Consider the following 85,278-nt stretch of genomic DNA (forward strand, 5'->3'; position numbering starts at 1 on the left):
ATTTGCGCGCCTAACTCATCACTGGAAGTAACGAGAATGCGGCGCGCAGTTATTCAACATATTAAGGTAGCTATTTCGCTCTTCCTTTGGTATCTGAAGTGCATCCATAGCCTGCTCTATGGTCCATCCCATACTTTCCATCAATTTATAAAAAAATTATAACAAGCACATATAGCTTCGCACAAAGCATAGCATTATTTGCATAGTTTTTCCAGACGGTACATATCCTTCCGCCTGCTCTTTAATAATGGTAACTCTTCTCTTACCTGCTCTTCATAGTCAAGGTCCAGTTCTGTCAGAAGTACGCCTTCTTTTTCATCCAGCATATCTATGACTCTGCCCCATGGATCTGTGACAATGGAATGTCCCCAGGAAATATATCCTGCGGATTCATCGCGCATTGGGGCGCAGCCTATCATGTAGATCTGGTTGTCCAGTGCTCTGGTTCGGAAGGACAGTTCCCAGTGTGCAGGACCTGTCGTCATATTGAAAGCCGCTGGAACGAAGATTGCCTTTGCGCCATCATTTACCATCATCCGCGCAAGCTCAGGGAACCGAATATCAAAACATAGCATGACTCCCATCCTGCCAAACTCGGTATCAAAAACTGTATCATGATCTCCCGCCGTCAAAGTATCGGATTCCTTAAATGTCTGTCCACCTGTGACATCAATATCAAACAAATGCACCTTTCTGTGCTTGCCAATCTGTTTTCCCTGCCTGTCAAAAATATAAGATGTATTGTAAACCTTTCCCTCAGCATCCTTCTCCGGCATTGAACCGCCGATAAGATAGATTCCATATTGTTTTGCGTATTCCGAAAGCTGCTGCCATACAGGCCCACCCTCTTCTTCTGCATAGACCGGGAAATTCTGCGTCTGATATGGACAGCAGAACATCTCCGGAAGGATAACAAAATCCGGTTTCTCATCTTTTATCTTTTCAAGATATATTCCCGCTGTCCTGACATTCTGCATTTTGTCAGTCACTGTTGGCATCTGTATTGCTGCTACTTTTATTTTTGCCATTTTCTGTCCCTCTTTTACCTTTTTTGACATGTACATTTAAATGGTAGCATAAGCACCAATATCTGTACATAAACTTTCTATAAAATATACTCTCTTCCCTCAAACTATGTTTTATTTATAGGACAATCCCTTTAATATGGTAAAATTTTAAAACATTCCATTGACAGTGTGTTTTGGGAATGATAGAACTGAAAAAAGCGACGAAGGCGTCAGTTTTTTTGTAAACTGCGCCTTTTTTCATTATTTAAAAGAAAAGGAGTGTTTCTCTATGAAAAAGATGTGTTATTTATTAACAATGGGATTACTCGCAGGAAGCCTTACTGTTCCTGTATTTGCAGCTTCTGATGCAGAGACAGATAAGAAATGGACTATCGCAACTGATACTGTATTCAAACCTTTTGAATACACAGATGACAGCGGTAATTTCGTAGGTATCGACGTAGACGTACTTGATGCGATCGCAAAAGATCAGAGCTTTGAATATGAGCTCAAGAGTCTTGGATGGGACGCTTCTATCGCTGCATGCCAGGCTGGACAGGCTGACGGTATGATCGCCGGCGCATCTATTACAGATGAAAGAAAAGAAAGCGGTGAATACAACGAGATCATTGCCAAATACCTCGGAGAAGACGCAGTTCCGACAGAAGAAGCTGCTGATGACGCTGAGGCAGATACAACAGAGGCTCCTGCTGAAGAGGAAGCTGCTCCTTGCAATGGGACAGACCCTGCTTCTTGCTTTATGCGGTCTGTTTTTTGCCTGTATTCTGGGTATGTTTTTTGGTTTGTTAAGTGTACTTAAGAATAAAGCCTGCAGAATCATATCTTCTATTTTTGTTGATGTTATCCGAGGCGTTCCTATGATCGTCCTCGCGTATTTTATTTATTTCGGTGTTCCTTACTGTCTGAACAATATGATGGGATTCAGTTTTACCCTGACAGCACTTCAGGCCGGAACTGGTCAACACTGCAAAGAACGTTGTTGCCAATTCTTTCATGTCCTTCCAGACATGGGGTATTGTTGCGATCATGTACCTGATCGTCATCACAATCCTGTCCAAAATCGCAAAAGTCTTAGAAAGGAGATTAAACCGTGGCCGTAAATAAAGACAACGTCAAAATCCACGTATCACATTTGAAAAAAAACTTCGGCTCTCTGGAAGTCCTGAAGGATATCTCCACAGACATTCATGAAGGTGAAGTAGTCGTTATCATCGGACCTTCCGGAAGCGGTAAATCTACTTTCCTGCGCTGCATGAACAAGCTCGAAGAGATTACCGCCGGAGAAGTGATCGTAGATGGACACAATCTTACAGACAAACATATTGATATCAATAAAGTCCGTGAAAATGTAGAAATGGTATTCCAGCATTTCAATCTTTTCCCGCATATGAATGTCACACAGAACCTGATGCTCGCTCCGGTAGAACTGAAAAAAGCTACCAAGGATGAAGCCAGACAGCGCGCCATCCACATGCTGGAAAAAGTCGGCATGGCCGACAAAGCTGACACATATCCAGAGCAGCTTTCCGGTGGGCAGAAGCAGCGTGTAGCGATCGCACGTGCCCTCTGCATGACTCCTGATATCATGCTTTTTGATGAGCCAACCAGTGCTCTCGACCCGGAAATGGTTGGTGAAGTTCTTCAGGTTATGAAGCAGCTCGCCGCCGATGGCATGACAATGGTGATCGTAACCCATGAAATGGGCTTCGCCCGCGAAGTTGCCCGACCGGGTTATCTTCATGGATGGCGGTTACATCGTAGAGGAAGGCTCCCCACAGGAAGTTCTCCTGAATCCACAGGAAGCACGAACAATTGATTTCCTGAATAAAGTATTGTAATAAAAAATAGACGTCTGTCTCTTATACGAGATAAACGTCTATTTTTTATTAATCGTTTTTACTCTTTCACCGCACCGGAAGTCATTCCACCAACGATGTATTTCTGGCCGATCATGTAAACAATGATAACCGGAATACAGGTAAGTACGATATCTGCGAAGATGTAGTTCCAGTAGCTCTTGTTCTTTCCGAAGAACTGGTATACTGCCATGGTCATCGGGAAGAGTTTGCTCTTGCTGGACAGGTACAGAGGTGTAAGGAAATCGCTCCATACTGTCATGAACTGCAGGATAAAGCAGGTTACAAGTGTTGGTTTCATAAGCGGCATGATGATCTTGAAGAACAGGCTCAGAGGTCCTGCACCATCAATAACCGCTGCCTCGTCCAATTCAACCGGAATGGATATTACGAAGTTTCGGATCGTAAATACACAGAACGGTATCATCGCACTCGTAAATACCATGACAATACCAACTCGTGTATCGTTCAGGTTTAAAGCACTCAAAACTCTTACCAGAGTTACATAGTTGACCGGGAAGAACAGTCCGCAGAGAACGAAGTAATACAGGAATGTATTTAACTTTGTTCTGTTACGGCACATTACAAATGCTGCCATCGCACACAGTACAACACCAAGTGTAGTTGCTACCAGAGCATACAGTAAACTGTTTGCAAATCCCTGGATCAGATTACCTTTTTTGATAACCTCTGCGTAGTTTGAGAATACCCATTTGGTCGGAAGCGCAAGACTCATTCTTGCGGCCTCTCCTTTATCCTTGAAGGAATTGATAAGTACCATGTAAAATGGAAGTACAACTGTCAGGCACAGAAGGATGCAGACAATATGCTTCAACACGTTTTGAACTTTTTGCTTTTTCATTACTGCTGTACCTCCTGTTTACTCATTTTCTTAACAATACCTACACCGATGATCGCCGTAATGATAAGAAGGATCGTATTCAATGCAGAAGACATTCCATACTGACCTCTGGAGTAAAGCTGGAATGCATAAGTTGTAAGAACCTCTGTTGCATGTCCAGGACCGCCGTTTGTAAGAACGTAAACGATATCGAATACTTTCAGACCATATGTAATACCAAATACAAGGTTGATCATGATAGAACCTGTAAGCATTGGAAGTGTTACATAGCGAAGTCTCTGCCAGAAGTTTGCACCGTCGATCTCAGCAGCTTCATAGTAGGATTTCGGAATCGTATTCAGACCTGCGAGGAAAATAGTCATAACATAACCAATACCTCTCCAGGCATCTACACCGTAAATGGATTTCCATACAACACCCAGATCAGAAAGCCATTTCTGTTTCAGGATTCCGAGATGCAGTGCATCCAGGATCGTATTCAGAAGTCCTGTATTGTAATTGAGGATAGATTTAAAAATCAGACCGATAATTACAAATGGAAGAATAGATGGCAGATATAACAGAGTTCTGTAAAGTCCTTTTCCTCTTAAGCCTTCCTGAAGCATGATTGCGATCATAAGTGCCGGGATCAGTTTTACAATGTTAGAAATGATCGTAAATTTAAGTGTATTCCCAATTCCACTTAAATAGCCTTTGTTTGATGTCAGAATTTCTTTAAAGTTCTGCAGTCCTACAAAATGTGTACCATTCAGGACACTTCTGGAATTCCAGTCTGTAAAGGAATATCCTACACCCATTGCACTTGGAAGCAGGAAAAAGATTACATACAATACCAGCGGCAGCACCAGAAACCACCAGGGATATATTTTTTTCTTATTCACTGAAGTTACCTCCTGTTCTCTTAGCAGCCAGATTAATCAAGTCACAAGGATAATCTTCTTATTTACTCCTTTAGCAGACAGTGCGAAGGATTTTACTCCCTCGCACTGAAGAATTACCCTTATTTCACAACGTTTTTATCTGAAATTTATTCCCAGTTTTCATCTCCGACAGTTTTTGCTGCTTCTGCACGGTTGGTATCCATGTTTGCAAGAACATCGTTTGCTTCCATTTCACCCTGGCAGAATGCGATCATATCCTGTCCAAACTGCATCCAGTAGTCGTTTGTATATTTTGTACCATTCTGAAGTACAGATACGCTCATTTTATCTTTGTCTACAGTCTCAAGGAATTCTTCCTCTTCTGGCAGCCAGTGCTGTTCCAGATTGTCATCGTTTACATCAAGGTTTGTGTAAGCCGGTGAGTTGTCAAGGATTTCCTGAAGGCTTTCTGTTGTTGTTACGAAGTTGAAGAATTCTCTTACAAGGTCTTCATGCTCTGTTCCTTTGTATCCGAACATTGTCGGGCCAGCCGGGCTGGTTGGATACCAGGTATTGTCTCCAAGAGGAATCAGGAACATTCCATATTCATCTTCGGAACCTGTGTCATCTTTGATCTGTTTGATGTAACTGGAGTTTGCCATTGCCATTGCACATGTTCTGTCGCCAAATTCATTTGACATGTTTGTGCTGTCTGTTCCGATCCAGTCCTCTCCGAAGTAGCCTGCATCAGAGAGTTCTTTGAACTCGTTCAGAACTTCAAGCATTTTTTCATTATCAGCAAATGTTGCCTGGTTTGTATTCAGAGCATCGTACAGTCCTGGTGTTGCTTCTTCATAAACTCCACCGATCTGGAAGAATGCGAGCTGATGCTGCCATCCGTCTGCTCCTGGCATGAACCATGGAGTGATTCCTGTATCTGCGATCTTTGCGCAGAGGTCTTTGAGTTCTGCATATGTGGTTGGAACTTCCCAGCCATTTTCTTCAAACAGAGTTTTATTGTAAAGCATTACGTACTCCGGAGAATTGTTCCAAACCTGAAGTCCGTATAATTTATCGTTGTATGTGCAGGATGCTTTTCTTGTTTCCGGCATAAGGTTTTCCCAGTCAGCTCCTGTAAAATCGATACAGTATTTCTCCGGGTCAACGATGGTTGATTCAATTGCAAATGGATTGGACTGGATCCAGAAAACATCCGCACAGGAATCTGTTGCCAGTTTTGACTGAAGAAGATCAGAATACTGATCTGCCGGGATTGTCTGAAGGTCAACGGTTACATCGTATGTATCCTCAAAACGCTCCAGTGTCTCATCATAACGGTTATCCATCCAGCCTGCGGATACCAGAATGCTTAATTCCTCTCCTGCAAAATCTTTGGTATCATCTGCTGCAAATACATTCACGCTAAGACCTGCTGTCATAGATGCTACCATTGCTGTTGCACATGCAACTGCCCAAAATCTCTTTCTCAACATAAAAAACTTCCTCCTTTTAATTTGTTTTTGTCACGTCCTTGATGAAATAAGTTTATCAGTAACTGTGTTTTTTATCCATGGACAAAGCCATTCTGTATTTGTACTTTTTTCACATTTTTGTATGCTATTTTCACATCATTCTACTAGGTTGCACAATTTATAATGTATATTTTTGACCATTTTTACCAGTTTCGCTTTTTGTCATTTGTACTTTTTACATAAACATGTTATAATTTCGACGAAATACTTTTGACATGTCCTGAAAAACCATTGGTACTTTTTTTACAGGAGGCGTATATATGAAACAACGCAGCTTACAGTCTAAACTTTTTATCGCCTATCTCGGAATGGCAAGTCTGATCCTGTTTGCTTTTGCAGCATTTTTTTATCTCTTTGTATCAGGACGACTGAAGGAAAGTCAGATCAGTGCCATGAACACCCTGAATTCCAGTTTCAAAACACAGGTAGACTCTGCTATCCTTGACCTGGACACAGTATCCGTCAATATCAACTACAGTAATATGTCCAAGAGTATCCTCGATCAGAAATTTGATCTCAATATCTCTGACAGTATGCTCTCCGATATGTCTGATCTTTTTATTTCTCTCAGCGGAACTGAATTAAAAGCTGATCAGGTGAATCTGTACGATTTTTCCGGATATGTACTTCAGGCAGGACTTTCCACCATGGTAAAAAAAACGGACGATTCTCGCACCGAATGGCTGCAGAAAGCCCGGGAAGCAGATGGCAGAAAAGTAATCACCAATCCCTATCTTACCTATGAATATTCCAAGTCGGCGAAATATTCTCAGTGGATGATCTCTGTCTACCGCTCTTTCACAAATCAGTACCGCCGCAGTGTAGGCGTAATTGAAACAGCCAAACAGTGCAAATCCATTTTTAAAAGTATCATTTCCTACGAGAAGAAAAATCATGATGATGCAGCCAGTGTATATGTATTTAATCAGGATGGTGATCTGATCTATCCTTACGATATTTCAGACAGTGAAAGTTCCAAACTCCAGGACTATTACACATTGACAGATTCATCTCAGACTTCTTCCAGGCTTACCAGCCCTCTGACAGGCAAGGACGAATATGCGGCAAGAATTGACTCCGGCTACACTGGATTTACTTACCTCACGGTTCAGTCAAAATCAGCCATACTTGCACCGGTATATCAGATGCTCCAGATCCTTCTGGCAGTTGTTGCTGCTTTTCTTCTGGCTTCTGTTATTGTTTCATACAGGCTGTCCCGTTCTGTTGTCAAACCGGTCAAGCATCTGAAACATATCATTCAGCGAATGGAGCTGGACACTCTTGGTCAGGAAAAGGTCACTTCCTATCCTGTCTCTGTCAATGAACTTGAGGAACTTTACCAGGCATTTCAGTTTATGAGCGATAATCTGAAGGATTCCATGGTAAAACTCACACAGGCAAAAGAACAGGAAATGCACGCTCGAAATATGGCTCTGCAGACACAGATCAACCCGCATTTTTATTACAACTCACTGTCAAGTATCATGGTTCTTGCGGAAAACGGTGATAATGACACAGTTGCCAAAATGTGCCGGAATCTTTCTCTGATCATGCGCTATATTACAGATACAGGCAACACGACCGTATCTCTTGCTGATGAGCTGGATTATGTTCAGAAATATCTGTACTGTATGAAAGTCCGTTATCAGTCCAGTCTGAACTACAATATTGATGTAGATGAAAGCCTTCTTTCTGAGGAGGTTCCCAAGCTGCTGATCCAGCCACTCGTAGAAAATGCTATCAAATATGGTTCCAACTGTGCACCACCATGGATGATCTCCGTCAGCAGTGTTATCGCGGAAAACTACTGGAAGATCACCGTCACAGATAACGGTCCCGGATTTTCTGAGGAAGCATGTCAGAAGATCGCACAGAATCTTGCCAAAGCAGACCAGAATCCAGGTCTTCCTGAACTCAAGATCAACGGTCTGGGAACTGTAAATGTTTATCTCAGATGGAAGATTTTCTGCAACGGCAAAATCATTTTTGAATATGGAAACACCGAGGACGGACACGGAATTGTATCCATAGGACGTTATATATCAGAGGGTCAAGAAACAACTCAGTATTAATAAGAGAAAGGAACTATCATGAAATACACAGTAGTCGTTGCGGAGGACGAAGAACTTCTTTTAAATAATCTTGTCCAGAAAATCCAGAAAGCGGACCCGGATTTTCAGGTTACAGGTACTGCCCAGACAGGCGAGCAGGCATTTGCACTGGTAGAAAAGCTTACTCCTGATCTTGTCATAACGGATATCCGTATGCCTGTTATGGATGGGATGGCCTTGCTTACCAAAGTAAGAAGTCAGTTCCCTTTCACTAAATTTATTATCACAAGCGGGTTTTCAGACTTTGAATATGCCAAGAAAGCTATTACTCTCAAAGTCTCTGATTATCTGCTGAAACCAGTGGATCCAGATGAGCTCCATGATGCCCTGCAAAAGATCAAACGTGAATTTCAGATCGCCAAGAAGGATTACGAAGCTGTCTTTAATGCAGGAACCGCTTCCATGACTCCCTCTCAAATTGCTTCTGTTCTGCGGGATTTTATTATAAAAAACTACAGTGACGATATCAATCTGAACCTGATCGCAGACAATATGAATTACAGTCCCGGTTATCTGACAAAGATCTTCTGCCAGGCATATGACTGTACCCCGACCAAATATCTGACCAATCTGAGGATGCATCATGCACAGAAGCTGCTTCTCAATGAGCCTTCGCTTTCTGTCCGTCAGATCGGAGAGATGTGCGGTTACCATGACCAGGGATATTTCAGCCGTATCTTCAAGAAACATACCGGCATGAGCCCGCTGGAATATCGCGATGAAAAAGAGGAAGCCATCAAATGATGACTTCCTCATAAGAAATATCTTCCATACCATCAAAGCTTCCCTGTCTTTCTTCTACAGTCAGTTCACCTTTCTGGTCATTCCAGATCAGTTTTGTGGTTGCGTATGCACCCTTCTCAAAATTATAGTTATTTCCCTCATCTTCATAAAGAGTAAATTCTGCATCTGCTCCCGGGTAAACCATCAGTTTCACCGGTCCTTCCGGTTTCTGAGATGCATAAGTAAGTCCGTCTGCAACCGGAAGAATGCTTCCTGCTTTTACAAAGATCGGCATCTGGTCGATCGGCGCATCTACCGTTACATACTGACCGCCTTCATATTTCTTGCCGGTCCAGTAATCATACCAGTCAGCTCCCTGTGGGAGATAACATTCCCATGTTTTTTCACGGTCAAGTTCTGTGCTTTCCGGGCCGTAGTACATTGGCTCTGTAACTGCACAGATCAGAAGTGACGGTCCGAACATAAACTCATTCTCAATCTTTCTTGCAGTCTTATCCTGCGGGAAATCAAACAGAAGGCTTCTCATGATCGTATAGTCGTTGAAGTGAACAGCTCCTGCAAGAGAATAGATATACGGCATCAGATGGTATCTCAGCTTAATAGATTTCTCAATTGCATCATAGAACATCGTTCCTTTGTCACCGAAGTTCCAGATTTCTCTCGGAGTATCTGTTCCGTGAGAGCGGAACATCGGAAGGAAAGTTCCCATCTCAAGCCATCTGGTATAAAGCTCGCAGTATCCTTTGTCCTTCACACCTTCATTGTATTTGCCCTGCCAGAACCACTTCGGCTCCGGATCTGTGTTGCAGCCACAGCCACGATTCTGCCATTTATCAGCAACTGTAAAGAACGCACCGATATCCAGTGTCCAGTACGGATAACCACTCAGTCCCATATTCAGGCCTTCTACGATCTGGATCTTGAAGTTGTCCCAGGAAGCGCAGGTATCGCCGGACCACAGCATGGCTGCGTATTTCTGCCCGGATGCATAACCGGAACGGGTCAGGTTGAGGACACGTTTGTCTTCAGTGTCTTTTCTCTGGTTTTCATAAATACCCTTTGCATGCATCAGTGCAAACGCATTGGCAACAGCCGGATCCAGATATTTCTTGTGCTCGCCGCCGACAAGTTCATATCTCTCCCATGGCTCTCTCTTCACGCCGCCATTCCAGTCAGGACCGGAGAAAGGCTCTGTGGAATCGCACCACCAGGATTCAAATCCTTCATCAAAAAGTCCTTCTTTTGCCTGTTTCCAGTACATTTCACGGGCTTTTTCATCAAAAGCATTGTAGGTTGCATAGTCATAAAGCAGATAGCCTGCGTCAAAAAATTCCTGATGGTTTTTGCCGCCCGCATTCATGTTCGGCCATACAGAGACCATGCTGTGTGCATGCATTTTGTTGATTTCTTCCATGCATTCTTTGTTGTCACCGTAGCGTTCTTTGTCGAGGATCTTTTCTCCCCAGTTGCCTGGTTCCCAGGTATTCCAGTCCTGAACGACACAATCGATCGGAACACCGATCTCTCTGTAATGACGCACGATCTCAGCCAGTTCTTTTGCTGTGTAATACTGCTCTTTGGACTGGATGTAGCCATACGCCCACTTCGGCAGCATCTGTGCTTTACCTGTCAGATAACGGTAGTCATGAATGATCTCATCCATTGTATTTCCACCGAGGAAATAATAATCGATCTGGTCTACCGTATCCAGGAACAGATAGGATTCTCTGCCTTCATCATTAAAAGTCATCAGTGAACAGCAGTCAAACAGGACTCCATATCCTTCGGTAGATACAAACATCGGCATCGGGATACGCATATTGTGCTGATACAGATACTGTGTATGTTCACGGTAGTTGTAAATACCTTCTTCTGCCTGTCCAAGTCCATGGATCTCCTCGTCTTCTTTCCAGTCAAAGAAAACTCTTGCGCGGTATCCGTCTCTGATTTTTTCTGCCTTGAGGTTCTGGATAAAGTTTCTTTCACCGTCTACAGTCTTTACACGGTTGATGATCGGTTTTTCGCCGCCTGTATTATAGTGTACGACATCAATCCTGGTGAGATCCGCTTTGTTCTGCTCCAGCCACACACTTCCATCTGCATGTTTCCAGGTGATCCCTCCTGTTTTGAGATTCAGTTCTGCCTGCACTGCTGATGTTTTTACTGTAACTACTTCGTCTGCTTCTGCTGCTTCAAATGGAACCTGCGGATACTCTTTTTTCTCGATGATCAGAGATTCCTGCTCTGTTTTTACTTCATCTTTTGCGATCATGCAGCGGATGATCTCATCTGTTACCGGTATCAGGCGATATTTCATGCCTGCTGCTGAACATTCTACATATCTGTCTGTTTTTATCATTTCCCCAAATCTCCTTTTGTAAGTTTTTGTTTCCCATAAAAAACGCCGTATCAGGATATAACATTGCTGTTTTTATCCTAACACGGCTGTTTATGATCGGTCTATGGCTTATCTGATTCTGATTTTTAACTATTTTTACTCTTTTCATCCTTGGGTGTTTTGCCCACATGTTTCTTATACAGTCGATAGAAATTTGAAATATTATTAAACCCACATTCCATGGCGATTTCCGTAACATTTTTCTTCCCTTCACGAAGAAGTTCACGGGCATGATTGATACGCATTCGTGTTACATAATCACTGAAACTGATATTCGTCACCTTACGAAAATAAGATGAAAAATAATTGGCACTCATATACACAGATGACGCAACCTCTTCCAGTGTGATCTTCTCGCAGTAATGAGCATCGATGTAATCAAACGCCTGCTCCAGACGCTTCATGGCGTTCTTTTTCTCCTTGAGCATCTCTCCGGATTTGGTTTCATCCTGATAAGTACGTATGAGCATGGTGAGGATCCGCAATACATTGGCCTTGATCATAAGAGGATAACCTTCTTTCTGATCATTCCACTCTTTATAAATTTCCCAGATGCCCGCACGGATATCTGCATTTATTTCATCTTCCCTGCCGACACGGTTCTTGAAATTACTTCCCCGCTCTACAAAGGGCTTCAGATACTCCGTGTCAAATACGCTGATCTTCTCTGCAATAAATTCCGGCGAAAAGATCATGACCAGAAGCTTCATATCATCCCCGATAAGATTCCACCCATGAGGTTCTACGTTGTTAAAGATGATCACATCATCCTTCTCCATCGTATACTCCTGTCCATTGACAAAATAATTCCCCTTCCCCTCAAGCACACAGGTGATCTCAAAGTAACTGTGCCAGTGCCAGGTCCCCGGCCTGCTGTTCTTCGGGGTCAGCACTACCTCTGAAATCTGAAAAGGAAAATCTTTATCAAGTGGAATATTATCTCGTTCAAGCCTCATCGTCTGCCTCCTGTAAGTAACGTTAATTCTGTCAAATCTGATAACACAAAATTCGATTCTTTAACGTTCTCAGTATAGCAGATTTTATTCTTTCACGCAATTCAGGATGAATGCTTCCAGTTTTGCCAGTTCATCTTCATGTTTTCCATGAACGGCGATCCTGAAATAGTCGTTTCCTTCTATCCCCTTTATCATATAGTAATTATTCTCGATCTTAAAAAAAGGCTGTTTCAGCATATCAAGATATACAAAACCTCCAAGTGATTTCAGCTTTAAAATAAATTCTCTGTCTATCGGCGCATCCATAAGATAGTCTGTTGCAAACCAGCCGGATTCTGCACATTTCTCTCTTGAAGGCCGCTTTCCTGTAATCTTCATAAACTTTTCCCCTGTTCATCGTCCTGCCACAGAGCCTGCGATCTGCTCTGCCGCTGTAAGAAATTCCTGTATGTCCTTCTCTTTTGTAAAGTAAGATATGCTTATGCGGATCGTTCCGTTCTTTTGTGTTCCCATAGCTTCATGGATCAGTGGAGAACAGTGAAGTCCCGCACGTACCGTGATTCCATACCCACTTTCCAGGATATATGCCGCATCGGAAGCTGTCAGGCCTTTGAAGTTCAGACTCATGACAGGTCCCCTGCATTCCTTAGAATTTCCGTATACCTGGATTCCCGGGATCTTCTCCAGAGCTTCATACAATTTCTCCATAAGTGCCATTTCTTTTTTATGGATCATGTCAACTCCTGTTTCACGTACAAAATTCACTCCAGCCAGCAATGCCGTGATTCCCGGAAGGTTCTGTGTGCCAACTTCATATTCATAATCTTCATCTTCATAGGTCAGCTGCTTACTGTTACGTCCTGTTCCCCCATATTTCAACGGCTTTAGTAAAATACCTTCTCTGATATAAAATCCACCACTGCCCTGCATACCCATAAGACTTTTGTGACCTGTAAAAATAACCGCATCTGCTTTCCACTGATCTGCATATACCGGAATACAGCCTGCGCTCTGGGAAACATCCACTATCAGACAAAGGTTGTTTTTCTTTGCGAACCTGCTGATCATGTCCATGTCCTGCACATATCCCGTTACATTCGAGCAATGATTGACCACAAGTGCTGCTGCCTGCCGTCCGTCCTGCCGCTCTTCTTCCAGCGCCTGTTCCAGCAGTTCCTCTGTCACTGCGCCAATCGCGGTGCAGGAGATGATTTTTACCGGATGCTCTTTTAATGCCGACTGATTCATAAGCGGACGCAGGACACTGTTATGCTCTGTCTGTGTCACGAGAATGCTGTTTCCTGCTTTTCCATAATCGAGTCCACACAGGACAGTATTCAAACTTTCTGTTGCCCCTGATGTAAAAAAAATCCTCTCACTCTCTGCTATCCCCAGCAGTTCCCCCATAGCTTCACGACAGAGTACTTCCACATCTTTTTTTAAAATCGCGCTTCCTCCCCTGAATTGTGAAGCAGGCGTGTCCATAAGACACGCCTGTACAGCTTCATTCACGCAGGAAGGTTTCGGCCATGATGTAGCCGCGTTATTCAGATAAACCATTCGGAATCATCCTTCCAGTACGTTAAAGTTCATAACCTTTGCAATCTTTTTGATAAGTTTTGTGTAATCACCAAAGATAAGTACCTGATGATGACCAAAGCCTGCCAGGTTGTGCATATATTCTCTTGCGTCATCCATCTGGATGTAGTAGTACGGGCTGCAGTATGTATCTGCATATTCGGAACGGATAACTTTACCTTTCTTGATGCAGATGGTATCGCCTGCCGGGTTGAAACGGCCAAGTGTTACATAGTCATCATCGTTCTCTGTGAAGTCAACCTGCAGTTTTCCACCAAATCCCTGACCAGTGAATGCCCACAGTTTGTATTCCAGTGGTTTTGTTCCATAACCATTCATGCAAAGTGCCGGTACTGCATGGTGGATACGAAGCAGTTCGTCTGTCTCATGGTTCGGGTTACCCATGAATGCCGGACGGTTTGCAGCGTACTGCATGATCAGCATAGCCATAAGTGCGTTCAGGTCTTCCTCACATCCACTCGGGATTCCTTCATCTTTCATGATGGAATGGCACATACATGGTGTAAATTTACGGTTCTGCGGGATCTCTGTTGTGCAGAGCTCATGACATGCAGTTGAGAATGCGTTGCAGTCATAGATATCCATCATTTTCTTAGCTGCCAGATAATATTTCACGTCGTTGAGGAACCAGTCTGTATTTACCTGTGTATCTGTAGAACCTGCAATGATCTTGTCGGCGATCGGTTTTGCTTCTTCGTCTGTAATCTCATCCATATATTTGAAGATAGATGTGAATGGAAGTTTTACTACTTCAAATCCATAACGCTGACGGAGAACTTCCGGATCACGGATCAGGCTCTGGATACCGAATGTTGGCAAAGATCCTGCTGTAAGTACAAGTGCTCTTGTGTTGCGAACGGCTTTTCTTACCCAGAGGATATGTGCGATCTCGTTTACATCCTGAAGATCCATTGCTACATAAGCTTCTACTCCGATAGAACGGCAGTAAGCTGCAAAGTCGATTCCTTCGTTTCCGTTCTGCCAGATGATTACCGGTTTGTTGTAGCGTTCCAGTTTCGGAATTCTCCATCCCATGCACAGGAAGCAATCAATCTCATCAAGATTTTCGCCGATTTTTTCAAACAGATCTTTCTTTACTACGAAAGATTCATCATAACGAACATCCATCGGCTCTGTGAACTGAACTTCATCAATCACACCTTTCAGAGCTTCTACAGATTCTTTAAATGTCTCATCTGCTGCCTTTGTTTCTGCCTCAACAGTCATGTCTTCTTTGTGACCTGCACGACATGGGCCTTCCCAGAAGTGTGTATGTGTCAGACATCCGATCAGTGGTCTTACTACGAGTTTTACATCCATTGCTTTCTGTTTCATGATTAAAAAAACCTCTCTTTCATTTGTTCACCTTATATAGTTGCATCCCTTAATATGTCTCTAATTATACTTTCTAAATGAGAATATTCCTCTTTTTTCTTCCGCACAATCTATACTTTCTTATGATTTTTTGTGTAAATTATATAAATTACGCCTTTATAAACATATCGTTTTCGTATGTTTTAACAGGTTGCATGCAGCAAAAAAAGAGCCGTCAGGTCGTGACATTACCTGGCGGCTCCCGTTTATTTAAATTTGGGATTCAACTATATTAATATAAGGGTTTATCTTCCGAGAGATTCTACATAAGTTCCTTTTACATCGCTCCAGTTTTTGTCTGCATAGTCAAGAAGGTATGCAGCCTGTTCCAGAGACATTTCCGGGAACAGAAGGAATAAGCTGTGAGAACCATATTTCTTAACGATACGGTCTACGTTCTTGATCCAGTCTTCGAATTCTCCTGAGTAAACTTTTACCCAGATGGATTTTCCTGCTGCAATTGCTTTGTCGTAGATCACATCCCAGTCCGGAAGTGTTCCGTCCGGGCCTGCATCTCCACTTGTCCACTGCAGAGCGTCAATTCCATCGATTTCCATCAGTGCATCCATGTGTTTGATCGCAGCCGGTCCATCAAGATGATACAGGACATGGTCTACTTTCTCACTCTGCTCACGTAAGGATGGCTGAATGTATTTTCTGAAGTCTTCCGGTGACATCATTGCAGAGAAATCGCACTGTAATTTTACAGTTCTTCCAGGTCCCCAGATCTGGAATACAGTGTAAGCGTTTCCGCCGTTTTCGTCTTTGATGATATCATAGAAACGGTCATAGTATTCATAGTAAACATCGGTTACTTCCTGGATTCTCTCACCGATCATATCCGGCTCATCCAGCAGGTCAAACAGGATATCCTGTGCACCGCGGAGGGAAGCAAGTACGTCGATGTTTTCCATAAGGTCAGGCATATCTACAACAAAATCGTCTCCTGCCAGTTCCTTACAGTCTTTTGCAAGCTGGATGTGTTTTTTGAACCATTTGTTTTCCGGGTCAAAAGTAAGTTTCGGTACACCTTCCCAGCTGTCCAGACATTTGTTGAACCATACAGTATCTTCTTTGAATCCGATCTCAGATCCGAGGTAAGATGCTACGGATCCTGGACCAAAGTCGATGTTCAGGTTCGGGAAACTCTCTCCAAGGAATGCATGTGTATCGCAGAAGTAACGATAACGGTCTACGATCCTCTGTGCATTCTGGTATTTGTCTTCCATGTCTTTCCATTTCAGTTCTTCCGGCATGTTGTAATATTTACCCTGGCAGATCTGATCCAGATAACCACCCTCAACAGGTGTTCCGTCTGAGTACTGCTCCACTTCCGGTCTTCTGGCGATAACACACATCAGCGGTCTTCCGGTGTTTTTGTGCTGCCAGTAATTAGCAAATTTTTCTTTGGTTGCTTCCCAGTTAAGCTTGTAGCCTTCTCCCGGTTTCGGAAGCTGGATCTTGCTTAAATCTACGGCACCTTTTTCGAATTTAGGTGTCTCAGAAACTTTTTCTTCTGCCTTCGGAGCTTCTTCTTTAACTTCTTCCTGTACCGGTTCTGCACCTTCTACCGGAAGATCATCAAATTCACCGGCTTCTGCTTTTGCACAGAATCCGGATTCTGCATATTTCTTAGCCTGCTCTGCTGCGGAAGCTGCATCTTCTGTATAAGCATCTGCACCGATCTCATCAGCGAATTCCTGGCTGATCGGAGCACCTCCAACCATGATCTTGACACGGTTACGGAACGGCTGTTTCAGAAGTGCTGCAACAGTGTCACGAAGTGATGGCATTGTTGTTGTAAGAAGAGCAGAAAGAGCTACAATACTTGCTTCTTTGTGTGAATTTACTTCATCAATGAATGTCTGGATCGGTACATCAACACCAAGGTCGATAACTTCGAATCCGGCACTCTCAAACATCATACCGACAAGATTTTTACCGATATCATGAAGGTCACCTGCTACAGTACCAAGGATAATGGTTCCTGCGCTTCCTGCTTCACCTGTTGCAAGATATGGTTTCAGAACATCCACGCCGGCTTTCATAGCACGTGCTGCTGCAAGCATCTGTGGAACGAAGATGATCTCTTTCTTGAAGTTATCACCTACGACAGCCATAGCTCCGATCATTGCGTCATTTAAGATAGCAGTCGGGTCACAGCCTGCATCAAGTGCTTCCTGAACGGCCTGTCCGATTTCTTTGTTCTTACCATCCTGAGTTAATTTGAATACTTTCTGCATCTTCTCATCAAGCGGAGAAGCCGGTGTAGGCTGTACTTCTTCAGCGGCTTTGTTTCCAAATTTATCAATATACTGCAAGCAGTATTCATCACGCTCTAACAATGCATTTGTTGCATAGATCATACCGATCATGTTCTTGTTGGTCGGGTCAACGATCGCACTGTCCATACCAGCATTCATAGCCAGTACCATAAATGCCTGGTTGATATTTTTTCTCACCGGAAGTCCGAAAGAAATATTGGAAAGTCCACTTGTGATGTGGATGTCCGGATATTCAGATTTAATTCTTCTGCAGCAGTCTGCAAATACAGTTAATGCAGTCTGATCTGTTCCTAAAGTTACAACCAGTGGGTCAATATGTAAACGGCTTGGTGCAATGCCGTACTGTTTTGCTTTTTCCATAATTCCGAAGAAAATTTTCATACGTCGCTCTACGGAATCCGGAATACCATCATTATCGCACAGAAGTGCTACGCATTCCCAGTCTGTGTCCGCAATTACCGGGAAAATGGTATCGATTTTATCACCTTCAAGAGATACAGAGTTGATAAGACCTGGTCTCTTGCAGAATGGGATCGCTGCTACGCAGGATTTTGCACTCGGGCTGTCTACACAGATCGGTGTATCTGTTACTTCCTGTACAAGATCGATCATCCATTTCAGTGTTTCTACTTCTACGTCCTCTTCTACAGACGCACATACGTCCAGAAATGTAGCACCCGCTTCTGCCTGCATTCTGGCTCTTTCTCTGATCAGATCCGCATCCTTCTCAGAGATTGCCTTGGCAACTGACGGAATAGATCCGTTCAGTTTCTCTCCTATTATGATCATTATTTTGTTCCCTCCTGATGTGCCATTGTCAAACACCTTCTCATTTGACAGATCATGTCCGCTTATATGATCTGTCCCGCACTTTTATTTTATAATATCCAAAGGGTTATAACTTCTACTATCTTTTGATTGATGTATACTATCTTACTGTGATTCCATTACCGTTCGCAGTAAAATATTGTATTTCCGTGTTTACAATGCTATATTGAAAAAAAGATTTTCGGCAACGCGGATAGAAAGGCACAGAAAAATGAATACTTATCAAATTACTGTTTTACCATATGATCGGATTTTAAATGCAGATGAAGGCGAAAACCTGCTCCACGTTCTCCAGCAGAATTCACTCGCCCCGGATGCTCCCTGCGGCGGAAATGGAAAATGTGGTAAATGTATCGTTTATATAAATGACAGGGAAACTCTGGCATGCCAGACTGTGATACGGGACAATATCACAGTCCGCATTCCTGAGAAATCTGACATGCAGATCCTGAAACATGGCACTTCTGTTTCTGTACAGCCGGACGGCCGTGACAGATATATCCTTGCATACGATATCGGAAGCACGACTGTTGTCTGTTATCTTCTGGACGGTATCTCCGGTGAGGAACTTGCCAAAGAAAGTATATTGAACCCTCAGACTGCTTACGGTGCGGATGTAATATCCCGGATCGAATATGTTCTGAAAAATCACTCTTCAGAGCTTCAGTACTGCATTACACATGTTCTTGCCAGCCTTGCCGCAAAAGCAGCCGCCAAAGCCGGTATCCCGCTTTCGGAGATCACTCTCGCCTGTGTTGTCGGTAATACTGCCATGCATCATCTTTTCCTTGGCATCGATCCTTCGCCGCTGACCGTGCCGCCTTATATGCCAAAGGTTTCCAATGCCATGGAGATTCCTGCTGCTCCGCTGCTTCCCATTCATCCAGAGGGGCGTATCCGCATCCTTCCAAATATAGCCGGTTTTGTCGGTGCCGATACCGTTGCATGTATGACTTCTGTTCATTTTGACCAGCTTGATGAACTGACTCTTATGATCGACATTGGTACAAATGGGGAAATGGTCCTGGGGGACCGCCATCGTCAGATTGCCTGTTCCACTGCTGCCGGGCCTGCTTTTGAAGGAGCCAGAATCTCTTGCGGCATGCGGGGAATTCCCGGAGCCATCGATCATGTTTCTGTAAAAAATGGAGAAGTCTGTTATCATACCATCGGAAATGCTGAGGTCAGGGGATTGTGCGGATCAGGACTGCTGGATCTGACCGCCGCTCTTCTGGACACTGGATTCTTAAGTGAAGCTGGTCTGATGCAGGCTCCGGAATATCGAATCAGTACTTCTGCAGTCACTCTGACCCAGAAAGATATCTCCGAAGTTCAATTTGCCAAATCTGCCATCCGCTCCGGTATTGAACTTCTTGCAAGGCGGATGCAGGTATCTGTAGGAGATATCCGTAAAGTATATCTTGCCGGAGCTTTTGGAAATTACATGAACCCGGTCTCTGCATGCCGGATCGGTATGATACCTCCTGTGCTTCTTGATCGCATTGAAACGATTGGGAACGCCGCCGGAGAAGGTGCAAAGCTCTGTGCCTTAAATCGCCGTGAATTTGCTTACAGCCAGTTTCTTGCTGCCAAGACAGAATTTCTGGAACTGGCATCCTGTCCGGAATTTCAGGACTGTTATATTGATCATTTAATGTTTGGAGAAGAATAGAAATGAATTACGAAGAACTTAAAAACCTGGCTTTAGAATCAGGATTTACGCATGCAGCACCGCTGGATACTGCAACCATCGAATTAAAACAGGACGTCCGGGACATGTGTGCCCAGGGATGCCAGCAGTATGCCAAACGCTGGAGCTGTCCTCCTGGGTGTGGAACTCTGGATCAGCTTCGTGGAAGTATTTATTGTTATAAAGAGGGAATTCTTGTACAGACTGTTACAAAATTAGAAGATGAATTTGACTGGGATGGCATGATAAAGGCGCAGAATCTTCACCAGGAACATTTCCTTGCGTTCCTCGAGAAACTCCACGCCTCTCATTTTTCTTTCCTGCCACTCGGAACCGGATGCTGCATGCTCTGCAAAACCTGCACCTACCCGGATGCACCCTGCCGCTTCCCGCGAAAAAGAATCTCTTCGATGGAAGCATGCGGTATGCTGGTATCGGAAGTATGTCAGAAGAATAACCTGAAATACTATTATGGTCCGAATACGCTTGCGTATGTGGCATGTGTGCTGATGTGAGATTTATTGTAACTGTGAGGGTACTGAACAGTTACGATTTATTTACATTTTCTCCGGCACAATCTCCAGCCAGTATCCATCTGGATCAGTGATGAAATAAATTCCCATTGCCGGATTCTCGAAGCAGATGCATCCCATCTCTTCGTGTTTCTTGTGGGAGGCTTCCATATCGTCTGTCGTAAATGCAAGATGAATCTCGTTGTCTCCCAGATCATAATGATCCTTCTCCCAGTCTCTCAGCCAGGTAAGCTCCAGTTCAAATCCGGTCTTGCCATCGCCAAGATATGCCAGAATAAAACTTCCGTCCTCGGCTTCTTTACGTCTCACTTCCTTAAGGCCAAGTGCCTCCTCATAAAATTTAATGGACTTGTCCAGATCCATAACGTTGTAGTTGTAGTGTGCAAACTGAAAATTCATGTTGATGTTCCTCCTTATTTTAAATATTTTCTCCTAATAGTTCATCGATTTGCATAATCTTCTCCTTATCTTTTCTCAATTATAACAGATTTCCAGTTATTTCTGAAATAGAATTATCTCACAGGTATTATTTCTCAGCAGTAATCTTAATATCCCCATCCTCACTCTTAAGTTCCAGGGAATCCTGTGGTTTATTTTCTGTGGTGAGTACCTGTTCATCGTCCTCATCTGTCATTACTTTTCCAAGAGTTTCCGGGATGTCGATATCACTTGCCTCTGCCTCTATAGAAAGACCCTCAACCACTTCTTTCGGAATACTAAGCTTGATGTCTCCCAGACTGCATGTGATTTTGTTTTTGCCCTGAAATACAGTGTTCTCTGCTTTTACATCTCCGTCATCCAGTGTAATCTGGCTATTTGTGACAGAAGTGTTTTTGAGATGCAGATCTCCGAGTTCCATTTCCATCTCAAGGGAATTCAATGCACTGTCTTTAATTTTCACATCACCATCAGAACAGGAGATCACTGCCTTTTTTACTCCCAGAGATTCAATGTCAAGATCGCCATATCCCATCTTGCAGGAAAAACTACTCAAGTCGTTTTTTTTCGGAATATAGATTGTCACCTTATTAGAGTTCTCGATCACATGGCTCTGGCCAAGCATCTCCTGAAGAAAGTTAATATCAATGTGGATATATGAATACGACTCATGCCCCTGCTTCTCCACAATATTCAATGTATCATCCTGAACCTGATAGGAAAGCGGAAGCATTCCGTCATTTGTTTCAATATTATAAGCAATATAGAAATTATCATCATCCGATTCTTTCACATCCAGATCCAGATTCCGAAGATCGATATTCACGGCAGAAAACGCATCGAGCTTTGTCTTGCTCAAGATCGCATGACTGTCGCTTGAATCCATCGTTGCAGTTCCGCTGATTCTGTTCAGGTCTGCTGATTTTATATAATTTCTACCGCCTGATGCAACGCCAACACCAAAGAACAGAATACCCACTGCACAAAAGATACCACCGACTGCCAGTAAACGCTTATTTGTTTTTTTCATGATTTTTACCCCTCTTTCCAGCTAATACCTGGGCCAGCTTGACAAGAAGCATGCCTGTCCATTTACAAAGATAAATTCCGAGGATATACAGAAGGATCGCACATCCGATTCCAAAGAGTCCGCAGCCAGTCACTGTCAGTGCGCCTGATAACGAATACGGGAAGGAAACAAGTCCTCTCAGCAACAGTTTACCACCAATCAGTAACACGCCGAATGCAGCAATAAAATCACTGAAGATCACACAGACAACACAAATCGCAACTGCAAAAAGTACTGCAAGCAATGCGATAAAAAGCGGCACTGTCACAGGCGTTGACAGGATTGCAAGAACCGAGAGCGTGATAATTCCTTTTTTACTCTTTTTCTCCTCAATATCTGTGTCCTGTTCCTGTAACTTTCTATCCAGAAGATTACACATCAGATCCGCAGCCGCTTCCTTCGGAGTTCCCAGTTCCTCCATCAGTTTCTGCTGACCTTCTTCGTCCGTATCGCTGAAATATTCATTAAAATATTCAATTGCATCTTCATAATCCTGCTTCGGAAGTTTACGAAGATATTTCTGCAATTTCGCCATATATTCTTCTCTGGTCAATTTCTGATCCTCCCTTCAATGATTCCGTCAATCGTATCTCTGTAAGAAACCCACTCTTTGTGAAGATACACCAGTTGTTCTTTGCCGGAATCGGTGATAGAATAATACTTGCGTTTACGTCCCTGAAATTCCTGAGAATAGGTTGTGAGATAACCGTTTTTTTCAAGTTTCTTCAGGATGGGATATAGAGTGGATTCTTTGATATCAGCCACGATCTTGACGGTCTGGCTGATCTCATATCCGTAGGAATCCTGTGATTCTACAACAGACAGAATCAGAAACTCTATAAGTAATGCTGATACGGGATAATACATCCGATCACCTCCATAAATAATATGTAAAATAATTATATATAAAAATTTTATATATAAAATATATACATATTCATACTAAAAGTCAAGGAGTTTTTTAACCAATGAAGAAAAAAGCATTTAAAGCCGCGTTTCCATACACGATTCCTATCGGTATAGGTTTCCTTTTTCTGGGAATGTCCTACGGATTTATGATGCAGAGCAAGGGATTTTCCGTATGGTATCCATTCTTTATGAGTATGTTTATCTTTGCGGGCTCCATGGAATTCGTGACAGCCAATCTTCTGCTATCGGCATTCAGTCCGATCGCAGCTTTCTTTCTGGCACTGATGGTCAATGCCAGACATTTATTTTACGGACTTTCCATGCTGGATAAGTACAAAAATACCGGCTGGAAAAAGTTCTACCTGATCTTCGGCATGTGTGATGAATCTTTCACCGTCAACTGTACAGTAACGCCGCCGGATGATGTAGACAGGGGATGGTTCATGTTCTTTGTCAATCTGTTAAATCAGATCTACTGGGTATCTGCTGCTACAGCGGGAGCACTTCTCGGATATGTGGTCCACTTCGATACAACAGGAATTGATTTTGTCATGACCGCCCTGTTTGTTGTAATGTTCCTGAACCAGTGGGAAGAAGCCAAAGATCATCGTCCTGCTCTGGTAGGGCTGATCTGCTCCGCTGTCTGCCTTCTGATCTTCGGAAGCAGCAATTTCATCGTTCCGTCCATGATCTTCATCATCGTATGCTTTACAGCAGAACGTAAACTCTCAAAGAAACCGGAGGTGGCTGCGAAATGACAATGACAACAACACAGGCGATCAGCACCATTGCGGCAGTTGTCCTTGGAACAATGGCAACACGTTTTATCCCATTCATTATTTTCCCGGAGGGCAAAAATCCACCGGAATTCATCAAGTACCTTGGAACGGTACTCCCATATGCAGCAATCGGGCTTCTCGTTATCTATTGTCTGAAAGACGTCCCTGCAAGCAGTACACATGGACTTCCTGAAGCAATTGCAATTGTTTTTATCGTACTGCTCCACAAATGGAAAAAGAGCACTCTTCTGAGTATCGGCGGCGGCACTGTCCTGTATATGGTACTGGTCCAGACCGTTTTTCGCTGAATTTCTTTGCCCAAACAAAAAAACTCGGTATCGATCGAACATTCTGTGTCCGGTCGATACCGAGTTTTGTATTTACTCAGCAATCTCATTGATCGCTTCTACTGTTTTGTTGTACTGATTTTTTACTTCTGCGTATAATGCCTCATATCCATTCAGTTCTCTTCCGCGAAGTTTCTCTGTCAGCGCTTCACCTGGTTTGTAAAGATTGTCAAAGCCAAGGTTCAAACATATGCCTTTCAGTGTATGTGCAGCACGGAATGCGCGTTCTGCGTCCCCCTGCTCGATTGCATCTGTAAGATCCTGGAAGCTTGGGTCTTTGAGGAATTTTACAGCAAATTTCTTGATCAGCATTTCATTTCCAAGTCTGGATAAAACTCCGTCATAATTTGCGCCCATTTTTTCATAACTTTCTCTAACTGTCATTCTGTATATTCTCCTTTAATTCTTATTGGTAAAATGCATTATGATTAATTAATACCCCTGTGATCTTTATCAGTCAGACATTTTCTGAGGTAAGAGTTTACGTGTTTGTCAATCATATTTCCGTTTTGCCCCCCCCCAATAAAATCAAGGTCTGTATCATTTTCAATTTCTGAACATTCTTTCTGGATATCCTGTGTGATAGATTCCATCAGATGTTCTTTGGTACTTTCATATTCTTCCAATTCTCTCATTATATTGCGTTTATAAGAAGCATTGTAATCTTCACTTACTACGATGCTGTCCCTTACCTTCTCCTGTGCTTCTACAAGACACTTCAGAAGGATCGGATTGAAGGCTCCACATTCGCCGTTAAGAATCATTCGCATTGCTTCTCTGTGCGTATACTTCTTCTTATAAACCCGCCTGCTGACAAGCGCATCATAAACATCTGCCAGTGCAACGACCTGTGCGGAAAGAGGAATATCATCTCCCTTCAATCCGTCTGGATAGCCTTTACCGTCATATCTCTCATGATGCCATCTGCATATCTGATAAGCAATCTTGACAAATTCTTCATCCTTGAAGATTTCCATGTTTTCCAGCATGGAGGCACCGATCACTGTATGTTCCTTGACGATCTCTGTCTCCTCCGGTGTCAGCTTGCCTGCCTTGTTCAGTATCTTGCCATCAATGCCGATTTTTCCGATATCGTGAAGAGAAGCCGCTGTCGTGATCATCAGTCTGTCTGACCATGAAACATTGTACTTATCCGTAACCTGAACCAGCTGTTCCAGAAGGATTCCTGTCAGGATATTTACATTCAGGACATGTCGTCCACTTTCGCCATTTCGGAATTCTACGATCTGGCTTAAAATCTCGATCAGGATACGGTTATTCTTCTCTTTCTCATATACCTGATTGGTGATCAGGGCGATCAGCTTGCGCTGCTTCGCATAAAGTTTGATCGTATTAAATACTCTCCGATGAACAACTTCTGCATCAAATGGTCTGTTGATGTAATCAGATACACCCATCTCGTAGGCTTTCTTGACACTGGTCGCAGAATCCTCACTGGAGATCATGATTACCGGAATATCATCAATCCACTGATATTTATTCAGAAACTCCAGAACCTCAAATCCATCCATGACAGGCATCACAATATCGAGAAGCACCAGCGAGATACTGGTTCCATATTTCCTGATGACAGAAATACATTCCTCACCATTCTCTGCCTCCAGGATCTCAAATTCATCTCCCAGAATTGCTGACAGGATCTCTCTGTTCATCTCTGAATCATCGACGATCAGAATCTTATATTTATGAATAGATGATGTATTTGTCAGTGCCGGTGTTTCGTTCAGCAGGTCTCCCTCGGTCACTACCATGTTCTTGGTTGTCTTTGCCTGATACATATACTGATCTGCCCTGCGTATTGCTGACTCTATTGTCCCGCGTGTAGACAATACCCCGCCTATGCTGACAGACATACGAAGCTGTAAATACCCGGGTACTTCTGCGATATGTATCGCTTCCTGTATCTGTTTCAGTTTCTTGCGGAAAGAGGATTCCAGAATATCCGGCATTACCAGAAGAAATTCATCACCGCCAAATCGAACCAGCATATCTGTCTTACGGATATTGTTTCGTATAATCTTGACAACCGTCTCCAGGACAAGATCTCCTGCATTATGTCCATAAGTATCATTATAAAACTTAAAGTCATCCAGGTCGATCATTGCAACCCCGGCAACCATATCAACAGATTTGAGCTGATCCTCATAGTAACGCCTGTTATATGCACCTGTCAATGCATCCATATACAGTTCTCTGTCGTACCGGATCAGTTTCTTGAGCATCTCATCGCGCTCTTTCTTGCTTACCAGCGCATCTCCGTCCAGTTTGTTTACCAGTTCTGCCACGTATGGAACGCCATCGATCTTGATATATTTGGACACTACCTGGAAAATGCCATCATCTATAAATTCAAGTTTTGTTCTCTTACCTTTTTCTGCAAAGGCCGCCCTGGAAATGCAGTTATCACAACGGGAATTCTTATTCCAGAGTGCATAGCATTCACATCCCTCTGACATATCTGTACTTCCCTGAAGCCTTCCGGTTCGCAGTTCCTCCTCGTTAAGAAGGCGTACAATTGAAAATACTTTCTTCAGTTCTTTGAGCATGACTTCCCATTCATGCCTGGTCATATCATTTTCGTTTTGTGCTTCCATGGCATCCTTTCTTTTGCATACTTCTTTGCGTCTCCTATAAGATTATATTATACCATTCTCAATTTTGCCCGTAAAGAAATTTAAGGAATCTTCTTATTATTTTCTGCTTTTCTTTTTGCTTTTTTTACTGCCATTTCCAGCTTTCTTGATATTTTTTCTCTTTTTTTGAAGTCTGCTTTTTTTACGTCTGAATATCAGACTTGCGCCATAGAGTATTATCAGGAAAAATATCCCCTTCACTACATTTATAACGGTATGATCTGGTGTCGTTTCTTTCTGCTCTTCCGGAACTGTCTGCACTTTTTCCGTGTCGACAGATTCTTCCTCTGCCTCTATCTCCTGTGTCTGCTGTTCCAGATATGCAAATCCATAATTAAAAAGCTTGATCGTATCTGTATAATGTGTCATCTCACTTTTTAATACTACTGCGATCAGATTTTTATCGTCTTTCCTGGCTGCTGTTACTAAGGTATTTCCTGCTGCATCCGTGTAACCGGTTTTTCCTGCATAGGCATACTTATAAGAATAGTCTGTCCCATTCAAAAGCTGATGTTCCATTTCAACGATACAGCCGTTCGGATTATTCAAAGTTACCGGAAGCTGGTATGTCTTTGCCGATGCAATTTCCCTTACAGTGTCATTAGAAAAAGCGGCTGCTGCGATCTTGGCCATATCTTCCGCTGTAACCTTCTGCTCTTCTGCATTTAGTCCGGAAGGGTTCACAAAATTACTGTCTGTGCATCCCAGTTCCTGTGCCTTTTCATTCATATGTTCTGCAAATTTCTCATTACTTCCGGCAACATATTCCGCAAGCGCATTAGCCGCCTGATTGGAAGATTTCAACAGCATTGCATACATACAGTCTTCTACTGTCAGTTTATCGCCCGTTTCTAACTGAAGTGCATTTCCACTCCCTTCTTCCACTCCATAGACAGCATCGTACGAAAAAATAACGATATCATCCAGCTTTCCTTCCTCCGCTGTCACCAGTGCTGTCAGAAGTTTTACAATACTTGCGGGATATAATTTTTCTTTTCCATTCTTCTCATACAAAATATCTCCACTGTCCATATCCATTACAACTACAGCCTGTGATTCGATCACCGGTTCTTTCAATGTCTGTGCCCAGATATTCTGTGTAAACAGAATCCCTGATAAAATGCCTATTGTCAAATGAATTCCTTTTATCATGTTTCCATCCTGCAATTATTTTTTTATCTGATTATATCATATTTTCTTAATTATTACGAAATATTTTTTTAACAATTATAACATGTATATAATATAGTATTCTGCAATAACTGCCCAAAAATACATCAGACCCGCGGAAACAGCATTTTGCCCCGTATGTCTCGGGATTTTGCCATTATTCATTGCAAAACACCTCGCGGGATACTACCTGTGAACAGTTACATTTGTCGTTCAATTCACAATATTGTGAATAAATTTTCACTGGTAGAATGGTGTCGTTTGTGGTAATCTAAGAATAGATATTTTATAAAAAATTGTAACTGTTCACGTGATAATGGTTGCAATAAATTTTGATTCAGAAGGGAGAATCCAAATGCTTCAGGATGATTTTATACTGCGCCAGATCCGTGAAATGGTTCATGCTGTTATGAAAATGCTGTTTCAGGTAAGCGCATCCGAGCTTACCCCGGAAGTGATCGAAGACAGTACTGCCAGAACGACTCTTGAGAATCTGATCGCTCTGACCGATGAGGGTAAGATTGACGAGGCAGAGAACCAGTTATACGAAATGACCTGTGATGGTGACCGCCAGAATCTGGAGATCGGTCTTCTTTTTTATTATAATCTTAATGGAAAGGACGATGACTTCCTGGAAGTCCACAATTTCAGCCGTGAAGAGATCATGACCGGAATTCAGGATCTTGCTGACCGTTATCAGCTCAGTGGAATTGCGGAAGCATTCCGCACAGAAATCTTATAATGCTTATAAGGGAGGGATTTTTATGGAATCAAGAATGACCAAAATCAGTGCACGCGGCGACAAGAAAATTCAGCTTAAGGTAATTCCTGGACATTTTGCAACACCGCAGTCTCACATCACCCATTATCTGGACCTTACCACTATGCGTTCCAGAAGTTCAGAGGCACTTCGTGTCGCAGAGGCACTGGCTGCCAACTATGAAACAAGTATTCCTGTTGATACGATCATCTGTATGAGCGGACTGGAGGTTGTCGGTGCATACCTGGCAGAGACACTTACCAGAGCTGGTGTATATTCTATGAACTCACACCAGACTATTTATATCACTGCTCCGGAATACAATAACTCTGGTCAGATCATTTTCCGTGACAATATCCAGCCAATGATCAAGAACAAGAACATCCTGATCCTGGATGGTTCTATCACAACAGGCGAAACTCTGTCCCGTGCGATCGAGAGTATCTTGTACTACGGCGGCACGATCCGTGGTATCGCTGCAATTTTCAGTGCAGCTACCAATATTGCCGGACTGCCTGTTTATAGTATTTTTGATCACAGGGATCTTCCAAATTATGGTTCGTATCCTGCTTCCACCTGTCCTTTATGTGCCCAGAAACAGAAACTGGATGCATTGGTAAATGGCTTCGGTTATTCCAAGATCTAAGCTGTTAAAAAGGGCCGCAAGGCCCTTTTTTTCTGGCAAAAATACCTTCTATACTTTCAAACACGAGGAGTTTTATTATGAATAAAAAAGAAATATCAGAAATCAAGAAACAGTTTACCCCCAACAACTGCGCCATCACACGAATCTGCGGCTGCTACGTTGACGGAGAAAAAAACAAAAAGACCAAGCTGAAAGAAGCATTTCTTTCTCTCTCCGAAGAAGAAATGTTCAAATACTTTGAAATCTTCAAGAAAACTCTTTCCGGTACTGTCGGCAAGAACCTGATCAATATGGAATTTCCTCTCGAGCAGGAAAAAGAAGGCGGCACACAGGAATTCCTTCTTCGTCTGCGCGGCAGTAAGTTACAGGATGATGCTATCCTGGATGAATTCTATGACAAAGTGATCGAATCTTACGATTACGGTGAGAATTATTATATCATCCTGATCCACGCTGTATACGATATCCCTGGTAAATCTTCTGATGGTCAGGAAATGTTTGATGCTTCCGATGAGATCTATGATCATATTCTGTGCAGCATCTGCCCTGTAAACCTTTCCAAAGCAGGTCTCTGCTACAATGCAGAAACCAACAATATCGAGGACCGCATCCGTGACTGGATCGTAGAAATGCCGGATCTTGGATTCCTGTTCCCGGTATTTAATGACCGCAGTACAGATATCCACGGACTTCTCTACTACTCCAAGAACGCAGAACAGCTCCGCAGTACTTTCGTAGATGAACTGTTTGGCTGCGATACACCGCTGTCTGCCGGAGGCCAAAGGGATTCTTTTAATGCCCTTGTAGAAGAAACTCTGGGCGAGGACTGTGCTTACGATACCGTCATGAATATCCACGAAAAACTGAACGAATGGGTTGAAGCACAGAAGGATTCTCCTGAACCCGCTGTTCTCACCAAACCAGAAGTGAAACGTCTCTTCGAGGAATGCGGTGTCGAAGAAGAAAAAATGGAAACTTTCGACCAGTGCTACGAAGCCACCGCCGGTGAGAATGCATCCCTGATGGTATCCAACATTACCAACACCCGCCGGACCGAGATCAAAACCCCGGATGTCGTCATCCACGTAGACCCGGACCGCGCGGCGTTAATTGAAACCCAGATTATTGATGGACGTAAATGTATCGTGATTCCGATGGAGGGTGATGTTGAGATCAATGGTATCCATGTGACGGGAAGTTTTTCTGAGGATAATGCGGAGGAAATTTAATATCCTTACATAATAGAGCCCCGCAGCGAATGCTGCGGGGCTCCGATTTTTACGATTTTTTATTCGTAAATTCCATTCACAGTAACATCAAATACTGCTTCTTTTCCATTAAGCTCATCCACACCATAATCATCCGGGAAGGTTACGGTTACTTCTACTTCATCTCCTGGGTGAGCACCTACGAGCTGATCTTCAAAGTTATCAATATAGCTTCCAGAACCGATCACAAGGTCTGTTCCCTTTCCATCAGTGCTTCCACGATCGAATGCTGTACCATCGATCTTACCAACATAATCAATGTTTACAGTATCTCCGTCTTTGACTGTCAGAGATGTGTCTGTGCTGTAGGAAGGTGCTTCCGTAGCTTCTGGTGTTGTTGTTGCACTTGCTGCCTCAGTAGCTTCCGGTGTTGTTGTTGCACTTGCTGCCTCTGTAACTTCTGGAGTCTCAGTAGCGTCTGCCTCCGGTGTCTCTGTTACCTCAGTATCTTCTGTTGTATCAGCAGCTTCCTCGGTCGGCTCCGGTGTTGCGGTTGGCTGATTATATTTATGGTTATCTGTTACTTTGAGAGTCTTGAGAACTTTCTTCTCTTCTTTGATATCTGCATCTTCCATCCACTTGTCAGTAGTCTCTGTATACAGATCCTGCTCTCTTGTAGAAATGATAGACTCTTTCTTGGTCTCTGTTGCTTCTTCATCGTTTTTCTGATTCAGTTTTACAACATAGTATGCTGTATCTGTTTCGATCACGTCCGGAGCAACTTCTCCATCATCGAGTGTTCTGAGGACTTTGATCACTTCATCCGGATAAGTACTGCTGGATGTACTGCTGTCTTCCTCAGAATCCTCATTCTCGGAATCTTCATCATCACTGGTATCATTTGCATCAAAAGTACCTTCCAGTGAAGAATAAGAATCATCTACAGATTTGGCGATCTCATCGAAATCTCCCTCTGGATCCTTGGTCAGTTCATCCTGGATCTTCTGTGCATCTTCTTTCTTCTGCTTAATCTCATCATCGCTTAAATCTGCTGTGCTGATACTTACATAACTGAAAGAAGACTGCTGTGCTTCCTCATCAGAAACATCCTTGTCTACATCTGCAATGATCGGATCATGAATTCTCTGTTTGTATGTCTCAAGTTCCAGGAAGGTTTTGACCTGATCTTCTGTAACTGCCAGGTCTGCAATTGCCTCATCAGAGTTTGCTTCCATAAAGGAAGCGGCTGCTTCTTCGATTGCTTTCTCATCATCATCTGTCAGTTCTACATCATAATCAGCTGCTTTTTCTTTCATGATGTACATAAGTTCTACGTCTTCGAGGGCCTGTTCTACAAGCTGTTCACCATAGGTCTTGCCTTTCTCTGCTTCTGTATCCCAGATATCAAAATCAGAGCCGCCCATATAACTTCTGTACATAGCTTCTGTCTGCATCTGACCGTCTCTGACAGAAAGGCTTACAACGCCCAGCGGGATCTCTGTTCCATCTACTGTAGCAACCGTCTTGCTTCCGTCTAATTTCTTCTCACCGCATCCGGTAAGCATTCCTGCAGCCATAATGCCTGCCATAGCAACAACGGCTGTTTTTTTTGTCATTTCCTTCATATTTTCCTCCATGATTACCTGAATTCAATAGTATGAGTATAAACTTTTTTCCCCTTCAGGGCAAGGATTATCCATAAGAAACGCTGTTTTTTCACAAAATAGACACGTTTCGTTCCTGACTGACTTTACTCCTCCACCAGTTTCTCCAGTTCATTCAGAAAATCCGTAAGTGCTGTCAGAAGATTTCCGACCGGTGTCAGGATAAATTTCGGTTCCTGCTCATTCTTGAACTGAAGTCCGCGTCTGTATTTCTGCATCAGTTCCGGGAAACCTGCCGGATTCAGTTTCGCACGCTCATACAAAGTGATCTTCAGATCTTTGCCCATCTGCTTGATCTCCGTCACATAGCTTCTGTGTGCAAGAGCTTTGATCCGGGCAATCGTCAGAAGGTTCAGCACTGCCTTCGGCGGCTCTCCAAATCGATCCAGAAGTTCCTCCAGCATATCATCATAATCCTGCGTTGTCTCAATCCCTGCTGTCCTCTTATAGATGTTCAGTTTCTGGTACTCATTGCTGATATAGGTATCCGGAATAAAGGCATCCATATTCAGATCGATCGTTGTTTCAAAGTCCTCCATCGTGTGGATTCCCTTTGCCTCCTTGACCGCCTCACTGAGCATCTTGCAGTAGAGATCATATCCGACAGCATTCATATGTCCGTGCTGCTCCGCACCAAGAAGATTACCTGCACCACGAAGTTCCAGGTCCCTCATCGCGATCTTGAATCCACTTCCGAGGTCTGTATACTCACGAATCGCAGACAGTCGTTTCTCTGCTGTCTCTTTGAGCATCGTATTCCTTCGGTACATCAGAAATGCATATGCGGTACGGTTGGAACGTCCGATCCTTCCTCGAAGCTGATACAGCTGTGACAATCCATAACGGTCTGAGTCATGGATGATCATGGTATTTACATTTGAAATATCCAGCCCCGTCTCTATGATCGTTGTGGAAACAAGCACATCGATCTCACCATTGATAAACGCATACATAACCGCTTCCAGTTCTCTCTCACTCATCTGTCCATGCGCAAAATCAATCCGCGCATCCGGGATCAGTTTGGAAAGACGCGCCGCCACATCCGCAATATCATTGACTCTGTTGTATACATAATAAACCTGACCGCCCCTTCGGAGCTCTCGGTTGATTGCCTCACGGACAGTCTCTTCATCGTACTCCATAACATAAGTCTGGATCGGAACGCGGTCCATCGGTGGCTCCTCCAGAACACTCATGTCACGGATCCCTATCATACTCATATGAAGTGTTCGTGGAATCGGCGTTGCCGTCAGTGTCAGTACATCAACGTCTTTCTTGAGCTGCTTGATCTTTTCCTTATGGACAACGCCAAAACGCTGTTCCTCGTCAATGATCAGCAGACCAAGGTTTTTGAAAGTGACATCTTTTGACAGGACTCTGTGTGTTCCTACAATTATGTCAACCTGTCCTTTTTTGAGATCACTGATCGTCTTCTGCTGCTGAGAAGGTGTACGGAAACGGCACAGAAGATCCACACGTACCGGAAACTCATTCATACGCTGTACAAAGGTGTTATAGACCTGCTGTGCAAGAATGGTAGTAGGTACCAGGTAAACGACCTGCCGGCTCTCCTGCACGGCTTTAAACGCCGCACGAAGCGCAACCTCTGTCTTGCCATATCCAACGTCTCCGCACACAAGACGATCCATGATCTTGGTACTTTCCATATCTTTCTTGGTGTCCTCAATCGCAGCAAGCTGATCTTCAGTTTCCTCATACGGGAACATTTCTTCAAACTCTCTCTGCCATACAGTATCCGGACCGCATACATACCCTTCTTTTTCCTGGCGGACCGCATAAAGTTCCACCAGTTCTTTCGCGATATTCTGGACTGCACCTTTCACTCTGGATTTTGTCTTTTTCCATTCCTGACCGCCAAGACGGTTCAGCTTCGGCGGTTTTGCAGTCTCCGATCCCGCATATTTCTGAAGCGCATCAAGCTGTGTTGCAAGGATATACAGATTACTGCCGTTGCGGTATTCGATCTTGATATAATCTTTTGCAACTTTATCCACCGCAACCTTCTCAATACCACGGTAGATTCCCAGCCCATGTTTTTCATGAACTACAAAATCTCCAATCGAAAGTTCCGAGAAATCCTGAATACGTTTTCCATTGTATTCTTTCTTTTTCTTACGCTTCTTCTGCTCTTTTCCAAAAATGTCAGTTTCTGTGATAATCGCAAATTTGATAAACGGATATTCAAATCCCTTACGTGCATGACCATAAGCGACCATGATCTCGCCCGGTTCCAGCACACGGTCAAAATCCTGTCCGTAAAAAGCACTTAATCCCTCATCCTGCAGATCCTTCGCAAGACGCTCCGCTCTTGTCCTTGAACCGGAAAGAAGCACGATCTGATATCCCTGTTTCTTGTACTGTCGGAGATCTTTGACGAGAAGTTCAAAACTACTCTGATAAGAACTCATGGATTTGACTGTCAGGTTAAACTGCTCTGTAATCTTCCAGTCTGCCCTCTTTGGTTCCATCAGTGATACAGAAATGCAGTTTCGATTATTCAGCTTGTGATTCAGATCTTCCCATCTGCACATCCAGTTCTGGGAAATATTTTCTTCACCTTTCTGCTGACGGTTTTCACAGCTCTGACGAAATTCCTCTTCTACTGCTCTGGCATTTTCCTCCAGGCGGTTCGGCTCATCAAGAAAAACAAGACTGTTTTTTTCTGCAAAATAATCAAGAAAAGAAACGCCGCCCTTTTCTGCCGGCTGTTCTGTCGCCGGATAGATCATGATCTCGTCAAGATTTTCCAGGGAACGCTGGCTCTGTGAGTCAAACGTACGGATCGAGTCGATCTCATCTCCCCAGAGTTCGATCCTCCACGGATTTTCTTCGGTAAGGGAATAAATATCCACAATGCCGCCCCGGACAGAAAACTGTCCCGGCATTTCCACCTGACCTACACGCTCATAACCCATATGCACAAGCGCATCTTTGAGTTTATCCATATCCAGCGTACTGTCATTTCGAAAATGGATCAGCTGTTTTTCTATTTTGTCAAGCGGCTGAAGATAATCCATACATCCGTCTATACTCGTGACAACAGTGATGTTTTCTTTCTGTTCCAGCAGAGCTTTGATCACACGCATTCTCTGGCGGATCAGAAGGTTTCCATGAATATCTGCCTGAAAAAAGAGCAGATCTTTCGCCGGATAGTAATATACATTCTTATCATAAAAACGATAATCCTCGTACAGTTCCTTCGCAGCTTTCTCATCTTCTGCCAAAATCAGGTGAGATGTAAAAAGCCCGGAAAGCCCATATATTAAATGAGCTTTCTGGGACTCCATACAACCACTTATCTCCAGTATTCCACGATTACTTTTTGCTTTTGTATAAATTGCTTCCATCTCTGCAAGATTTTGCAGAGGATGCAAAAATGTTTTCATACAACCCCCGGTTTCTTGTTGAATTCATTCATGGCGGCATCCGGACCATCAGACAGGATCAGTTCCACTGCCTTGCATGCACGGTCCTGCGCCTCATCAACGAGTTTGCGGTCTTCACTTCCAAATCTTCCAAGAACATAATCCGCAAGATCCCAGCCCTGCGGCTTGGCACCTACACCGACTTTGATACGCACAAATTTCTGTGTACCGAGCTCCTGAATGATATTTTTGATTCCATTATGCCCTCCGGCACTTCCCTTCTTGCGGATACGAAGCTGGCCCGGATCCAGATCGATGTCATCATAGATCACGATCATCTCTGTTTCCGGGTCAATTTTGAAGTAGTTTGCCATCTCCCGGACCGGACCTCCGCTGAGATTCATATAGGACAGAGGTTTCATCAGGAGAGCAGGCTGCCCTCCGATGATCCCCTTGCCGTACATGGCATTAAACTTCACACCGCCCTGTGGGATCTGGTATTCTTCTACCAGTTTGTCAATCACATCAAATCCCATGTTGTGGCGTGTCGCTTCATACTGCCTTCCGGGATTTCCCAAACCTACGATCAAGTACATTCAAATTTCCTCGCTTAATTAAAGTAAACCATTTCATCTGCCAGTGGCTCGCAGATTTCTACATGATCTGCGTAGAGAACGACACCTTCTTCTCCCTGGTACTCGTTTCTCTTCTCTATAGCAACTTTTGCAGTGACTTCTACCCATGATCCCGGGGCCAGTTTCGGCGCATAAGCACTCTTGCATACATAGCCAAGGAATGTTGTGTCATCTGCACAGCAGGTCATTGCGGTACGTCCCGGAACAAAGAATTTGCTTCCCATTCCGCGCGGTTTCATGACTCTTGCTTTGAATTTGACGGTTTTTCCTTCGTAATTTTCCGGATGGTCCATTGCATCTACAAACCAGATACCATAATCTTCCGGCAGGATGTCAATGACCGGTGCATCCATATCGAATGGCATCTCATCCTGGAAAATATCTCCCATCTCGCCTTCTTCATCCTCAAAGATGACTTCTGCTCTCTGGTTCGCAACCTTGATCCCACGACGGTAAGTCGGCAGCGGATCGTCTTCTTTGCAGCGGTTGAAAATAACCATGTCAGTATTTTTTATCATGTCCATAAAAATGGATTTCATGTTTGCCATATACATCTGGAAAGTGCTGGCATCTACGCAGGTGATCTGCTGTTCTACGCCCCATCCTTCCGGAAGCTGCATTTTTTCGAAATTGCTTACCAGCCACATTCCATTATATTCGATGATAACACGTTCAGGCTGATGAAGGATACTCATTGCTACCAGTCTCTCAGTAGTGAATTCTTCTTCACTTTCGATGATCTCTACAACTGTATTATTTTTTTTGAGTGCAGCCTCATCGTATTCTTCTTCTCCTTCTTCGCAGAGGATCAGAAGGGTCTTTCCATCAATGTGGAAATAATCCTGCTGAAGAGTAAAATTCAGGAAAGAAGTCTTTCCACTTTCAAGGAAACCTGTCATTAAATAAATCGGCACTTTGATTTCTTCCATAGTCTGTATGATCCTCCGTTATTACAGGCCAAAAAGCTCAGCCAGTTTGTCCTCGTTGAGTTTGGAACCGATTACGCAGAGACGTCCTGTATATTCCGGTGCCCCGCTGCGGATCTCTGTTTCTTCCGGAACCATATCAAAGTAGATCCATGTTCCGTCTTCTGCCGGAAGCATTCCTTTCGCACGAAGGATGATTCCATATTCTTCTGTCTCAGACAGTGTCTCAAGGATCTTTTCAAGATTTTCTCTTGTGTATTTCTTAATTGTCTCACGGCCCCAGCTTGTGAAAACTTCGTCTGCATGATGATGGTGATGATGGTCATGTCCGCAGCCGCATTCATCATGGTCGTGATCGTGATGATGATCGTGGTCATGATCATGTCCGCAGCCACACTCTTCATGGTCATGGTCATGATGATGGTGCTCATGTTCCTCGTGATCGTGGTCATGGTCATGTCCGCAGCCACACTCTTCATGGTCATGGTCGTGATGATGGTGCTCATGTTCCTCGTGATCGTGGTCATGATGATGTTCATGCTCTTCGTGATCATGGTCGTGATGGTGATGTCCATGCTCATGAACATGTCCGCATTCCGGGCAAACTTCTTCTTCCATCATTTCCTGTTCCAGAGATACCGGATGTTCCATAACTTCCAGGATCTTTGCACCTTCCAGTTTCTCGATCGGTGTGGTGATGATTGCTGCCTTCGGGTTGATCTCACGAAGAAGCTCCATTGCAGCCTGTGCTTTTGCTTCATCTACGATATCGGTACGGCTCATGATGATCGCACCTGCATATTCAACCTGGTTATTGAAAAATTCACCAAAGTTTCTCATATACATTTTGCATTTCTTTGCATCTACAACAGTTGTGTAGCTGTTAAGAACCAGTCCTGTCTCTTCTGCAACACCCTGAACTGCTTTGATAACATCTGACAGTTTGCCGACACCTGATGGCTCGATCAGGATTCTATCCGGATGATATTTGCTGATAACTTCCTTAAGGGATGCACCAAAATCGCCAACCAGTGAGCAGCAGATACAGCCGGAGTTCATCTCACGGATCTCAATTCCTGCTTCTTTAAGGAATCCACCGTCAATACCGATTTCACCAAATTCGTTCTCGATCAGTACAACCTGCTCACCTTTGAAAGCATCTTTGAGAAGTTTTTTGATCAGTGTTGTTTTACCGGCTCCAAGGAAACCGGAGATAATATCAATTTTTGTTCTTTCCATGATATATGCATGTCCTTTCTTATTTCGATTGTTTCATTAAGCTAACTCATAACGTAGCTTGACCAGGAAGTGCATGCACCCCCTGGTTAAATTTACCTTTTAATATGGTAATGGGGACATGAACCAGTCACGCCCCCACTGCATTTATTGTCTGATCAGCCGTTGATCATGAAGTTCAGAAGTTTATCAATGTCTTCTTTCTCGTAAGCAACGATCTCAAGTTCCGGGATCTCTCCGCCTGAGAAGATGTTTGCCAGAGATACATACTGGGATAATTTGGATTTGAGGTTCAGTCTGTCTCCCTCACCTGTTACAAGTTCTACTCTGCCTGTGCAGCTATCTACTACTTCGAAAAATTTCTCAACGTCTTTAATATTGGATACTTTCATCTTAGTTCTCCTTTCGAGATCTTATTATCAATTCCTATTTACTTTGTAATTCGCGCTCAGTATAAACCATATTTCCTGAAATTGCAAGACCTTTTACAACAAAATTTAGTATGTAAAAACAGCAATTCCATATGCAGGAAGCGGATATGCAAAAGAGAATTCTCTGTGGTCGCACTCCTGTGCTTCTGCCTTGAATACCTTCGGTTTGTCCAGAAGTCCATGCTCATCCATGATAAGTTTGTACTGTTTTTTCTTCGGAACGCCAACACGATAATCCGGACGTTCTACCGGTGTATAGTTTACTACAAACAGGAGGTTATTTCTCTTGGTCGGTGATTTACGAACCAGGCTGAAAATGCTTCTGTCTGCATCGTCTGCATTGATCCATTCAAATCCTTCTGGATCATTGTCACCTGCATACAGTGCAGGATATTTCTTATACATATGAAACAATGTCTTGACAAAATTCTGGAGATCCTTGTGGTTGTCCTCTTTAAGAAGATACCAGTCAAGTTCTCTCTCCTCACTCCACTCACGAAGCTGTCCGAAGTCCTGACCCATAAACAGAAGTTTCTTGCCCGGATGGAAGATCATAAACGCATATGCTGCCTTAAGGTTCTTGAATTTGTCATCCGGATATCCCGGCATCTTGCTCAGCATGGAACACTTAAGATGTACGACCTCATCATGTGAAATGACAAGTACATATCTCTCACTGTATGCATATGTCATTGAGAAAGTCATCTTATTGTGATCGCCCTTACGGAAATATGGATCCAGTTTCATGTATTCCAGGAAATCATTCATCCAGCCCATGTTCCATTTCAGTGAGAATCCAAGACCATTGTCCTCTGCTTTCCCTGTAACCTGCGGCCATGCGGTAGACTCCTCTGCGATCATAACCGTACCGTGGTTTCTTCCAAGTACAACGGTATTCAGATGTTTGAAGAATTCTATTGCTTCAAGGTTCTTGTTATCACCGTACTTATTGGCAACCCACTCGCCATCTTTCTTGCCATAATCCAGATAGAGCATAGATGCAACTGCATCTACACGGAGGCCGTCTACATGGCATTCCTCGATCCAGTACAGTGCGTTGGCGATCAGGAAGTTCTTGACTTCCGGACGTCCGTAATTGTAGATCTTGGTTCCCCAGTCAGGATGCTCACCCTGTCTCGGGTCTTCATGCTCATAGACAGCAGTTCCATCGAAATTGGCAAGTCCATGTGCATCCTTCGGGAAATGAGCCGGAACCCAGTCGAGTATAACACCGATCTTGTTTCTGTGCAGGTAATCCACCATATATTTGAAATCCTGTGCAGTACCATACCTGGAAGTCGGTGCATAATATCCTGTTACCTGATATCCCCAGGATCCGTCAAATGGATGCTCTGCAATTCCCATAAGTTCTACATGAGTATATCCCATCTCTTTGACATAGGCCGCCAGTTCATGTGCAAATTCACGGTAATTATAAAATCCCGGATCATCCTCATTCTCTACCGGATGTTTCTTCCAGGAACCCGGATGTACTTCATAGATTGCCATCGGTTCACGTTTCTCGTCAAATTCCGGACGCTTCTTCATCCAGGTGGTATCTTTCCATTTGTAATCCGTAATGTCTGTAATTCTTGATGCCGTTCCCGGTCTGAGTTCTGCTTCATTTGCGTATGGATCTGCCTTATAAAGTTCTTCTCCATGATATCCGACAATAAAGAATTTGTACAGATCTCCAACTTTGGCACCCGGAACAAAGATCTCATATACTCCGATCTCACCGACTCTGTTCATTGGATTTGCCTGATTATCCCAGTTATTAAAATCACCGATTACAGAAACATATCTTGCATTCGGTGCCCAGACTGCAAAATAGACACCCTTCTTGCGATGCTGTGTGGTAGGATGAGCTCCTAATTTCTTATAGATGTCGTAATGAGTTCCCTGCCCGAACAGATACTGATCCAGTTCTGTAAACTGCATTTTCTCTCCCATCCAGAAATTCCTCCCTTAATTCAAAATTGAGCAGGCTGAAAATATAGAGTCCTGTCTGTGCAGTATATGATTATCGGTAATCTGCACATTTTACTCCTCTTATTCAAGCCGATTTATAGACATATTATACCAATCCAGACTGTTTACGTCAATTAAAAGTATGTCCTGTTACTACAATCTCCCTACAAAAAAATGAGGGCAGAACTGTTATTTCTGTTCTGTCCTCATTTGTATTTCTTATTTAGTATGTATCGTACGAATCGTCGCCGGAATCCTCATCATAGTAGTCTCCGGAATCATCGTATCCAGAGTCTCCACTGTCTCCCGAGTCATCATAACTGGAGCTGTCATCGCCAGAGTCATAATCTTCTGAATCACTTCCATCTCCTGAAGAGCCGTCTCCGCCGGAATCCCCAGAACTGCTGTCACTGCTGCCATCAGAAGAATCTCCATCGGAAGAACTTCCGTCACTGACATCAGTACTGTCTGTAGAACTGTCGTCTGTAGATTCAGTGTCCGCAGAACTCTCAGATCCATCTGATGCATCGCTTCCATCTGTAGAATCCGTATTACCGTTATATCCCGGAACCGTTCCTGCCTGAAGCTGGCTGTCCCAGAACTGTGAGTATGTCGTATTCTGTAATGTTACATTCTTGGCTGCTGCCAGTTCACTGACTGTCATCAGTTTATAGCCCTGTGAAACCAGATCCGGTATCAGTTTCAATGCTGCCTGAACGGAAGGTTCATGAATATCATGCATCAGTACGATTGTACCATCTGTCAGATCGCCATTCATAACGGCATCATAATCTGCTGTTGCATCCATCAGCTTCCAGTCTTCTGTATCAAGAGACCACATGAAGAACGGCTTCTGTACTGCATCATAGATATCCTGATTGGCTGCTCCATAAGGTGCCCTGGCTACCGTTGCTGCCTGTCCGCAGGCCTGTACAAGTGCATCGTCTGTCTTCTGGAATTCTGTGACAACATCATCAATCGACATATTTGTTAAAGTCTGACTTGGATGATCCCAGGTATGGTTACCGATCTCACATCCAAGATCGACCATCCTCTGTACGGTTGATTCCCAGGAACCTACATTCTGTCCTACCATGAAGAATGTCGCATGTGCATTATTCGCTTCCAGACAATCCAAAAGTTCATCTGTATATTCTCCAGGACCATCATCAAAGGTAAGTGCAATTCGTGGTTTATGTGTATTTGGATCATATGTACCGTCATCATTGAAGTAATAATCATCAAATCCAACGCTTATCCATCCTGTCTGAATGTAACCATTCTCATCAAAATAATAGGTGGAACCATCTATTTCCTGCATACCTCCGGCAAAATAAGTGCCATCTGCATTCTGATACCATTTACCATTTTCATTTTCATTCCATCCAATAGACATCTGCGATGCCTTTGCCAGATCATTCTTGAGTGGATATCTTGCCGCTGAATTGACTGCTGATGTCGTCGTTGTATCCGCCGTGCTGTCTGTTCCGTCTGAAACTGTATCGGAATTCACATTCGTCTGATCAGTTTCTGCCTGAACCTGTGCCGGTTTATCAACACTCTTTCCACCGATTCTGTTGACAACGGGGATCAGAATTCCCCTTATAACAAATATAACTACGAGAATGACTGCAATGACATATGCGCCCAGGCGCATCATCTTACGTCTTCTCATCTGTTGCTGCTTTTTGCGTATTCGTTCACGCAATACTTTCTTATCCATGATTTCCACCTGCTGTATTTTATATCTCTAGCGTTACTGTTGCCTGTACTTCAGAAACGCATTCATCTTATTATCATAACGCATTTATTATGGAAATACAATTGTCTTTTCTTATTTATTCATTACTCTTCTACTGTATTGTCCTCAATTGACTCTTCTGACATATTCTCTTCCGTTTCATCCTGTGTTTCCTCACTTCCATCATATTCAGTGAGGTCTGAACCGGTATCTTCTGCTTCAGTATATGCATCTTCGTTTTCAATAGAATCCTCTGCACTTCCTGTCTTTTCGTTGACAGTAGACTGGTCTACAATAAATTTCTCCACACGAAGAAGTGCCAGTGATTCATTTACTTCATCCTCTCCATATGTTTCAATCAGCTCATCAATGCTTGCCACTCCATAGTCCAGAATCAGGTTATTCTTTAATTCTTCTGTCTCTGCATCACTCAGACTCAGTCCCTCAGCATCAATGATTCCCTGAACGATCAGATTCTGTTCAACTTTGGATTCTGCATAATTTTTGCATTCTTCATTAAATTCATCTTCTGTCAGATCCCATGCTTCCAGCAGATCACTCAGTTCCATTCCATTGTCTTTTGCAGTCTGTTCATTGAGTGCTTTATAGCTTTCTTCTGCTTTTTTGACATCTTCTTCCGGGTATTTCTTAATCTCAGATGTATCAAGTACCTCAGACCATGCTGTTGCATACAATTCATTATCTGCTGTCGTGGATGCCTGTTTTTCCAGTTCCTCTCTTACAGATTTCTTATAGTCATCTACAGTTTTGTAATCTGTATTGGAAGCAACCCATTCATCTGTCAGTTCAGATGCTCTTGTAAATTTCTGAAGAGTCACCTTAAAAACAGCTTCCTTACCGGAAAGAGAATCATCCTCGCTGTAACCTTCCGGTAAAGTAAGAGTCAGTTCTTTGGTTTCTCCCTTTTTCATTCCAACCAGACCATCTTCAAAACCATCGATTCCCATATCTCCTTCACCGACAACAAGTTCATAGTCATCGGCAGAACTTCCGTCAAACTCTTTACCGTCTACAGTACCTGTAAAATTAATGGTCACAATATCTCCATATTCAACAGTTCCATCTGTAACCTCTGTTCCCTTGTCCTGTAATTCATAGTTGATTTCTGCATCCACATCATCATCTGTTACTGCCTGTGTATAACGATCCAGTGTAAGTCCTTTGTAATCTCCAATTGTAACATAATCAGAAACATCTTTTACCGAAATAATTCTTGTCTCTTCCTTCTTGGAATCAGAAGTCTTGGAATCTGTCTTGTCCGTATCAGAATTGTCAGAAGCCGTTTCTGTTTTGGCGGTAGTCTTATCAGTCTTATCAGAACTGTCCTTGCTTCCACACGCAGTAAGAGATACCGCCATACAAGTTACTAACATTGCTGCTACTACTTTTTTCTTCATGAAAAATCTCCTTTCAAATCTGGTTATTATTTACATTTCCGGAACCGGAGTCGGCCGGGAAGAATCCCATACATCAGAAACATCAAAAAGGTCACTGAGCATATCCGGGTTATAGTACATTCTATATCCATCCAGGTTTCTTCTTCCCTGGCGGAAATACTGATCTGTGATCTGAACAAAATACTGACTGGAATCTACGTTGCAGAAATAATTGTATCCCGCGCTCTTGTAATACTGGAACTTCGGATTATCAGAAGAATATCCCTCCCAGTCACCAATATCCGCGCCAAACGCAAAGATGACCATATCTGTATCACCAAGGATCGGAGCCACATAAGCTTTCCATTTCTTATCATCAGTCTCAAGATCCTCTGCGGAACGCTCTGTTGCATTCATGTGTCCCCAGGTATGGCTCGCAAATTCCCATCCCTCTGCTTTCATGGCATCTGCTACCTTCGTTGCCTCCTTAACATCCTGGTCGTAATCAAAATCAGGATTATCATCCAGGAATTTCTTCTGGTCATCCTGAAGATTTTCTTTGGTCTTGTAGGCTATATCAGTTCTGTATCCCAGTACTCCGTTATAACCTGTCATCGCAAGGATTCCCTTGCGTCCATGATAGGAAAAATCCGGATGTTCTTTGATAAAAGAATCCAACAGCGGAACAAGATCATAATCTCCTACCAGAACATTTCCATCTGCATCAATGTATTCTGTTTTTACATCTCCATTTTCATCGAGTACAAGTTTGGATGCACATCCATCATCATCCATATAATGATAATAGCTGACATCGTCCTGAGAAAGCACAAACGGGATCTTGCCCTCCGGCACCATGATCTTGCCGCGGCTCATCGTACCATCCTTGTTCACTGTTGCCATGTCATGCGGGCTTACCAGAACATAGCCCTTATCATACATGATCTGAATGATCTTATTGAACTCACTGACAGTCGTCATAACCTGATTGTAGTTTCCGGATTTGGAATCTCCGTCAAAAGCCCTGGAAGTGTCCTCGATCAGTGTGTGAAAAAACACATGTGTGATCTGTTCCAGTGGATACTCTACAAGTGAAGACTTTGCAATCTGGCACTTGGCTGCCAGGTCCATATAGTCCTTGTTTTTCGTAAAATCTTTCTGACCCTTCAGAAGTTTGATCGCCTCATCGTAATTATACTGTTCGTACATGATCGTTGCCTGATCGAGAACTGTCTGATCCTTACTGGATTTCTCAGAATCAGTGTCCTCTGTGTCTCCGGCATCTGCCTCACTGCTGTCTGTCTCTGCTTCATCCTGAGAAGCAGTCTGGTAAGTTTTTACTGTTTTGGTTTCTTTTTCTGCTATATGATTCAAAAGCGGCAGAATATAACTGCCGCTCAGAAGTATCGAAGCTGACAAAATACATGTAAGTATCACAGCTCTTTTCTTCATAGTTAGTAACTCCTTCTTTCTTATTTGTTTAACCCATCGGTGGAACCGGAGTCGGTCTGCTTGGATCAAAAACATCTTTTGCATTGAACAGGTCTTCCAGAAGATCCGGATTATAGTACATACGATATCCGTCCAGATTTCGTCTTCCCTGACGGAAATAGCGATCCCGGATCTGCACAAAATATTTGCTGGAATCTACATTACAATAATAATTATATCCGACACTCTTGAGATATTCAAATTTATCACCGGAATAGTCCTCCTGAGTGGTCAGATCCGTACCAAATGCAAAAATAATAATATCCGTTCCTCCGATCAGGGGATCCACATTATCCTTGAACTTCTGTGTATCTGCCTGAAGCTGTTCCAGAGAAATCTGTCCGATGTTTTGATGACCCCAGGTATGACTGGCAAACAACCATCCATCCTCTTTCATAGCATCAGCAACTTTCTTTGCTTCTTCCCGTTCTTTGTCCAGACTGAAATCCGGGTGTGCATCCAGCCATTCAACTTTGTTATCATCCAGATCTGCCGGACGTGTTTCATAGCTGATATCTGTTCGATATCCCAGAATTCCATTATATCCGGTCAATGCAACGATTCCCTTGGCTCCTCTGTAAGAAAAATCAGGATGTTCTTCTACGAAACGATCGATCAATGGAACCATATCATAGTCACCTACTGATACACTTCCATCATCCTCAATATATTCATTTCGAATCTTGCCTTCATCATCTACAACCAGTTTGGAGGCAAATCCATCACCATCCATATAATGGTAATAACAGACATCATCCTGAGAAAGTACAAACGGGATCTTACCTTCCGGAAGAAGGATCTCTCCCGGTGACATGGTTCCATCCTCATTTACAGTAGCCATGTCCTTGATGCTTACCATCACATACCCCTTATCATACATGGTCTGTGTGATCTTGTTGAATTCATCGATCGTGGTCATGACCTGATTATAATCTGCTTCCTTGTAATCACCATCAAAAGCTTTGCTCGGATCTTTGATAAGAATGTGATAAAAAACATGTGTCACTTCTTCCAGTGGCCATGATTTACAGGAAGCTTTGGCCTCTTCGTATTTCTTAACGGCACTCTGCATATCTGAATCGCTGCTATATGATGTATCTGCCTTAAGAAGTTCTATCGCACCGTCATAATCATACTGTGTCGCTTTAAGTTCAGCAGCTTTGAGTGTATCTTTCGGTGAACTTTTGCTGCTGGCGGTTTCCTGCTCTGTCTTGTCTCCCCCGGAAACAGAAGAACCGGAAGCATCTGCCGTCGTTTCTTTATCTGTGCCGCTGGCTGACGGCTTCGACGAAGAAAAATGTCCTGCAATTCCACGGACTGCCGCAGTTATAATAACTACTGCTGCCAACGCCATAACTATCAGGATCATCCTTCTCTGACGCTGCCGTTTCCTCTGCAGCGCCCGTCTCCTGCGCCGGCGTTCCCGAATCCGCTCTTCCTCGGTCAGATCTTCTTTTCTTACAGAAGCAGTCGTTCTTTCCCTGTATTGGTGCCTGTTCCGACTTTTACCATTATCCTTCTCCATACTAACTCCTTAGTCTTTTTTTTCTGTAATCCCCAGTATACCCGGGATTTCTGTATTTATCCCTGTCTTTAGATTTCGCTCTTTTCATTATACCTGTTTAACTATATAATTTCCACCGTTTTCCTTTTTCTTCACGGAATTTTCGTGAATTTATTTGCCTTTTGTAATAAATAATGATAGAATATATTTCGCATAAATATTTGTAATATACACACTGAGGAGGGTATCTATGAGTACACTTAGCATCGTCCTTCTTGTTATCTTGGTCATTCTGATCATTGCCCTGGTTGCACTTTATTTCTTCGGAAAGAAAGCTCAGAAGAAGCAAGAAGAACAGCAGGCACAGATTGAAGCTGCAAAACAGACTGTTTCCATGCTGATCATCGATAAGAAACGACTTCCACTCAAAGAATCCGGTCTGCCGCAGATGGTCATTGACCAGGCTCCTAAGCTGATGCGCCGTTCCAAACTGCCGATCGTTAAGGCTAAGGTTGGTCCGAAGATCTCCATACTGATCGCAGATGAGAAGGTTTTCGACCTGATCCCTGTCAAAAAAGAAGTAAAAGCCGAAGTAAGCGGTTTATACATCGTTGGAGTTAAAGGAATCCGTGGTTCTCTTGAAGCACCGGCACCTAAGAAAAAGGGATTTTTCAAAAGAATGTTCAGCAAAGACAAATAAGATCGAAAGACAATGCCCGTAAAGTATTTCAGCTTTACGGGCATTTTAATTTGATTTTATAAAACAAAATCCGCGGAATCCTTGGACTGTGCCTGTACGGTCAGATAACAGTCAGCGACATGCTCTTCGTTCATATCCAGAGCATAATCCACCTTCATCTGAATGCCGTCTTCACTCTCCTTGAGTTCCAGTCCTGTCGCTGAGATTCCCATCTGCAGCGTACCATATGGCGTATTGTAAAAAGTCTTGTTTTTCTTGCCTTCCTCAAAAACCATATGTACATTTACCTGTCCCTGCTTGCGGACTTCTACTCCGTTCGGTGACATCTTGATATAATTTACTGTAGTCTCTGCGGTATCATCCAGCATTTCTTCGTAACGGAGATAATGACTTCCGTTTCGGAAATAATACTGTCCCGGAACTACGATCTCGATCGGCTCCCGTGCATCATCTGTTTCCATCATCTGGAGCCCGCGTACATGTATCAGTACATCTTTATTCATATGTTTACTCCTCTTTAATACTTCTCTATGTCGATCTTCTTTGCCATTGAAACATCATATGGCAAGATAGAATTTGCAAAATCCTTAAACTCATCTGCCAGGTCACTGACATAAAAGCGATACGGAAAATCCTCTTCACCTGTTCCACTGCTGGAAATATCCATCTCTGCAAGAAGTGCCTTCAGCTGTAAGGCTGTCTCGTATGCCGGATTAACCAGTCGCACGCCCTCACCCATGACTTCTCTGATCGTAGAACGGATCAGCGGATAATGTGTACAGCCGAGGATCAGTGTGTCAATTTCTTTATCCTTCAGTTCCTGAAGGTATCTGGACACGATCTCCGTAGTTACAGGATCATGAAGCCATCCTTCCTCGACCAGCGGAACAAACAACGGACATGCCTTGCCTATCACTGTGATCTCCGGATCAAGCTGTTTAAGATACGCCTCATGAATACCGCTTCCGACAGTTCCAAGCGTTCCGATCACGCCGACTCGCTTATTGCGTGTCTCCTTTGCAGCAACCTTGGCTCCTGCTTCGATCACTCCAAGTACAGGGATATCCAGTTCATCCTTCACTGCATCCAGGGCAAATGCACTTGCCGTGTTGCAGGCGATCACGATTGCCTTGACCTGCTGCTCCTCCAGAAAATGAATGATCTGTCTGGAATAGCGGATGACTGTATCCTTGGATTTACTTCCATAAGGAACTCTCGCCGTATCGCCAAAATAAACGATCTTCTCCGATGGAAGATTTCTCATGATCTCCCTGGCTACGGTAAGACCGCCTACTCCGGAATCAAATACACCGATCGGTGCATCTCTGTCTATTTTCATAAATCTATTTCTCCAGTCCTTTATGTTCTGTTTGCTATGTAAGACTCAGAAAAAGCCACAGCCTCTCTGAATCGTTCTTTAATCTTACCACCTCTCCAGGGCTTTCGCAAGCCAGAAGGAAAGCTTTGGCGGCTGTTTTACAGTATTTTCATAATTAGCGCTATTCTGTGATCCTCTCTCAAAACAAAACTGTGGATACAGGGTTCCCCACCACGCCATAATACTGCAATCCTCGACATTTTTCGTGCCTCCGAACAAAAGTGTTACTGCCAGCATGCCTGTCATCACAGACAACAGAAGTCTTTTTTTCCAGTTCCTTAACCAGTCCATTTGGGTACCTCCGAATCTATGAAAATAAAATCGTCTTCTGTCTGGAGTATGGACGTTTTTCTGCAAATTTATTCCAGATATACCTGAATTTCTCCATTCTGCAGGATGATCTCAGAAATTCCTGGTAACGTGCCATTCTCATACCACTGATGATATACCTGGCGCAACGTAGTACCGTTTTTCTCCTGATCCGGAATCCTGTTTTCAAGAAGTCCCGGCAGGTATTCCCCTATCGAGGTTCCTTCCTTGTTCCAGTCCATAAGCTCTGTCAGATTTTCTGTCCGGAATACATATACATTTTCACCGATCAGCGGTTCTTTTTCCAGATAAGATAACAGTTCACTCCATCTGTCTGACTGTGTCAGATCATTCTTAAGGATCAGCACCTGCAGATGTCCCATGTCCAGATATTTTTCCTGTGAACGGTCATATATTTTTTCTATCGTTTCAAAATCCACACCTGTTATCGCCAGTGCAGAATTTCCTGCCTCTTCTTTTTCCTGTCCTTCTGCACTTGGAAGTTCCGGCAGTCCATAAATAAATTTCCACCCATTTTCCGACTGCTCTACGCCGAGTGCAAGTGGATACATTCTCTTTTCCGGTTCAATTCCCGCACATCCGCTCAGTGTCAACGCGCAGATCAGCAAAACAACTGTAGTCGTTTTTCTTATTTTCTTTTTCTGTCCATGAAAAAGGATCGCCATCTGTATGAGCAGAAGTCCCGGGACAAAAATACTTCTCAGATAGTTTCTGTAGAATATCACCACATCCATACCTGGTACTTCCACCAATGACAATACGAAGATCAGAATTGCCAGCCAGTATTTCGCCGTTCCCAGATGGCATTTCTCCGTGATCTGATAGCCATAGTAAAAAAGACTTCCCATTGCAAACAACAATCCATACAGAAGAAATCCCATCCAGAGAACATCAAATCTCGCAAGGACATTTCCCGGAAGATCTGCCCCTGCAAGAAGAGGCAGGATTGGATATGTTTCTGTAAGAAGCCGTCTCCACCCAAATACTGCCGGCAATAAAATAAGAACTCCTGCAAAGATTCCACCTACAGTGAGGACAGACGCTATGATTGTCTTGCCTGCACTTCCCCGCTTCTCTACATCACGCATGATAAACGGCAGAAGTCCGATCCCGGAAAATCCACACAGAAAAAGATAACTGCTCTGAATGACTCCACTCCCGCTCACTCGCTCTGTTTCAAACATCTCCTGAAGATAATCAACACGTGTCTGTCCAAGGCACAGTACCATCATCAGAAGGATTCCAACCAAAAGCAAACCTCCGGAAACTTCTGCCATCCGTCCCCGTCTCTGGATTCCTCGTTCTGTTCCCACACTGCATATAACGACTACCAGAAAAGAGATCCAGCCCGCCGGCACTCCCAGGATCAGCCACCTTGGCACGATCTGCTCCAGTATCTTCAAGATATAAACTGCCGTCAGGATAATATACGCCAGAAAAAAGAGTCCTGCTATCCGTCCCCAGAACCTTCCAAAAAAACGTACCATATCCGAATATCCGCTGGTCACTCTCAAAAGCACAAAAACATAAATGACCAGCAGGATCACTGCCGCCAGAACACCTGCGATTCCCGTCATTCCCTGAATCCCGTTTTTCCCAGGAAGACAGATCAGGAAAGGAGCCAGAAACGTCAGGATCATCTGGCGATAAAGCTGTCTGTGCGAAATCCTGTTATTCTCCGCAAATTTCATGAGTCTTTCTCCTCCTGTTCCTGAACTTTCCGGGAATCTTCCCGGCGGCTTTCTCCGGAATCATCGGAATCATTTTTCCGCAGACGGATTTTCTGTTCCCATCTTGCATAGAGCGGCCTCTGCCATCTCTTCCTGAACGGGATCCGCAGGATTCCTTCGCCAGCATCGCGGCAGGGTTCTTTTTTTATAAACGGAAGAAGGTACGGCATGCCGCAACTCAGAAGCCCGGAGAGATGTGCCACTGTCAGATAGATCCCCAGAACGATTCCAAAGATTCCAAGATATCCACCCAGAAACAGAAATACATATTTCAAAAGTCGGAATGCTGCGGCAAACTCTTCCTCCGGGATCACCATCGATCCCAGTGCGGTCAATGCAACGATCATAACAACGATAGGACTGACCAGATTTGCACTGACTGCCGCCTGACCAATGATCAGGCCTCCCACGATTCCGATCGCATTCCCCAATGCCCCGGGGACCCGCACTCCTGCCTCCCGGATCAGTTCAAACGAGAGTTCCAGAAAGATCAGTTCGACCACGCTGGAAAAAGGTACTCCCTCCCGTGCTTTTGCAAAAGACAGGATCAGATTTGCCGGAAGTATCTGTGTGTGAAAGCGGATCACTGCAAGGTAAAGCCCCGGGAGCAGTGTCGCCACAAGCAGTGCAAGATAACGAAGTGCCCGCAGAAACGATGCCATTTCAAAATGATGAAACCAGTCCTCGCTGCTCTCCATAAAGCCATTAAAGGAACTTGGAAGGATCAGTGCGGACGGAGAATTGTCACAGAGCACCACGATCTTTCCATTCAGGATCTCCATCGCCGCCCGGTCGGGACGTTCCGTTGTCTGATACTGTGGAAACGGTGAATACCATGTTCTGTCTGTAAGCTGTTCCAGCATTCCACTGTCAAAGATTCCATCTATCCTGTATTCATCCAGACTGGTTTTGATATTCTCCAGAAGATCTTCCTGAACGAGATCTTCCATGTAGAGAAGCTGCAGGACTGTCTTTGATCGGACACCTGTCGTTTTTTCCTCGACCTTCATTCTGCTGTTCCGGATCCGCTTTCTGACCAGTGCGGAGTTTGTTTTTACAGAATCCGAAAATCCTTCTTTGGAACCGCGCAGGACTTTTTCTGATTTCGCTTCGGAAACTCCCATGTCCGGGTATCCCTTGCTGGATATTTTCATCGCCTTGTCATATCCGTCTATAAAAAAAACTGCATTTCCTGCAAGAACTGCTGACAGGACTTCTTCCATATCCGCCAGTTTCTGCACATCTGCGATCCCCAGACTGTTGTTCCGCATAAATTCCTGTATCTGCCCCGGTGAGATCTCCCAGAAATGATTGATCATCTTGCCCAGTGCAGAATCATCCAGCATCATATTTGAAACTGCCACTTCGATATAGACCATCAGACAGTCTATTTTGCTTTCGCTTCCCAGACGCATGGGGCGGATCAGGATATCTGCACAGTTCTCGAATTTTTCTCTGATGTAGGATTCATTTTTTCTCAGTTCACTGTGGATTTTGGTCTTTTGATCCATTGCATCCTCCTGTTGTAATCGTAATCCATAAAAAAAAAGAGATACACACAATATGTATCTCTTTTAGAATAACCGGATTATACAATTTTATTTACAGTTCAGCGATTTTTTGTTTCTTCCCTGATAGAGCGGATGATCGCCTCTCTCTGGTTCTCGATATGCTGATAAGAAATCTCCTTGGCTTTCTTGAGGTCACGATTCTTGATCGCCTCGTAGATCTCCTCATGTTCCTTAACAAGAAGGTTTCTTGTTTCTTCATCCTTGAGATATTCCACACGATATCTGTAGATCTGCTCACGAAGATTATTCAGTACCTGATTCAGTCTGCGGTTGTCGGAAGATTTGTAGATCACTTCATGAAAAGTTACATCGGCTTCTGCCAGCTTAACAAGATTTCCCTCTGCCATCGTATCCTCAAAGTTCTTGGCTGCTTTCCAGAGATCATCAAGCTGCTCCTCGGTCATGCGCGCGCATGCATTCTCGATCGACAGATTTTCAAGTGCCATACGGACTTCCAGTACATCATTCAGATCCTTCTCTGTAATGTTCGCCACCTGTGCACCGCGGCGCGGGATCATCACGACCAGACCTTCCAGTTCCAGCTTACGCATCGCCTCACGAACAGGAGTCCTGCTGACTCCAAGTTTCTCCGCCAGCGCGATCTCCATCAGTCGTTCTCCGGGTTTCAGCTCACCCTTCAGAATCGCTTTACGCAGTGTGTTAAATACCACATCTCTTAACGGCAGATATTCATTCATATCAACAGAAAAATCATTCATCTTAAGTACCTCCTGTAAAAAATTCCCCTCAGTCTTTGCGGTTAAAAACTTCTGTAGCAAATACAGTCTTGGCCAGATGACTGCTTCGCAGAACCCTGGCTGCTGCTTTCATCTTGTTCTTATCATCAAAAATACCAAAGACAGTCGGACCGCTTCCGCTCATCATTGCCTTGAGTGCACCATGTGCTTCCATGAGATCCTTGATCTCCTGGATCACCGGATATTTGCCGATGATCCCCGGTTCAAATACATTTCCCATTCGGGAAACCATAGTATAAAGATCTCCATTCTCAATATCAGAGATCATACCATCAATATCAGGATGTGCTCCCATATTCTGAAGATCCAGATTTTCATAAGCCAGTTTCGTAGAAACATTGACCGCCGGTTTGCCAACCAGAATATAACATTTCGGAAGCTGCGGAAGTCTGGTCAGTTTCTCACCGATTCCCTCAGCCAGTGCTGTTCCACGCATAATGCAGTACGGCACATCTGCCCCGATCTGCACAGCACGCTCCATGAGTTCCTGCTCACTTAAGCCAAGATGAAACATCTTGTTTACACCGACAAACGCTGCCGCTGCATCGGAACTTCCGCCTGCCATACCTGCTGCCACCGGAATGGACTTGGTAAGCTTCATGGAAATTCCCTCCTGGATATCAAATTCATCCATGAGAAGTTTCGCTGCCTTATATACCAGATTTCTCTCATCTGACGGAACATAAAGAAGATTCGTAGTCAATGTGATCCCCGGTGAAGATTTCCGCCGGATATCCAGAAGATCATACATCTGGATCGTCTGCATCAGCATACGAACTTCATGGTAACCATCGTCTCTTTTACCCAGGATATCCAGTCCCAGATTAATTTTCGCCATTGCTCGCAAACGCATAAATATCCCCTCTGTCCTTTGTGATTTTGTTTCTTTTTTCATTTCTTTTGTACTTTGTATACAATATGATTGTATCTATTTTAAATGATTTTTTTCAGGATTTCAAGTATCAGCTTTCAACTTTTTTTACCAATAAAAGCGGCTGTCCCAGGGTCAGCTGATCATTTTCGAGACTGTTCATGGAAATGATCTCCTCCATAGTCGTATAGAATTTTTTTGCGATGTCCCAGAGTGTATCTCCCTGCTTCACCATATATACCGTAATTCCCGGCATACTTCGGATCTTTTCTGTATCGAGTGGCTGTTCTTCCACACTTTCAATGATCTTTTCCTCTATGCACTGGATCACAAGAACATTCAGGCTCACCGCCGCTCTGACTTCAATCTCGTTACTGTCGACCATGCTTGTCGAAAGCTGTTCCAGATCCGTATGGAAATAGTAGACGCTGTCCTCTGTGATCCCCCTTGCCTCCACCACATGACTGAACGGCATCATCACTTCCATGGAATAGAACGGCATGTCGTCATTCCCCACGATATAGAGAACTTTCATCTGAACGATCCCGTCTACCTGGATCCCATCTTTGACAATTTTTGTTTTATCTATTTTTACTTTTCCCTGGCTGTGGCAAATCTGGAGGATTTTCCCCTGTGTCTCCTTGATCTCAATCCGATCAGACACGCGGCATTTGGAAAAATTCCTCACCAGAAGACTTTCCAGAACTTCATTTTTGCATTTTGGGATGCACTGACGAAACGGAGTATAGACATCCATAAGTATTTCATGGTCTTCTTCCCTGTAAAGACGGATATCCAACTCCAGTACGATATCTGTTACAAAGATGCGTTCCTCTCCGTCGGAATCCGGTTTCACCTCCACGCTCTGATTGATGACCGAAGCTTCCAGATTTGGAACCATGTCAAAAGTACATCCGCTGCATTCCACTTCTCCGGTAAATGGTATAGAATGCTCCAGCCACTGCAGGGTACCGTCCTCATCATCCCCTTTATACAAAGCAAACAAAAAAAGTTCTCCTTTGGCTTTTACTACATTTTCTTCCGGTCTTAAGTCCAGTCCTCTGACTTCAAGCGTATACCAGAGAAGCTCTGCGATATTCGGTTTATTGGATACCAGTTCTACTTCTTCTTTGAGCCGCAGGGTGTCTTTTTTATGTATGGCAAGACTGAGAAGACGCATCTGTTTTTTCTGCACAGAAACTGTTTCATCATCCAGTGAAACCGGCAGACGGATTCCTGAGAGTTCATCTACAACTGCATAAAAAGTCACTACTGCTTTGATGTTCAGTTTTCTTGAATGGATCAGGTGCAGGCTCAGATCCTCTATTTCCCACCGAAGACACATCTTATCGCCACTTACGATCCCCTCAAGGTTCATCGTCTCTTCCACCGGCAGTTTGGCTGAGAGACTGTAAACTTTGCCCTCTTCTTCTCCTACATAGAGAAGATCCACCTGCAGGCTTCCTTTCAGAAAAGCATGACCGTCGCTTAATCGGACTTCTTCTACCGAAACATCGCCCTTGTTCTGGACCATCCGTCCGATATCCGGTTTTACATCCGGCACATTATAATCCACATCAAAAGTCACCTGGCTGGTCGCTCTGCTCTTTGTCCGCAGCACCTGAATATCTTCTTTTCTTAATTCCATCGCTGACCGCTCCTCTCATACTATTCAAACACAACAGGTTCTTCTCTGTAATCGGTCTTTACTGCAATATACGGATAAGATGGCGCTCCGCTCTGATTTTCTTTCTCCGGTCCGATCAGTCTCGTTTTGAAAAAAATCGTCGTAGACGAAGCCGAAAGTTCAGCCACCTGAATACTGTATCCTCCGCTCATCTGCTTTCCATATCCCCGGATCAGATACAGGGTATCTCCCTTCTGATAAGTCATCTGAAAATCGTCCGCTTTCTTTTCCTGAATCAGTTCCTGTGCACTCTGCGGAAGTTCTGCTGTATCCACCACCGTATATTCAAGAGGTGTCCTCTCCCCTTCCTCTATCTTTACCAGGCTGCATCCTCCTGCACTCAGCAAAAAAGCCAGTAATATGCACCAGACAACCGTCATATATCGTTTTGACCGATTTTGTCTGATTCCTGCAGACAGTGGTATCTGCATAGGCACAATTCTCCTGTCCGCTCTTTTTCAATATGTATTCTATGCCAAAACCAAAAGATTTATTGCAACTATTTCAAATATCCCTTATACTGATAGCAGAGTTTCGAACACGCGAAACCCATGCAAATTTAACAGAAAGAGGAATTCGTTATGATTCGTTTTATCATTGTTGCCATTACGGTCATCGGGTTTCTGATCCTTTCCATTCCGATTCTTCTGATCGAATGGATCATCGGAAAATTTTCACCAAGGACCAAGGAAATCAGTTCTCTTCGAATTGTCCAGGGAGTATTTAAATTCATTCTCTGGGAAGCCGGAACCAAAGTTACGATCATCGGCGAAGAAAATGTTCCCAAGGATACTCCGGTTCTCTACATTGGCAATCACAGAAGTTATTTTGACATCGTGCTTACTTACAGCCGCTGTCCGATCCGTACCGGCTACATTGCCAAGAAAGAAATGGAGCGTTATCCGCTTCTTTCCAACTGGATGAAATATCTTCACTGTCTGTTTCTTGACCGTAAGGATATCAAACAGGGACTCAAGACCATCCTCGCAGCCATCGACAAGATCAAATCCGGCATTTCCATCTGTATCTTCCCTGAAGGTACACGTAACAAGAATGCAGATGACCTGGAGCTTCTTCCTTTCCACGACGGAAGCTTCAAGATTGCTTCCAAGACAGGCTGTGCGATCATTCCAATGGCACTTAACAACACCGTAGAAATCTTTGAGGCACATATGCCAAAGATCAAATCAACTCATGTCGTTTTGGAATACGGTAAACCAATCTATGTCAAGGACCTTCCGAAAGAAGATCAGAAACATCTCGGTGCATACACTCAGAACATCATTCACGATATGCTCGAAAAAAATAAACCTCTGGTATGATCCAGGGGTTTATTTTTGTGATTTTATATTCTTTTTTAATAGACAGTAGTTGCTTATCCGATATGTGCTGCTCCGACTGCACGGATGTCCATTGGATATACATTTTCTTTTCCAACAAATTTAGAAATATATTCTACATAGTTCTCCTGCTCTTTTTCCGGAATGATCGCTGCGATAACGCCTGCAAATCCACCACCGTGAACACGGCATACGCCTGCGCCAATCTTCTTGAGGAAAAGCTGTGTCAGTGCAAGAGTTCTTGTGATCTTCTGCTCGTGGAAATCTTTCATAGTGTAGCAGTTCTGAAGGAGTTCCCAGGAAGATTTTCCGGACTCGTCGATCAGTTCAAGGAATTTATCATAATCATCATGGTGGATCGCATCTGCTGCTTCCTCTACACGGGTAGTCTCTCCAAAGAAATGAAGTGCACGGAGAATTGCTCTGTCATCCTCAATCTCATTGCAATGCTCAAGAAGTGCATCTACGTTTGTCTCATGAAGAAGGTTCACGCCAAGTACTTTGGCAACAGCTTTCATTTCACCCGGGATCTCAGAGTATTCCTGGCTCAGATCTGCATGACCTTTTCCTGTATTTACGATAACAAGCTTGTATCCGAATTTTCCGAAGGAGAAATCCAGTTTGCTGTATTTGAGGTTATTGCTGTCAGCGAAATCAAAAAGAACCGGTCCGCCTACTGCACATGCCATCTGGTCCATCATTCCGGAAGCTTTGTCCCAGTAAACATTCTCTGCATACTGGCCAACTTTTGCATAATCATTATATGTCATTTTGCTTTCGTTAAAGAAGTAATCAATGATAGTGCAGATCAGCATCTCGAAAGAAGCAGAAGAACTTACACCTGCTGCTGCGATAACGTTTGTGCTTACATATGCATCGAATCCTGCTGTCTTAAAGCCGTTCTTCTGTGCACCTTCCATCATACCTGCAACGAGTGCCGGTGTTCCCTTCTTGTAGTTTGCCTTGCTCAGTTTGGTAAGGTCTACAACGATCTCATCTCTGTATCCTTCACTGGTGATATGGATAGTCTGTGTTCCGTTCGGATAAGCCGCTCCGATGGTATCCAGGTTGATGCTTCCTGCAATCACCTTGCCGCCATTGTGGTCTGTATGGTTTCCAATGATCTCAGTTCTTCCTGCTGATGTGAAGTATTCTGCTTTGTCATGTTTGTATGTTTTTGCAAAATTATCTGCAAGTTTCTGGAAACGTGCGCTGCTCTTCTCTGTTTCTCCATAGATTTCCTGAAGTTTTGCTGTTTCTGGTAAATTCATGTTCCTGTTCTCCTTTTACATTTTATTTTGATGCATCCCATGTAGTTTTTGTTTCATTATGTTGTTTCGTTACGCTCTTTCATCATGCACATTATTCTCCTGTGCACATCTGATAAATCCATTATATATCTTTTTCTGTAAAATACCTTAATTAATCTGCGAAAAAAAAGTAAAATCTTGCGTTATTCATATTTTTTTGTTTATAATAAAGGTAATTTCCTGCGTTCAGCAAATCTTCGAAAAAAGGAGGAGAGACAGTCTCTCATGCAGATCATCACAAACCAGTTTCAAAAAGAATTAAAGAAACATGGCAGCGACCATTTCCCGTTTCTGGTCAGTTATCAGCGGCTGTCAGAATATGATTCCAATTCCTTTATGTGGCACTACCATCCGGAAATCGAGATCACTTATATAAAAAAAGGCTCCATGCACTATCGTGTAAATAATCAGTCCTTCCACCTGAAAGAAGGGGACATTATTTTCTGCAATTCCAACGCCCTCCACAGCGGCGAAATGGAGCACCAGGAGGATTGTTCCTATATACCGATCACTTTTGACCCAAAGCTGATCTATGGATTTTTCCAGAGCACCATCTGTACGAAATATGTAGAACCTGTGATCCAGAATCTTGCTGTCTGTGCGATGCACATCGACTATACAGAAAGCTGGCATGAAACTTTCCGCAAAAAAATGTTGGAAGTCATCGCCCTTGATAAAGAAAAGCCTGATTTCTACGAACTGGACATATCGATCCGGATGCAGATCATGTGGCGGCTGCTCGTAGAACATCTCCCACATCAGCCGCTTCCTGCCGCATCTGATCTCACAGAATATGAACGGATCCGCAAAATCCTCTCTTACATAGAACAGAATTACATGAACCCGATCACACTGGCAGAAGTCGCTGAACACATTCATCTCTGTGAAAGTGAATGTACGCGCCTGTTTAAACGCCATATGAATACTACACTCTTCTCTTTCCTGCAGGAGTACCGGATCGAACGAAGCCTGGAATACCTGAGCACCCACGAATCCATCAGCAACATCGCCGGAAAGACCGGCTTCTCCGACTCCAACTACTACTCCAAAGTCTTCAGCAAGATCAAAGGCTGTAGTCCGAGAGAATACCGCAAAAATCTTATATCACAGGAGGATCACGCATGAACTACAACAATGCAAAAGAACAATTTGAGAAATATCTGAACAGCTATGACCGTGATAATGGTAAAGTCCGTCTCAAGATCATTCATACCTACGGCGTAGTGCATGATATGACAGAAATCTGTAAACGTATGCAGTTATCTGATGAAGACACTGAACTCGCCAGAATCATTGCCCTGCTGCACGACATTGGTCGTTTTGAACAGTTGAAACGTTTTGACAGCTTCGAACCGACCACCATGGATCACGCAGCTTATGGTGTGCAGGTTTTATTTGAAGAAGGCATGATCCGCCAGTTTGTCCCGGAATCCACCTGGGACGATATCATCCACACTGCTATCGCCAGACACAGTGATTTCAAACTTGAGGGGATCACAGATCCACTCACCCTCCTTCACGCCCGCTTGATCCGCGATGCAGACAAACTGGACAACTGTCGCGTAAAATTAGAGGATGATCTTCTGGTCTTCATGGGGGCATCTGGAGAAGAAATCGGTGCACAGGCAATTACTCCTGTCATTTACGATACTGTTTTCAAAAACCAGTGTGTCTACTCCCCTGACCGCGTCACCAGAATGGATTACTGGGTCTCCTACGTCGCTTACTTCCTTGACATCAATTATCGTGCAACCCTCGATATCATCGAAGAACACGACTACCTCAACAAGATCATCGACCGCATTCCTTACTCCAACCCGGACACCCGCCAGAAAATGGAAGACATCCGCACACATCTGGCTGAATTTATCCACACCAGCCCAGGATATACCTGGAACTAATCCACATTTCCTACAAAAAAAGGACCTGACTTACCTAAGCCAGATCCTTTTTATTTACCCACAATCATTCTCCACACAGGAAATCTACCCCACACAAAAACCAGGAATACATTCCCCCACTAACTCACTTCATCTCATCATAACCTATAGCCATGCTTCGACTAAGCCAGGGGTGTGCAGTGGGGACTGCTAAGTCCACTTTGCGGAATTTATTTAATAAATACTTTGTCCAGATGCCAGATATCATCTACATACTCTTCAATTGTTCTGTCAGATGTAAATTTACCTGCGCATGCTGTGTTCAGCATAGCCATACGAGCCCAGCCTTTTTCATCTTTGTATGCTTCTTCTACTTTCTTCTGTGCTGCTGCATAGGAGCGGAAGTCAGCAAGGATGAAGTACTGGTCTGCTCTCTCTCCACCATTCTGGTTGAGGAGTGAGTTGTACAGATCACGGAACAGTTCTGTATCAGCGGAGAATGTTCCATTTACAAGCTCTGTCAGTACCTGACGGATCTCATCATCTGTGTTGTAGATGACTCTCGGATCATATCCGCCATTGTTTTCGTAATTAATAACTTCATCTGCACTCAGACCGAAGATAAATGCGTTTTCTTTGCCAACTTCATCAACGATCTCAACGTTAGCACCATCCATGGTTCCCAGAGTCGGTGCACCGTTCAGCATGAACTTCATGTTACCTGTACCGGAAGCCTCTTTACTTGCAGTAGAAATCTGCTCAGAAACATCTGCTGCTGCAAAGATCATCTCAGCGTTGGATACACGATAGTTCTCGATGAATACAACTTTCAGTTTGCCTTCGATAGAGGCATCATTGTTTACAACATCTGCTACAGAGTTGATCAGTTTGATGATCTTCTTGGCACGTGCATAACCTGCAGATGCTTTTGCACCGAAGATGAATGTTCTTGGATAGAAATCCATTTCCGGATGTTTCTTGATCTGATCATACAGATAGATTACATGCAGAATGTTCAGAAGCTGACGTTTGTACTCATGAAGTCTCTTAACCTGTACATCGAAGATAGAACGTGGATTTACCTCTACTCCGTTGTGCTCCAGGATGTATTTTGCCAGACGAACTTTGTTCTGGTATTTGATGTTCATGAATTCCTGCTGTGCTTTTTCATCATCAACATAAACTTTCAGTTTGCTGATCTGAGACAGGTCTGTGATCCATTCCGGTCCGATATGATCTGTTACCCAGTCTGCAAGAAGCTGGTTTCCGTGAAGCAGGAAACGTCTCTGAGTAATACCGTTTGTCTTGTTGTTGAATTTCTCCGGCATCATTTCGTAGAAATCTTTCAGTTCCTGTTTCTTAAGGATCTCTGTATGAAGTTTTGCAACACCGTTTACAGAGTAGCCTGCAACGATTGCAAGATGAGCCATTTTTACCTGTCCATCATAGAGGATTGCCATCTTCTTGATCTTGTCATAGTTTCCAGGATATTTTTCCTGAATCTCAAGAACAAAACGACGGTTGATCTCTTCGATGATCTGGTATACACGTGGAAGCAGTCTGGAGAACAGTTCAACCGGCCATTTCTCAAGAGCCTCTGCCATGATTGTATGGTTTGTATAAGCAACAGCTTTGGTTGTTACAGACCATGCATCATCCCATCCAAGACCTTCTTCATCCATAAGGATACGCATAAGTTCTGCTACTGCTACTGTCGGATGAGTATCGTTCATCTGGAAAGTAACTTTTTCGTGCAGTTTCATGATATCTTTGTGGTTCTTCTTATATTTGTCGATAGCAGCCTGGAGACTTGCAGATACGAAGAAGTACTGCTGTTTCAGACGCAGCTCTTTACCTGCCATATGGTTATCATTCGGATAAAGAACTTCTACGATATTGCGGGCAAGGTTTTCCTGCTCAACTGCTTTTTTGTAATCACCTTTGTCAAAGGAATCAAGCTCAAAGTCTACGATTGGCTCTGCATCCCAGATTCTTAAAGTGTTTACGATCTTGTTGTTATATCCTACGATCGGCATATCAAACGGAACAGCTTTTACTGCCTGATATCCCTTGTGTACGAATTTGTTGGATCCTGTTGCCGGATCATATTCAACATCAACATATCCACCGAAGTGAACTTCTTTTGCATATTCCGGACGGCGAAGTTCGAACGGATATCCGTCTTTGAGCCAGTTATCCGGTACTTCTACCTGATATCCGTCTTTGATCTGCTGTTTGAACATACCATAACGATAGCGGATACCACATCCATATGCGCTGTAGTTAAGAGTTGCAAGAGAATCCAGGAAGCATGCTGCCAGACGTCCCAGACCACCGTTTCCAAGGGCCGGGTCCGGCTCCTGATCCTCAATTGCGTTGATATCAAGTCCGAGCTCATCCAGAGCTTCTTTGACTTCTTTGTATGCAGTCAGGTTGATCAGGTTATTTCCAAGTGCACGACCCATCAGGAATTCCATTGACATATAGTAAACAGTTTTCGGATCCTGCTCTTTGTATGCGTTCTGTGTCTCAAGCCAGTTATCAATGATAACGTCTTTTACAGTGTAGCATACAGCCTGGAAAATCTGCTCCTGTGTAGCTTCTTCGAGTTTTTTACGATAAAGGAATTTAACGTTTTCCTTTACGCTCTCTTTGAAAGCTTCTTTTTTGAACTGCTTGTCGATCATCGCGTTTCCTCCTTAATCGCACAGCAACAGCTGTGCAGCTTTGATTACCCCAATTTTTACGAATCATGCCCGGTATATTTACCGGGCATGAGTTAATTACATCTTTGCAACACCAAGGACAACTGGCTCTTTGTTAATATTCCATTCTTTTACATAGCCGTCGGTTGTGCCCAGAGTCATATCCTCTGCCAGTACTTCAGACATGATTTCTTCTTTGTGGTTCTTCATGAGTTCAAGAATTCTGTCATTATCTTTTGCATAGATATGGATCTTGTCCATAACTTCAAATCCGGCTTCTTTTCTCATTGTCTGTACTTTGCTGACAATCTCACGGACGAATCCTTCTTCGATCAGCTCTGGTGTCAGATTTGTATCAAGAACTACAGAAATATCACCGTCTGCTTCTGTTACATAACCTTCTGTCTGTGCGGTCTCGATCAATAAGTCTTCCTCAGAAAGTTCTACCTTGTTTCCATTGATATCCAGTGTCAGAAGACCTGTGGATCTCAGCTCGTTCATCGCTTCTGTTCCGTTGATCTCAGCAAGTGCTGTACGGATGCCGTTCAGAAGTTTACCGTATTTCGGTCCTACTGTACGGAGCTGCGGTTTGAAACTGTAGGAGATGAAGGACTCTACATCATTTGCGAACTTCACTTCTTTGACATTCAGCTCGTCTGCAATGATATCTGTGTAGAACTGACCCATTTCTTTGTCAGCTTTGATATACATTGTTCCGATCGGCTGACGGTTCTTGATGTTTGCAGTATTTCTTGCTGCACGTCCAAGAACAACGATCTTGAGAAGTTCTTCCATATCATCTTCCAGCTCTTTGTTGATCCATGCTTCTTCGACTTTCGGGAAATCACAGAGATGAATACTCTCAATTGCGTCTTTGTCAACGCTTCTTACAAGGTTCTGGTAGATTTCTTCTGTCATGAACGGGATCATCGGAGCTGCTGCTTTGGAAATTGTTACCAGAGCAGTGTACAGAGTCATGTAAGCATTGATCTTATCCTGCTCCATGCCCTTAGCCCAGAAACGCTCACGGCTTCTTCTTACATACCAGTTACTCATCTCATCTACAAACTCCTGAAGAGCTCTTGCGCTTTCCGGGATCTTGTAGTTTGCAAGGCAGTCATCGACAGTCTTCACTACAGAATTCAGCTTGCTTAACAGCCATTTATCCATAACAGGAAGATTGTCATAATCTAAAGTATATTTTGTTGGGTCAAAATTGTCAATATTTGCATAAAGAACAAAGAATGCATAAGTGTTCCACAGAGTACCCATGAACTTACGCTGACCTTCCTGAACAGCCTTGCCATGGAAGCGGTTCGGCAGCCACGGAGCACTGTTGATATAGAAGTACCAGCGGATCGCATCTGCACCGTATTTCTCAAGTGCATCGAACGGATCAACTGCATTTCCTTTGGATTTACTCATCTTCTGGCCATTTTCATCCTGTACGTGTCCAAGAACGATAACATTCTTATATGGAGCCTGGTTGAACAGGATCGTGGACTCAGCAAGCAGAGAATAGAACCATCCTCTTGTCTGGTCAACAGCCTCAGAGATAAAGTCTGCCGGGAACTGTTTTTCAAAAAGTTCTTTATTTTCAAATGGATAATGATGCTGTGCAAAAGGCATTGCCCCTGAATCGAACCAGCAGTCAATAACCTCCGGTACACGATGCATGGTTCCACCACATTCCGGGCATTTCAGTGTGATCTCATCGATGTATGGACGATGGAGTTCTACTGTCTTGGCTCTTTCATCACCGCTCATCTCAAACAGTTCCTGACGGCTTCCGATAGAATGCATATGTCCGCATTCACACTGCCAGATGTTCAGTGGTGTTCCCCAATAACGGTTTCTGGAAATACCCCAGTCCTGAACGTTTTCCAGCCAGTCGCCGAAACGTCCCTTACCGATGCTCTCCGGAATCCAGTTGATAGTATTGTTGTTACGGATCAGATCATCCTTAACTGCTGTCATCTTGATGAACCAGGACTCACGTGCATAGTAGATCAGTGGTGTATCGCATCTCCAGCAGTGCGGATAATCATGCTCGAATTTCGGAGCATCAAAGAGTTTGCCCTCTTTATCCAGATCCTGAAGTACAAGCGGATCAGCTTTCTTAACAAAAACGCCGGCATATGGAGTTTCTGCTGTCATATCACCTTTGCCGTCTACAAACTGTACGAACGGAAGGTCATAGTCGCGTCCTACACGGCTGTCGTCTTCACCGAATGCCGGTGCGATATGAACGATACCGGTACCATCACTCATCGTTACATAGTTATCTGCTGTAACAAAATGAGCTTTCTTTTTCTGTTTTGCTGCTGCCTCTCCTGCGCATGCGAAGAGCGGCTCATATTCTTTGTATTCCAGATCTTTTCCGACATATTTCTCAAGAACTTCGTACGCCGGTGTCTCTTCGGAACCAAGTTTGCCGAGAACTTTGTCAAGCAGTGCTTCTGCCATATAATAAGTATAGCCATCTGCTGCTTTTACTTTGCAGTAAGTCTCTGTCGGGTTTACGCAGAGTGCAACGTTGGATGGCAGTGTCCACGGTGTTGTGGTCCATGCCAGGAAGTATGCATCTTCTCCGACAACCTTGAAGCGAACGATCGCAGAACGTTCTTTGACTGTTTTATAACCCTGTGAAACTTCCTGTGCGGAAAGTGGTGTACCACAACGCGGACAGTAAGGAACGATCTTGAATCCTTTGTACAGGAGTTTCTTGTTCCAGATTTCTTTCAGTGCCCACCATTCAGACTCAATATAGTCATCATGGTAAGTAACATATGGATTCTCCATATCAGCCCAGAAACCAACGGTTGAGGAAAAGTCTTCCCACATTCCTTTGTATTTCCAGACACTTTCTTTACACTGCTGGATAAATGGTTCCATACCATATTCCTCGATCTGTTCTTTGCCGTCCAGACCAAGTTTCTTCTCTACTTCCAGCTCTACCGGAAGTCCGTGGGTATCCCATCCAGCTTTACGAGGTACCATGTAACCTTTCATAGTACGGTATCTCGGGATCATATCTTTGATAACACGTGTCAGTACATGACCGATGTGCGGTTTGCCGTTTGCTGTCGGCGGTCCATCATAGAACATGTAAGTAGGATCGTCTTTGCGGTCCTCCATACTTTTTTCGAAGATATGGTTTTCTTTCCAGAATTTTTCTACTTGTTTTTCACGGTCTACAAAATTCAGGTTCGTATCTACTTTCTGATACACAACAGATTCCTCCTTTAAATTCTCTCGGGAAAATTTTTCCATAAAAATAAAAAAACTTCCGTCCTGTAAAAGGACGAAAGCAATTTCCACATTCGCACCACCTGTTACATTGTACGGGCTGGTAGTAATCAAACGCCGATACATGTTCCCTTTAACGGCGGAAACACCGTCCCTCCTTACTTAAGATTTCAGGAAAGAAACTCCGGAGTGATCTTCCATCGAAATTACTGACACCAGGCTCCCACCTCATCCCGGCTCTCTGCGGTTTTCATATCGATCTACTGTCTCCATCACAGTTTTTATTTCATTATATGTGCTGTTTCATTATACGGTTCTGTTTTTGTTTATGTCAAGGTCTTTTTGCGATATTTTCAGGGATTTACGGCTATTTTACCCAAACCGCTTTAAGGTTTTACGTTTTCTCCCGCTGAAATACACCCTTGTATACAAAAAATGATTACAGTATAATTGTTGAGAATGGTATAATATAGAAATTATATTCAATAAAGAAAGGTAATTACATGAAAAATAAAAAAATCAGCAGACGTGCTACTGCCACCTGCTCGACATGCAATACAATAAAGCGCGTTCTTGGCAGCGTACTCTGTGCAGCTCTCATTGTCTGCCAGACAGTTCCTGTCCTTGCAACCGATGAATATGGTGATCCGATCGTAACAGCAACGCCTGTTCCTGAAGAAATCTATCATACAGACTATTATACACAGCCTGCAGATACAGATTCCATTGAGGGATGGGTTCAGGGACCTCAGATAGAGGGAGAATCCGCTGTACTCATGGATATGATAACAGGAAGCATCCTTTATTCAAAAAACGCAGACAAAGCTCAGTATCCAGCCAGCATCACCAAGATCATGACTGCCCTTCTCGGCAGTGAAAATCTGAAAGCCACAGACAAATTTACCATGTCTGAAACCGCTGCTCATGGAATCACAGATACTCAGAGTTCCAGTATCTACGCAGATACCGGGGAAGAATTTACCGTAGAACAGGCACTGATGGCAGTTATGCTCCAGTCAGCCAATGAAATGACTCTTGCCATAGCTGAACAGACTTCCGGTTCCGTCAAGAAATTTGTCGAACTGATGAACCAGAAAGCCCGTCAGATAGGATGCACCAATACGCATTTCAACAATCCTAACGGGCTTCCGGATGAGAAACATTACACTACAGCCAATGATATGGCAAAAATCGCCCGTGCAGCCTGGTTCAATCCGATGTTCCGTAAATACTGTACAACTGTTTATTACGAAATCCCGGCAACCAACAAGTTCAGTGAAACCCGTTACCTTCTGAATCACCACAAGATGATGTCCGGACAGACCTATGCTTATGACGGTGTTCTTGGCGGCAAAACAGGTTATACAGAGGCAGCCGGAAATACACTCGTTACTTTTGCTCATCGCGGAAATATGTACCTTGTCTCCGTCGTCATGCAGTCCATCAATGGTGCATACTCCGATACCAAATCCCTCCTGGATTACGGATTTGACAATTTTTCCAGAGCTGCTGTAAAAGAAAAAAAAGAAATCTCTTTTTCCTGTCTTCCAGCAGAAAAATATCTGATCAAAGACTACCAGCACTGTGTTCTTTTTTATTCGATGCGGACACCTTCCGTAGCACTTCCAAATGGAACAGATACGGATTCCCTCAAAAAGAATTACACCATTAAAAAAAATCCGGCAGGTCGTCCCCTTCTGACCATCAATTATTCTTTCAACGGTCATCAGGTTGGAACTGCCAGATATTATCCAAAAAATTCAATCTCAGATCTGCTTCTCTGATTTTCTTTTGATCTGTCTCTTCTTGCGGAGGAAATCCCTTTTTTCACGGATTTCTTCCGCTTTTTCATTACCTACATTTTTAAGCGTCTTAATTACATAATAACGGTCTTCTTCTGTATGACGGATCCTTATCTTACCTTTCACGTATCCATGCTTCTGACAGAGTGATATGCTCTCATATGCCTTCGAATTATTCATAAACCATCGAATCTTACGTTTCGCCGGCAAATGACAGATCGGGCATTTCGTGCTGGTCACTTCCCTGTCCCTCATAATCTTGTCCCGGTCTGTGAATTCCCTTGAAACATATTGGTCATGATCCGGATAGGATAAAAAAAGCTCATCTTTCTTTTTTTTCGGGTTCTGATATACGTCCATGGAATAGTTTGTAAAAAGAGTCTTCTCATCTACCCATTTCAGAACCATCGCCGTATAACGCGCATCTGTCAGTGCCCTGTGGAATGTCTGCTCCTTCGGAATATCAAGCTGATCGATCGCGAATTCCAGACTTCTGCGTCCACCGGCTTCCTTACAGCACATACCAAAAACTTTTTGCACATCGTAATACTTCACCGGTCCCGGAAGAAGAAACAGCAGATCATAATATTTCATATTTCTCTGCAATTCCATGACATCCTGATTTCCCCAGGTAAAAAATGCAAAGTCATCTCCACACCAGTCCAGAAATTCCCTCACCGCCTCCGGAAAAGGAAGTCCGTCTGCAAGATCCTTATAATCCACATGGATCACCTCATGGATACTGTCATGGATCCAGTTATATACCTGCGGCTTTATCAGCCTCTGAAAAACATCTACAGGTTCTCTTTTTTCATTCATCTTCACAGCACCGATCTCTATGATTTCAAAAGGCAGGCGACTGTTTGAATATTTCTTTCCGCCTGGACTCTGATTCCATTCCAGATCAAAAACAATATAGTTCATACCGTGTTTCCTTTTCTTTCTTTTCCGTAAAATACCTGATGTATTTCTGCACTCTGTCATTTAGTATAGCAAAAGAAAGGAACCGATGCAACTGCACCGATTCCTTTCGTGGCTTATAATATTTATAATAATTAATCTATTACTTCCTGTTTTATGTCAACTTACGGTTTACCATACGTTGTAGTAACGTTCATAGGAAGTTCCATTTTCGAGGAAATCCTGAAGCAGACTGTCTGTACTGTCACCAAACTGTTCTTCATCCTGATCCTGGTTTCCATCACCCTGATCATCCGGTTTTCCCTGATCCTGATCGTCTTTGGACTCATCCTTGGAATCCTGGCTATCAGCATCCGGATTTTCTCCAAGAGTTACGGTAACTGTTTTTTCTTTATAGGAATCACCATTTGCAACTTCGATGGTAACGTCTACTTCTTCACCTGGCTCATAGTACTCCAGACGGCTTACCAGTTCATCAATGCTGCGTACTCTCTTACCATCGAATTCTGTGATGATAGATTTTGCCTTGATTCCAGCTTTGTCTGCTGCTCCGCCTTCTGTAACTTCAGAAACAAGAACACCTTCCGGAACTCCATAATACTGTGAAGCTTCCTCGCTTACAGACATACCTGTGATTCCAAGTACACCGTGATTATCAACTTTATCTCTTGGTGTTTCGTTCATCAGCTGCTCCAGAGTATCCGTAACATCTGAGATAGAAATTGCATATCCCATACCTTCAACCTCTGTAGATGCAAGTTTCGCAGAGTTGATTCCGACTACTTCACCATCCATATTCAGAAGTGCACCACCACTGTTACCAGGGTTAATTGCTGCATCAGTCTGAATCAGGTTTACTGCATCTGAATCTTCTGATTCTTCAGAACCATCAGAGTTCAGTTTACGGTTCTTTGCACTTACAATACCTGTTGTTACAGACTGTCCATATCCAAGAGCGTTACCAATGGCAACTACCTGCTCACCTACTTTAAGGTCATCAGAACTTCCCATGGTTGCTACCTGGATCTGATCCATTGTATCATCAGAAATATCAGACAGTGCTACAGAAACAACTGCAAGGTCTTTGTCCTCATCATAACCATTGACGGTTGCCTCATAAGTCTCGCCATCAATGCAGGTAACAGATACGGTATCTGCTCCGTCTACTACATGATAGTTTGTTGCGATCAGAAGGCTGTCATCATTCTTTCCGATGATGATACCAGAACCGCTTCCTTCAACTTCCTGCTGTGTTGTATATCCCTGGCTTCCACCGAATCCATAATATCCAAGATAATTCTGAACATCCTGAACAGATTTCGTTGTGATCGCTACTACGGATTTCATTCCTTCTGCTGCGATATCAGATACATCCAGGCTTCCTTTTGTCTTGCTGGAATCGCTTTCATCACTGCTGTCGGATTTATCCTTCTTGTCTGATTTTGTCTGAAGAAGAGTTGTATTTTCTTTGTTAGAAGAAGCAGCTTCTACACTGCTGCTGTTCCATCCAGTCAGTGCATTCACACCCTCAAAAGAACCTGCTGCAAGTCCGCCTGCCAGAACTGCGCATAATGCAATACCTGCTGCTTTCTTTACTTTCTTTCTCATTCTTTCTTTCGGATCGTTATTTCTATTTTCATTGTTATCATTCATTGATCTATTATTCATATCTGTCATCAAAATCCCCTCCTTGGAATCTCTGTTTACTTCTTTTCTTTTATGGTTAGAAGTATAGGGGGTATTTGTGTTGACTTTGTGGGAAAAATGTGACGAATCTGTTAATTTCCCCAATGTTCTCCATGAATAACAAAAATTCCCTGCTGCCGCTACAGGGCAGTACAGGGAATTCCTGTCAAAAATCCTATTACATCAGAAGATCTTACATCCATGTCTTCCATGTTCTTTAATATAGTAAAGAGCTTTATCCGCATCTTTAAAGATATCATCCTCTGCATTATCCCGGTCAGAAAATGCAACACCGACACTTAAGGATACCGCCGGAACTCCATCCACTTCCTTGGAAAGTGTTTCATTCACAGCTTCGATCTTTTCTTCGATCGTATATTTGAGATCGCTGGTCATCTCAACCATGATGATTGCAAACTCATCTCCACCGATTCTGCATACATAGTCGATGCTACGGAAGGTTCTCTTGAGGAGGGTAGCTACTTTCTGAAGAATAGTATCTCCCATTGCATGACCATAGGTATCATTTACAGATTTAAAGGTATCAACATCTTTGGATAATGATGTGACTCTCTATTTTATGCGACTCCTTTTTCTTCCAGCCAGTCAAGAAGAAGCATTTTGCCCTGTTTCTTCCTTCTCGCCATGTGATTGAACTGAAGGATTGTCAATATTGAGAAGATAATCGTAAGTCCGATCAGTACCACAACAGACTGATGGATGCTCTCACCGCCGCAGATCGTGCTTCGGAAAGCATTTACTGTGTATGTAAACGGCAGATAATAATGAATCTTTGCCACAAAATCTGGAGAAATCTCCACCGGATACGTTCCCGCTGAACCGGCAAGCTGTACTACCATGAAGATCAGCATCAGGAAACTTCCAACTTTACCAAATGTAATATTGAAGAAATACATGATCGATGTAAAGCATGCTCCCGTCAGTGCCGCAAACAGGATCGTCTTTGTCATTTCCACTGGTGTAAATCCATCAAATACATGAAGCAGAAGGATCAGAAGAACACCCTGAAGGATTGCCACCGGATAAAGGACAGAGGCCTTGCTTGCCCACCATGCGAATCCGGATTTCAGTTTACCTTTGTATTCTGTCAGAGGATACATCAGACAGAATGCCAGGCAACCTACCCAAAGACCAACTGACATCATATACGGTGCCATTGCATGTCCATTGTTTTCTACCGTTGTGATCTTTGTCTCTTCGTCTGTGATCGGTGTTGCAAACATACTGATCGTATCATCACTTGCCTTTGTTTCTTTCACCTGCGCTGCCCCGTCGCCAAGGCTTGTTGCCAGTGTATCAGAACCATCTTCCAGTTTGGTCATTCCATCACCAAGTTCTTTGGAACCATCATAAAGCTGTGAGGATCCGTCCTGGATCTGGCCTGCGCCATCAGAGAGCTGTTCGGCTCCGCTGTTCAGTTTATTATTATTGGAAACCAGTTTGCTTGTTCCATCATGAAGTGTTTTGGTTCCGCTCGCAAGCTGTTCGGCTCCACTTGCAAGAGTTTTTGCACCTTCTGCAAGCTGTGAAGTTCCACCTGTAAGAGCACTGTTGTTTTCTGCCAGAGTAGAAACTCCGGAAGTGTATGTTTTCAGTCCCGCACTCAGCGTATTCACACCATCTGCAAGTGTTTTTCCACCATTTGTAAGTTGATTGATACCACCTGTAACGCTGCTTCCAGCCGCTTTGAGACTTGCCACACCGGATGTCAGTGTCTCGTCGTTTGCTGTCAGTGTCTCAAACCCTGCATTTAATGCTTTAACTCCCGCTGCTGCTTTTGGAAAATCCTTCGTTCCGCTTTCCAAAGTGGAAAGTGCAGAAGCTACAGAAGTTGTTCCTGCATTTACTTTCTGTGATCCGGCACAAAGCTGATCCACCGCAGCTGATACTGCATTGATCGAATCAGAAGGAACTTCCGGCATAGAAGAAATGCCTTCTTCCATTTCGTTCGCGCCAGCCTGCATCTGTGATGCTCCGCTGCTCATTTCACCGGCTTTGCTTCCAAGTGTATCTGCTCCACTGCTCAAACCGGAAGCTGCCTGTTCCAGCTGCGATGCTGTACTGTTTAACGTACTCTGTGCTCCTGCGATCTGTTCTGCTGCAGAAGCTGCGATCTGCTGTGCCTGACCAGTATACGCATCTGCATCAATACCAGATACTCCGCTCACTCCTGCATCTGCTCCGGCAAGGGAACCGATCACTGCACTGAGACTTTCGGCGGAGATCATTCCATTTTCATCTGCCTGTCCCTGGATTGCCTGAAGTACTGCAGAAGCATTTGTAATCACTGCATTTGCTGCTTCTGTCTGCTGGTTGGCTGCACTGATCTGTCCATTTGCTGCTTCAATCTGTGCATTTGCATCCTGGGCACACTGCTGTACCACCCCTGCCATGCTGTCTGCAGCCTTTGATACCGGCGCGGAAACACCCTGGAGCTGAGAAGCAGCCTGTGAGATTCCACTGCTGGCAGTACGGATCGTATCCGCTGCAGAGTTCATGCCCGCTGCGGCCTGATTCATTCCTGCTGCTGCTGAATCCATTCCCTGACTTGCGGTTTCCATTCCTGTCTTTGCTTTGTTCAGACCTGCGGCAAGTTCTTTCATTGAGTCTGCCGTTGCACTGTCTGAAAGACTATGTAACTGTTCGGATAACTGTCCCAGCCCACTTTCAAGCTGCTGTGTTCCACTCTTGAGAGAACTGTTTCCCTCAGAAACGGCTGTATTCAGCTGTGCAATCCCACTGGATACCTGTCCGATATTTTCCAGTGCAGAAAGCTGCTGCGCTCCGGCTGCAAGCTGTTCTGCTCCGGCAACATACTGTGTCACGCCATCAGCAAGTGTATTTGCACCGCTTACATACTGTGTAGTACCACTTTTCAGAGTATCCAGTCCTGTTTTCAGGCTCTGTGCCCCTTTGCTCAGACTATTTGCTCCAGAAGTAAGCTGTGCAGAGTTCGCATCCAGTTTTGCAACTCCATCTGTATAACTCTTAACCCCTTCATCAAGACTGTTTACACCACTTGTCAGTGTAGGAAGTTTTGCTGTCAGAGTTCCAACACCCTCATCAAGCTGGGAAGCACCTCTGTCAACCTGAGAAACGCCATCTGTATATTCCTTCAGGCCTTCTGTCAGAGTTTCTGCACCACTCTTGAACGTCAGTGTGCTGTCAGCAAGTTTCTTAAGATTTTTGATGATCGTCTTATTTCCATCAGAAGCAGTTTTGAGTCCGTCTTTTAATTCCTCAGAACCATCCGCTGCCTCCTGCATTCCATCTCCAACCGTTGCAATCTGGTCAAAAACCGTCTGTGTATAAGTTTCAGTCACCTTGGAAGCAACTGCCTCACGGATCTTGGACAGAGCGCTCTCGCTCATCTTGGACGCGATATAGTTGGTTCCCGGATTTGTCTCATACTTCAATTCCATTTTTTTCGGATTGTCGTCCATCAATGTAGAAGCATCTTTGGAGAAATCCTCCGGAATGGTGATTACCATATAATAAGTACCATTCTTTAATCCCTGCTCTGCTTCCTCACTGTCTACAAAATGAAAATCCAGTGCATCATTGTCCTTTAGCTCATCCACCATATCTGAGCCTACACTCAGCGTTTTGCCATCGTATTCTACGGATTTGTCATTATTGACCACTGCCACCGGAAGCTGATCCAGATTTCCATATGGATCCCACATGGATTTCAGAAACAAGCCGGCATAGATCACTGGAATAATAATGATCGCCATGACTACGATGATCAAAATCTTGTTGTTCCATAAACTTTTCCACTCGTTTTTGATCATTTATATGTTCCTTTCCTGTAATGTAAATATAATTGTAACATGCTGATTTAAACGAACTCTCTCCATCAAATAAATATTATCTTAACAATAGACAATATTCTATTAATGGTTTTAGTTTCTATTAATCAACATTATGTTGCTTTTCTTGGCAAGGTGTATTATACTAAACACGAAAAGCAGATACAACCAACAAAAAAATATCGTCATGTATATTAATAGACATATTTTTAATTAATGTCTATCACATGTCAAAAATTGACATTTTATCTAAAAGATGACGATTTTTTACCAAAAGATTAGGGGGATTTAACATGGCCGGAAAAGTTGACCGGAGAGTACGCAAAACCAAAGCACAGCTCAGAGAAGGGCTTGCACGCCTGATGCTTCAGAAAAGTATTAAGGAAATTACAGTAAAAGAACTTGTTGACGAAGTTGACATCAACCGTTCCACTTTTTATCTTCATTATACTGATATTTATCAGATGCTGCAGCAGATCGAGGAAGATGCTCTGGAAGAAATCACTCAGGTAATGCAAAATCACACGATCGATTCCAATAATACAGAAGGTGCTTTTTACTTCATCGTGCAGTTTTTCAATATTCTGGACAGCAATAAGGAACTCTGTCTTGCTCTCCTTGGACCGCATGGAGATATGGCATTCGTAGAACGGATTGAAAAGCTGATCGCAGGAACTTTCTTAAGCCAGCTTCCTGAAAAATTTCCAGAGGATGACCCAAATCTCAAATACGCTTATGCCTTTATCCTGAACGGATGTGTCGGCCTGATCCGCACATGGCTCACAGAACCAGAGCAGAAATCTGCGGAGCACATGGCAGAGCTTACCTACAAAATGATCGAAAGCACTACCCAGGGATATCTGGAAATGCTCAAAAAATAATTTTTATTCTAATGTCAGAAGCCCCGGCTGCCGCATTCATCCATGCAGTAACCAGGGCTTCCTTTTATACTTTATTTTATTCTCTGTTCTGATCAGTTATGCCATGCCAGACGTTTTACATCTGCATGAACATCACCTGTCATCCAGTCTACATCATTCGTGATCCAGTCCATGATTCCAAGCTGACGCATTTCCCATTCAACAGTCTGCTCTCTCTCTTCAACCGTTTCTTCTACTTCCATGGTAGTATCGATCTCATCATAACCAAAAATATAACCACCGGCACTCCAGATGCTGAAGTTGCTGTCCGGACCCGGATCAACAGTATCACCTCTCTGTTCGATCAGACCGTCATGGCGTCTCTTGTATTCTTCTTCACAGCCATCTTTGAGTTTAGTCATAAACATTCTGTGACGGATCAGTTCTTTGTTTTCTCTTACAACACCAAAGTTATGATACATCAGCCGCATATCTTTTCCCGGTGTGGAGATCCAGTCAAAAGTATCCTGGATTTTCGCGGTAATGGCATCTTTCGCTGCATTCTCCTCTGCGCTTAAAGCTACTCCATCCTCGTTCTCATAATAACCAAAGATCAGATCCTCTGCATTCCAGATACTGAAATTCTTTACCTTATTACGATCAAGAAATGCTGTCAGTTTCGGCCAGATCTCTCCAAGTTTTTTGCGGTAGTCATTCATCCTGCCTTCTTTTACTTTCATTGCAAATGCATGTCTTTCCATGGTAAAAACCCTCCTGTCATTTGTGCTTTTCAGACATTGCTGTCTGCATCTGCAAGCTTTTATTTTCTGATACTGATTCTATCACATCTGTATTTATAATACAATTTTATTCATGAAAGAGGATCTGGGAAAAATAGCGCACCATTCCGTCATCTGTCCAGCAAAGCATTCCCGCCGCATCTGCCATTTTCTGTGCGTCCACACAGTATGCCGACATACAGGAATTATGTTTATACGGACCGGCACTCATGATCAGCAGATCTGTCTTTCCGTCTGCTTTCATCTTCTCTGCGAGTTCTTCTGTCATTTTATTCTGCAGCAGTTTTGCTTTTTTGTATTCCGCCGGATCGTGCAGATCCTCCTGCATTGTCTGCAGCACCAGTGTTTTTTCATAACTTAATGCACGCTGTTTCATCTCTTCCACGGTTCCACTTTCGGGTGGACAGGCTGGATTTACATTATAACAGCCGCATAAATTTTCTTCACAAAATGTCCGGTATTCCGGCACAAAGACAAGCTCTTTCGTATCCATGACAGCCGCCCCGGAAAATCCCAGAAGAATAGCTTCCTGCATAAGATCCATCATAAAATCTCCCTTCTGTTATTATCGTAATTTCTCACTTTTTCTTATTATTTAAAGTAATTATACCCAATATCTGTCATAGGTCAACTATATCCCACATAAAATATATCAAATAAGCTATTCAGATAAAGTAAGCTCTTGGGCCTGTGCATTATTTTGTATTTCGTTTTATTTCTTGTCTTTTATGTGTGCATTATATCGCACTTTTTTTCTTGTATTTCTTTTTTATATATAATTTTTTATATTACGTCCCATTTATCGGATATATAAGTTTTTATAATACTATTTATAGTACTTTATTGTCGAATTTTCAAAAAAGCCTTAGTTATTTTTTTCACTATAATCATGTGCAAAGTTTTTCTTTCACTCTTTTGATATCTTTGGTATTTTCAGCTTAAACCGTCATTTATGAGAGCAAAAAAGCCGGTGCCTATCGCAGCAGCAATAAGCACCGGCTCGTTTCATTTCTTATACTATTTTTCACATTTATTCTCTCAAATCCTTGATCCGTTCAAAAATAGCTTCCCTTAGTTTTTCCACATCATCCGTTGTCTTTTTCAGTCCCGCGGCAGCGGCATGTCCTCCACCGCCAAAAGGAGTCAGCAATTCATTGACGTCAATCCATTCACCATCAGATCTGAAAGAACATCTCCATTTATTCTCAGCTTCCTCATACATGGTAAAGCTCAGCTCTATATCCTCGCAATCCCGAAGAATTTCTGTAATTGGATGGATATCTTCATAACGGATTTCTTTTTCTTTGCTCTCTTTCTGATCTACACAAACATACGCTACTTTGCCATCCAGTACACAAAACGCCTTATTTAATAAAAGGGCTTTCTTCTGTAAGCTTTCCAGCGTATCATTATGCATCGTTTTCATAATATCACTGTGTTTTACGCCAATTCCCTGCAATGTCATTACCGCATACAGAGTACTTTCCTTTGCTCTGGCAAGACCTCCTGTATCCTGTATGATTCCCAGGTAGATATAATCAGCAGCTGTTGGATGAAGTTCTAAAGTTGTCGCTTTTTCTAGACTATTTTTGTCCAGTATATAAAAAACATTCTCTGCACAGGCTTCTGAAACTTTCGTATAATTAATGTTTCCATATCCTTCATTAGATGCATGGTGATCAATAACCATTGATGCCGTAGCAGCTTCATAATATTCTCTTCCTGCCATACGCACGATCACTGCATTATCGCACACAATAACTGCAAACTTTTTTCCTTCTACGTTCGGTTTTTCAAATGGATTAAATACTTTATCTGTCTTTATGATCTTATTAGGGCCTTTATCTATTGTATCCGCCAGATATGGAAGCACTTCATACTGAGGATAGTTTACCTTTATGTAATGTGCTAATCCCATGACAGATCCTACCGCATCCCCATCCGGATTTATATGTCCCAGTAATACAACTGTATCCAGTTTATTACTGGTCATCATGTTTTCGAATTCTTTGTCAAAATCAAATTCTTTTGGCATATTTCTCCTCCTTTTCTTTTCGGTAAAAAATAAAATCTAAGACACAAGTACTACTGTATCTCAGATTTTATCTTTAGTACTATAAATGAGCAAGTTCGTGATTTTGCATAAAAGAAAGACACCTTAAATCTGATTATGTTGTATAATGAAAGTGACGAAACAAACATTTGCAACATTCACAAGAAAGAAGGTGCCTCTCGCAAATACTATAATCATTCGTCATTCATATACAACCAGTTTAAAAAATTAAATTTATGCAAATTCTATTCGAACCGGGTCATAAATCATCTTATGAGTATCCTGATCAGCATTTTTATCTCAGGATACCATGGAAAAACCACGGATTTTGCTAAAAACAGCTCCTGCCACAGAACTACGATCGCTCATTTCCTTAATTCCGGGAAATGGAATGATTCATTACTTTCAGATACATTAAAACAGTCTGTCATTGAGATTATTTATTCAGAAGCTGCACGTACCGGAAATCCTGTTTTCTGCATTGCGGATGACACGATAGCTTCAAAGACTAAGCCTTTGTCACGGGCATTACATCCAATTGAAGATGCGTACTTTCACCAGTCTCATTTAAAGAAAAAACAGGATTAGGGACATCAGGCAGTTGCTGTCATGCTTTCCTGCAATGGCATTGTACAGAACATTGCAAAGGAACTGTCTGTTCCACCAGTAATGTCTTATTTCCTTTGTGACTACTGGTATGTTTCAGAAAAAATAATCAATGCCTTTGCGCAGAAAGGGTTCCATACCATTGGTGCTTTGAAAACAAACCGTCTGCTGTATCCATCAGGAATGAAAAAGAAACTCAGCGAACTGGCTGCCGAATTGTCCGTTACACATAATGGATTTGACCTTGCGACAGTCAAAAAGCGAAAATATTATGTGTACCGATGGTCAATTGAAATATTTTTCCGCCAGTGTAAGGATAAAATGGCACTGGACGGCTATCAGCTGCGTTCTGCATAGGGGATCAAAAGGTATTGGCTGCTTATGTCACTGGCACATTTCATGTGTATAGCAGGAACTGGTGAGTTCTGCTCTTTCGAGACCGGATATCACAAGATCTGTGGCATTGTTCAGTTGGAAAAGTATCGATATCTTTTCCAATGTGCAAAGGAAAGCGATGATTTTGACTCATTTATAAAATTAGCAGGGTAGTTTTGTGCAATTTTTCAAATTTACTCATTTATAGTTTAGTATAAGTATATGAGTTACTGTTTACTGTGATTTAATTTTATCACAGCCACTTCAATGTTTCACGTGAAACATTTTAAAAATTTCAAGATATTCTTCTTCCACTACTTTAAACGGCCGCACCGTATAATCCAGATCTATGTGCAGTTTCGGCTTTTCTGTCTCCTGTTTTTCATCCAAAAGTGTTTCCAGATCGTACCACAATAGATCATCATCTATTATTTTGATCTGTGTTTCTTCCTCTGGTGTAAGTGGTGTTCCGAGGAATTTACCGTATATCACTTTCAGTAAATCGTCCTCTATTTTTCTATATGCGGACATCTCCTGCTTTAAAGGTCTTGGCACATCTGACATATAACATTCACTGGCATCGTGTAAAAGGCACGCCAGCACCAGACGTTTCGACAATCCTCTTGCATTTGCTTCTTTTGCACAGCAGATACAATGTTCTCCTACTGACCAGAATGTAGTGACATGTCCATTCCCCCGGCAGATCATAGGCAAAGCATGGGCAATATCCTCGATACAGATCAGATCGGGATCAGGATTTACAGGGTCAAAATGCCGCCTTGTATACGTTGTTATATAGCTCATCTATATTTATTTACCTTTCCTCCAGCAAAATGTCATTTAAGGCATCATACGCGTCTTCTAAGGCATCCAGAGCTTCTGTCATAGTATCCAGTTTTTTCTCTTCTGCGCCTTCATTTTCATATTGCTCAATCATATTTGCAAGAGATGCCTTCAATGTATTGAGGTTATTTGTAAGTTGCAAAAGACGTTTATCTTTGTTTTCCGATGAACCAATTTTTACGATTTTTGCCATAATCATCCTCCTTGTCCAGTTATTATTTGCGTATACTCTCACTGTAGCTGCACTTATTATAGCATATATTTATTCGTTTTTCCCGACAAATGTGCAAGCATCCCTTATACTTTGCCGGCAGCTTTTCACAGGCACCATTCACAACCAAGTTACTACGGACAATTACATATCATACATTTCATACTTATCAAGTATGTATTTTACCTTTACATCTATGCAAAAAGGGTATAACATAAAAGATACTATATACAATGTAAAGGCAGGGAAAATTTATGGACTATTCTATCAACACCAAATGTGTTCAGGCTGGTTATACACCTGGAAATGGAGAACCACGGCAAATTCCTATTTACCAGTCAACCACCTACAAATATGATACCAGTGAAGACATGGGGAAACTTTTTGATCTTGAAGCAGAAGGCTATTTTTACTCAAGACTTCAGAATCCCACAAACGATTATGTTGCAGCCAAGATTGCAGCTCTCGAAGGCGGTACCGCCGGAATGCTGACTTCTTCCGGACAGGCAGCAAACTTCTTTGCGATCTTTAATATCTGTGAAGCAGGAAGTCACGTTGTTTCTTCCTCTTCCATTTATGGTGGAACCTATAATCTGCTTGCCGTCACAATGAAAAAAATGGGTGTAGATGTGACTTTTGTCGATCCGGACTGCACTAAGGAAGAACTGAATGCAGCTTTCAAAGAAAATACAAAAGCAGTTTTCGGAGAATCTATTGCAAACCCGGCGCTTACGGTTCTGGATATTGAAAAATTCGCCAAAGCTGCTCATGCTCATGGTGTACCGCTTATCGTAGATAATACTTTCCCAACACCGGTAAATTTACGTCCGATCGAATGGGGTGCTGATATCGTAACTCATTCTACAACCAAATATATGGATGGTCATGGAGCCGCACTTGGCGGCGCGATCATTGATGCCGGTAAATTTGACTGGATGGCTCACGCTGACAAATTCCCTGGACTCTGTACTCCAGATGAATCTTATCACGGAATTACATACGCCGAGAAATTTGGCAAAGAAGGCGCATTCATCACTAAATGTACTTCCCAGCTGATGCGTGATCTCGGCTGTGCTCAGTCACCACAGAGCGCCTTCATTCTGAATCTTGGTCTGGAATCTCTTCATGTCCGTATGCCACGTCATGTCGAAAACGGACAGGCTGTTGCAGAATTCCTTGAAAAGCATGACAAAGTAGAGTTTGTAAATTATCCCACTCTTCCATCCAATAAATATTACGAGATCGCAAAAAAATATCTTCCAAACGGAGGATGCGGTGTTGTTTCCTTCGAATTAAAAGGCGGTCGTGCTGCCGCAGAAAAATTCATGAAGAATCTGAAACTTGCAGCAATCGAAACTCACGTTGCAGATGCAAGAACATGCTGTCTGAATCCTGCTACTTCCACTCACAGACAGATGAACGACGAGCAGCTTGCCGCTGCGGGAATTCCAGCTGGACTGATCCGTATTTCCTGTGGTCTTGAGGACAAAAACGATCTGATCGCAGATATTGCCCAGGCACTCGAAGCAATTTAAATGTTTCACGTAAAACATTTATTTTCTTAAATAAAAAGATGGAACTGTTATCATTTGAATTATCATTCTGATACAGTTCCATCTTTTGTTTCTGTTTATAGATTTTTTAGTTGATTCCAGAAAAATTATTCCTGTTCGTCCTCATCCATTTCCCAATGCAGCATGTGAAGTATTTCCTGCAATTTATCCAATGTCTTCTCATGCCAGATCACGAGGATTGCAGCTACTGCAGCTGCGAAAGATATTCTGCAGACAGCTTTACGGATTCGCATTTTGCGTCTGGCATCTTTCATTCCAGCCTCATACAGAAGGTATCCCATTCTGTCCTGCTTGGATTCCATACATGCGGTGTAATCGTCCACAACCTTGCGATCCTTCTCTGACAGTTCCATCTCATTCAGCTTCTGTTCCAGTCCCAACAGCTCATCTGTGTCCTGTCTGACCCATTCATCTTTTCGATAGATTCTGTCTTCTGCCCGCCATCTCATTTTTTCAAGTTTTTTACTCATTTCCATTCACGCTCCTTTTTTCATTTATTATATCATAAACAGCCCTTGATCTTATATATTTTTACGACATTTCAAAAATCACGATTCTCTCCCTTGGGTCCTGTCCCGGAAATAGATCGTTACAGGAAATTTCATCCACAAACATCAATTCATCTATCGTCATCAAATACGATATATATTCATCTGACAGATAGTAAAAAAACAATTGAATCGCTCTGGGATTCTGATAATAAGATTCAAGGATCCTGGCCATTACTTTCTCCAGAATTTCCACGGAAAACGGATTAAAGAAATACATACGGTCTGCATTCTCCGGAACCGCAAAGATTTCCGCATTCGCCAGTTCCATAGAAGTTCTGCCGCCTGAAACAGCTTTATCTTTATTTTCTACGGCCTTTTGATAAATACGTTCGTCGTATTCTATCCCTATCGATCTGCAGCGGGTCTGATATGAGAGGAAAAAATCTACCCGTCCCTTCCCACATCCATAATCAAGCAGTGTATTATTTTTCCTGATATATCCTGTATTCGCCAGACGTTCCAATACAGAATACGGTGTCGGCTCATATGGATATCTGTACTGATCTGAATTAGAATCGTCTCTTCCCATCGTCTGAATATGCAGAAGTTTATCCCATCTTGTTTCGTTTTTATCCTGTTTCATATCGCTTATATACTTCCTCTGATCAGATAATAATTCCTTCCAGATGATCCAGCTCATGCTGGCAGATCTGTGCTGTCCAGCCACTGAGTTTCTGCTTCTGCTTTTTCCAGTTCATATCCAGATATTCCACTTCTATATTCTCATAGCGCGTAGTTTTACGTACTCCCGTAAGTGACAGGCAGCCTTCCTCTGTCTCATATAGGCTATCTTTTTTGGTCAGAACCGGGTTAAACATCACCACATCTACAAATCCCATATTTACAATGATCACACACTTATTCACGCCGATCATATTCGCAGCCATTCCCACACACGCTTCCTTGTTCGCCCGAAGTGTGTCCTGCAGATCTATCCCTATCTGTATATCCTCGCGCGTAGCCTCCTCTGCTTTACGTCTCAGGAAAAATATATCTTTTACGATTGGTTTGAGCATATGTCATCTTCCACCTTTGTCTGTATTTATTACGATCATTATAACAGATTTTTCTCTCAAACATGACAGAAATATAAAAAAGCGAAACCACTTCAAATTTCGCATTTAAAGTAATCTCGCTTCAGGATAAACGTCCCGTGCGGGAATCGAACCCACATCAGACGCTTAGGAGCAAGGCACTCGGCATCTTCCTCCGGGACTATTTATGTTTTATACTGTCTTTGAAAACCCCTGATTTACGGGCTTTCTTAGCTCTCGTGGGCACTTCGCTGTCAGCTTTTATATCGTCCTTGAAAGCTCCCGTTTCAGGCATAAATGTTGGCATTTTGTTGGCATGAGCTAATAAAGTTCTCAGTACCGGATTGCCAGTCACTGTGTAGATGGCGCTCAAATCCTGCGCCAATCAATCTATCGGCTACCGACTCCGTACTTTCGCGGAATTGGTAACTCTATTAAATTTTCATCTGTTATAAATGGTCTACTTCTACATTATGCCTCAAAACTGAGGTGTTGTGTATATAAATTTTACGTCAATGGAATACTATTTGGTCTATAACGCTGATGCCTTGCTATTTCGTAAGCGCTCAGCAGACAACTTGCATAAGTACTGAGTTGGTAGGAAAGTTGGCACCTATTTGTTTATAACTTCTATAGGCAATTGTTCTTTTATCTTATCAACTACCCAATCTTGCAAATAGTAACTATTCAGTATGTTCTTAGAATACTTCTCAACGCCATCCGCAGTCAACGTAATCAAAATCTCTGTAAAAAACTTTTCCCAACTTTCATATTTTTCACATTCGACATATTCAGGAATATTATCTAAAATCTGAATTAATTTTTCGGACTTAAGAATACCAGATTTCAAAATCAAATATTCAAATGATTCTGGAAGCCATAATGAAATTCTTCGTTCTGTTTGTATCTGAAATGAACTTATGCAAGTTTCAATTAAAGAGCCAAAAGCAGCCCCATCAGCTATTACCAATGTATCTCCTAATCCCAGTTCTTTTACACATTTAATGAGATTCCCATTTCCATTAGAACTGGTAACATTACTATTCTTAAATGCGTGCATCCAGAACTGATATCCTGAATTACTATCCTCTGTAACAACATTCTGAATTTTGTTATTTTCTATAATAGGATAATTGCTATATATTTCTTTGAATTCATGATAAGATTCTTTTATATCTGTACGCTTTCCATCCGTAATAATTTCATAAATTTCATGAATGCTATAAGGTAGCATCTTCAATGGTGCACGAGTTACAAAAACAAAATAATTTCCAGATTCTTTTACATAACTGGCAAATTCCTTTGTAAATACAAATTCATTATTTTCTTCAATAAAAATAACTGTATTTTTTAACGGATATAATGCATCCTTCCAATCACGTCCCACTTCATCTCGAATATATACATAATATAATGCATTTGTAGAAACAGCATATCCTGACTGCCTTCCAATTCTCAAGTATTCATATAAAATACGTAAAAGAGTAGTCTTTCCTGTTGCACTGTCACCTTTTATAATGGTAATATTTCTTCTAATGGAAAAGTGAATTAAAAACTCTATCCTCACATGACTGAAGTCACGTGCTTCCGGACGCTTTAGGC

71 protein-coding genes and 2 pseudogenes are annotated in these 85,278 nt (G+C 43.0%); 20 read left to right on the plus strand and 53 right to left on the minus strand.

Annotated features, from left to right (window positions below; translation table 11 throughout):
• Positions 1–194 precede the first annotated feature (194 nt).
• Entirely contained in the window at positions 195–1,028 is an 834-nt protein-coding gene (locus DWX28_RS09610; RefSeq protein ID WP_022213375.1) for a carbon-nitrogen hydrolase family protein, read from the minus strand.
• Between the two features lie 268 nt (positions 1,029–1,296).
• Between DWX28_RS09610 and DWX28_RS19905 the strand changes: the two genes are divergently transcribed.
• The 3 genes and pseudogenes from DWX28_RS19905 to DWX28_RS09625 all read left to right on the plus strand — a co-directional run bounded on the left by DWX28_RS19905 (position 1,297) and on the right by DWX28_RS09625 (position 2,866).
• Positions 1,297–1,827 carry a transporter substrate-binding domain-containing protein gene (locus DWX28_RS19905; protein WP_243002398.1) on the plus strand — a complete coding sequence of 177 codons (531 nt, stop codon included), beginning with the start codon at positions 1,297–1,299 and terminating at the stop codon, positions 1,825–1,827.
• Entirely contained in the window at positions 1,742–2,128 is a 387-nt protein-coding gene (locus tag DWX28_RS20535; RefSeq protein ID WP_243002399.1) for an ABC transporter permease subunit, read from the plus strand. Before DWX28_RS19905 ends, DWX28_RS20535 begins: the two co-directional genes overlap by 86 nt.
• Positions 2,119–2,866, plus strand: a pseudogene (locus DWX28_RS09625) (amino acid ABC transporter ATP-binding protein). The gene DWX28_RS20535 and the pseudogene DWX28_RS09625 overlap by 10 nt, the downstream one beginning before the upstream one ends.
• A gap of 58 nt (positions 2,867–2,924) precedes the next feature.
• On the opposite strand, the gene DWX28_RS09630 reads toward DWX28_RS09625, so the two are convergent.
• The 3 genes from DWX28_RS09630 to DWX28_RS09640 form a co-directional block, all read right to left on the minus strand.
• Positions 2,925–3,746, minus strand: coding sequence for a carbohydrate ABC transporter permease (locus DWX28_RS09630; protein WP_118252562.1), 822 nt, complete (start codon positions 3,744–3,746; stop codon positions 2,925–2,927).
• On the minus strand, positions 3,746–4,627 hold the full coding sequence (locus DWX28_RS09635; protein WP_227222944.1) for a carbohydrate ABC transporter permease: 882 nt from the start codon (positions 4,625–4,627) through the stop codon (positions 3,746–3,748). The genes DWX28_RS09630 and DWX28_RS09635 overlap by 1 nt, the downstream gene beginning before the upstream one ends.
• A 146-nt stretch (positions 4,628–4,773) precedes the next feature.
• Positions 4,774–6,099 carry an ABC transporter substrate-binding protein gene (locus tag DWX28_RS09640; RefSeq protein ID WP_022213381.1) on the minus strand — a complete coding sequence of 442 codons (1,326 nt, stop codon included), beginning with the start codon at positions 6,097–6,099 and terminating at the stop codon, positions 4,774–4,776.
• Between the two features lie 299 nt (positions 6,100–6,398).
• Between DWX28_RS09640 and DWX28_RS09645 the strand changes: the two genes are divergently transcribed.
• Together DWX28_RS09645 and DWX28_RS09650 are read left to right on the plus strand one after the other, a co-directional pair.
• Positions 6,399–8,210: a sensor histidine kinase gene (locus DWX28_RS09645; RefSeq protein ID WP_118252563.1), complete on the plus strand. Its 1,812-nt coding sequence runs from the start codon at positions 6,399–6,401 to the stop codon at positions 8,208–8,210.
• An 18-nt stretch (positions 8,211–8,228) separates the two neighbouring features.
• Positions 8,229–8,993 carry a response regulator transcription factor gene (locus DWX28_RS09650; protein WP_118252564.1) on the plus strand — a complete coding sequence of 255 codons (765 nt, stop codon included), beginning with the start codon at positions 8,229–8,231 and terminating at the stop codon, positions 8,991–8,993.
• On the opposite strand, the gene DWX28_RS09655 is transcribed toward DWX28_RS09650, so the two are convergent.
• The 6 genes from DWX28_RS09655 to DWX28_RS19910 form a co-directional block, all read right to left on the minus strand.
• The gene (locus tag DWX28_RS09655) at positions 8,986–11,352 is read right to left on the minus strand and encodes a glycoside hydrolase family 31 protein (RefSeq protein ID WP_022213384.1); all 2,367 of its coding nucleotides are present in this window, start codon (positions 11,350–11,352) and stop codon (positions 8,986–8,988) included. The genes DWX28_RS09650 and DWX28_RS09655 overlap by 8 nt on opposite strands.
• Positions 11,353–11,477: 125 nt before the next feature.
• Positions 11,478–12,347, minus strand: coding sequence for an AraC family transcriptional regulator (locus DWX28_RS09660; protein ID WP_022213385.1), 870 nt, complete (start codon positions 12,345–12,347; stop codon positions 11,478–11,480).
• Between the two features lie 84 nt (positions 12,348–12,431).
• Positions 12,432–12,725: a hypothetical protein gene (locus DWX28_RS09665; protein WP_022213386.1), complete on the minus strand. Its 294-nt coding sequence runs from the start codon at positions 12,723–12,725 to the stop codon at positions 12,432–12,434.
• A 15-nt stretch (positions 12,726–12,740) separates the two neighbouring features.
• A complete protein-coding gene (locus tag DWX28_RS09670) occupies positions 12,741–13,907 on the minus strand; it encodes an aminotransferase class V-fold PLP-dependent enzyme (protein ID WP_118252565.1) in 1,167 nt (388 codons plus the stop codon).
• Positions 13,908–13,913: 6 nt separating this feature from the next.
• On the minus strand, positions 13,914–15,281 hold the full coding sequence (locus tag DWX28_RS09675) for a hypothetical protein (protein WP_022213388.1): 1,368 nt from the start codon (positions 15,279–15,281) through the stop codon (positions 13,914–13,916).
• Positions 15,282–15,565: 284 nt separating this feature from the next.
• A complete protein-coding gene (locus DWX28_RS19910) occupies positions 15,566–18,394 on the minus strand; it encodes a cobalamin-dependent protein (RefSeq protein ID WP_330417648.1) in 2,829 nt (942 codons plus the stop codon).
• A 250-nt stretch (positions 18,395–18,644) separates the two neighbouring features.
• Between DWX28_RS19910 and DWX28_RS09695 the strand changes: the two genes are divergently transcribed.
• Together DWX28_RS09695 and DWX28_RS09700 are read left to right on the plus strand one after the other, a co-directional pair.
• Positions 18,645–20,105 (plus strand): ASKHA domain-containing protein, encoded by a 1,461-nt coding sequence (locus DWX28_RS09695; protein WP_118252566.1) that lies wholly within the window; start codon positions 18,645–18,647, stop codon positions 20,103–20,105.
• A gap of 2 nt (positions 20,106–20,107) precedes the next feature.
• Positions 20,108–20,638 carry a DUF2284 domain-containing protein gene (locus DWX28_RS09700; RefSeq protein ID WP_118252567.1) on the plus strand — a complete coding sequence of 177 codons (531 nt, stop codon included), beginning with the start codon at positions 20,108–20,110 and terminating at the stop codon, positions 20,636–20,638.
• 42 nt (positions 20,639–20,680) lie between these two features.
• Here DWX28_RS09700 and DWX28_RS09705 read toward each other — a convergent pair whose 3' ends face one another.
• The 4 genes from DWX28_RS09705 to DWX28_RS09720 all read right to left on the minus strand — a co-directional run bounded on the left by DWX28_RS09705 (position 20,681) and on the right by DWX28_RS09720 (position 23,030).
• Positions 20,681–21,055, minus strand: coding sequence for a VOC family protein (locus DWX28_RS09705; protein ID WP_118252568.1), 375 nt, complete (start codon positions 21,053–21,055; stop codon positions 20,681–20,683).
• Positions 21,056–21,182: 127 nt separating this feature from the next.
• A complete protein-coding gene (locus tag DWX28_RS09710) occupies positions 21,183–22,124 on the minus strand; it encodes a DUF4097 family beta strand repeat-containing protein (protein WP_118252569.1) in 942 nt (313 codons plus the stop codon).
• Positions 22,108–22,716: a DUF1700 domain-containing protein gene (locus tag DWX28_RS09715; RefSeq protein ID WP_022215703.1), complete on the minus strand. Its 609-nt coding sequence runs from the start codon at positions 22,714–22,716 to the stop codon at positions 22,108–22,110. The genes DWX28_RS09710 and DWX28_RS09715 overlap by 17 nt, the downstream gene beginning before the upstream one ends.
• Positions 22,713–23,030, minus strand: a complete 318-nt coding sequence (locus tag DWX28_RS09720) for a PadR family transcriptional regulator (RefSeq protein ID WP_022215702.1) — start codon at positions 23,028–23,030, stop codon at positions 22,713–22,715. The genes DWX28_RS09715 and DWX28_RS09720 overlap by 4 nt, the downstream gene beginning before the upstream one ends.
• A gap of 101 nt (positions 23,031–23,131) precedes the next feature.
• Between DWX28_RS09720 and DWX28_RS09725 the strand changes: the two genes are divergently transcribed.
• Positions 23,132–23,830 (plus strand): AzlC family ABC transporter permease, encoded by a 699-nt coding sequence (locus DWX28_RS09725; RefSeq protein WP_022215701.1) that lies wholly within the window; start codon positions 23,132–23,134, stop codon positions 23,828–23,830.
• A 2-nt stretch (positions 23,831–23,832) separates the two neighbouring features.
• On the plus strand, positions 23,833–24,159 hold the full coding sequence (locus DWX28_RS09730; protein WP_118252596.1) for a branched-chain amino acid transporter permease: 327 nt from the start codon (positions 23,833–23,835) through the stop codon (positions 24,157–24,159).
• Between the two features lie 72 nt (positions 24,160–24,231).
• Here DWX28_RS09730 and DWX28_RS09735 read toward each other — a convergent pair whose 3' ends face one another.
• The 3 genes from DWX28_RS09735 to DWX28_RS09745 form a co-directional block, all read right to left on the minus strand.
• Positions 24,232–24,582 (minus strand): Hpt domain-containing protein, encoded by a 351-nt coding sequence (locus tag DWX28_RS09735; RefSeq protein ID WP_118252570.1) that lies wholly within the window; start codon positions 24,580–24,582, stop codon positions 24,232–24,234.
• Between the two features lie 44 nt (positions 24,583–24,626).
• Entirely contained in the window at positions 24,627–26,813 is a 2,187-nt protein-coding gene (locus DWX28_RS09740; RefSeq protein WP_199611815.1) for a diguanylate cyclase, read from the minus strand.
• Positions 26,814–26,909: 96 nt separating this feature from the next.
• Entirely contained in the window at positions 26,910–28,004 is a 1,095-nt protein-coding gene (locus tag DWX28_RS09745; RefSeq protein ID WP_022215697.1) for a D-alanyl-D-alanine carboxypeptidase family protein, read from the minus strand.
• A 373-nt stretch (positions 28,005–28,377) separates the two neighbouring features.
• Here DWX28_RS09745 and DWX28_RS09750 point away from each other — a divergent pair, with 373 nt between their 5' ends.
• The 3 genes from DWX28_RS09750 (at position 28,378) to DWX28_RS09760 (ending at position 30,657) form a co-directional block, all read left to right on the plus strand.
• A complete protein-coding gene (locus DWX28_RS09750; RefSeq protein ID WP_022215696.1) occupies positions 28,378–28,764 on the plus strand; it encodes a DUF6483 family protein in 387 nt (128 codons plus the stop codon).
• A 22-nt stretch (positions 28,765–28,786) separates the two neighbouring features.
• Positions 28,787–29,428, plus strand: coding sequence for a hypothetical protein (locus DWX28_RS09755; protein WP_022215695.1), 642 nt, complete (start codon positions 28,787–28,789; stop codon positions 29,426–29,428).
• A 77-nt stretch (positions 29,429–29,505) separates the two neighbouring features.
• Entirely contained in the window at positions 29,506–30,657 is a 1,152-nt protein-coding gene (locus tag DWX28_RS09760; protein ID WP_118252571.1) for a DUF4317 domain-containing protein, read from the plus strand.
• A gap of 59 nt (positions 30,658–30,716) precedes the next feature.
• Here DWX28_RS09760 and DWX28_RS09765 read toward each other — a convergent pair whose 3' ends face one another.
• The 11 genes from DWX28_RS09765 to DWX28_RS09815 all read right to left on the minus strand — a co-directional run bounded on the left by DWX28_RS09765 (position 30,717) and on the right by DWX28_RS09815 (position 47,039).
• Positions 30,717–32,261 carry a peptidylprolyl isomerase gene (locus DWX28_RS09765; RefSeq protein WP_022215693.1) on the minus strand — a complete coding sequence of 515 codons (1,545 nt, stop codon included), beginning with the start codon at positions 32,259–32,261 and terminating at the stop codon, positions 30,717–30,719.
• Between the two features lie 125 nt (positions 32,262–32,386).
• Positions 32,387–35,707, minus strand: a complete 3,321-nt coding sequence (mfd, locus tag DWX28_RS09770) for a transcription-repair coupling factor (protein WP_118252572.1) — start codon at positions 35,705–35,707, stop codon at positions 32,387–32,389.
• On the minus strand, positions 35,704–36,282 hold the full coding sequence (gene pth / locus DWX28_RS09775) for an aminoacyl-tRNA hydrolase (RefSeq protein ID WP_022215691.1): 579 nt from the start codon (positions 36,280–36,282) through the stop codon (positions 35,704–35,706). The genes mfd and pth overlap by 4 nt, the downstream gene beginning before the upstream one ends.
• Positions 36,283–36,296: 14 nt before the next feature.
• The gene (locus DWX28_RS09780; RefSeq protein WP_022215690.1) at positions 36,297–37,250 is read right to left on the minus strand and encodes a TIGR03943 family putative permease subunit; all 954 of its coding nucleotides are present in this window, start codon (positions 37,248–37,250) and stop codon (positions 36,297–36,299) included.
• 21 nt (positions 37,251–37,271) lie between these two features.
• Positions 37,272–38,486 (minus strand): CobW family GTP-binding protein, encoded by a 1,215-nt coding sequence (locus tag DWX28_RS09785; RefSeq protein WP_118252573.1) that lies wholly within the window; start codon positions 38,484–38,486, stop codon positions 37,272–37,274.
• A gap of 155 nt (positions 38,487–38,641) precedes the next feature.
• On the minus strand, positions 38,642–38,875 hold the full coding sequence (locus DWX28_RS09790; RefSeq protein WP_022215688.1) for a hypothetical protein: 234 nt from the start codon (positions 38,873–38,875) through the stop codon (positions 38,642–38,644).
• Positions 38,876–38,980: 105 nt separating this feature from the next.
• Complete coding sequence (glgB, locus tag DWX28_RS09795) at positions 38,981–40,867, minus strand: 1,4-alpha-glucan branching protein GlgB (protein ID WP_118252574.1); 1,887 nt, start codon at positions 40,865–40,867, stop codon at positions 38,981–38,983.
• Between the two features lie 241 nt (positions 40,868–41,108).
• Positions 41,109–42,608 carry a polysaccharide deacetylase family protein gene (locus DWX28_RS09800; RefSeq protein ID WP_118252575.1) on the minus strand — a complete coding sequence of 500 codons (1,500 nt, stop codon included), beginning with the start codon at positions 42,606–42,608 and terminating at the stop codon, positions 41,109–41,111.
• 122 nt (positions 42,609–42,730) lie between these two features.
• On the minus strand, positions 42,731–44,044 hold the full coding sequence (locus tag DWX28_RS09805) for a trigger factor (protein ID WP_243002400.1): 1,314 nt from the start codon (positions 44,042–44,044) through the stop codon (positions 42,731–42,733).
• A gap of 30 nt (positions 44,045–44,074) precedes the next feature.
• Entirely contained in the window at positions 44,075–45,475 is a 1,401-nt protein-coding gene (locus tag DWX28_RS09810; RefSeq protein ID WP_118252576.1) for a polysaccharide deacetylase family protein, read from the minus strand.
• A gap of 28 nt (positions 45,476–45,503) precedes the next feature.
• Complete coding sequence (locus DWX28_RS09815) at positions 45,504–47,039, minus strand: polysaccharide deacetylase family protein (RefSeq protein WP_022215683.1); 1,536 nt, start codon at positions 47,037–47,039, stop codon at positions 45,504–45,506.
• Positions 47,040–47,268: 229 nt separating this feature from the next.
• Here DWX28_RS09815 and DWX28_RS09820 point away from each other — a divergent pair, with 229 nt between their 5' ends.
• Positions 47,269–47,718, plus strand: a complete 450-nt coding sequence (locus DWX28_RS09820) for a hypothetical protein (RefSeq protein ID WP_022215682.1) — start codon at positions 47,269–47,271, stop codon at positions 47,716–47,718.
• Positions 47,719–47,774: 56 nt separating this feature from the next.
• Here DWX28_RS09820 and DWX28_RS09825 read toward each other — a convergent pair whose 3' ends face one another.
• From DWX28_RS09825 to DWX28_RS09865, 9 genes are all read right to left on the minus strand, one after another.
• Positions 47,775–48,221 carry a DUF1934 domain-containing protein gene (locus DWX28_RS09825; RefSeq protein WP_118252577.1) on the minus strand — a complete coding sequence of 149 codons (447 nt, stop codon included), beginning with the start codon at positions 48,219–48,221 and terminating at the stop codon, positions 47,775–47,777.
• A 14-nt stretch (positions 48,222–48,235) separates the two neighbouring features.
• Positions 48,236–49,057 carry a glutamate racemase gene (gene murI, locus DWX28_RS09830; RefSeq protein WP_022215680.1) on the minus strand — a complete coding sequence of 274 codons (822 nt, stop codon included), beginning with the start codon at positions 49,055–49,057 and terminating at the stop codon, positions 48,236–48,238.
• 84 nt (positions 49,058–49,141) lie between these two features.
• The gene (locus tag DWX28_RS09835) at positions 49,142–49,387 is read right to left on the minus strand and encodes a hypothetical protein (protein WP_118252578.1); all 246 of its coding nucleotides are present in this window, start codon (positions 49,385–49,387) and stop codon (positions 49,142–49,144) included.
• A gap of 68 nt (positions 49,388–49,455) precedes the next feature.
• Positions 49,456–51,117 (minus strand): GerAB/ArcD/ProY family transporter, encoded by a 1,662-nt coding sequence (locus DWX28_RS09840; protein ID WP_118252579.1) that lies wholly within the window; start codon positions 51,115–51,117, stop codon positions 49,456–49,458.
• Complete coding sequence (locus DWX28_RS09845; protein WP_118252580.1) at positions 51,114–52,667, minus strand: spore germination protein; 1,554 nt, start codon at positions 52,665–52,667, stop codon at positions 51,114–51,116. Before DWX28_RS09845 ends, DWX28_RS09840 begins: the two co-directional genes overlap by 4 nt.
• A 98-nt stretch (positions 52,668–52,765) precedes the next feature.
• Positions 52,766–53,446 carry a GntR family transcriptional regulator gene (locus DWX28_RS09850; RefSeq protein WP_022215676.1) on the minus strand — a complete coding sequence of 227 codons (681 nt, stop codon included), beginning with the start codon at positions 53,444–53,446 and terminating at the stop codon, positions 52,766–52,768.
• A 28-nt stretch (positions 53,447–53,474) separates the two neighbouring features.
• Positions 53,475–54,338 carry a 4-(cytidine 5'-diphospho)-2-C-methyl-D-erythritol kinase gene (gene ispE, locus DWX28_RS09855; RefSeq protein WP_118252581.1) on the minus strand — a complete coding sequence of 288 codons (864 nt, stop codon included), beginning with the start codon at positions 54,336–54,338 and terminating at the stop codon, positions 53,475–53,477.
• Between the two features lie 109 nt (positions 54,339–54,447).
• On the minus strand, positions 54,448–56,004 hold the full coding sequence (locus DWX28_RS09860) for a DUF3794 and LysM peptidoglycan-binding domain-containing protein (RefSeq protein WP_022215674.1): 1,557 nt from the start codon (positions 56,002–56,004) through the stop codon (positions 54,448–54,450).
• Positions 56,005–56,024: 20 nt separating this feature from the next.
• Positions 56,025–56,474 carry a protease complex subunit PrcB family protein gene (locus DWX28_RS09865; protein WP_227222566.1) on the minus strand — a complete coding sequence of 150 codons (450 nt, stop codon included), beginning with the start codon at positions 56,472–56,474 and terminating at the stop codon, positions 56,025–56,027.
• A 150-nt stretch (positions 56,475–56,624) separates the two neighbouring features.
• Between DWX28_RS09865 and DWX28_RS09870 the strand changes: the two genes are divergently transcribed.
• Positions 56,625–57,365, plus strand: coding sequence for a lysophospholipid acyltransferase family protein (locus DWX28_RS09870; RefSeq protein ID WP_022215672.1), 741 nt, complete (start codon positions 56,625–56,627; stop codon positions 57,363–57,365).
• A gap of 53 nt (positions 57,366–57,418) precedes the next feature.
• Here the strand turns inward: DWX28_RS09870 and DWX28_RS09875 are convergent, their stop codons facing one another.
• The gene (locus DWX28_RS09875) at positions 57,419–58,654 is read right to left on the minus strand and encodes a galactokinase (RefSeq protein ID WP_022215671.1); all 1,236 of its coding nucleotides are present in this window, start codon (positions 58,652–58,654) and stop codon (positions 57,419–57,421) included.
• A gap of 264 nt (positions 58,655–58,918) precedes the next feature.
• On the opposite strand from DWX28_RS09875, the gene DWX28_RS09880 reads away from it, so the two are divergent.
• A complete protein-coding gene (locus DWX28_RS09880) occupies positions 58,919–59,818 on the plus strand; it encodes a helix-turn-helix transcriptional regulator (protein WP_022215670.1) in 900 nt (299 codons plus the stop codon).
• Positions 59,815–60,594 carry an HD domain-containing protein gene (locus DWX28_RS09885; protein WP_118252582.1) on the plus strand — a complete coding sequence of 260 codons (780 nt, stop codon included), beginning with the start codon at positions 59,815–59,817 and terminating at the stop codon, positions 60,592–60,594. Before DWX28_RS09880 ends, DWX28_RS09885 begins: the two co-directional genes overlap by 4 nt.
• Before the next feature lie 209 nt (positions 60,595–60,803).
• On the opposite strand, the gene DWX28_RS09890 is transcribed toward DWX28_RS09885, so the two are convergent.
• Both DWX28_RS09890 and ileS read right to left on the minus strand, forming a co-directional pair.
• Positions 60,804–63,260 (minus strand): glycogen/starch/alpha-glucan phosphorylase, encoded by a 2,457-nt coding sequence (locus DWX28_RS09890; protein ID WP_118252583.1) that lies wholly within the window; start codon positions 63,258–63,260, stop codon positions 60,804–60,806.
• Between the two features lie 96 nt (positions 63,261–63,356).
• A complete protein-coding gene (gene ileS, locus DWX28_RS09895) occupies positions 63,357–66,509 on the minus strand; it encodes an isoleucine--tRNA ligase (RefSeq protein ID WP_118252601.1) in 3,153 nt (1,050 codons plus the stop codon).
• Positions 66,510–67,030: 521 nt separating this feature from the next.
• Between ileS and DWX28_RS09900 the strand changes: the two genes are divergently transcribed.
• Positions 67,031–68,311 (plus strand): D-alanyl-D-alanine carboxypeptidase family protein, encoded by a 1,281-nt coding sequence (locus DWX28_RS09900; RefSeq protein ID WP_118252584.1) that lies wholly within the window; start codon positions 67,031–67,033, stop codon positions 68,309–68,311.
• On the opposite strand, the gene DWX28_RS09905 is transcribed toward DWX28_RS09900, so the two are convergent.
• The 4 genes and pseudogenes from DWX28_RS09905 to DWX28_RS09920 form a co-directional block, all read right to left on the minus strand.
• Positions 68,294–69,253 (minus strand): 3'-5' exonuclease, encoded by a 960-nt coding sequence (locus DWX28_RS09905; protein WP_022213751.1) that lies wholly within the window; start codon positions 69,251–69,253, stop codon positions 68,294–68,296. The two genes, DWX28_RS09900 and DWX28_RS09905, sit on opposite strands and share 18 nt — an antisense overlap.
• 168 nt (positions 69,254–69,421) lie before the next feature.
• Positions 69,422–70,927, minus strand: a complete 1,506-nt coding sequence (locus DWX28_RS09910) for a S1C family serine protease (protein ID WP_022213752.1) — start codon at positions 70,925–70,927, stop codon at positions 69,422–69,424.
• Positions 70,928–71,119: 192 nt separating this feature from the next.
• Positions 71,120–71,491: pseudogene (locus DWX28_RS09915) on the minus strand (GGDEF domain-containing protein); the annotation flags it as partial.
• Positions 71,492–71,514: 23 nt separating this feature from the next.
• The gene (locus tag DWX28_RS09920; protein ID WP_118252585.1) at positions 71,515–74,751 is read right to left on the minus strand and encodes a YhgE/Pip domain-containing protein; all 3,237 of its coding nucleotides are present in this window, start codon (positions 74,749–74,751) and stop codon (positions 71,515–71,517) included.
• A gap of 311 nt (positions 74,752–75,062) precedes the next feature.
• Here DWX28_RS09920 and DWX28_RS09925 point away from each other — a divergent pair, with 311 nt between their 5' ends.
• Positions 75,063–75,650, plus strand: coding sequence for a TetR-like C-terminal domain-containing protein (locus tag DWX28_RS09925; protein ID WP_118252586.1), 588 nt, complete (start codon positions 75,063–75,065; stop codon positions 75,648–75,650).
• 92 nt (positions 75,651–75,742) lie between these two features.
• Here DWX28_RS09925 and DWX28_RS09930 read toward each other — a convergent pair whose 3' ends face one another.
• The 3 genes from DWX28_RS09930 to DWX28_RS09940 form a co-directional block, all read right to left on the minus strand.
• Complete coding sequence (locus DWX28_RS09930; protein ID WP_118252587.1) at positions 75,743–76,390, minus strand: L-rhamnose mutarotase; 648 nt, start codon at positions 76,388–76,390, stop codon at positions 75,743–75,745.
• Between the two features lie 106 nt (positions 76,391–76,496).
• Positions 76,497–76,976, minus strand: coding sequence for a DUF2284 domain-containing protein (locus DWX28_RS09935; protein WP_022213757.1), 480 nt, complete (start codon positions 76,974–76,976; stop codon positions 76,497–76,499).
• Between the two features lie 483 nt (positions 76,977–77,459).
• Positions 77,460–78,464, minus strand: coding sequence for a DHH family phosphoesterase (locus DWX28_RS09940; RefSeq protein WP_118252589.1), 1,005 nt, complete (start codon positions 78,462–78,464; stop codon positions 77,460–77,462).
• A gap of 627 nt (positions 78,465–79,091) precedes the next feature.
• On the opposite strand from DWX28_RS09940, the gene DWX28_RS19915 reads away from it, so the two are divergent.
• Entirely contained in the window at positions 79,092–79,445 is a 354-nt protein-coding gene (locus tag DWX28_RS19915; protein ID WP_243002401.1) for a transposase, read from the plus strand.
• 282 nt (positions 79,446–79,727) lie between these two features.
• On the opposite strand, the gene DWX28_RS09950 is transcribed toward DWX28_RS19915, so the two are convergent.
• Together DWX28_RS09950 and DWX28_RS09955 are read right to left on the minus strand one after the other, a co-directional pair.
• Entirely contained in the window at positions 79,728–80,267 is a 540-nt protein-coding gene (locus DWX28_RS09950; RefSeq protein ID WP_118252590.1) for a hypothetical protein, read from the minus strand.
• Positions 80,268–80,277: 10 nt separating this feature from the next.
• The gene (locus DWX28_RS09955; RefSeq protein ID WP_022214261.1) at positions 80,278–80,499 is read right to left on the minus strand and encodes a hypothetical protein; all 222 of its coding nucleotides are present in this window, start codon (positions 80,497–80,499) and stop codon (positions 80,278–80,280) included.
• Between the two features lie 272 nt (positions 80,500–80,771).
• Between DWX28_RS09955 and DWX28_RS09960 the strand changes: the two genes are divergently transcribed.
• Positions 80,772–82,052 (plus strand): O-acetylhomoserine aminocarboxypropyltransferase/cysteine synthase family protein, encoded by a 1,281-nt coding sequence (locus tag DWX28_RS09960; protein WP_022214262.1) that lies wholly within the window; start codon positions 80,772–80,774, stop codon positions 82,050–82,052.
• A gap of 125 nt (positions 82,053–82,177) precedes the next feature.
• Here DWX28_RS09960 and DWX28_RS09965 read toward each other — a convergent pair whose 3' ends face one another.
• The 4 genes from DWX28_RS09965 to DWX28_RS19380 form a co-directional block, all read right to left on the minus strand.
• Positions 82,178–82,561, minus strand: coding sequence for a hypothetical protein (locus DWX28_RS09965; protein WP_147342097.1), 384 nt, complete (start codon positions 82,559–82,561; stop codon positions 82,178–82,180).
• A 61-nt stretch (positions 82,562–82,622) separates the two neighbouring features.
• Positions 82,623–83,225, minus strand: coding sequence for a methyltransferase domain-containing protein (locus tag DWX28_RS09970; RefSeq protein WP_022214264.1), 603 nt, complete (start codon positions 83,223–83,225; stop codon positions 82,623–82,625).
• A 22-nt stretch (positions 83,226–83,247) separates the two neighbouring features.
• Complete coding sequence (locus tag DWX28_RS09975; protein WP_022214265.1) at positions 83,248–83,658, minus strand: peptide deformylase; 411 nt, start codon at positions 83,656–83,658, stop codon at positions 83,248–83,250.
• 631 nt (positions 83,659–84,289) lie between these two features.
• Positions 84,290–85,278: translation initiation factor 2 (locus DWX28_RS19380; RefSeq protein ID WP_158565302.1), on the minus strand; the 989-nt coding region annotated here is incomplete at its 5' end.

Source organism: Blautia sp. AF19-10LB, from assembly GCF_003461245.1.
Classification (GTDB): domain Bacteria; phylum Bacillota; class Clostridia; order Lachnospirales; family Lachnospiraceae; genus Blautia_A; species Blautia_A intestinihominis.

Bases quoted from the DNA above. Each gene is read 5' to 3' on its own strand.
- DWX28_RS09920 (WP_118252585.1), bottom strand. From the start codon at position 74,751: ATGATCAAAAACGAGTGGAAAAGTTTATGGAACAACAAGATTTTGATC.
- DWX28_RS09850 (WP_022215676.1), bottom strand. From the start codon at position 53,446: ATGAATGATTTTTCTGTTGATATGAATGAATATCTGCCGTTAAGAGAT.
- DWX28_RS09695 (WP_118252566.1), top strand. From the start codon at position 18,645: ATGAATACTTATCAAATTACTGTTTTACCATATGATCGGATTTTAAAT.
- DWX28_RS09805 (WP_243002400.1), bottom strand. From the start codon at position 44,044: ATGAAGAAAAAAGTAGTAGCAGCAATGTTAGTAACTTGTATGGCGGTA.
- glgB (WP_118252574.1), bottom strand. From the start codon at position 40,867: ATGGGAGAGAAAATGCAGTTTACAGAACTGGATCAGTATCTGTTCGGG.
- DWX28_RS09705 (WP_118252568.1), bottom strand. From the start codon at position 21,055: ATGAATTTTCAGTTTGCACACTACAACTACAACGTTATGGATCTGGAC.
- DWX28_RS09885 (WP_118252582.1), top strand. From the start codon at position 59,815: ATGAACTACAACAATGCAAAAGAACAATTTGAGAAATATCTGAACAGC.
- mfd (WP_118252572.1), bottom strand. From the start codon at position 35,707: ATGAAAACATTTTTGCATCCTCTGCAAAATCTTGCAGAGATGGAAGCA.
- DWX28_RS09745 (WP_022215697.1), bottom strand. From the start codon at position 28,004: ATGATAAAAGGAATTCATTTGACAATAGGCATTTTATCAGGGATTCTG.
- DWX28_RS09825 (WP_118252577.1), bottom strand. From the start codon at position 48,221: ATGAATAAAGATGTACTGATACATGTACGCGGGCTCCAGATGATGGAA.
- pth (WP_022215691.1), bottom strand. From the start codon at position 36,282: ATGTACTTGATCGTAGGTTTGGGAAATCCCGGAAGGCAGTATGAAGCG.
- DWX28_RS09735 (WP_118252570.1), bottom strand. From the start codon at position 24,582: ATGACAGTTAGAGAAAGTTATGAAAAAATGGGCGCAAATTATGACGGA.
- DWX28_RS09940 (WP_118252589.1), bottom strand. From the start codon at position 78,464: ATGCCAAAAGAATTTGATTTTGACAAAGAATTCGAAAACATGATGACC.
- DWX28_RS09975 (WP_022214265.1), bottom strand. From the start codon at position 83,658: ATGCTCAAACCAATCGTAAAAGATATATTTTTCCTGAGACGTAAAGCA.
- DWX28_RS09755 (WP_022215695.1), top strand. From the start codon at position 28,787: ATGGAATCAAGAATGACCAAAATCAGTGCACGCGGCGACAAGAAAATT.
- DWX28_RS09965 (WP_147342097.1), bottom strand. From the start codon at position 82,561: ATGAGTAAAAAACTTGAAAAAATGAGATGGCGGGCAGAAGACAGAATC.
- DWX28_RS09760 (WP_118252571.1), top strand. From the start codon at position 29,506: ATGAATAAAAAAGAAATATCAGAAATCAAGAAACAGTTTACCCCCAAC.
- DWX28_RS09750 (WP_022215696.1), top strand. From the start codon at position 28,378: ATGCTTCAGGATGATTTTATACTGCGCCAGATCCGTGAAATGGTTCAT.
- DWX28_RS09950 (WP_118252590.1), bottom strand. From the start codon at position 80,267: ATGAGCTATATAACAACGTATACAAGGCGGCATTTTGACCCTGTAAAT.
- DWX28_RS09860 (WP_022215674.1), bottom strand. From the start codon at position 56,004: ATGGAATTAAGAAAAGAAGATATTCAGGTGCTGCGGACAAAGAGCAGA.
- DWX28_RS09780 (WP_022215690.1), bottom strand. From the start codon at position 37,250: ATGGAAGAAATCAAAGTGCCGATTTATTTAATGACAGGTTTCCTTGAA.
- DWX28_RS09935 (WP_022213757.1), bottom strand. From the start codon at position 76,976: ATGATGGATCTTATGCAGGAAGCTATTCTTCTGGGATTTTCCGGGGCG.
- DWX28_RS09960 (WP_022214262.1), top strand. From the start codon at position 80,772: ATGGACTATTCTATCAACACCAAATGTGTTCAGGCTGGTTATACACCT.
- murI (WP_022215680.1), bottom strand. From the start codon at position 49,057: ATGAAAATAGACAGAGATGCACCGATCGGTGTATTTGATTCCGGAGTA.
- DWX28_RS09845 (WP_118252580.1), bottom strand. From the start codon at position 52,667: ATGGATCAAAAGACCAAAATCCACAGTGAACTGAGAAAAAATGAATCC.
- DWX28_RS09720 (WP_022215702.1), bottom strand. From the start codon at position 23,030: ATGTATTATCCCGTATCAGCATTACTTATAGAGTTTCTGATTCTGTCT.
- DWX28_RS09655 (WP_022213384.1), bottom strand. From the start codon at position 11,352: ATGATAAAAACAGACAGATATGTAGAATGTTCAGCAGCAGGCATGAAA.
- DWX28_RS09665 (WP_022213386.1), bottom strand. From the start codon at position 12,725: ATGAAGATTACAGGAAAGCGGCCTTCAAGAGAGAAATGTGCAGAATCC.
- DWX28_RS09870 (WP_022215672.1), top strand. From the start codon at position 56,625: ATGATTCGTTTTATCATTGTTGCCATTACGGTCATCGGGTTTCTGATC.
- DWX28_RS09930 (WP_118252587.1), bottom strand. From the start codon at position 76,390: ATGGAAAGACATGCATTTGCAATGAAAGTAAAAGAAGGCAGGATGAAT.
- DWX28_RS09810 (WP_118252576.1), bottom strand. From the start codon at position 45,475: ATGAAGAAAAGAGCTGTGATACTTACATGTATTTTGTCAGCTTCGATA.
- DWX28_RS20535 (WP_243002399.1), top strand. From the start codon at position 1,742: ATGGGACAGACCCTGCTTCTTGCTTTATGCGGTCTGTTTTTTGCCTGT.
- DWX28_RS09955 (WP_022214261.1), bottom strand. From the start codon at position 80,499: ATGGCAAAAATCGTAAAAATTGGTTCATCGGAAAACAAAGATAAACGT.
- DWX28_RS09730 (WP_118252596.1), top strand. From the start codon at position 23,833: ATGACAACAACACAGGCGATCAGCACCATTGCGGCAGTTGTCCTTGGA.
- DWX28_RS09925 (WP_118252586.1), top strand. From the start codon at position 75,063: ATGGCCGGAAAAGTTGACCGGAGAGTACGCAAAACCAAAGCACAGCTC.
- DWX28_RS09630 (WP_118252562.1), bottom strand. From the start codon at position 3,746: ATGAAAAAGCAAAAAGTTCAAAACGTGTTGAAGCATATTGTCTGCATC.
- DWX28_RS09890 (WP_118252583.1), bottom strand. From the start codon at position 63,260: ATGATCGACAAGCAGTTCAAAAAAGAAGCTTTCAAAGAGAGCGTAAAG.
- DWX28_RS09910 (WP_022213752.1), bottom strand. From the start codon at position 70,927: ATGACAGATATGAATAATAGATCAATGAATGATAACAATGAAAATAGA.
- DWX28_RS09725 (WP_022215701.1), top strand. From the start codon at position 23,132: ATGAAGAAAAAAGCATTTAAAGCCGCGTTTCCATACACGATTCCTATC.
- DWX28_RS09610 (WP_022213375.1), bottom strand. From the start codon at position 1,028: ATGGCAAAAATAAAAGTAGCAGCAATACAGATGCCAACAGTGACTGAC.
- DWX28_RS09650 (WP_118252564.1), top strand. From the start codon at position 8,229: ATGAAATACACAGTAGTCGTTGCGGAGGACGAAGAACTTCTTTTAAAT.
- DWX28_RS09880 (WP_022215670.1), top strand. From the start codon at position 58,919: ATGCAGATCATCACAAACCAGTTTCAAAAAGAATTAAAGAAACATGGC.
- DWX28_RS09840 (WP_118252579.1), bottom strand. From the start codon at position 51,117: ATGAAATTTGCGGAGAATAACAGGATTTCGCACAGACAGCTTTATCGC.
- DWX28_RS09875 (WP_022215671.1), bottom strand. From the start codon at position 58,654: ATGAATTTACCAGAAACAGCAAAACTTCAGGAAATCTATGGAGAAACA.
- DWX28_RS09710 (WP_118252569.1), bottom strand. From the start codon at position 22,124: ATGAAAAAAACAAATAAGCGTTTACTGGCAGTCGGTGGTATCTTTTGT.
- DWX28_RS09785 (WP_118252573.1), bottom strand. From the start codon at position 38,486: ATGGAAAGAACAAAAATTGATATTATCTCCGGTTTCCTTGGAGCCGGT.
- DWX28_RS09970 (WP_022214264.1), bottom strand. From the start codon at position 83,225: ATGAAACAGGATAAAAACGAAACAAGATGGGATAAACTTCTGCATATT.
- DWX28_RS19905 (WP_243002398.1), top strand. From the start codon at position 1,297: ATGAAAAAGATGTGTTATTTATTAACAATGGGATTACTCGCAGGAAGC.
- DWX28_RS09865 (WP_227222566.1), bottom strand. From the start codon at position 56,474: ATGCAGATACCACTGTCTGCAGGAATCAGACAAAATCGGTCAAAACGA.
- DWX28_RS09765 (WP_022215693.1), bottom strand. From the start codon at position 32,261: ATGAAGGAAATGACAAAAAAAACAGCCGTTGTTGCTATGGCAGGCATT.
- DWX28_RS09640 (WP_022213381.1), bottom strand. From the start codon at position 6,099: ATGTTGAGAAAGAGATTTTGGGCAGTTGCATGTGCAACAGCAATGGTA.
- DWX28_RS09820 (WP_022215682.1), top strand. From the start codon at position 47,269: ATGAGTACACTTAGCATCGTCCTTCTTGTTATCTTGGTCATTCTGATC.
- DWX28_RS09670 (WP_118252565.1), bottom strand. From the start codon at position 13,907: ATGGTTTATCTGAATAACGCGGCTACATCATGGCCGAAACCTTCCTGC.
- DWX28_RS09675 (WP_022213388.1), bottom strand. From the start codon at position 15,281: ATGAAACAGAAAGCAATGGATGTAAAACTCGTAGTAAGACCACTGATC.
- DWX28_RS09660 (WP_022213385.1), bottom strand. From the start codon at position 12,347: ATGAGGCTTGAACGAGATAATATTCCACTTGATAAAGATTTTCCTTTT.
- DWX28_RS09905 (WP_022213751.1), bottom strand. From the start codon at position 69,253: ATGAACTATATTGTTTTTGATCTGGAATGGAATCAGAGTCCAGGCGGA.
- DWX28_RS19910 (WP_330417648.1), bottom strand. From the start codon at position 18,394: ATGATCATAATAGGAGAGAAACTGAACGGATCTATTCCGTCAGTTGCC.
- DWX28_RS09645 (WP_118252563.1), top strand. From the start codon at position 6,399: ATGAAACAACGCAGCTTACAGTCTAAACTTTTTATCGCCTATCTCGGA.
- DWX28_RS09815 (WP_022215683.1), bottom strand. From the start codon at position 47,039: ATGGAGAAGGATAATGGTAAAAGTCGGAACAGGCACCAATACAGGGAA.
- DWX28_RS09740 (WP_199611815.1), bottom strand. From the start codon at position 26,813: ATGGAAGCACAAAACGAAAATGATATGACCAGGCATGAATGGGAAGTC.
- DWX28_RS19915 (WP_243002401.1), top strand. From the start codon at position 79,092: ATGCTTTCCTGCAATGGCATTGTACAGAACATTGCAAAGGAACTGTCT.
- DWX28_RS09700 (WP_118252567.1), top strand. From the start codon at position 20,108: ATGAATTACGAAGAACTTAAAAACCTGGCTTTAGAATCAGGATTTACG.
- DWX28_RS09835 (WP_118252578.1), bottom strand. From the start codon at position 49,387: ATGGACTGGTTAAGGAACTGGAAAAAAAGACTTCTGTTGTCTGTGATG.
- ispE (WP_118252581.1), bottom strand. From the start codon at position 54,338: ATGCGTTTGCGAGCAATGGCGAAAATTAATCTGGGACTGGATATCCTG.
- DWX28_RS09900 (WP_118252584.1), top strand. From the start codon at position 67,031: ATGAAAAATAAAAAAATCAGCAGACGTGCTACTGCCACCTGCTCGACA.
- DWX28_RS09790 (WP_022215688.1), bottom strand. From the start codon at position 38,875: ATGAAAGTATCCAATATTAAAGACGTTGAGAAATTTTTCGAAGTAGTA.
- DWX28_RS09800 (WP_118252575.1), bottom strand. From the start codon at position 42,608: ATGGATAAGAAAGTATTGCGTGAACGAATACGCAAAAAGCAGCAACAG.